Source organism: Pseudomonas orientalis (assembly GCF_001439815.1).
Taxonomy (GTDB): domain Bacteria; phylum Pseudomonadota; class Gammaproteobacteria; order Pseudomonadales; family Pseudomonadaceae; genus Aquipseudomonas; species Aquipseudomonas orientalis.
This window is the reverse complement of the sequence record NZ_JYLM01000010.1, coordinates 57,672-173,014: the sequence shown is the minus strand read 5'-3', so window position 1 is coordinate 173,014 and position 115,343 is coordinate 57,672. Positions and strand designations below refer to the sequence as shown.

Here is a 115,343-nt window from a genome sequence, read left to right as displayed (position 1 = left end):
AAAGTCACCATCCTCAACCTCGCCCCACCGGCCATCATCGCCGCCTGGAAGCGCGGCGATATCGACGCCACCTATGTGTGGGACCCGGCCCTGGGCGTGGCCAAGGAAAACGGCAAGGTGTTGATCACCTCCGGCGAACTGGCCAAGTTCGGCGCGCCGACTTTCGATGCCTGGATCGTGCGCAAGGACTTCGCCGAGAAGCATCCGGAAATCGTCACGGCCTTCGCCAAAGTCACCCTGGATGCCTACGCCGCTTACCGCAAAGACCCACAAGCCTGGCTCGCCGACACAACCCACGTCGACAAGCTGGTGAAGCTCTCCGGCGCCAAGGCCAGCGACATCCCGCTGCTGCTGCAAGGCAATGTCTACCCGCTGGCCGCTGACCAGGTCACCCTGCTGGGCGCTCCTACCACCCAGGCTGTCACCGATACCGCCGCGTTCCTCAAGGAGCAAGGCAAGGTCGACGCGGTACTGCCGGACTACGCCCCTTACGTCAGCGCCAAGTTCATCACTCACTGATCAAGGAGTTCATCGCGATGGCCTTGCTACAACTGGAGCGCATCAGCGCACAGTACCCAGGCGCCCCGGAACCGGTACTGGCGGATATTTCACTTGAGCTTGGCCCCCAACAATTGCTGGTGGCCCTGGGTCCCTCCGGCAGTGGCAAGACGTCGCTGTTAAACCTGATTGCCGGCTTTGTCGAGCCCAGCGCCGGGCGTATTACCCTGGATGGCGTGCCGGTCAAAGGCCCGAGCGCCGAACGCGGCGTGGTGTTCCAGGACGATGCGCTGCTGCCCTGGCAGGACGTGCTGGCCAACGTCGCCTTCGGCCTGGAACTGGCCGGCGTGCCGAAGGCGCAACGTGAAGTGCGCGCTCGTGAAATGCTCGCGCTGGTGGACCTGAGCGGTTTCGACAGCCGCCGCGTCTGGCAACTCTCCGGCGGCCAGAAGCAACGCGTCGGCCTCGCTCGCGCCCTGGCGGCGGACCCTCGCGTATTGCTGATGGACGAACCCTTCGGCGCCCTCGATGCCTTCACCCGCGAACAGATGCAGGAACTGCTGCTGCAAGTCTGGCGACGCACGGCCAAGCCGGTGTTCCTGATCACCCATGACATCGAAGAAGCGGTGTTCCTCGCCACGGACCTGATCCTGCTGGCGCCCAACCCCGGCCAGATCGTCGAGCGCCTGCACCTGGATTTCGGCCAACGCTACGCGGCCGGCGAATCGGCACGGGCGATCAAGTCCGACCCGCGCTTTATCGAAACCCGCGAACACGTGCTGGGCAAAGTGTTCTCCCAACGGCAGGTGTCCGCATGAGCAGCTATGAACTTCCCGCCACAGCGACCAAGCCGCTGACGCATGCGGTGATTCCGCCGCGCCGCAGCCTGAGCACACGCTGGATCAGCGTACTGACCCTGGCGGCCTTGCTCGCTCTCTGGTGGGCCGTAACCGCCACCGGCTTGATCGAGCCCTTATTCCTGCCGCCGCCGTCCGCTGTGCTGCAAAAAGGCTGGCTGCTGGCGACCACGGGCTACATGGATTCCACCTTGTGGCAGCACCTGGGCGCGAGCCTCAGCCGCATCGGCCTGGGCTTGGGTTTTGCGGTGCTGACGGCCGTGCCGGTGGGGATCGCCATCGGTGCCAACCGTATCGCCCGTGGCATTCTCGACCCGCTGATCGAGTTTTATCGGCCGATCCCGCCGCTGGCCTATCTGCCGCTGATCGTGATCTGGTGCGGCATCGGCGAGCTGTCCAAGGTGTTGCTGATTTACCTGGCGATCTTTGCGCCGATTGCCATCGCCACCGCCACTGGCGTGCGCACTGTCGACCCGGCCAAGTTGCGCGCCGCGCAGTCGCTGGGCGCGACCCGGGCCCAACTGATTCGTCATGTGATCCTGCCCAGCGCCCTGCCCGACATCCTTACCGGCGTACGCATCGGCCTGGGCGTGGGCTGGTCGACCCTGGTTGCCGCCGAGCTGATCGCGGCCACCAGCGGCCTGGGCTTCATGGTGCAGTCGGCGGCGCAGTTCCTGGTCACCGACGTCGTGGTCCTGGGCATCCTGGTGATCGCGCTGATCGCCTTCGCCATGGAAATGGGCCTGCGCGCCCTGCAGCGTAAATTAGTGCCGTGGCATGGCCAGGCACACTGAGTGATGAACGTTAAATGAGCAGCCTGACCGTTACCCCATTAAGCACCGCGCTCGGCGCGCAGATCAGTGGCGTCGATATCACCCGGGCGCTGAGTCCTGAGGAGCGCGACGCCATTGAGCAAGCACTGCTCAAGCATTCGGTGCTGTTCTTCCGTGACCAGCCGCTCACCCCGCAGCAGCAGGCGCGGTTCGCTGCGTATTTCGGCGACCTGCACATCCACCCGATCTACCCCAACGTGCCGGAACAGCCCGAAGTGCTGATCCTCGACACCGCCTTCACCGATGTGCGCGACAACGCCGTGTGGCACACCGACGTGACCTTCCTGCCCACCCCGGCCCTCGGCGCGGTGCTCAGTGCCAAGCTGTTGCCGACGTTTGGAGGGGATACCTTGTGGGCCAGTGGGATTGCGGCGTATGAGGCGTTGTCCGAGCCGTTCAAAGCCTTGCTCAACGGCCTCAGCGCGACCCACGACTTCACCAAGTCCTTTCCGCTGGAGCGCTTCGGCAACACCGCCGAAGACCTGGCACGCTGGGAAGAAACCCGCCGCAAGAACCCACCGCTGTCGCACCCGGTCATACGCACCCACCCTGTGAGCGGGCGTAAATCGCTGTTCGTCAGTGACGGCTTCACCACCCGGATCAACGAACTGGAACCGGCCGAAAGCGAGGCGATTCTCAAACTGTTGTTCGCCCATGCCACCCGCCCGGAATTCACCATTCGCTGGCGCTGGCAGGAAAATGACGTGGCCTTCTGGGACAACCGCGTGACCCAGCATTACGCGGTGGATGACTACCGGCCGCAGCGGCGCGTGATGCACCGGGCGACCATCCTGGGCGATGTGCCGTTCTAAGTCATACCCAATTCAGGCAACACAGGAGATCAAATGTGGGAGGGGGCAAGCCCCCTCCCACATTTTTAACCCAGCTGTGTCAGGTTATTCAGCGCTGGATGGCTTTTCCCACAAGTTAATCCCACCTTCCTGCGCAAACCGATCAATTTCCGCCAGTTCTTCAGCGCTGAAGCTCAGGTTCTTCAACGCCCCGACGTTCTCGATGATCTGCTCCGGCCGGCTGGCACCAATCAACGCGCTGGTCACCCGAGGATCGCGCAGGGTCCAGGCCAGAGCCAGTTGCGCCAGGCTCTGGCCCCGACGCTGGGCAATCTCATTCAGTGCGCGAACGTGGGCAATGTTCTCCTCGGATAGGTGTTGTGCCTGCAGCGAGCCACCCCCCGGCCGATTCACCCGGGCATCGGCAGGAATGCCGTTGAGGTATTTATCGGTGAGCAAGCCCTGAGCCAGCGGCGTGAAGGCAATCACGCCCGCGCCGAGTTCTTCGGTGGTGTCGAGCAGGTCTTTTTCCACCCAGCGGTTGAGCAGGTTGTAGGCCGGCTGGTGAATCAACAGCGGCACTTTCCACTCTTTGAGCAGCGCTGCCATCTCACGGGTTTTTACGCCGGAGTATGACGATATGCCGATGTACAACGCCTTGCCCTGCTGCACGGCGGTGGCCAGCGCACTGGCGGTTTCTTCCAGTGGCGTGTCGGCGTCGAAACGGTGCGAATAGAAGATATCCACATAATCCACGCCCAGGCGCTGCAGGCTCTGGTCGAGGCTGGCCAGCACGTATTTGCGCGAACCTCCACCCTGGCCATAAGGGCCGGGCCACATGTCCCATCCAGCCTTGCTGGAGATGATCAGTTCGTCGCGGTAGTGCTTGAAATCTTCGCGCAGCAAACGGCCGAAGTTGATCTCGGCGCTGCCGTAGGGAGGGCCGTAGTTATTGGCCAGGTCGAAGTGATTGATGCCCAGGTCGAACGCGGTGCGCAGCAAGGCGCGCTGGGTGGCGATCGGGGTGGTGTCGCCAAAGTTGTGCCACAGCCCCAGGGACAGTGCCGGCAGCACCAGTCCACTGCGGCCTACGCGGCGGTAAGGAATAGATTCATAGCGGTTTTCGGCAGCAATGTACGTCATCGAATCCTCTCTGGGCGTTGGGGCAAAGAAGGCCTGGGAATAAGGTTATTCCCGGGCCTTTGAACCCGCTGAATCGCTTAAGTCTGCCTTTCCCTTTTACAGCAAAGACCCACTTGAGAGGAACGCCATTACGTGCATTTATGCGCGCGAATCAGCGCACCAGATGCAGGAACTGCAGGTGCCGCTCGTACTGGTCGAGGATGTCGTTGATGATCTGCTCCTTGGTGTAGCCCACCAGGTCGTAGTCCTGGCTGCCCTCCCGCAAGTGCACTTCGGCGCGATAGTAACGGCGATTGTTGATCTCTTTGGAACCCATGCCGCCACGGGCGAACGACGGCGTGAAATAGCCACGCATCTGCACCTGGTAGATGAACGGATGCTCCTCGCCATGGCCTATTTCCAGGCTGACGCTGTCGTTGGACGGGTCCGGCTGAGTGACCACGTTCAGGCCCTTCTCAACAAATACGGCCGTCACTTCTTCGATGGCCGGGCGTACCGTCGACTCGAGGAAGCGGTACACCTCATCGCGCGACGGAAAATGCACGGCCTGGCTCAGACGCTGGCGCCAGCCGCCACGGCCTTTGCGTGACGCTGAAATCGGCGCCAGCGAATGCAACTGCGCGATCTGCTTTTGCGATTCCAGATAGAACGCCTTGTGCAGCCCCCACATCATCAGCAACAGGATCAGCGAGAACGGCAGCGAGGTCAGCACCACCGCTGATTTCAACGAATCGATACTGCCGGCAAACAGCAAGGCGCTGGTGACCAGGGCGGTCATCGCGCCCCAGAACACGCGCAGCCATTTCGGCCCGTCTTCATCGGCGTTGCCGCCTTTGGATGACAGGGTCGACAGCACCACCGTGCCTGAGTCCGCCGAGGTCACGAAAAATACGAAGCTGATAAACACCGTGACCGCGATTACGGTTTTACTCCACGGGTAGGTTTCCAGCAGCAGGTACAGGCTCATCGACGGCTCATCAATAGCCGACTGGCCCAACGCGGTCATGCCATGGTTGAGCACCTGGTCGATGGCGCTGTTACCGAAGATCGACATCCACGCCAGGGTGAACCCCAGCGGGATCAGCAGCACGCCAAACACGAATTCGCGGATGGTGCGGCCACGGGAAATTCGCGCGATGAACAGGCCCACGAACGGCGACCATGCGATCCACCAGGCCCAGTAGAACACGGTCCAACCGCCCAGCCAGTCGCTGGGTTTGTCGTAGGCGTATACGTCGAAACTCTTGGTCGGCAACGCGCCAAGGTAGTCGCCGATGTTCTGGATCAGGGTGTTGAGCAGGTGCTGGGTAGGCCCGGCGAACAACACAAACAGCAGCAGCGCGCAGGCCAGCAGCATGTTGATGTCGGACATCACCCGCACACCCTTGTCGACACCGGCCACGGCGACGATGATCGCCGCGCCCATCATCAAGGTGATCAAGCCCACCTGAATCCACTGCGTATGAGCAATACCGAACAGATAATCCAGGCCGGAATTGAGGTGCAACACGCCAAAACCCATGTCGGCCCCCAGGCCGAACACCGTGGCGATAATGCCGAAGCCGTCCACCGCGTAACCGATCGGGCCATTGATGCGCTTGCCGATCAACGGGTACAGCGCCGAGCGCAACGCCAGCGGCAGGTTATGCCGGTAGGCGAAATACGCCAGCGCCATGCCGACAAAGGCGAACACGCCCCAGCCGTGCAGGCCCCAGTGCAGGAACAGGATCTGCATGGCCTGGCGCGCCGCATCGGCGTTCATTGCCTCGCCCTGGGGCGGTTGCACCAGGTGCGTCAATGGTTCGGACACACAGAAGAAAAACAGTGTGATGCTGATCCCGGCGGCGAACAGCATGCCCGCCCAGGACAGGTAACTGAATTCGGGCTCGTCGTGGTCGGCACCGAGTTTTATCTTGCCGTAGCCCGATAGCGCGGTGACCACCACGAAGACCAGATACAGGGTCATCGCCAGCATGTAGTACCAGCCGACCGTATTGGCCGCCCAGTTTTGCGCGGCCAGCAGCCAGGCACCGGCCTGTTGCGGGATAGCGATGACCGTAATGCCGAACAGCAGGATGGCCGTGGCGGCAAAGTAGAAAACGGGCGCATTCATGCGCACCAGACCGCTGGATGGGGTAGACGACGCACTCATGAGCGATGCGCCCCCGAGGTGTGAAATGTGGCTGTGTATAACGGACTCAGCAAAGGTAAGCCTCCTGTTGTGAGCGGGCAGCGAACCACCGGTTTAACTTGAACGAACGTTCAAGTTAAACATGAATAGGCGGTTTTGGACTAATCGCAGGGCTGAGTGGTAGACGATTCCTACACTAGCTCAGGGATTGGTATGACGGGTGAGGATCGGAAATCGTTCAGCGACTTGAAGGTTGAATGCGCTTAAAAATGTGGGAGGGGGCTTGCCCCCGATGGCGGTGGGTCAGTCAACTTATCTGTAGCTGACACACCCTAATCGGGGGCAAGCCCCCTCCCACATGGGATTAAAGTGCAGACTCTTTACTTCTGCGCCCCATCATCATGCTGCAAATTCGCCTGGGTAATATTCGCCCCGGCCGGCACGCTGCGGGTCAGCCAGACATTGCCGCCGATGGTCGAGCCCTTGCCGATGGTAATCCGCCCCAGGATCGTGGCGCCGGCGTAGATCACCACATCATCCTCAACGATAGGATGGCGCGGATGGCCTTTTTGCAGCTGCCCATCCTCATCCGCCGGGAAGCGCTTGGCGCCCAGCGTCACCGCCTGGTAAATGCGCACCCGCTCACCGATGATCGCCGTTTCGCCAATCACCACACCGGTCCCGTGGTCGATAAAGAAACTCGGGCCGATCTGCGCGCCGGGGTGGATATCGATACCGGTGGCCGAGTGGGCGATTTCCGCGCTGATCCGCGCCAACAGCGGCAAACCGGCGCGGTACAGATGGTGGGCCAGGCGGTGGTGAATCACCGCCAGGATGCCCGGGTAGCACAGCAGCACTTCATCCACGCTGCGCGCGGCCGGGTCGCCGTGGTAGGCGGCCAGTACGTCGGTGTCGAGCAGGCTGCGCAAAGCAGGCAAGGCCAGGGCGAAATCCTGGATCAGGCGAATCGCATGGGCGTCGACCTCACTGTCATCCTGGCCGCCCTGACGCGCGGCGTAACGCAGCTCCAGGCGGGCTTGGGCGAGCAAGGCGTTGAGGGCGACGTCTAGGGTGTGCCCGACGTAGAAGTCTTCACTTTCTTCGCGCAGGTCCACCGGGCCCAGGCGCATTGGGAACAGTGCGCCGCACAACGCTTCGAGAATCTGCGCCACCGCTTCGCGGGATGGTAATTCGCGACCACCGTGCTCGCCGCTCAAGCGACCGTTGCGCGTTCGCCACTGGTCCCGGGCGCTGCGCAGTTGGCTGACGATGGTCTGCAATTGCCAATGGCTGGAACGCTCACTCACGGTATTCACTCCTGACGAAATGCCCATCACTTTACGGTATGCGCCCCGGCAACCCTTAAGAACCAATGGTGCGAGGCTAAGAACCATCCGACATAAGCAATTGGCGGTTGCCCGATGAAAAGTGCCTGCCTATAGTCGCCCAATCACTTTTGTCACCGTGCGTAGCCATGATCAAACAACAACTCGACCGCTTTGACCGCCTGGACCTGCTGAGCGGTGCCACCGCCATGGAAAAACTCGAGCGGCTGTCGGCCTGGCTCGGCAGAGACATCTACGTCAAGCGCGACGACACCACCCCATTGGCCATGGGCGGCAATAAGCTGCGCAAACTCGAATACCTGGCCGCCGACGCCATCGCCCAGGGCGCCGACACCCTGGTCACTGCCGGCGCGATCCAGTCCAACCATGTGCGCCAGACCGCCGCGCTGGCCGCCAGGCTTGGCCTGGGTTGCGTCGCCCTGCTGGAAAACCCTACCGGCACTGACGACCCCAACTACCTGGGCAACGGCAACCGTCTGTTGCTCGAACTGTTCGACGCCAAGGTGGAGCTGGTGGAAAACCTCGACCATGTCGACGACCAACTCAACGCCCTCGCCGAGCGCCTGCGCAGCAACGGCAAGAAGCCCTACCTGGTGCCTGTCGGCGGCTCGAATGCCCTCGGCGCGCTGGGTTATGTGCGCGCCGGCCTGGAGCTGGCGGCGCAGATCGAAGACAGCGGCCTCGACTTTGCGGCAGTGGTGCTGGCCTCCGGCAGCGCAGGCACCCACAGCGGCCTGGCGCTGGCGCTGAGCGAAGCGCTGCCGACCCTGCCCGTGATTGGCGTCACCGTATCGCGTACCGACGAAGCCCAGCGCCCGAAAGTACAGGGCCTGGCCGAGCGTACCGCCGAGCTGCTCGGCGTGGAGCTGCCGGAAGCTTTCAAGGTGATCCTGTGGGACGAATACTTTGGCCCGCGTTATGGCGAACCGAACGCGGGCACCTTGTCGGCGATCAAACTGTTGGCCAGCCAGGAAGGTCTGTTGCTCGACCCGGTCTACACCGGCAAGGCCATGGCCGGATTGCTCGATGGCATTGGGCGTCAGCGGTTCGGCGACGGACCGATCATTTTCCTGCACACCGGCGGGGCACCGGCGTTGTTTGCCTATGACTCAGTATTCAACTGAATGAACACGGGACTAATGTGGGAGGGGGCTTGCCCCCGATAGCGGTGGCTCAGTCAACTTATCTGTAGCTGAACCACTGTCATCGGGGGCAAGCCCCCTCCCACACTTGATCTCCTTCATATTCGAAATATGAATATAAAGTTTGACTTTTATTATTTTCAAGTCTTAAAAACCCGCTTTATCATCGCGCCGAAGGCGAAGACGCGCACCGCGCTTTAAGGCAGGATACGGCTACTGCGTCACCGGCTTCGCTCACCATAAAAAACCATAGGGGCTCTTCATGACTATTTCTGTATTGCGTCGCACATTGCTGGTCGGCACATTGAGCCTGGCGCTCGGCGCAGGCATGTTCGGCCAGGCGGTTGCCGGCGAGCAACTGGACGCCATCAAGAAAGCCGGCGAGATCAAGATCGGCCTGGAAGGCACCTATCCACCGTTCAGCTTCGTCGATGAAAGCGGCAAGCTCAGCGGTTTCGAAGTGGAACTGTCCGAAGCGCTGGCCAAGGAACTGGGCGTCAAGGTCAAGCTGCAAGCTACGCCGTGGGACGGCATCCTCGCCGCCCTGGACTCCAAGCGCCTGGACGCGGTGGTCAACCAGGTGACCATCTCCGAAGAGCGCAAGAAAAAGTACGACTTCTCCAAGCCTTACACCGTGTCCGGCATCCAGGCGCTGGTGCTGAAAAAGAACGTCGACACCATCAAGACCGCCAGCGACCTGGCCGGCAAGAAAGTCGGTGTAGGCCTGGGCACCAACTACGAACAATGGCTCAAGGACAACCAGCCCAAAGCCATCATCAAGACCTACAACGACGACCCGACCAAGTTCCAGGACCTGCGCATCGGCCGTATCGACGCCATCCTGATAGACCGCCTGGCCGCCCTGGAATACGCCAAGAAAGCCCCGGATACCGCCGCGGCGGGCGACGCCTTCTCTCGCCAGGAATCGGGTATTGCCCTGCGCAAAGGCGAACCCGAGCTGCTCGACGCGGTGAACAAGGCCCTCGACAAGCTGCGCGCCGACGGCACCTTGAAGACGCTGTCCGAGAAGTACTTCAACGCTGACGTCACTCAATAATGGAAGCAGGTTTGCAAATCGCGCTGGACTCCGCGCCCTTTCTGCTCAAGGGCGCGTATTACACGGTGATCCTCAGCCTGGGCGGGATGTTCTTCGGCCTGCTGCTGGGCTTTGGCCTGGCCCTGATGCGCCTGTCGCGCTTCAAGCTGCTGAGTTGGACGGCGCGGGTCTACGTGTCGTTCTTTCGCGGCACGCCCTTGCTGGTGCAACTGTTCCTGATCTACTACGGTTTGCCGCAAGTGGGCATCGAGCTGGACCCGATCCCGGCCGCCATGATCGGCTTTTCGCTGAACATGGCCGCCTACGCCTGTGAAATCCTGCGGGCCGCCATCGCGTCCATCGAGCGTGGCCAGTGGGAAGCCGCCGCGAGTATCGGCATGACCCGCGCGCAGACGCTGCGCCGGGCCATCCTGCCGCAGGCAATGCGCACGGCCCTGCCGCCGCTGGGCAACAGTTTCATTTCGCTGGTCAAGGACACGGCGCTGGCCGCCACCATCCAGGTGCCCGAGCTGTTCCGGCAGGCGCAACTGGTGTCGGCGCGCACCTTTGAAATTTTCACCATGTATCTGTCCGCAGCCCTGATCTACTGGATCCTGGCGAGCATCCTGGCGCATCTGCAACATCGTCTGGAAGACCGGGTCAACCGGCATGACCTGGAGTCCTGAAGCATGATCGTGGTTGAAAAACTGACCAAACAATTCAACGGTCAGGTGGTGCTCAACGGCATCGACCTTGAGGTCAAGGCCGGCGAAGTCGTGGCCATCATCGGCCCCAGCGGCTCCGGCAAGACCACCTTCCTGCGCTGCCTGAATTTTCTCGAAGAACCCACCAGCGGCCGTATCAAGGTGGGCGATATCGAGATCGACAGCAACAGGCCGCTCAACCAGCAACAGGGCCTGGTGCGACGTCTGCGCCAGCACGTGGGCTTTGTATTCCAGAACTTCAACCTGTTCCCCCACCGCACCGCACTGGAAAACGTCATCGAAGGCCCGATCGTGGTCAAGAAGATGCCGCGCGATGCGGCGACCGAACTGGGTCGCAAGCTGCTGGCCAAGGTCGGCCTGGCGGGCAAGGAAGCGGCTTATCCACGGCGCTTGTCCGGTGGCCAGCAACAGCGTGTGGCGATCGCCCGGGCGCTGGCCATGGAGCCCGAGGTGATTCTGTTCGACGAACCCACCTCGGCCCTCGACCCGGAACTGGTCGGTGAAGTGCTGGCGACCATCCGCAGCCTGGCCGAAGAAAACCGCACCATGGTGATCGTCACCCACGAGATGAGCTTTGCCCGGGATGTGGCCAACCGCGTGATCTTTTTCGACAAGGGCGTGATCGTCGAACAGGGTGAAGCCAAGGCGCTGTTCGCCAACCCCAGGGAAGAGCGCACCCGGCAGTTCCTGAGCAAATTTCTCGCGCACTGACGCCCCCTCTGTAGGAGCGAGCTTGCTCGCGAAAAACGCCCAGGCAACTCGGTCAATCTGATTCACCGCGTTATCGTTAACGTTCTTCGCGAGCAAGCTCGCTCCTACAACGGGTTACCCTCTCATCGCGTAAAAACCCCCGTCATAAGCGCCTTTAAATCCCCCGCTCCGTCAGACCCTTCTGAATATCGCCAAACCCGCCGTTTAGCCTTTTGCCTCCATTGACCCTCCTCCAACAACCCTCTTATCTAGCGCCTTGAGGATTGGATCCTATCCCGGCTACTCACTGAATCGTTCTTTCGGCCCCTTTGCGCACCCGCGCCCAAGGCCCGGAACGATTGCTGCTGGCTGCATCAAGGAGATCACTTATGACGCACACTACAATCCCAGCCATGCTGACCGCACCCACCTTGCCCCAGGCCGTTCGAAACGGCATCAGTGCCCACGCGGCCACTCAACTGCAGGTCGATATCGCCCCATACCCCGGCATGGAGGAAGGCGACTTGATCGAGCTGTTCTGGAACAACTGCTTTGCCGCTTCGCGCCGGGTGACGGCCGGCAAAATCGGCACCCCGACCCACCTGCGTGTACCGGAAAGCTTTGTACAGGACGGCGCGGCCCGGGTTCACTACCAGATCATGCAGATCGGTCACGGTCCGGCGCGCTCGGCCACCACTCAGGTACGGGTCAAGACCAACTGCCCTGGCGGGCAGCCGTCGAACCTGTACAGCGACGAAAACCAGAACCTGGCACCCGTCAGCCTGCCCGAGACGATTCGCCGCCAGGGGGTCAACAGTCGCCAGGTGCAACGCGGTATTCCGCTGTGCATCGAGCCTTACGCGAACATGGCCAGCGGCGATGCGATCACGCTGCGCTGGGGTGACGTGCGCATGGATCTGCCGAAAATCCAGGCCAGGGACGTCGGCCTGGCAATTCAGGTCTGGGTGCCTTCAGCAGTCATTATCGAAGGCGGTGACGACTGCCGCCTGGAGGTGACTTATTGCATCCTGGATCGCGTCGGCAACAGTTCCCGCTGGGCGCCGATGCGCACCTTACGCATCGCCGCAGGAGTTCCCATAGGCCCGGACACGGCCAAGACTGTGTATCAACCCCGCCCTTTCGGCTCGCCCTGCGAACCGGGGTAACGACCCTTCTATGCATATTCCTAAAAGTTAGTTTATTAAAAAAATAAACACGCTTAGGGTATATGCACCGGACCACCGGACATTCCTGATTTTTTTGCTTTTATTTCATTGAATGCGAGGTCGGTATGGTCAGAATTACCCCGGTGCATAACGCCAGGGCATTACGTGCAGCCAAGGAGCGGCGCTGATGTCTAACTTGGCTCTAACACCCCCCCAGAGTGATCTGGACGCAGCCCCCCTGTTGTTGCCGGCCACCGTGCTGCGCAACGACGCCCAGGCGCTGAGCGCCGCCCATGAGCTGGCTGACGCCGCGCGCCTGCAAGCCGCCAGGCGCGACCAGCAACGCCAATTGCCATGGGCGCAGATCGAACAGTTCACCCGCAGCGGGTTGGGCAGTATTTCCATTCCCCGCGAATATGGCGGCCCGCAGGTTTCATTCGTGACCCTGGCCGAGGTCTTCGCCATCATCAGCGCGGCCGACCCGGCCCTCGGGCAGATCCCGCAGAACCATTTCGGTATCCTGCACCTGCTGCAGAGCACCGCCAGCGAGCGCCAGAAAAAGCAGTTGTTCCAGAGCGTCCTCGAGGGTTGGCGCATCGGCAATGGTGGCCCGGAACGCGGCACGAAAAACACCCTGGAGCTCAAGGCACGCATCACTGCCGAGGGCGAAGGCTACGTGGTCAGCGGCCAGAAGTTCTACTCCACCGGCGCACTGTTCGCCCACTGGGTGGCCATCAAGGCCCTCAACGATGACGGCAAGCAAGTCATGGCGTTTGTGCGCCGTGGCAGCGACGGGCTGCGCATCGTGGATGACTGGTCGGGCTTCGGCCAACGCACCACCGCCAGCGGCACCGTACTGCTTGACCGAGTGCCGGTGGACGCGGAGCTGGTGGTGGACAACTGGCGCCTGGGTGAAAGCCCGAATATCCAGGGCGCCGTCTCGCAATTGATCCAGGCCGCCATCGACGCCGGCATCGCCCAGGGCGCCCTGGAGGACACCATCGCCTTTGTGCGTGAACGCTCACGCCCGTGGATCGACGCCAAGGTCGAACGGGCCAGCGACGACCTGTATGTGATCGCCGATATCGGCAAGTTGAAGATCGAGCTGCATGCCGCGCAGGCGCTGCTGCGCAAGGCCGGCCAGGTGCTCGATCAGGTCAGCGCCGCACCCATCACCGCGCAGTCCGCCGCACGCGCGTCTATTGCAGTCGCCGAGGCCAAGGTGCTCACCACCGAGGTGTCATTGCTGGTCAGCGAAAAGCTCTTCGAACTGGCCGGCAGCCGCGCCACGCTCGCCGAATTCAACCTTGACCGGCACTGGCGCAATGCGCGGGTACACACGCTGCATGACCCGGTGCGCTGGAAGTATCACGCCATCGGCGCCTACCGCTTGAACGGCACGTTGCCGGCCCGACATTCCTGGATCTGACCACCCAGAACACTTTTTCCACGAGCTTCTGGAGAACACATGACGCTTTCCCATCACGTCGCGGTCATTACCAGCGATGAACAAGCCCTTATTGTCGCCAGCGACCTGGCCGAAGACCTGCGCCGCGACAGCGCCCAGCGCGACCGCGAACGTCGTCTGCCGCTGCCCGAGCTGGATGTATTTTCCCGCTCCGGCCTGTGGGGCATCAGCGTGCCCAAGGCCTACGGCGGCGCCGGCGTGTCCAACGTCACCCTGGCCAAGGTGATCGCGCTGATTGCCCAGGCCGACGCCTCCCTGGGCCAGATCCCGCAGAACCATTTCTATGCCCTTGAAGTGCTAAGGGTCAACGGCAGCCCAAAACAGCAGCAGCGCCTGTACGCCGAGGTGCTGGCGGGCCAGCGCTTTGGCAACGCCCTGGCGGAACTGGGCACCAAGACCGCCCATGACCGCGTGACCCGCCTCACCCGCGACGGCGAGGGTTTTCGCATCAACGGGCGCAAGTTCTACGCCACCGGCGCGCTCTACGCTCAACGCATCCCCACTTCGGTGGTGGATGAAAACGGTGTCCAGCAACTGGCCTTCGTGCCCCGCGACAGCGCCGGCCTGACGGTGATCGACGACTGGAGCGGCTTCGGCCAGCGCACCACCGGCAGCGGCTCCGTGGTGTTCGACAACGTGTGGGTGGACGCCCGGGACGTGGTCCCGTTCCAGAGTGCGTTCGAACGCCCGACCACCGTCGGCCCGCTGGCGCAGATTCTGCACGCCGCCATCGACACCGGCATCGCCCGCGCCGCTTTCGAAGATGCACTGCATTTTGTGCGCACCAAGACCCGTCCGTGGATCGACGCAGGCAGCGACAAGGCCACCGAGGACCCGCTGACCCTGAAAAGCTTCGGTCACCTGAGCATTCGCCTGCACGCCGCCGAGGCGCTGCTGGAACGCTCGGGCGAATGCCTCGATCGCGCCCAGGCCGACAGCAACGCCCAGACCGTCGCGGCCGCCTCCATCGCCGTCGCCGAAGTGCGCGCCTTGAGCACTGAAATCTCCCTCGCCGCCGGCAGCACGCTGTTCGAACTGGCCGGCAGCCAGGCGACCCTGGCCGAGCACGGCCTGGACCGCCACTGGCGCAACGCACGGGTTCATACCCTGCACGACCCGGTGCGCTGGAAATATCACGCCGTGGGCAATTACTACCTCAACGCCGAAAACCCGCCGCTGCGGGGGACGATCTGATGAGCAAGAAAAAGATCCTGCTCAATGCCTTCAACATGAACTGCATCGGGCATATCAACCACGGCTTGTGGACCCATCCACGGGACACGTCCACCCGGTACAAGACCCTCGAATACTGGACCGACCTGGCGCAAACCCTGGAGCGCGGGCTGTTCGACGGGTTGTTTATCGCCGATATCGTCGGCGTGTATGACGTGTACCAGAAGTCCATCGACGTGCCGCTCAAAGAATCGATCCAGTTGCCGGTCAACGACCCGCTGCTGCTGGTCTCGGCCATGGCGGCCGTCACCCGCAACCTCGGCTTCGGCCTCACCGCCAACCTGACCTACGAGCCGCCCTATCTGTTCGCCCGGCGCATGTCCACCCTCGACCACCTGAGCCGCGGCCGAGTGGGCTGGAACATCGTCACCGGCTACCTCGACAGCGCCGCCAAGGCCATGGGCCTGAACGAACAAGTCGAGCATGACCGCCGCTACGACCAGGCCGATGAATACCTGCAGGTGCTGTACAAACTCTGGGAAGGCAGCTGGGAAGATGACGCGGTGGTCAACGATCCCCAGGCGCGGGTGTATGCGCAGCCGAGCAAGGTGCACAAGGTCGAGCATCACGGCGAGTTCTATCAGGTGGAGGGTTATCACCTGTGCGAGCCCTCACCGCAGCGCACGCCGGTGCTGTTCCAGGCCGGCAGTTCGGAGCGCGGCCTGCAGTTCGCCGGGCGGCATGCCGAGTGCGTGTTCATCAGCGGGCAGAACAAGGCCTCGACCAAGACCCAGGTGGACAAGGTGCGCGCCAGCGCGGTGGCGGCCGGGCGCAATCCGGATGACATCAAGGTGTTCATGGGCCTCAACGTGATCGTCGCCGCGACCGAAGAACTGGCCTGGGCCAAGCATGCCGAGTACCTCAGCTACGCCAGCGCCGAGGCCGGCGTGGCGCACTTTGCGGCGTCCACGGCGATCGATTTTTCCGAGTACGAACTGGACGAGCCGATCCAGTACGTGAAGAGCAATGCGATCCAGTCGGCCACCCAAAACCTGCAGAACAACGACTGGACCCGGCGCAAATTGCTCGAGCAGCACGCCCTCGGCGGGCGCTATATCACGCTGGTGGGCTCGCCTGGGCAGGTCGCGGATGAACTGGAATCGTGGATCAGCGAGACCGGGCTCGATGGCTTCAACCTCACCCGCATTGTGACGCCGGAAAGCTATGTGGATTTCATCGACTTGGTGATACCGGAATTACAACGGCGCGGCTCGTACAAAACCGAATATGAGCAGGGCACGCTGCGGGAAAAAGTCTTCCACGGCGACGCTCGCTTACCCGAACAACACACCGGCTCTACCTACCGACACCAACCCCTGTAGGAGCGAGCTTGCTCGCGAAGACCGTTAACGATAACGCGGTGCATCTGGTTTACCGATGCGTCCTCAAGCTTTTCGCGAGCAAGCTCGCTCCTACAATTGGAAACTCATATGAAAAAAATAGTGCTCTCCCTGGCCTTCGGCTTATTCAGCTCGGCCGTATTCGCCGCCGATGCACCGTTGAAAGTCGGCACCACCGCCGCCTTCGCCATTCCGCTGGAAGCCGCCGTGGAAGAAGCCGGCAAGCAAGGCCTGAAGGTCGAACTGGTGGAATTCACCGACTGGATCGCCCCCAACGTCAGCCTCGCCGCCGGCGATATCGACGTGAACTACTTCCAGCACATTCCCTTCCTGGAAAACGCCAAGACCGCCGCCGGGTTTGACCTGGTGCCTTATGCGCCAGGCATCATCAACAACGTCGGACTGTATTCGAAAAAGTACAAGAGCTTCAACGACCTGCCCGAAGGCGCCAGCGTGGCTATCGCCAACGACCCGATCAACAGCGGTCGCGGCCTGCAGCTGCTGGCCAAGGCCGGGCTGATCAGCCTCAAGCCGGGCGTGGGCTACAAGGCCACCGAAGAAGACATCGTCAGCAACCCGAAGAAAATCAAAATTCTGCAAGTGGAAGCCGTACAACTGGTGCGCGCCTATGACGACGCCGACCTGGTGCAGGGTTACCCCGCGTATATCCGCCTGTCCAAGACCTTCGACGCGGAATCGGCGCTGCTGTTCGATGGCCTGGACCACCCGGAATACGTGATCCAGTTCGTGATCCAGCCCAAGAGCAAGACCGACCCACGGGTAATCAAGTTCGTCGACATCTACCAGCACTCGCCGGTGGTACGCGCCGCCCTGGATAAATCCCTGGGCAAGCTCTACCAGGTCGGCTGGGAAGCTGGAAAATGACCGCAGCCAATGCCCAACTGCGCGACCTGGGGCATGCGCCCAGAGACGCCGAGCAGACTGAATTGCACCCGGACCTCAATCGCGCCCATGTGCGCTTTATCAACCTGGGCAAGACCTACGACGGCACCGTGCATGCCCTGCACGGCATCGACCTGGCGATCCAGCGTGGCGAAGTGTTCGGCATCATTGGCCGCAGCGGCGCCGGCAAGTCGTCGCTGATCCGCACCATCAATCGCCTGGAACAACCCAGCAGCGGCCGCGTGCTGATCGATCAGGTGGATATCGGCGGCTTCGACGAAGACCGCCTGGTCGCGCTGCGCCGACGCATCGGCATGATCTTCCAGCACTTCAACCTGATGTCGGCCAAGACGGTGTGGCAGAACGTCGAGTTGCCGCTCAGAGTCGCCGGCGTGCCCAAGCCGCAGCGTGAGCAAAAGGTGCGTGAGCTGCTGGAACTGGTGGGTTTGCAGGACAAGCACAAGGCGTATCCGGCGCAGCTCTCGGGCGGGCAGAAACAGCGCGTGGGCATCGCCCGTTCGCTGGTGCACGACCCCGAGATTCTGCTGTGCGACGAGGCCACCTCGGCGCTGGACCCGGAGACCACCCAATCGATCCTCGGCCTGCTGCGCGAGATCAACCAGCGCCTGGGCCTGACCATCGTGTTGATCACCCATGAGATGGCGGTGATCCGCGACATCTGCGACCGCGTGGTGGTGCTGGAACATGGGCGTATCGTCGAGCAAGGCCCGGTGTGGCAAGTGTTCGGCAATCCGCAGCATGAGGTCAGCAAAACCCTGCTCGCCCCCTTGCAACACGGCTTGCCGCCCGAACTGCAAAACCGTCTGCAACCCACCCCCACATCGGCCGACGCGGCGCTGGTGCTGCGCTTGCAGTTCACCGGCAGCGATACCGATGAGCCCGACCTGGCCGCATTGTTCAGCGCCCTCGGCGGCCGCGTGCGGTTGCTGCAAGGCGGTGTGGAACGCATCCAGGGGCACGCCCTGGGGCAATTATTGCTGGCGGTGAATGGATCGCCGCACAGCGCTGAAGAACTGCGCAATCGCGCCGCGAACTGGGCGCAACAGGTGGAGGTGCTGGGCCATGTGGTTTGATCGTTTGGTACAGGGCGCCATCGACACCTTGTTGATGGTGGGCGTGTCGTCGTTGATCGCCCTGCTGGTGGGGATCCCGCTGGCCGTGTTTCTGGTCACCAGCGACAAGGGCGGCATCTACCTGGCGCCGGCGCTGAATCGGGTGCTGGGCGCCTTCGTCAATCTGTTCCGCTCCATTCCCTTTCTGATCCTGATGGTGGCGCTGATCCCGTTCACCCGCCTGATCGTCGGTACCACCTACGGCGTATGGGCGGCCGTGGTGCCGCTGACCATCGCCGCCACGCCGTTCTTTGCGCGCATCGCCGAAGTCAGCCTGCGCGAGGTCGACCACGGCCTGATCGAAGCGGCGCAGGCCATGGGTTGCCGCCGCTGGCACATCATCTGGCACGTGCTGTTGCCGGAAGCCCTGCCGGGGATCGTCGGCGGGTTCACCATCACCTTGGTGACCATGATCAACTCATCGGCCATGGCCGGGGCGATTGGCGCCGGTGGCCTGGGCGACATTGCGTACCGTTATGGCTACCAGCGTTTCGATACGCAGATCATGCTGACGGTGATTGTGCTGTTGGTGGTGCTGGTGGCGGTGATTCAGCTGGGCGGCGATCGACTGGCGCGGGTGCTGAACAAGCGGTGAGGTATAGTCCGGGAATCCAAGCACCCGGTATTGCCTGTCATGACCCTCAAGCCCGACGACCTCAACCAGATCACCGCCACCACCCTCGGCCACTACAACACAGTGGCCGACGACTTCCGTGAAGGCACCCGCGATCACGATGTCAGCCAGAACATCGATGCGCTGCTGCGGCATCTCCAGGGCACGGCGCCGTTTACCGTGCTGGATTTCGGCTGCGGGCCGGGGCGGGATTTGCAGACGTTTACGCGCATGGGGCATATCGCCGTGGGGCTCGACGGTTCCGAGCGGTTTGCGCAGATGGCGCGGGAAGACAGCGGTTGCGAGGTGTTGCAGCAAGACTTCCTGAAACTGGACCTGCCTGCCGAGCGCTTTGACGGGATCTTTGCCAATGCGGTGCTGTTTCATATACCCAAGCAGGAATTGCCACGGGTGCTCAACGAGCTTTATGACGCACTGAAACCTGGTGGGGTGCTGTTCAGCTCCAATCCTCGGGGTGACAACCGGGAAGGTTGGAATGGGCCGCGGTATGGGTCTTATCACGATCTGGAGGCGTGGCGGGGATTGCTGACCGAGGCAGGGTTTGAAGAGCTGGAGCATTATTATCGGCCTGCGGGTTTGCCCAGGGAGCAGCAGCCTTGGTTGGCCAGTGTGTGGCGTCGGGTTTAAGTGATTTATCGCCTGGGCTGACGCTATCGGGGGCAAGCCCCCTCCCACATTTGGAATGCGTTCCCCTGTGGGAGGGGGCTTGCCCCCGATGATCTTAAGGGCGCCGCCGATCCACCTGATACACCACCGGCTTTTCACCCTCCACCAGCGCCGTCACACTTCGCCCGGCATACCCATCTTTCTGCGCATCGGAAAAATTCGCCACCAACCGCGTCCCATCGGCGAACGTCGTTTGCTGCAACAGCTTGTCCACCGTCAACCAGCGAAAATCGATCATCGCCTGAGTCGCCAAGCGCTCATGCAGCGGGCGGAAAAACCGGTCATGACGCTGAATCACCGGCAGTCGTTCCTTGAGCGTCGTCGCACTCAAATGGTACAGCGGCGGTACGTTGTAGAGCAGTTGGGTCAACTCATTTTCAGCCCGTACGTTGCTCAGCTTGAGGCTGTCGAACAGCCAGTGATGGGTAGTGATCACCGAGCCATGGAACACTGCCTGATACAACGGCAAACGCATCGTCGGATCGAAATGCACCGTGCGCAGCGACGTCTTCAACGGCACCGGCTTGAAGAACACGGCCGGCTGCTCCGGCGGGTACCAGTTGCCGACGTAGTAGGGCGACTGGGGGGCCCTGGTCATCTTCCGATCACCCCAGCCAATGACCGGTGTTTGCATGCCATGGGCAAACAGGATGCCCTGGGCGGTGATGGCGTTACCGTCTTCAGAGCCAGCGGGCAGTTTGAGCGAGGTGTTGATCCAGCGCGAGGCGTCGATATTGCCTTGGGCGTTTTGCGCCTGGGTCATGGGAGCGCTGTCGCGGTAGCTGTCAAACAGCATGCTGGTGGCGTAGGCATCGAGAAACCAGGCATTGAAGCCGGCGGCGCCCTGCACCGCTTTTACCCGCGCCTCCAGCAAAGGCCGCACACAACGCGGGTCGGTGTAGTGACCGAACTGCTGGAAACCGGTTTTCAATTTGCCGTCTTTCAACATGATTGCGCAGTCGCGGTAAGCCTTGCCGCCCAGATGGGCGGTGGTCCAGTCGGGGTTTTCCGCTGACGAAAGCGCCGTTTCATAGGAGTCGTAGGGCGCTACCAGGTAACCGGCGTCCACGCCCGCGCGAATCGTTTCGGGATGCCACAGGCCGCCTTCCCAGCCTTCACCCAGTGTCAACAGCAGCCGCTTGAGCCCGGCATCGCGCAAAGCCTGGATGGTCGAATTGCCCCAGGTTTCGGGACGATCATTCAAGGCCCCGGCGAAATCCAGTGCCAGTTCGCTGCGCAACTCGCCGTAGCGAGCGGCAAGGCGATTCATGTCGGGATCTTCCACTTGCCAGGCCTGCCGAACCTTCTTGTTGATGGCCGCATTGAAGCCGCGCAACAGCAGGGTTTGCTCATAGCGATTCAATGCACTTGTCTGCGCGAGCACCTGCGCAGGTTCCTTGTCCATCAGCCCACTGAGCTCGTGCGTGCGCAGCCGTTTGATCAACGCGGGCCAGTCACGGACATCATCGAGCGTCAGCAAGTCGTTGCCCCAGAGGTAAACGTGACTGGCACCGAGCAGTTTTACCGCCTCGGGGGTTTGCCGCAGCTTGTCCGCCAATGACTCGTACTGGCCCTGCTCGACAAGCCACTGACGATAGCGCCTGGCGCCGGCCAGCGGGTCGGCCTCGCCCAGATACAGGCGCAGCGTCATCGGCTCCTGGGGCGCGAGCGAGGTGAATTCATGGGACACGGACAGCGCCATGCCCTGGCCGTCCGCCTGCCATTCGAGGCGATTGTTATAGGGGTTGGTCAGCAGCCAGTTGAGCGTGAAGCGCCCGTGATCCAGGCCCCACAGCGGCAAGCTGAGGTCCTGGGTGGTATTGAGCTCGCCTTGCCCGAGCAGAAAGTCTTTCCATACGGCATTATCGGCCGGCACGTAATGCCCCTCGGCCAACGGCCAGATCAGCCCTTGGCCCATGGCCCTGGCCGGCTGGCGCAGCAGGGCCAGCTCACCCGCTTCACGGGCATTGATTGTCAGGGCCAATTCACGCTGATCCAGCCGGGCCGTCAGGCGATAGGCGCCGCTGTCCCACTGCCAGGAGACCTGTTTGGCGTCGGCTTGCAGCGCGTTCACCGCATGTGCGGCAATGCCACTGGAAGCTTGTACCGAGGCTTCGCCTGCGGGGGTGACGCGCAACGCCAGGGTGGCAGGCTCAAGTTCGATACGCCACTGGGCATTTTCCAGCACGTTGGTCGCGAAGGTTGGCGGCGCAAGAAGAAGCGCGCAGAGGAAAAAGAGTGGGCGCAGGCACTGCATGGGAATCGACCTGAGTGAGAGGAGGCCGAAAGAGTAGAACATGCTCCGGCTCGCCGGGACGGCAAGCGGCGGTTTCAGAAGCGTCCCACAGCCACAAGCGAGATGAATTCCAAATGTGGGAGGGGGCAAGCCCCCTCCCACATTTTTAACCGCGTTGTTCCTGTTGTTCCTGTTTGGGTTCGCGGATTTTGTACCAGGCCACGTAGAGGGCCGGCAAAAACAGTAGCGTCAGCAACGTGGCGATAATGATCCCGCCAATCATTGCGTAGGCCATCGGCCCCCAGAACACTTCCCGCGCAATCGGGATCATGCCCAGGCTCGCGGCCGCCGCCGTCAGCAGGATCGGCCGGCGCCGATGCTCGGTGGCTTCCACCACCGCGTCCCACGGCGTATAGCCGGCCACTTCGTACTCATGAATCTGCGTCACCAGGATCACCGAGTTGCGGATGATGATGCCGATCAGCGCCAGGATGCCCAGGATCGCCACAAAGCCCATGGGCGTGCCCGTGGGAATCAGCGCCAGCACCACGCCGATCAGCCCCAGCGGCGCAACACTGGCCACCAGGAACATTTTCTGCACGCTGTGCAACTGGATCATCAGGAACGTCGCCATCAGGAACAGCATCAACGGCACCACGCTGGCGATCGGGCCCTGGGCCTTGCCGCTTTCTTCCACGGTACCGCCGGTGGCGACCTTGTAACCCACCGGCAGGCCGTCGCTGAACTTCTGGATAGTCGGCGCCAGCTGCTTGACCAGGTCGGTCGGCTGCATCTCGTCACGCACCGCAGCCTTGATGGTAATCGTCGGCTTGCGGTCGCGACGCCACACCAGCGGCTGCTCCAGTTCATAACGCACGGTGGCGAAGGCCAGCAACGGAATCGAGGTGCCGTTGGGCGTGACGATCTGCAGGTTCTGCAGGGTTTCCGGCGTACCGCGCTCGGCGTCTTCGGCGCGGCCGACCACGTTGATCAGGTAGATATCGTCATGCACCTGGGTGACCGATGCGCCGCTGACCACGCTGTTCATCAACTGCGCCACGTCTTCGGACGACAGCCCCAGTTGCCGCGCTTTGTCCTGGGCGATGTCGACGCGCAGGACTTTGCCCGGCTCGTTCCAGTCGTAGATGATTTCGCCCAGGTGGGAGTTCTGATCGAGCAGGGTCGCCAGTTCGATGGCGTGCTTGCGCACCTGGTCGGTGTCCTTGCCGGACACGCGGTACTGGATCGGCCGCCCGACCGGCGGGCCCATTTCCAGCGGCTGCACGAAGCTGCCGATGCCGACGAAATCATCGCGCAGGCGTTTCTGCAATCGCGTGATCAACGCGCTGCGCTCTTCCAGGCCTTTGCTGACGATCACCAGCTGCGCGTAGTAAGGATTCTCCAGTTGCTGGTCCAGCGGCAGGTAGAAACGGATCGCGCCCTGGCCGATGTAGGTACTCCAGCGCGCGATGTCCGGGTCGTCCTTGATGATGGCTTCGAGGCGGTCGACCGCCTTGCGCGTCTCGTTGATCGAGGCGTTCTGCGGCAGGTTCAGGTCAACCAGGATTTCCGGGCGATCCGACGACGGAAAGAACTGGTTCTGCACGAATTGCATGGAAAACACCGAGGCCACAAACAGCGCCACGGTGATGCCAATCGCCCACCAGCGGTTGCGCATGGCCCAGAGCATGCCGCCGTTGAAGGCGCGGCCAATACGCCCAGGCTCGGCACTGTGCGGTTTCACATTGGTGCTGAGGATATGCACGCCAATCACCGGCGCAAACAGCACCGCGACCACCCACGACACCAGCATGGCCACGGCGATCACCGCGAACAGCGTGAAGGTGTACTCGCCCGCCGAACTGGCGTTAAGACCAATCGGCACAAAACCGGCCACGGTCACCAGCGTACCGGTGAGCATCGGGAACGCCGTCGAGGTATAGGCGTAGGTCGCGGCCTGCTCCTTGGTTTCGCCTTTTTCCAGGCGTGTGATCATCATCTCCACGGTGATCATCGCATCGTCCACCAACAGGCCCAGGGCGATGATCAAGGCGCCCAAAGACACTCGCTGCATGGTGATGCCGCTGTATTCCATGAACACGAACACCAGCGCCAGCACCAGCGGAATCGAGCATGCCACCACCAGCCCGGCGCGCATGCCCAGGCTGATAAAGCTCACCACCAGCACGATGATCACCGCTTCGAACAGCGCACTGGTAAAGCCGCCGACGGCCTCTTCCACCACTTCGGCCTGGTCCGAGACTTTGTGCACACCGACGCCCACCGGCAGGTCGGCGGTCAGCTCATCCATGCGCCCGTGCAACGCTTTGCCGAACGACTGGATATTGCCGCCCTTCTGCATCGCAATCGCCAGACCGATCGCCGGCTTGCCGTTGAAACGGAACATCGGCCGCGCCGGGTCGACGTAGCCACGGCTGATGTCGGCAATGTCGGCCAGTCGATAGAAACGGTCGTTCAGGCGCAGGTTGACGTTGGCCAGGTCCTTCTCCGAGGCGAATTGCCCGGAGGTGCGCACCGAAATCCGTTCCGGCCCGGCCTCGATCACCCCGGCGGGCGTGACCGCGTTCTGCGACTGCAGGCTTTGCACGACCTGGCGCTGGTCGACGCCCAGGGCCGCCAGTTTGCGCGTGGAAAAATTCAGGTAAATCACTTCGTCCTGCTGGCCGATCATCTCGACCTTGCCCAGCCCCGGCACCGAGCGGATCTCGGCGCGCACCTGCTCCACGTAGTCGCGCAACTGGCGCATCGACAGGCCGTCGCCGGTAAAGGCGTATACCGAGCCGAACACATCACCGAACTCGTCGTTGAAGGACGGTCCCTGCAAGCCCTGGGGAAAGGTGCCGCGAATATCGTCGATCTTCTTGCGAACCTGGTACCAGATCTCCGGGATGGCCTTGGCACTGGTGGTGTCCTTGAGGAACACGAACACCGTGGACTCGCCCGGTCGCGTATAACTTTTCACGTAATCGAGGGAGTCGAGCTCTTCGAGTTTTTTCTCGATGCGATCGGTGACCTGCTTGAGGGTTTCTTCCTGGGTCGCGCCCGGCCAGCGGGTCTGGATGACCATGGTCTTGATGGTGAACGAGGGGTCTTCCTCGCGGCCCAGGTTCATGTACGAAAACACGCCCATCAGCAGCGCGACGAACATCAGGTACCACACGAAGGACTGATGCCTGAGGGCCCAGTCGGATAAGTTGAAGCTCCCTTTCATCGCGGGCTGTCCTCGTCGATTTTGACTTTTTGCCCGGGTTTCAGGCTGTTCACGCCGGCGGTGACGATGCGTTCGCCGGGTTTGACGCTGCCGTTGAGCAAGACGCTGTCGGCATCCCGGCTGACGACCGTGACGTCACGCGGCTGCACCGTCTGGCTCTGGGTGTCGAGCAGCCAGATGCGGGTCTTGCCGTCGACCTCCTGCACGGCGCTCAGGGGCACCTCGATACGCGGCGCGATGGCGCTGCTCAAGGTCACGCTGATGGCGGTGCCCAGGCGGAACGCGGCGGGGGTTTCGGTCAGGCTCAGGCGGGCGCGGCGGGTGCGCGTGGCGCTTTGGGCCTGGGGCTCGATCTCGCGCACGATGGCGGTGGTGTGCACGCTGGGGTCCAGTTGCCCGGCCACCAGGAACACCACATCCGCAGGCAGGCGCTCGGCCAGGCCGGCGGGCAGGTCGATCACCGCTTCCTTGATGTCCGGGCGGGCCAGGGTCACCACTTGCTGACCGGCGCTGACCACCTGGCCGGCCTCGGCATTCCAGGCGGTGACGATGCCGGCGTGGTCGGTGCGCAGTTCGGCGTAGTTGAGCTGGTCCCTGGCCTGGTTGACCGATGCGCGCGCCTGATCGAGGGTGGCCTGGGTGGTTTTCAGGTCAGTCTGGGCCACGTCGAGCTGGGCCTGGGCACCGACGCCACGGTTGAACAGTTCCTGCTGGCGGCGGGCATTGGCCTGGGCATTGATGAACTGCGCCTGCACGCGCGCCAGGTCGCCCTGGGCGGCGCGCAATTGGTTCTGCTGGTCGGTGGGGTCGAGCACGGCAAGCAAGGCGCCCTTGTCCACCTCTGCGCCCACGTCCACGGCGCGACGGGCAATACGCCCGGGGACACGGAAACCCAGGTTACTTTCATAGCGGGCCTGAATGGTGCCGGCGAAGCGACCGAGGTTTTCCTGGTCTTCGGCCTTCACTTCCATGGACAGCACCGGGCGCACAGGTTCGGGCGGCGCCTCTTCTTTGGAGCAGGCCATCAGCAACAGGCTGGCGGCGACAATAACCGTCAGTTGTCTCATGGCTGGGCTCCTTGCTGGGCGATCTCGACCACCATGCCGGGGTGCAGCAATTGCCCGCCGGCCACCACGACTTTTTCGCCGCCTTTAAGGCCGTCGCCGATGATCACTTTGCCGGTGAGGTAACGCGCCACCGTGACCTTATGCAATTGCGCCTTGCCGTCGCCGTCCACCAGCCACACGGCGGGTTCGCTGAGGTCCTTGGTCAAGGCCGACCACGGCAACTCGATGCTGGCCTTGGCCGGGCCATTGGCGGTGGCGCTGACCACCGAGCCCAGTTCCATGCCCTTGGGCAGGCTTTGCAAGGCGATCTTCACTTGCACGGTGCCGGTATTGGCGGCCACCGCCGGGGTGACTTCGCGAACCTTGCCCACGGCCTTGATGCCCGGGTTGTCCAGCAGGCTGACGGTAATCGGCGCATCCGGCGGCGGTTCCACCAGCAGGGACTCGTAGACGTTGAACACCGCGTCGCGCTCGCCATCACGGGCCAGGCTGAAGATCGGCACGGTGGCTTGCACGACCTGGCCGACTTCGGCCTGGCGCGCGGTGATAATGCCCGGCGCGTCGGCGATCAACGCGGTGTAGCCGAGTTGTTCACGGGCGTTGGCCAACTGGGCCTGGGCGGCGGCGAGGGCGCTCTGGCTGCTGCGCAGCGCGGCCTGGGCGGAATCATATTCGCTGCGGCTGGTGTAGCCCTTGGGCAAAAGTTTTTCCTGGCGCACGAAGGCGGCGGCCGTCTGCTTGACCCGCGCCTGCTCGGCCACGACCTGGGCCTGGGCGGAGTCGACGTTGGTCTGCAGGTCCTTGGGGTCGAGTTTGGCCAGCACTTGTCTGGCCGTGACCCGGTCGCCCACATCGACCATGCGCTGGATGATCTTGCCGCCCACGCGAAAGGACAGATCGGTCTGCACCCGTGCCTGGATATCCCCCGTCAGCGTCACCGCCGCAGCGAAATCCGCCGGCTGCACGGTTTGCACGAACACCCGGGAATGGGCTTTGGGTTCGGTCTTTTCCTCACCACAACCGCCAAGCAGCGTCAGTAAGCCAAATCCGAGTAAAAATGTCGAAATGCGACCGCCCATGCAGGCTCCTTTTGCGTGATGCCGACTTGCCAGTGTGTATGCGACTGTGAGCGTAGTTCAGGGTTCCTTATCTGCATGGAGGATCCCATACTTCAATGGTTCCCATCCCGATTGAATTGTCATGCTCAAGACCCTCGCAGTAGCCAATTACCGCTCGATCAATAAATTGGTGGTGCCCCTGGACCGACTTAATCTGGTCACCGGGCCCAACGGCAGCGGCAAGTCCAACCTGTATCGCGCCCTGCGCCTGCTGGCGGAAACCGCCCAGGGTGGGGTGATCAATGCGTTGGCCCGCGAAGGCGGGCTGGACTCGACCTTCTGGGCCGGGCCGGAAACCATCACCCGGCGCATGCGCAGCGGTGAAGTGCCGATCGAATCCACCGTGCGCCAGGGCGTCAAGCGCCTGCGCCTGGGCTTTGCCGCCGAGGATTTCAGCTACGCCATATCCCTGGGGTTGCCGGAACCCTCCCTGTCGTTTTTCAGCCTCGATCCGGAGGTGAAGAAGGAATGCATCTGGGCCGGGCACCTCTATCGCCCGGCCAGCCTGCTGGTGCAGCGTTCCGGGCCGATGGTGCGCGCCCGTGAAGGCCGCGCCTGGGATGTGCTGGCCCAGCACACGCCCAATTACCACAGCCTGTTCGACCAGGTCGGCAGCCTGCGGGGTTCGCCGGAAGTGCTGCTGCTGCGCGAGAGCATTCGTGGCTGGCGCTTTTACGATCACTTTCGCAGCGACGTCGACGCGCCGGTGCGCCAGCCGCAATTGGGCACCCGCACACCCGTGCTGCACCACGACGGGCGCGATTTGGCGGCGGCGTTGCAGACCATTCGCGAGATTGGCGACCCCGAGGCGCTGCAGCGCGCGGTCAGCGATGCGTTCCCCGGCGCGCGCCTGAATATCCAGCCCTTGCAGGGCGGACGCTTTGCCATCGAGTTCTATCAGGAAGGCTTGCTGCGGCCGCTGTCGGCGGCGGAGTTGTCGGACGGCACCTTACGCTACCTGCTGCTGATCGCCGCACTGCTGACGCCACGCCCACCGACCATGATGGTGCTGAACGAACCGGAAACCAGCTTGCATCCGGACCTGCTGCCCGCGTTGGCGCGCTTGGTTATCGAAGCGTCGAAGCACTGCCAGGTGTGGGTGGTGTCCCATGCCAGTCGCTTGATTGCGGCGTTGCAGCAGGATGAAGGGTGTAATTCGATTGTGCTGGAGAAGGTGCTGGGGGAGACGCGTATTGTGGGGCAAGGGATGTTGGATGCGCCGGCTTGGCATTGGCCGGAGTAGGTGGCAGCTGCACCGGCCCTATCGGGGGCAAGCCCCCTCCCACATTGGACTGTATTCACACATCAGAATTTGTGAACCCAATTCAGTGTGGGAGGGGGCTTGCCCCCGATAGGGCCGGTACAGTCAACACAAAAGCCAGGAATCAGCCCTGCCACTTCCCACCTTCAACAATCACACTCTCAGGCTTGGTGTCATCGCTCAGCTCTTTACGCACATATTGGTCATACAGCTTGAGCAAAAACTTCTCCTCGCCCAATTTCGCCAGCTCCGCATTCACCCAGTCGCGCAGTTCGATATTGCCTTTCTTCACCGCCGGGGCAATCGGCGCTTCATCACCGAGTTTCTGCTCCAGCACGCGGTAGCCGGGGTTCTGCTTGGCCCAGCTGAACAGCACCAGGTTGTCCTGCGCGTAGGCATCGCCACGCCCGGCCGACAGCGCCTGCAGCGACTCGGAGTTTTTCTCGAACTTGAGCAGTTTCCAGTCCGGGTGGTTCTTGGTCAGCCAGATATCGGCAGTGGTGCCGGTGGTGACGATGGTGGTGCGGCTCGCCAAATCATCCAGGCTTTTGACCGCGCTGTCGTTCGGCACCAGGGCCTGTACCGCGACTTTCAGGTTGGGATTGGTGAAGTCCACCGCCTCCTTGCGTTCCGGCGTGACCGTCATGTTGGCCAGGATCAGGTCGACCTTGTCGCTCTGCAGGAACGGAATGCGACTGGCCGGCTCCACGGCGACGAACTCGACTTTGTTTTCATCGCCCAGCAGGTCCTTGGCGAACTGGCGGCCGATGTCGGTATCGAAGCCGACATAGCGGCCGGCCTCGTCGACGAAGCCGAACGGCGGCTTGTCGGTGAAGACGCCAACGATCAGCTTGTCCCGCGCCTTGATCTTGTCGATGTAGCTGACAGCCGCAGGTTTTACCGGCTCTTCGGCCTTTTTATCGCAGCCGGCCATTAACGCGACGGCCAGCAGTGGCAGCAGTAACTTTTTCATATCAGCTCCGGTTCCTTGCTCTTTTTGGGCAGTGTTGAAACAAAGGAGAACTTCTCCAGGAACTGCTGCGCGCGTGCGGTCTGCGGGTTCGTAAAGAATGCCTCGGGGGTGTTGTGTTCGAGGATGCGACCGGCCTCCATGAACACCACGCGGTCGGCGACGGCGCGGGCGAAGGCCATTTCGTGGGTGACGATCAGCAGGGTCATGCCATCGCGCGCCAGGCCCTGGATCACTTCCAGTACTTCCTTGACCATCTCCGGGTCGAGGGCGGCGGTGACTTCGTCAAACAGCATGACCTGCGGGTTCATGCACAGCGAGCGGACGATGGCGATGCGTTGCTGTTGACCGCCGGAGAGCTGGCGCGGGTAAGCATCGCGCTTGTCGGCAAGGCCCACACGCGCCAGCAATTGCTCGGCCTGTTCGCGGGCTTCGCGGGGGTCGCGTTTTTGCACCTTCAACGGGCCGAGCAGGATGTTGTCGAGCACGCTCATGTGCGGGAACAGGTGGTAACTCTGGAACACCATGCCGATGTCCTGGCGCACCTGGCGCCAGTCGGTGCTTTTGTCCAGAAGCTCTCGGCCGACAAAACGCAGGCTGCCGCTGTGCGCCACTTCCAGGCCATTGAGGCAACGCAGCAAGGTACTTTTGCCGCAGCCACTGGGGCCGAGAATCACCACCACTTCGCCGCTTTGCACACTCAGGTCGATGCCCTTGAGCACATGCGTGTCGCCGAAGTATTTATTGAAACCCTGGAGCTCGATCAATGCGCTCATGCTTGGGCCCAGCGCCGTTCCAGCACCTTGGAGGCAGCCGACAACGGGTAGCAAATAAAGAAGAAAAACAGGAACAGCACGCCGTAGATCAACACTGACTCGTAGGTGCGTTCGATGATTTGCTGGCCGACCTTAATCACGTCCACCACGCCGATCAGCACCGCCAAAGAACTGGTCTTGATGATCCGCGTGTAAACGTTGATGGTCGGCGGCGTCATGCGCTTGAGGGCCTGGGGCAGCAGTACATAGCCGTAGAGCTGCGGATCGGAGAGACCAATCGACAACCCCGCTTCACGCTGGCCACGGGGCAGCGAATGCAACGCGCCGCGTACCACTTCACCCACCTCACTGGCGCCCCACAGCGACAGCACCAGCACCGCGCACCAGAAACTCGGAATGCTCAGGCCGAAGAAAATCGGCAGGCCGAAAAACAGCAAGTACAGCCAGACCAGCACCGGGATGGCGCGAAACAGCTCCAGGTAAACCCGCAGCACCGCGTTGATCAGCCTGTTGTTCAAGGTGCGCAGCACGCCGTACAACACGCCACCGACGGTGCTGAACGCGATGCTCAAGAATGAAATCGACAAGGTTTGCGCCGCGCCCTTGCCCAGTTGCGGCAACGACACCCACAACAACTCAAGACCCGAACTGGCCATGCTGGAGCCTCCTTTCCAGGCGGCTGAGCAGCAGCGACAGCGGCAGGAACAGCAACACGCAAATCAGCGTCAGCACCGCGAGCATTTCGTAGGTCTTGTAGTAGAGGGCGATGTAGCTCTTGGTGGTGTAGAGAATCTCCGGCACCGCCACGGCGGAAACCACCGTGGTCTCCTTGAGCAGAAAGATGAAATTGGCGAACAGCGCCGGCAGGCTGAGAATGCCGGCCTGGGGCAGAATCACATGGCGCAGCAGCTGCCAGTCGGACAGGCCGATGGACTTGCCCGATTCGATCTGCGCCAGCGGTACCGCCTCCACACCGGCGCGCAGCACCTCGGTGAGGTAGGCGCCGCCGAGAAAGGTCATGGTGATGATCGCCGCCCAGAACCCGGAAATATTCAGGCCCAGGGCCGGCAGCGCGAAGTACACGAAGAACAGCTGGATCAGCAGCGGCGTGTTACGCGCCAGCTCCACATACAACGCCACCAGGCGTGACAGGTACGGCGTACGAAAGACCAGCAGGGCTGCGTTGATCAGCGCCACCAGCAAGGAGGTGGCAATCGCGATCAAGCCGACTTGCAGGGTCACTCCCACCGCCTTCAGAAACGCGGGCAAGGTGCTGAGGATAAAAGCGAAATCGAAGGTCATGTGCAGTCCATATCGCCGCATGGGTAATGCCGCGAGCGCAGTCCGTTCCGGCGTGGATAACGTCGGGTAGCGCGAACTTTAAAGGTATAAAAAGTAAAATTTAAATACCGAAATAGAATATTAATATCACACAAAAACCTAACCCTGCGTGGGCAGATTGTTTGAGCATGCGCGAGGATCAACGGAGCCAACAAAAAAGCCTCGCCGGCAGGCGAGGCCTCCTACGTTATTCAGCCCATCTTCAACACGGCGGGCTGCTGAGCGCCACCGGCCATCGCTTTGGTAGCGCTGTTTTGTTGCTCTTGCGTCTCGAAGTTGACGTAGTTGTCCGGGAATTTGAAATGAGAGTCCACGAGCTTCCAGTATTCCTCATTCTGCGGCTTTGACTTGTCCCATATTCGATCAGCCAGAGAGTGAGCGTCGTCACGTACCAGATCCGGCCTGCCCTTGGCTTGTTGTATCACCCTGTCAACGTGCCCACGTAATGCATTGGGCCCGGTGGTTTCAATCGTGCTTTTATTTGGGCGGCTGAAGTAACGATCACCGCCGTACTCATTGCCCTTCATGGAACGGTACTTTTCCCCGATATCGTCAATCAGGCTGGACAACATTGCGCTCTGAGCGTGACTGGAAAATAGGGCGTTGGCGAAATAGGGTGTGGCGCTGCCCTTCGCATCATTTTTACCTTCAGCCATGCCGACCAGCATCAAATCGGGATGGGCATGCAGTGCGCCATCGAGTGGTTGCACGCTCTCAAGATCAATGTCCGTATAGGTGCCGGCGTATCGATTGACGATTTCATAACGCGCCACATCCGAGGCTGCGGCATAGCCGCCATTGCGTCCGATAATCTCGTGCTGATACACGTCTTTATTTTGTAATCGAATATCTGAAGGATTGCTTAAGTCACGAACCTCTACGTTTTTTTGATCGCGAAATCGCTCCTGCAAACTGGTCAGCCTATCCATATCGCGCGCAGGGTTACTCGCGTAACGATCCCAGGATTTTGTCGTCTGGTCCAAAATCACAGCTTCAGCCTGATAAAATTTTTCGTCAGTACGCTGCGCGTAACGCTCAAACTCGTTGAGTACCTGCCGAGCGTTAGCAGGAGTCACTTTTCCACCGTCGGGCAGCAGTAGCGCTTTCAGCTGTTTGTTACCCGAGGAGGATAACTCTTTGTTCAACTCGGTAATCACTTGCGCCTGCTCTGCCCCGTTACGCTGCCCGGGATGTTGCGTCGTCACTTTGAGTTGGCTGAATAAACCGCGGATTGGTCGTTCTGACTGATATCCCGGATAAACGGATTCCGCTTTTGCCTGCGCTGACTTATTCGTGGCATAGGCATCAAATTGAGTGGAGTCCACCCAGAGTGTGACTGTATGTTTGGGATTCTTGGTTGCCCATTGACGCAAGTATTCATCCTGTGTGGCGCTTGGTTCTGAGCCGACCCAAACCATGTGGATATTGTTCGGGATGGGTTTGAAATCACTCAAGGGGTACGCAGACTCGAAGGTCTTGGGGTTCTGAGCCTGGGCCGCTACTGGGCTCATGCTCGACCGGGTGGTGAGTGGTTGATGCGAAGAGACATTCTGAGTCATAAATATTGGCTCCAAAAACGGAAAAGCTTAATGGTGCCTCCATGCTTTAGTTCCTACTTCAACGACGAGCGTGCACGTACAGAAATAAAAACACAAAATCACAAATGTAAGATTTTTTAAAAAATACACACCAGCAAACCAATATAAAATCACTGGAACTTATTTATGCATCAAACCCAATAAAGTCTTTAATGTAGCGCCGCGAAAACCTTGTACATTACGAATGAATTAAAAACGCCAACTTACTGTATCTAACCAATAAAAAACGCCGACGCTGCAGTAGCCGTCGGCGTTGAAACCTTGAAGGAGGTTTTGTCTTACATCAGAACGCCGGCACGACCGCGCCGTTGTACTTTTTCTCGATGAAGGCTTTGACTTCCGGGCTGGTCAGCGCCTTGGACAGTTTCTGGATCGCGTCGCTGTCCTTGTTGTCCGGACGAGCGACCAGGAAGTTCACGTAGGGCGACTTGGCGTCTTCGATGATCAGCGCGTCCTTGGCCGGGTTCAGGCCGGCTTCCAGCGCGTAGTTGGTATTGATCACGTCCAGGTCAACCTGGTCGAGTACGCGTGGCAACAGGGCCGATTCCAGCTCCTTGAATTTGAGGTGTTTCGGGTTGTCCTTGATGTCCTTTGGCGTGGACAACGCGTTGGTCGGGTCTTTCAGGGTAATCAGACCGTTCTTTTGCAGCAGCAGCAGGGCGCGGCCGCTGTTGGAGCCTTCGTTCGGGATGGCCACGGTGGCGCCGTCTTTCAGGTCTTCAATTTTCTTGATCTTTTTCGAGTAGCCGCCGATGGGCTCGACGTGCACGCCGACCACGGTTACCAAGTTAGTGCCTTTGCCCTTATTGAAGTTTTCCAGGTACGGCAGAGTCTGGAAGTAATTGGCATCCAGGCGTTTTTCGGCAACCTGCGTATTGGGTTGTACGTAGTCGGTAAAGACTTTGATTTCCAGGTCCACGCCCTCTTTGGCCAGGGTCGGCTTGATCAGCTCGAGGATCTCCGCATGCGGGATCGGGGTGGCGGCCACCACCAGTTTTTCGTTGGCCTGGGCGAAGCTGGCCGTCAGGGCAGCCGCCAGTGCGGTAAACAACAGAACCTTTTTCATGCAATGTCCTTCTAACGACCGTTTTTATGTGAGGTGCCAGCGAAGTGCTATCGCGGCGTGGAGTGGACAATACCTAGATTTTTTATTCCCGAACAATATCTTTTATTCACGTTGATATTCCATTTTGCTCATACACGAATTTTCGCAGCGTCTCCCGTTCCGCAGGGCTGGCGCTCGCGAAAATCCGCCGCACTTGCTCCAACGGCGAGCCGGCGCTGGGCAGGTTCAAATGCTCCGGCAGAATCTCGTCGCCGCTGCTCACCAACAGCGCAAAGTGAATGACGTTTTCCAGCTCGCGGGTATTGCCCGGCCAGCTGTGGTGCTCCAGCACGCGTTGGGCGGCGTCGCTGATCAGCGGCACCGGCAGGTCCAGGCGCTGGCTGTAGATGCCCAGGAAGTATTCGGCCAGGGACAGGATGTCGCCGACCCGCTCGCGCAGCGCCGGCAGGTCCAATTGACCTTCGCTCAAATAGTGAAACAGGCGCTCATGAAACTTGCCCGCCGCCACCGCCTGGGCCAGATCGATGCTGGTGGCGGCCACCAGCCGCACGTCCACCGGGCTTGGCTGCTGGGCGCCGACGCGGGTGACTTCGTGATTTTCCAGGGCGGCGAGCAATTTGACCTGGATCGGCAACGGCAAGTCGCCAATCTCATCCAGATACAAGGTGCCGCCATTGGCCGAACCGAACCACCCGGCCCGGCTGCTCGCCGTGCCGCTGTGGCTGCCGGCGGCGTAACCGAACAGTTCCGCGTCGGCGTAGGTCGGGCTTATCGCGCCGCAGTTGACCGAGACAAACAAGCCGGTGCGATCACTGCCCCGGTGGATATGCCGCGCCAGCAGCTCCTTGCCGCTCCCGGTCTCGCCACGAATCAGCACGGGCAACGCACGCGGTGCCAGATTTTCCAGGTCTTCGCGCAGCTGCCGCGAACGTGGGTCGACGAACACCAACGCTTTGGCGCGGATGCTCAGCGGGCTTTTTTCGGCGTCGGGAAAGGTCAGCAACGGCTGGCCGTAGGTTTCATGCAGACTCATGGCAGGCTCCCGCCCCATCCACTTAAGGGACGGGGCGTTGAAATAGGTTATGCACGGCGCCGCGCGTGATGCTCAAGGCGATTTTGCAGGCGATAGAGGTAGGCGAAACCCTGTTCCCAGCGCTGGTGGCCGGACTTCACATTGATATGCCCGGCGCCTGACAATATGCCGGCTTCGGCGCCCCACTGGCGCGCCAGCTCCAACGCCCGTGGCGCACTGACCGCACTGTCGTTGTCGGAACTGACCACCTGGCTGGGAAACGGCAACAGGTCGGTAGGAATCGGCGCAAAGTTGCGCAGGGCGGGCGCGCAGGCCGGACGTTCGACATCCGCCGGGGCCACCAGCAAGGCTCCGCGCACCTGGCGCAGGCACTGCACAGGCGCGGTGGCTGCCCAGTGCGCCACGGTGATGCAACCCAGGCTATGGGCGATCAGGATCACCGGCGTGCTGTCGGCGGCAATGGCCTCGGCCAACGCGGCCACCCAGTCTTCGCGGCGCGGGGTCAGCCAATCATCCTGCTCCACGCGCGCACTGTTGGGCAGGCTGTTCTGCCAGTGACTTTGCCAATGTTCTTCTGGCGATCCTTGCCAGCCCGGCACGATCAGGTAACGAATCGACTCGCTGTGCATGGGTGTGCCCTCCTGCAGCGTTTAACGTTGCTGATCAGTATAGGGACGCGGTTTATATTCGTTAAGGAATAAGAAGCTATTTATTAATAACCAAAATCTCAGATCCGCATGCAATCAAAATGTGGGAGGGGGCTTGCCCCCGATAGCATTCTGTCAGTCAGCACATCTGATACTGATACACCGCTATCGGGGGCAAGCCCCCTCCCACATTTTTGCCTCATCGGCCATACATAAAAAAAGGCCGCACCCTGCCAAGGAAACGGCCCAAAAATCGTCGAGGCTTTTGTGCAACTAACGTGCGGTTATCACCGACAGCCTGGTAATCCCCGCGCGCTCGATAGACGCCATGGCTCGCGCCACTTCGCCGTAGTTCACGCCATCGTCAGCCTGCAGTTGCACCCGCACATCGGGGTCCTTGGCCTTGGCCGCCTGCAGGTTGAGTTCCAGCAGGTCCGGCTGGATTTCGTCCTTGTTGATAAACAGCTTGCCGCCACCGTCGATGCTCACCACCAGCGGGTCTTTCTGCTCGACCGGGGCCACGGCCTCGGTCTTGGGCAGGTTGATCGGGATGGAGTTGGTCAATAGCGGCGCGGTGACGATAAACACCACCAGCAGCACCAGCATCACGTCCACCAGCGGCGTGACATTGATCTCGCTGAGCACCTCATCGCTGTCTTGGGTGGAGAAGGCCATGTCAGGACGCCTCCTTCACTTTCTGCGGGCTGCCGGCGCCAGCTTTGCTCAGCGCCGGGTGCAGCAGCACGCGGAAGGCATTCTTTTGCGCGAGGCTGTAGAAGTCGTGGGCAAAGTCATCCAGGTCGGCAGCCGTCAGCTTCAGGCGGCGCAGGAAATAGTTGTAGACCAGCACTGCCGGCACCGCGACGGCGATCCCCACGCCCGTCGCGACCAATGCGGCACCAATCGGCCCCGCCACGGTTTCCAGGCTGGCTGAACCGGCGGCGCTGATGCCCTTGAGCGCTTCCATAATGCCCCACACGGTGCCGAACAGGCCGATAAACGGCGAGGTGCTGCCGATACTGGCAACCACCGCCAGGCCGGTCTCCAGGGAGCGGCGCTCACGCACGATCTGCTGGCGCAAGGCCCGCTCGAGGCGGTCCTGGTGATTGATGGCCTGGCTCAGGTCCGCCGCGTGCTGGCTATCGCCAACCTGGATCGCGGCATACCCGGCCCGGGCTACCCGGGCTGCCGCGCCCGGTTGGGTATCGGCCAGCTCGGCGGCGGCGTCGAGGCTCGATGCGGCCCAGAACTGTTTGTGAAATTTGCGATCCTGAGACTTGAGGCGTCCGAACTGCACACCCTTCAACAATGCCAAGCCCCAGGTGGCGACTGAAAAGACCACCAGCAACCAGATCACTGCGCTTTCGATGGATTCAAGTGGAGATGCCAAAGCCATGATGTTTTCCCTCTGTGCCGCTGAATAATTAATGAATCTTGAAATCGATCGGTACGCTGACCCAGCCGTCCTGGGCCACTTCACCCTGCTTGGCCGGCACGAAGCTCCAACGCTTCACCGCGGCCAATGCGGCGTCATCGAGTTGCTGGCGACCGCTGCTTTTCTGCAGCTGGATCTCACCGGGTTTGCCGCTGGCCAATACGTGTACCCGCAGCAACACGGTGCCCTCCCAACCCCGCCGCTGAGCCAGTGACGGGTATTCCGGCGCCGGGTTCTTCAGGTACGCGGCATTGGCCGAAGCGGGCGTTACCGGCGCCGGCGCGGGTGGTGCAACCGCTGCCGGGGGCGCCGGCACGGGTGGCGCGGGCGGTTGTTCGACGGCCTTGGGTACCGGCTTGGGCTCAGGCTTGGGCACCGGTTTGGGTTTGGGCTTGACCAGCGGTTTCGGCGGCGCCGGCTTGGCGGCCAACTCATCCACCAACGGCGGCGGTGGCTCGACCACGGGAGGTGGCGGCGGTACTGGCGGCGGCGGTTCAACCACCGGCGGCGCCGGCCGGGAAAAGTCGATGGTCATCGGCGGGATTTCCGGCGGCACCACCGGCAGCACCGGGGTGGGCTTCTGGCTCACCCAGTAGATCACCGCGCCGTGCAAGGCCAGCACCAACAAGCCCAACAGAATGCCTTCGCGCCGGCTGGAAAACCGCTTGGGGGTCTGCTGCAGGCGCAACTGCCCCAACGGCGCACGATGCGGCCGGCCAAGGTCGACCAACTCACCGCTCGGTGCCAGGCGCCCTTGCGCCTCAGTGGCACGGGCGGCGGTCTGGACATTGCCCATTGATTCACTCCCTACGGTCTTCAAACCAAAAAACCGACGAACCTGCGTGGCAGGCCGTCCAAGGTTGAATCATCGGGCTGGGCGCTTATCTCTTAAAGTAATCTTTAAAGTTATGCTTATGCTTTATTTGAATAAATGCAGGCGGCTCATGCGTCAAAGCCACGGTCTGTGCGGCCTGGCGCCGAGGCAGCGTTTTTCAATGCGTTTCAGGCATGCAAAATATTCAGTAGAGGCATGGCTCAACCGGGCTGTTTGCGCACAAATCGAACAATTCAGCCTGTAAGCACTGCCCCGCCGCACTCAGGCCGCTACGGGCATACAACGCCAGGCGCACGCCTTGCACCACGGGCAAACCGCTCTCTGCGCCCAACACCACATGCCCGGCCTGCACCACCCTCAGCGGCAACAGGCTCACGCCCAACCCCGCCGCCACGGCCGAGCACACGCTGGCCAGGCTCGCGCTGGAATAGCCGATGCGCCAGCGCCAGCCGCCCACTTCAAGGTGGTGCAGCATTTCATTGCGGTACAGACCGCCAACGGGAAACGCCACCAGTGGCAACGGGTCGCGTCCCAGGCACGGCGTGCTGCGGCTGTCCACCCAGCACAGCGGCTCGGGCCAGGAGGCCAGGCAGTCATCGCTGCTGCCCATCTGCTTGACCAGCAGCACGTCGAACTCACCGCTGCGGTATTGGCGCTGCAACTCGGGGCCCAGGCCGCTGGTGACCTCCAGGCGCACCCGTGGATAGGCCAGCACAAACGCCGACAGCAACGGCATCAGCCGCTGCGCCGCAAAATCTTCCGGCACGCCCAGGCGCAACACGCCGTCGCTTTGCTGGTTGATCAACACATCAGCGGCTTCTTCATGCAGCGCCAGGATGCGTCGCGCATAGGCCAGCAAGCGCTCGCCTTCGGCAGTGGCGACGACACGGCGTTGGTCGCGATCCAGCAACTGGCAAGCCACGGCAACTTCCAGGCGGCGGATCTGCTGGCTGACGGTGGATTGGGTCAAGTGCAGGCGCTCGGCGGCGCGGGTGAAATTGCCGCAATCGACCACGCAGACGAAGCTGCGCAGTAATACCGGATCGAACATGGTCATTCTCTTTGCCACTGATTGGCATGGTTATATTTAATTTCAGAATACCCGGGGCGCTGGCGATACTCACGCCACATTTAACCGGTGCATAGGCGCTGCATGATCCTCAATAAGTCCCTTGCAGGCTGGAGCCTGCTGGTGGTGCTCGGCCTCAACCTGCGGCCGATCCTCAGTTCCATCAGCCCGTTGCTCGGCGAGATTCGCCAGGCCACCGGCCTGAGCTTCCAGAGCAGCGCCCTGCTGACCAGCCTGCCGGTGATCTGCATGGGCCTGGTGGCGCTGGTGGGCGTGCGCGTGGAAGCGCGGCTCGGTGAACGGCGCGGTATCGCCCTGGGCCTGGTGATGATTCTGCTGGCGTGCCTGGCGCGCTGGCTGATGGGCCAGGCATCGGCGCTGCTGGTTACTGCGTTGCTCGGCGGCGCGGGTGTGGCATTGATCCAGGCGCTGTTGCCGGCGATGATCAAGCGCGAGTTTCATCAGCGCGTGCCGGTGGCGATGGGCGTTTATTCCGCCTCACTCATGGCCGGCGGCGGCCTGGCGGCGCTGCTCAGCCCGGTGGTGGCGACACACTTCCAGCAGTGGCAGGCCGGATTGGGTGTGTGGCTGTTACCGGCGCTCGCAGCCTTGTTGCTATGGACGTGGCTGCCGCTGGGCGCCGCCAGGAATCCACACGTGGCGCCCGCCTTCAAAGGTTTGCGCAACCGTCGGGCGTGGTTGCTTGCGCTGTATTTCGGCCTGGTCAATTGCGGCTATATGAGCCTGGTGGCCTGGCTGCCCGCCTACTATCAGCAACTGGGGTGGGGCGTGCTGCCCAGCGGCTCGCTGCTGGCGTTCATGACCATCTTCCAGGTGATCGCCGCGCTGCTGATGCCGGTATTGGCGCAACGCGGCATCGACCGCCGCCCGCTGCTCGGCATCAGCCTGGTGGCGCAAACCCTCGGCTACCTCGGTCTGATCATCGCGCCGCAGGCCCTACCCCACGTGTGGGTGGCCTTGTGCGGCTTCGGCCTGGGGGCGTGCTTTGCATTGAGTCTGCTGCTGACCCTCGACCACCACCGCGACCCACGCCATGCCGGGCAACTGGCCGCCTTCGTCCAAGGCGTGGGTTTTTTGATCAACGCCATTTCGCCGTGGCTGACCGGCTGGCTGCGCGAACTGACCGGCAACTTTGTCAGCGCCTGGATCGTGCTGACATTGACTGCGCTGGCGATGCTGCTGGTGACGCGGGTGTTCAGTCCGGCCACCTATCGCACTGGGCTAGAAGTCGTAGCGCCCAGTCACGCCTAGGGTGCGCGGCGTTCCCAGCAGGCCCTCGTAACCGCCGTTGGCGCCGGTCCACAGGGTGCTGTAGTAGGTTTTGTCGAAAGCGTTTTTCAGCCACAGCGACACGTCCCACTGGCCCTGCTCGTAATTGCCGCGCAGGCCGGTGGAGAGGTTGACCAGCGCATAGGCCGGGATCTGCCCGTAGTCGGAATCTTCCACTGTGCCCACTGCCTTGGAGCGGAACGCATAGCTGGCAGTGACGTAGGGTTCGAAGCCGTTATCCAGGTTCCACGTGTACTCACCGTTGGCGTTGGCGATCCATTTCGATGCGCCCACCACTTGGTGGCCGGTCAGGTCGCAGGACGCCGGCGCACCGGGGCGCAGGCTGACTTCCGGCGGGCATGGCGCGTCCTTGTAGGACAGGTAACTGACGTCGTTGAAGGAGCCATTGATATTCAGGGTCAGGCCCTTGATCGGCACCAGCGTACTCTCCACTTCCACCCCCCGCGAGCGCACCGAGCCGGCGTTGGTGAGGTACTGCACGCGGTTGTCCTGGTCATAGGCGTTGGTCTGGTAGCCATTGACCTGGGTCCAGAACAGGTTGGCATTGAGCTGCAGGCGTCGATCCCACAACGTGCTCTTGAAACCCAACTCGGCATTGTTGGCGCGCTCGGTGCCGATCAACAGCGAGTCGGCCCCCGCCGTCGGCGCCGAGCCCACCGCCAGGTTGACGCCGCCGGACTTCTCGCCGTGGGACAGCGTGGCGTAGCCCAGCAGGTTGTCATTGAAGTGATAACTGAGGTTGAGCAGCCCCGACGGGGTGGCGCTGTACTGCGTCAGGTCACCCGAGTCATACGCCCCGGTGCGCCCGCGCCGCGCCGTGGCAGCAGCGCCGGTGACCGCAGCGCCGCCCAGCGGGGCATTGCGTGTCACCCAGGCACTTTTTTCTTCGTAGGTGCCGCGCAGGCCGGCGGTGAAATCCAGGCGTTCGGTCAGGTGCCAGGTGCCTTGGGCGAACAGCGCAAAACTGTCGGTGCGGATATGCCCGTTGCCGATGCTGCTTACGTTGTTCAACGCGCCGCTCGGCGTGCCGTTCCAGATGTCGGCCTGGGGGCCGTAATAGGCGAAGGACTTGTTATCCAGGTCAGAGCCGAAGTAGTAGGCGCCGAGCACGTAATCGAAAAACCCGCCCTGGGGTGAAGCCAGGCGAAATTCCTGGGACCACTGCTTGTCCTCCACCGATACGCCGCCGTTATACGAGGCCGGCACGTTAAGGCCGTCATCGTTGCGCGGGGTGAAATTCCACCAGCGATAGGCGCTGACCGACGTCAGGGTGAAGTCGCTCGGCAAGGTCCAGTTGGCTTCCAGCGAGGTACCGCCCTGGAACACGGTGACGCGCTGGTCGCTGTCCAGGTTGACCTTGCGGTGGGTGCCATCGACCAGGGTCGCGCCCGCAGCGTTGGCCCGGGGCTGATAGAGGTTGGTGCCGTTGATGGTCGGCCCGGTGCTGTAGAGCACGCGCGTGCCGGCGCTGGAATCCTCCTCGTTGTAGTCGCCGATCCAGCGCAGGTTGAAGGCCTCATTGGGCTTGTACAGCAGTTGCCCGCGAAAGCCCTGGCGCGAACCGCCATTGAGGTCGTGTCCGTCATGTTCATTCTTGATGTCGCCGTCGCTGCGCGTGCGATAGGCCGAAAAACGCCCGGCCAATTCATCGGTAAGCGGCCCGGAAATCGTGCCCTTGGTCTGGAAATAACCGTCCTCGCCCAGCGAGGTTTCGATACTGCGCTCCGGGGTGAAACTCGGCGCGCGGGTGCTGATATTGATCACCCCCGCCGTGGTGTTCTTGCCGAACAAGGTGCCCTGCGGACCGCGCAATACCTCAAGCTGCTCGATGTCCATCAGGTCGAACACCGCCATGCCGGGGCGCCCGAGGTAGACGTTATCGATATACAACCCCACGCTGCCCTCCAGGCCATCGCTGGCCGGGTTGTTGCCCAGGCCGCGAATCGACACGCTGGACTGGCGTGCATGCATATAAGCGACGTTGACGCTGGGCACCAGTTGCTGCAGGTCCTGAATCCGGTACACCCGCTGGCTCTCCAGCGCCTGGCCGCCGACCACGCTCATGGGCGTCGGCACCGCCTGGGCGCTTTCGGTGCGCCGCCGCGCGGTGACCGTGACGGTTTCCAACTGGCCACTGGCGTTCTCCCCCGCCGACGCCGGTTCGGCCGCATGGCCGGGTGTCCAGCTGGCACTGCCCGCCAGCAGCATCGCCAGGGGCAGGCGCTTGAAGGGTGCAACGGGCTTGAACAGACTCATAAGCGGCTCCGGAACCCAGGAATATCCTTCCCCAGATATTCCTTTAGGTTATTTATTTATGTTTTTACGAACATTTACTGCATAAGAGATAGCCTTTATAAGGAGTCGACCTAATGCATAGCCAATGCATTTCCCGGATATTTTTGATGTGAAAAATGCATATCGACCTGCGCCAGCTTCGCCACTTCATCGCCCTCGCCGAACACCGCAGTTTCGTCGCGGCGGCCTTGACGGTGAACCTGTCGCAATCGGCCTTCAGCCGCAGTATCCAGGCCCTGGAACACAGCGCCGGGTGCCAGTTGGTCGACCGTGGGCGCAAAGACCTGGCGCCGACCAAACAGGGCCAGGTACTGCTCGAACATGCCCGGCGCCTGGTCGGCGGCGCGCAGCAACTGGCCAATGAGATCAGCCAGTTCAACGGCCTGGAGGCCGGCGAGTTGCGCTTCGGTTGCGGCCCGGCCCCGGCCGGCGGCTTGATCCCCCGCGCCATCGGCAGTTTTATCGGGCGCTACCCCAAGGCCCGCGTGCAGTTTCAGGTGGACGACTGGGAAAGCCTGAGCAAACGCCTGCTCAGCGAAGCGTTCGAGTTTTTCGTCGCCGACACCCGCCACTTCGAAGCCAACCCCGACTACCACACCCACCGCCTGCGCCCACGCCGCTGGTATTTCTGCTGCCGCATCGGGCACCCCCTCGCCGGCTGCGAAAGCGTCAGCCCCGCCGAACTGATGAGCTACCCGCTGGCCGTCACCATCCGTCCGCCGAACCTGCGCAAAGTCATCGTCGACCTCAGCGGAAGACCGGATTACCAGCCCAACGTTGAATGCGAAAACGGCTACAGCCTGCTGGGTGTGGTACTGCGCTCGGACGCCATCGGCATCGTCAGCGCCAACAGCGACGTGCTGCACATGGCCCGGGGCGAGTTGGTGTGTTTGAAGATCGAGGGGCTGGATGAAAACCTGGAGGAGCGCTACACCCGCTACGGGATTGTCAGCCGTGCGGGGTATCGGCTGTCGCCGTTGGCGGAGGCGATGATTGAGCAGATCAAGGAGGTAGATGAGTTGGATGAAGACAGTTGCACGCTGGAGAATATCGCTGTGTGAACCGGCGCCATCGGGGCCACATTTGGAATGCATTTCAAGTGTGGGAGGGGGCTTGCCCCCGATGACGCCGGTAGCCACACCCATGCATTCACTGCATAAAACCCAGACCTCAAATGCACTTGCCAGCATGCTCCCGAACGGCGAAAAAACGCTCCTGTCCTCCGACCGGTGAACCCCTATGTCTGAACCAAAACTCGTACGCAACGTGCTCTACATCATGTGCGACCAACTACGCCGCGATTACCTGTCGTGCTACGGCCACGCCCATTTGCACACGCCGAATATCGACCGTCTCGCCGCAGCCGGCGTGCGTTTCAGCCGTGCCTACACCCAGGGAACAATCTGTGGCCCATCGCGCATGTCGGCCTACACCGGGCGCTATGTCAGCAGCCATCAGGTGGCGTGGAATGCGGTGCCGCTGCCCCTGGAAGAGCTGACCATCGGCGACTACCTGCGCCCCCACGGCATCCGCACCGCATTGGCGGGCAAGACCCACGCCACGCCGAACCTGGACGCCCTGCAGCGCTTGAAAATCGACCCTGAAAGCGCCCAGGCGGAGCCGCTGAATGAAGTGGGCTTCGACACCTATTTTCGTCACGACGGTATCTACCCCGACAGCCCGCTGTTCGAGGACAAACGCGAGTCCGCGCCCTACACCCACTACCTGCGCGAGCAAGGCTACAGCGGCAGCAACCCGTGGCATGAATGGGCCAATGCCGCACAAGGGGAAAACGGCGAAGTGCTCAGCGGCTGGCATATGCGCAACGCCGGGTTGCCGGCGCGGGTTGCCGAGCAGCACTCGGAAACCGTCTACACCACCGACCGCGCCATCGACTTTATCCAGGAACAGGCCGAACAACCCTGGTGCCTGCATCTGTCCTACATCAAGCCGCACTGGCCCTACATCGCCCCGGCGCCGTACCACGCGCTGTATGGCGCCGAGCATATCCAGGCGCCGATTCAGCCGGCGCACAGCAGCGATCACCCGGTGTACCAGGCGTTTCGTCAACACCAGGAGAGCCTGAACTTCTCCCGCGACGAGGTGCGGCTCACGGTGATTCCGACCTACATGGGGCTGATCAAACAGATCGACGACCAGCTCGGGCGGCTGTTCGATTTCCTGCAGAGCAACGGGCGCTGGGATGACACGCTGATTGTGTTCACCAGCGACCACGGCGATTTCCTCGGCGATCACTTCCTCGGCGAAAAGGAATTCCTGCTGGAGCCCGCGGTGGGCATTCCCTTGATCGTGCGCGACCCGCGTGCCAGTGCCGATATCAGCCGCGGCTCGGTGGACGCGCGCCTGGTGGAGACCATCGACGCACTGCCGACCTTCCTCGACGCCCTGGGCCTGCCCGCTGCCGAGCACCGCCTGGAAGGCCGCTCGCTGATCCCGCTGCTGCGCGGTGAAGCGCCCCCTTGGCGTCACTATGCGATTGCCGAGTACGACTACGCTTTCCAGGCCCCCGCCCGCGAGCGCCTGGGCCAGCCGATCGACCGTTGCCGCATGACCATGGTGCGCAGCGAGCGCTGGAAATATCTGGCGTATGACGGCTTTCGCGCGCAGCTGTTCGACCTGCACAACGACCCGCAGGAAGTACACGACCTGGGCGCCGACCCGGCCTACGCCGAGGTGCGCGAGGTGCATTTGGGTTATCTGTTCGACTGGCTGCGCGGGTTGAAGCGGCGAACCACCATCAGCCACACCGAGATTGAAGTGCGCGGCCAGTGGTTTCGCTATGGTGAGCCGGAGGCGGAGAAGGTGGTGCAGATCGGCGTGTGGTAGACGATGCAAATCACTGTGGGAGGGGGCTTGCCCCCGATGGCGGTGTGTCAGCTACTGAAAGGTTGACTGACACTCAGCCATCGGGGGCAAGCCCCCTCCCACATTTTTATCTGCAACCTGGCTTAGAGACCTTTGGTGGTTTTGCTGGTTTGTCCCTGCACGCCCACTGGCACATCGCCCTTGAGCGTCACCCGGCGCACGATGCGCTCTTGGGTGCCATAGTCGTCCACCGCGTAATGCTGGGTGGCGCGGTTGTCCCAGATCGCCACGTCGCCACTGTTCCAGCGCCAGCGCACGGTGTTTTCCAGGCGGGTGACGTGGCTTTGCAACAGGTTGAACAGTTGCGTCGAGTCGGCCTGGGAATAGCCTTTGAGGCGCTTGACGAAGTGCCCCAGCAGCAGGGTTTTCTCGCCACTGACCGGGTGCACGCGCACCACCGGATGCTCGGTTTCGTACACCGTCGAGGTGAACACCTTGCGGTATTCCTCAAGCCTTTCCACCGCCACATCCGGCTTGAGCGCGGCGTAGTCGTACTCATTGCTGTGGATCGCCCAGAGGTTATCCGCCAGGGCGCGCAGTTCGACGCTGAGGTCGTTGTAGGCCGCCGAGGTGTTGGCCCACACGGTGTCGCCACCGGATGCCGGCGCCAGCACGGAGCGCAGGATCGAAGCTTTCGGATAGGCATCAACGAAGGTCACGTCGGTGTGCCAGGAGTTGGCGCGCTGGCCACGCGTGCCGTCCAGTTCCATCAGGAAACGCGTGCCGTCACGCACCGGCACGGTCGGGTGGGCAATCGGCTCGCCGAGCAGATGGGCAAAGGCCTCCTGGCTCTGGTCGTCGAGGTGGGACTGTTGGCGAAAGAAGATCACCTTGTACTGCACCAGCGCGTGCTGGATGGCGTCGACAGTGGCGGCATCGAGATGCCCCGACAGTTTGATGCCACGGATCTCGGCGCCGATGCGGCCGGCGACCGGATGAATGTCCAGCGCCTGGGCGATGGGTTGAACAGCTAGTGCGGCGTTGCTCATTGTGGTGACCCTCATGTGCCTGCGGATGGTGGAACGCTCGTCGGCAACGCTCTATTCATATGCTTTTTAGATCTAGCAAATGAACGAATGCTTCATTGACGGAATAAGAGCTTGCATTTAAAACCTCAGCTGCGTCGCTCGCAAATGCCTTCGACCTATTTTTCAAATGCCGGGAATGCATATGGATCTGCGTCAACTGCGCTACTTCATTGCCCTCAACGAACACCGCAGTTTCGTACGCGCGGCGGACGCCATGGGCATCACTCAACCGGCGTTCAGCCGCAGTATCCAGGGGCTGGAACAGGAGTTCGGCTGCGTGCTGGTCGACCGTGGCCACAAGGACCTGCGCCCCACACCCGAAGGCCAGGTGGTGTTGCAACACGCCCTGAGCCTGGTGCATGGCGCCGCCTTGCTGAGCAGTGAAGTCACGCGCATGACCAAGCTCGATGCCGGCGACCTGCGCTTCGGCTGCGGCCCGGCGCCGGCGGTGAAGCTGGTACCGGATGCGGTGGCGCGGTTTATCGGCGCGCACCCGAAAATCCGCACCAGTTTCCAAGTGGATAACTGGGAAAAACTCAGCCGCGCCTTGAGCCGCGAGGAGATCGAATTCTTCATTGCCGACATCCGTCAGTTCGAAGCCGACCCGAACTTCCAGACCCGTGCGCTGACCGCCAAGCGCGGCGTGTTTTTCTGCCGCCCGGGGCACCCGCTGCTGGCCAAGGACAGCCTGTCGACCAACGACATGTTCGACTACCCGCTGGCGGCGCCGCTGATCTCCCAGGGCATTCGCAAACTGCTGGCGAACCTGAGCGGGCGTATGGATTTTTCGCCGAGCATCCAGACCGAACACTTCCCGGCGCTGGTGAAAATCGTGCTGCAGTCCAACGCCATCGGCGTGGGCACCGAGGAAGCGTTCGCCGAAGACATCGCCAGCGGCGCGCTGGTACTGCTGCACTGGCGCAACCTGCCGCAGAACATGGAGACGATGAGTGCGCGGTGCGGGATTGTCAGCCGTACCGGGTCGCGGTTGTCGCCGGCGGCCAAAGCGATGATTGAGGTGTTGGTGGAGGTCGACAGGCAGGAGGTGAGTGTGGCGGTCTGAAGGCCTCATCGGGGGCAAGCCCCCGATAGCTATAGCCCAGGCACCACCGGACTCAAAGCCCCGCCGCCACCAACCCAGGCGCCACCCACTCACTCACCTGAAACGAGCGGCGAATCAATTTCTCCCTGGAAGCCAGATCCACCGCATCCTGCAATTTGCCCAGGAACACCGGATCCAATGTCGCCGGGAAAATCCGGCTGAGTTGCTGGTCCTGCAAATCCTTGGTCAGGATCACCGGCGGATAGCTGGCCAGCCCCGACACCAGTTCGATGTAAGCCTGCTTGTTGTTGTCATCGGTCAACCATTGCACCGCCTGCTGCTGGGCCTTGAGCAACGTGGCCACCGCGTCGGGATGCCCGTCGACAAACTCTTTGCTGCCCACCAGCACCGCCTGGATGCTGCCGGCGCCGCCGAGGTCCTTGGTGGTCAGGGCGATGTCGGCCAGCCCCTTGGCTTGCAGCGCCGTGAGGTTCGAGCCGCCCCAGGTCGCGTCGATCTGCTTGGCGGCCAACGCCGCACCGGCCGCGTTGAAATCCAGGTTGATGACTTTCAGGTCTTTTTCACTCAAGCCCTGACTGGCCAATGCGCTGTCAAATGACAACTGGCTGGCCGTGCCGCGAAACACCGCGACGCGCTTGCCCTTGAGGTCGTGCAGGGTCTTGATGCCCGAGCCCGGCACCACGCCCAGGTACTGCTTGATGTCCCGCGCCGTGGCGCTGAGCAAGCGGGTATCCAGGCCATTGGAACGGCCGATGATGGCCGCCAGGTCGCCGAGATAAGCGAGGTCCACCTGGCCATTGGCGAAGGCTTCGTTGATCACCGGGCCCGCGCCCTTGAAGTAATTCCACTGAATCGTGATGCCCTGGTCGGCAAAGGCTTTTTCGAAGATCTGCTGTTGGCGCAATACATCGGTAATGCCGCCACCGCTGTGTTGGCTTCCGGCGCTGAGGTCGGGCACGGCGATGCGGATCTCCTTGAGTTCGGCGGCGTGCACCAGACCCGCCAGTGCGGTACCGGCGAACAGCGTGATCAGACGTTTGAAAGGCAGTTTCATAAGGGCAGCTCCTGGTGGGCGGCGGTCGCCTGGGGAGCTGAAAGTAGGCACAGGCCGACAAAAACTTTAAATACTATAAATTCACACTTTAATAACCTTTTGGACTATATGAGGCAAACCCTAGGCTGCAGCGGACTATGCATAAACAGCATGGAAAATATTCTTCGAATGCATTGGATGCGTGCGGGGCACGGGCTTTAAATGACCTTTCTTATCTCACAATCATCTTGATTGCGTTTTTGTAAGATCGAAATCACATAACCAAAGGGAGGTCCTCGATGGCCCGAACCGCACGGTTGAGCCCGCCTCTGACAACGCCCACATTGCGCTGGCCGGCGCTCAGCCCCTGGCTGTTGCCGCTGACGCTGTTTGCCTGGTGGTGGCTGGCCAGCCGCAATCAGTGGATGAGCGAGCAAATCCTGCCGCCGCCTGCACTGGTGTGGAGCAGCGCGGTGGAACTGGCGGGCGGCGAGCTGTGGAGCCATCTCGCGATCAGTGTGCAGCGCCTGGTCTGGGGCTTGCTGGCGGGTATCGGCGCCGGCGCTTTGCTCGGCGCCTGGCTGGGCTTCAGCGCACGCGCCGAGCGCCTGGTGTTTCCTACCTTCAGCGCATTGGCGCAAGTGCCGACCCTGGCGTGGATTCCGTTGTTCATGGTGTTTTTCGGCATCGGCGAAACCCTGAAACTGGTGGTGCTGGTCAAAGCCATTGTGGTGCCTGTGACCCTGCATACGCTGGTCGGCGTGCGCGATGCGCAGCCACAGTTGCGTGAGGCGGCCCGCGTGCTGCGCCTGCCCACCCACCTGCTGATCCGCCGGCTGATCCTGCCTGCGGCACTGCCGGCGTTCATGGCCGGTGTGCGCCTGGCCCTCGCGGCCGGTTGGACGTCGCTGCTGGCGGTGGAGTTGCTGGCCTCCAGTGAAGGCATCGGCTACCTGATGGTGTGGGCACGCCAGTTGTTCATGCTCGATATTGTCTTTGTGTGCATCGTGGTCATCGGCGTGCTGGGCGTGGTGATGGACCGTGGCGTCGGCTGGCTGGATCGCAAATGGGTGCACTGGCCGCATCCGGCCACGGCGCACATCCGACGCGGCCCGCGTTACCAGGGTTGGCAGCGCCTGCAGCCGTGGCTGCTGCCGCTGGGGTTGCTGGCGTTGTGGCAGGTGGCGACGCAACACGGCTGGGTCGACGCAAATATCCTGGTGAGCCCATGGACGGTGCTGCAGACAACCGCCACGGGCGTCGTGGATGGCACGCTGTCGGGCGCGCTGGGCAAAAGCCTGGGGCGCACCCTGGGCGGCCTGGTACTGGGCGGCAGCCTGGGGTTTGCCATGGGTTTGTGGCTGGGCTTGTCACCGCGCAGCGAGCGGGTGCTCGGCCCTACCCTGGCGGCGTTGCGTCAGATCGCAATCTTCGCCTGGGTGCCGCTGCTCACGGCCTGGTTTGGCCTGGGGGAATTGGCCAAGTGGGTGTTCATTGGCCTGGCGGCGTTTTTCCCGCTGTTTATCGCCACCCAGCGCAGCGTGTTGACCCTGTCACCGCAACTGAGCGAAGCCGCGCAGGTGCTGCGCCTGAACCTGTTCCAACGGCTGCGCCGCCTGATACTGCCCGGCGCGGCGGCGGGCATTTTCGCCGGGCTGCGCCTGAGCCTGATCTACGCCTGGCTGGGCACCATCGGCGCGGAATATTTCATGCCGTCCAATGGCGGCATCGGCAGCCTGATGATCGGCGCCCAACAGCTGCTGCGCATGGATTTGATCATGAGCGGCATGCTGCTGGTCGGTCTCACCGGCGCGACCCTCAACCTTATCGGCCAACGCCTTGAAACCCGCGCCACCGGCTGGAGACACGCATGAACGCACCGATTGTCAGCTTCAACCATGTGGGCAAGTCCTTCGATGTGGATGACGTCGAACTGGAAGCTATCCGCGAATTCAACCTGGAGATCGCCGAGGGTGAATTTGTCGCGATTGTCGGTTCGAGCGGCTGCGGCAAGTCCACGCTTTTACGCTTGCTGGTGGGGCTGGATACGCAGTTTCGCGGGCAGATCCAGGTCGATGGCAAGCCCGTGAACGGCATCGGTGGCGAACGCGGCATCGTGTTCCAGGAACACCGCTTGTTCCCCTGGCTGACGGTGGCGCAGAACATCGGCCTGGGCCTGGTCAATGAGCCCTTGAGCGAGGCCGAGCGCAGCCGACGCATTGGCGAGTTTATCGAGCTGGTGGGCCTTACCGACTTCACCCGCGCCTATCCCCATCAACTCTCCGGCGGCATGGCGCAACGGGTGGCGATCGCCCGCGGCCTGGTAGCCAGCCCACGGATTCTGCTGCTGGACGAGCCCTTCGGCGCGCTGGATGCACTGACCCGCCAGCAGATGCAGGACGAACTGCTGGCGATTCGCGCCCGCGCCAGAATCACAACGGTGCTGGTGACCCACGATGTGGAGGAGGCGATTTTCCTCGCCGACCGTGTGGTGGTGATGGAGCCCCGACCGGGGCGGATCAAGCAGGTCGTCGAAATCGCCCTGCCCCATCCGCGCCAGCGCAGCAGTTTCGAGTTCCACCAACTGCGCGAAGAGCTGCTGCATGAACTGATCAGCGACGACCACTACCAGCCGCCGGTGCGCGAACAGATCCGCGACCTGCCGCTGGCGTTCATTGCTTGCTGAACGCGAGTTCGCTGTCCGGTTGCGCCTGGCGTTCAAACCGATTGGCCCGCGCAAAGGTACCCAGATCATTGAAACGCACGCCCATCTCGGCCATGACCTGGTGCGCCACCCTGGCGGTCATCTGGCGGATGTAGAACGGCTCCTTCACCACAAAATGGTGAATGCCGTGGGTGCTGCCGAAATTGAAACAGAACGCCTGCAACGGCCACATCCACCAGGGATTGAGCACCTGGGTCTGCTGGATCACATTGCCCGGCTCCACATCGCCGTAGTAGTGCATGTTGGAGCTGACGAAGTGCAGGCAAAACGTGCGCAGCACGTTGGGGCCGATGATCACCACCGCCGCGATGTCGATCACCTGCATCATTTGCAAGGTGCCGGCTGACCACTCGATGGGCATGCCCAGCAGGCCGGCGATGCCATTGGCGGCATGAAAGCCGAGAAAGACGTACCACGCGCCCCAATGCAGCAACGCCAGGGGGGCGTACACCAGCAACACGCGCTTGAGGATGCTGAACCGGTGCGGCCAGGTCCTGGCGCGCAACAGGCGGATCATGGCCGACATCATGTTGTCGCCCACCATCAGCAAGCGCGCGATGCCCCAGGGCTCGCCGTTGGTGATCGCACGCTCCTCCATATCGGCCTCGGTGCCGGAGACCTTGTGATGATTGAGGTGCAGGTGCCGGCGAATCCACGGGTTGATCGTGCTCGGCCGCGCCAGCCACACCAGGCCCATCATCAGGTTGTGGGGCACGCGCTGCTTGCGAAAGTACATGCTGTGGATCAGGTCGTGTTCCAGCTCATGGGTGAGTGAGGCAAAGAAGGCATTGAGCAGCAAGCACACCCACCAGGCCATATGGCCGGTGATGTAGAGCGTTGCCGAGCCCAGCATGCCGACCAGCGCGAACGCCAGGATGCCCGCGCCCAGCGCGTCCTGATGCAGCAGCCAGGGGTACCGCCGGCGCAGGCGCGCGCCCTCGGCCAGCACCACTTCACGGATATGCGCCGAGCGCTGTTGCGCGTTCATCTGCCGGGGGCTTGCACAAGTACGGTCCATGCTTCCATTCTCTTGTGGAGTGATGCCTGCATCCTGCACCCAACCCTGGCGCAGGCCGCTAGCCCCGCACGCCAACCTGTTGACCGCAAGCGCCAATCGCCATGACCGAACCCACCTCCCTCGCCAGTTGGACCCGCGCCCTGCGCAAGCAACTCGATGCCTTGGGCCTCGACAGCGCCGCGCTGTGCCTCGAGGCCGGCCTCGACCCGCTGCTGATGGACGACCCGAACGCGCGCTACCCGCTGTCGGCCACCACGCGCCTGTGGGCGCTGGCGGTGCAGGCCAGCGGCGATCCGGCGATTGGCTTGCGGGTGTCGCGATTCGTCAGTCCCACCACCTTTCATGCATTGGGTTACGCGCTGGTGGCCAGCGGCAGCCTGCGCGAAGTGTTCGAGCGCATCGTGCGCTATCACCAGGTGGTCAGTGATGCCTTGAGCCTTGAGTTGAGCCGTCATGGCGACGGCTACCGTTTTCGCCTGCTGCAACCCGACGGCAGCCCGGCGCCGGCGCCGGAAGCCATCGATGCGTTCGCGGCGATCTATGTGCGTACCTGCCGCAACCGCCTAGGGCGCGACTATGCACCGCTGGCGGTTTACCTGCGGCGCCCGGCACCGGTCGACCCCGCGCCCTGGCACAGGGTGTTTCGCGCGCCGGTGTTCTTTGGCGCCGAGGAAGACCGTCTGGAGTTCGCCGCCCACGACTTCGACAGCCACCTGGACGATGCCAACCCGGAGTTGGCCGAACACAATGAAACCGTGCTCAAGCGCACCCTGGCGCAACTGCAGCCGCTGACCTGGGAGCGCAAGGTGCGCGCCGCCATCGAGGCGCAACTGCCCGACGGCGAACCCGGTGCGGAGCGGATCGCCCAGGCGCTGCATCTGAGCTTGCGCAGCCTGCAGCGGCACCTGGCGGATGAAGGCTGTCGGTTTGATGCGCTGCTCAATGAATGCCGACAGAACCTGGCGCTGTTGCACCTGCGCGACCCGCAGTGTTCATTGGCCGAGATCAGTCATTTGCTGGGGTTTGCCGATACCAGCAGTTTCAACCGGGCGTTCAAGCGATGGACGGGGGTGACGCCGGGGCAGTTCAGGGAGGGGTTGCGGTAGTTAGATTTGCAGTGTTTGTGGTGGCCTCATCGGGGGCAAGCCCCCTCCCACATTTGAACTGTGAATACATTTAAGTGTGGGAGGGGGCTTGCCCCCGATAGCGGTCTTTGAGGCTCTGCAAATCCCGGATCAATCACCGCCCCCGATCACGCCGCAACAATTTTCTCACCCGCGCCACCAACACCTTGGCATCAAACGGCTTGAGCAAGTAATCATCCTCATGCAATTCCAGCCCACGCAGCCGATCTTCAATGCCATCAGGCGTGGTCAGGAACAGCACCGGCGTTTCTCCGCGCTGGCGAATCGCCTGCTGCAACTTCCAGGCATTCAGGCCCGGCAGCATCACATCCAGGATCACCAGGTCGTACTCGGTGCTTTCCACAAAGCGCTGCGCCGCCATGCCGTTGGCCGCCACTTCCACGCCGAAACCGGCTTCGCTCAGGCCCTGGGCCATGCGTTGCGCCAGTTGCGGCTGGTCTTCCACTAACAACACCTGCATGCCTTACCTCTGGGTTTGATTACAAACCTGTCATCAAATTGTGCGGCTTTTGACCACGTCCACTGGCTACCGTGACGGCCTGCCTTCTGGAGCCTTCACCATGTTTCGCACTGCCTTGTTCCTGAGCCTCGCTGTGGCGACTGCCGCCCAGGCCACACCCCAACTGCCACGCCACGCCGAGCTGGACCTGCGCACCGCGCGCCAATTGGCCGATGCCGGCCTGGCGCATTGCACCGCCGCGCTGACCGTGCTCGACCGGGGCGGCAACCTGTTGCTGAGCCTGCGCGCCGACGGCGTCGGCCCGCACAACAGCCTCGCCAGCCAGCGCAAGGCCTACACGGCGCTGTCGAGCAAAACCCCGACCCGGCTGTTCGCCGAGCGCGCACGCAACAACCCCGAAGCCGCCAACCTTAACAGCTTGCCCGAATTGCTGTTGCTCGGCGGTGGCGTTCCGCTGTTCGCCGACGCCGAGCTGGTTGGCGCGCTGGGCATCGCCGGTGCCGGCGGCGCCGCGCAGGACGAAGCCTGCGCGGTACAGGCCGCCGAGCAACTGGGCCTGAAAATCACCCCTTGATTCCACCTATGTCACAAGGACTTCTCGATGAAAACCCTCAGCATCACCCTCGCCGCCCTCAGCCTGAGCGGCCTGTGCACCCTGGCCATGGCCGCCGGCAACCCGCTCAGCGTGCATGTGCTCAACCTGGAAAACGGCCTGCCGAGCGCCGGCGTCAACGTCACCCTGGAAGAACACGTGGGCGATCAATGGCAATCGCTGTCCCAGGGCGTGACCAACCAGCAGGGGCGCATCGCCGAACTGTTTCCCGCTGATCGCAGCATGAAACCGGGCGAGTACCGCGTGGTGTTCAAGACCGGCGACTATTACAAGCAAGCCAACCGCGAAACCTTTTTCCCCGAAGTACCGGTGATTTTCCAGGTCAAGCAGGCCGATCAGCACTACCACATCCCGCTGCTGCTCAGCCCTTACGGCTTCTCCACCTATCGCGGTTCATAGTCCCGCAGCCAGGCGCAGGCCATTGAGGTCGAGAATCTCGATGGCGCCGTAGCTCAAGCCAAGAATGCCCTGTTGCTCCAGCGCCTTGAGCAGGCTGTTGGTGGTCTGGCGCGACAGGCCGAGCATCGCCGCCAGGTCCTCCTGGGGCAGTTGCAATACCCGGCGCGCTTGCGACCGCTCACCGTAGCCTTGAGCAATCATCAGCAGCCGATGGGCCAGGCGCGCCGACGCGGGCATCAGGCTCATCTGTTCGATATTGATCAATGACAGGCGCAGTTTGTGGCTCATCAACAGGGCCACATCTCGCCAATACGCCGGATGCCGCTCGAGCATGCCGAGCATCGCCGCCTGCGGCACCTGCACCAGCGTGCAAGGGCCCATGGCGAGGGCATCGTGGGTGCGCGGCAGGTTGTCGAACAGGCAGATCTCGCCGAACCAGTAAGGCGTCTCCACCAGGCTCAGCACCGCTTCCTTGCCCTGGGCATTCACCGCACTGATGCGCACCGCCCCTTCCAGTACCGCATACAGGCCACACGGCGGATCGCCGCGCTTGAACAGAAACTGCCCCGCCGTCAGCGTGCGCAACCGCGCCGCCGCCAGCAGGCTACGCTGCAAGTGTGCAGGCAGGTGGCCAAACCAGTGGCCGCTGGCCAAATGCGCGTGCCATGTGCCTGTGTCCATGGGAACTCCGAAGATTGTCGCCCAGTTGACAGTTAGGCGCCGACTGACAGGGCATGATCAAACATCCTACAGGAGGAACAACAATGAAAAGCCTCGTCGACCACCTCAGTCAATACGCCGCCTACCACCGCGACCCACGCAATATCGCCAGCCATTTCATCGGCATCCCCTTGATCGTAGTGGCGGTCGCCGTGCTGCTGTCACGCCCCGAATGGACGGTGGCCGCGCTGTGGATTTCCCCGGCGGTAGTGCTGGCGCTGTTTTCGGCGTGGTTTTACCTGCGTCTTGAACTGGCCCTGGGGGGGTTGATGACGCTGCTGATGGGCTTGTCGGTATGGGCCGGGCACGTGCTGGCGGCGCAGAGCACGACAGTGTGGTTGAGCAGCGGTATCGGAATGTTTGTGGTGGGCTGGGTGATTCAGTTTGTCGGGCATTACTACGAAGGCAGGAAGCCGGCCTTTGTGGATGACCTGTCGGGGCTGATTGTGGGGCCGTTGTTTGTGGTGGCGGAGCTGGCGTTTCTGCTGGGGATGCGCCAGGCATTGAAGCAGCAGATTGAGCAACGCTCAGGCCCGATGGCACGGCGCGATCTCAAGCCAAGTGGAATCTGAATGTGGGAGGGGGCTTGCCCCCGATGGCGGTGTGTCAGTGACAAATATTCTGACTGATCCACTGCTATCGGGGGCAAGCCCCCTCCCACATTGGCCCGGTTTTCACATGGGGTTCCGGGGTGTGCTCAGGCTTTTTGCCAGACCTTGGGTTTGAAGAACAGGGTTTCGCCACGGGTCAGGCCGGTCAGGCTGTCGTGGTCCTTCACCACTTCGGCTTCGATCAGCTCGGGCTGGCCTTCGACCTTGAGGGTCACGCGAGTCGTCGCACCCAGCGGCCGGATATCCCGCACCTCGGCCGCATGATGATCCTCCAGCTCATGCCGCGACAGCGACACTTCGTGCGGGCGGAACAGCAGGTGTTTGTCCTCGCCCAGATGCAAGCGGTTGGAGTCGCCCAGGAAGTGGTACACAAAGTCGCTGGCCGGGTTTTCGTAGACGTCGCCCGGTGAGCCGATCTGCTCGATCACGCCCTTGTTCATCACCACGATACGGTCGGCGACTTCCATGGCTTCTTCCTGGTCGTGGGTCACGAACACCGAGGTCAGGTTGATATCTTCATGCAGGCGCGCCAGCCAGCGGCGCAGTTCCTTGCGCACCTTGGCATCGAGGGCGCCGAAGGGTTCGTCCAGCAGCAGCACCTTGGGCTCCACCGCCAGGGCGCGGGCCAGGGCGATACGCTGGCGCTGGCCGCCGGAGAGTTGTTCCGGGTAGCGATCCGACAACCAGTCGAGCTGCACCATGTTCAGCAGCTCGTGAACCTTGCTTGCGATCTGGCTTTCGGTGGGGCGCTGGTTTTTCGGCTTCATGCGCAGGCCGAAAGCGACGTTGTCGAACACGGTCATATGACGGAACAGCGCGTAGTGCTGGAACACAAAGCCCACATTGCGATCACGCACATCGTGGCCGGAAACGTCCTCGCCGTGGAACACGATGCTGCCGGCGTCCGGGGTTTCGAGCCCTGCGATGATGCGCAGCAAGGTGGTCTTGCCGCAGCCGGACGGGCCGAGCAACGCCACCAGCTCGCCACTCTGGATATCCAGGTTGATGCTGTCCAGGGCCTTGAAGGCGTTGAAGTTCTTGCTGACATTACGGACTTCGATCGACATGACTTATTCCTCACCGGCGCTGTTGCGCAGGCGGTTGATTCGGTTCTCGCTCCACTGCTTGAGCAGCAGGATGAAGAGCGCCAGGATCAGCAACAGGCTGGCCACCGCGAAGGCGGCGACGTGGTTGTATTCGTTGTAGAGAATCTCGACATGCAGCGGCAGCGTGTTGGTGACGCCGCGAATATGCCCGGACACCACCGACACCGCGCCGAACTCACCCATGGCCCGCGCCGTACAGAGCACCACGCCGTAGATCAGGCCCCACTTGATGTTCGGCACGGTGACATGCCAGAACATCTGCCAGCCGTTGGCACCGAGCAGGCGCGCGGCTTCTTCTTCCTGGGTGCCCTGCTCCTGCATCAGCGGGATCAGCTCACGGGCCACGAACGGCACGGTGACGAAGATGGTCGCCAGCACGATGCCGGGCAAGGCGAACACAATCTGGATGTCATGGTCCTGCAACCAGGGGCCGAAGAAACCCTGGGCGCCGAACATCAGCACGTAGACCAGGCCAGCGATCACCGGGGACACCGAGAACGGCAGGTCGATCAGCGTCACCAGGATGCTTTTGCCACGGAATGAATATTTGCTCACGCACCACGCGGCGCTGACGCCAAACACCAGGTTGAGCGGCACCGAGATCACCACGGCGATCACCGTGAGTTTCAGCGCCGACAGCGCATCCGGTTCAAGGATCGCGGTGAAGAACGCGCCGAGGCCGTTCTTCAGGCCCTGGGACACCACGATCAACAGCGGCAGCAGCAGGAACAGGGCGAACACCAGCCAGCCGAGGCCGATCAGGATACGTCGCGAGGCCGCGCTGCCACGCCGGGCGGCGTTGGCCGAGGACGCAGCGGAAATAGACGATTGGGACATGTTCCGCGCCTCCTTATGGACGTTCGATGCGCCGCTGCAACAAGTTGATCAGCAGCAGCAGGACAAAGGAAACCACCAGCATCAGCACACCGATAGAGGTGGCGCCGCGGTAGTCGTACTGGTCGAGCTTGACCATGATCAGCAACGGCAGGATCTCGGTTTTCATCGGCATGTTGCCGGCGATGAAAATCACCGAGCCGTACTCACCGACGCCACGGGCGAAGGCCAGGGCGAAACCGGTCAACCAGGCCGGCAGCAACGCAGGCACCAGGATGTGGCGGAACACTTGCAATGGCTTGGCGCCCAGACACGCGGCGGCTTCTTCGACTTCCCGGGGGATGTCGGCGAGTACCGGCTGCACCGTGCGCACCACGAACGGCAGGGTCACGAAGGTCAGCGCCAGGGTGATACCCAGCGGCGTATAGGCGATCTTGAAGCCCAGGTCGGCGGCGAACTGGCCCACCAGCCCGTTGGGCGCATACAGCGCAGTCAGCGCGATACCGGCCACGGCGGTGGGCAAGGCGAACGGCAGGTCGATCATCGCATCGATGATCTTGCGTCCGGGGAAGGTGTAGCGCACCAGCACCCAGGCCAGCAGGGTGCCGATCACGCCGTTGATCAGCGCGGCGTACAACGCGGTGCTGAAGCTCAGTTTCAACGCCGCCAGCACGCGCGGTGCGGAGATGATGGCCCAGAACTGATCCCAGGTGAGTTGAGCGGCGTGTACGAACATCGCCGCCAGGGGGATGAGTACGATCAGGCTGAGGTACACCACGGTGTAGCCCAGCGTCAGCCCGAAGCCGGGTATGACGGGGGAAATACGACGCGACATAAGAGTCCTTGGTTAAAGGGTAGAAACCACTGTAGGAGCGAGCTTGCTCGCGAAAGAATCAAGGGCACCGCGCTCATTCAGAATGTACGCGTTATCGTTGACGACCTTCGCGAGCAAGCTCGCTCCTACAGGTACTTTGGTTTATTGCGCCGTGTAGATCTGGTCGAACACGCCACCGTCATTAAAGAACTTCGGTTGGGCAGTTTTCCAGCCGCCGAAGTCTTTGTCGATGGTAACCAGGTCCAGTTTAGGGAACTGTTGGGCGTATTTGGCGGCGACTTTCTCATCGCGTGGGCGGTAGAAGTTTTTCGCCGCAATTTCCTGGCCGGCCGGGCTGTACAGGTGCTTGAGGTATTCGGTGGCGATTTCGGTGTTGCCCTTTTTCTCGGCGTTCTTGTCGACCACGGCCACTGGCGGCTCCGCGAGGATCGACAGGGACGGCACGACGATGTCGAACTTGTCCGCGCCGCCGTCTTCCTTGAGCGCCAGGAACGCTTCGTTTTCCCAGGCCAGCAGCACGTCGCCCTGACCGTTGTTGACGAAGGTAATGGTGGAACCGCGCGCGCCGGTGTCGAGGATCGGCACGTGCTTGAAGAGCGCTTGAACGTATTCCTGCGCCTTGGCTTCGCTGCCGCCGGTCTTGAGGCCATAGGCCCAGGCGGCGAGGAAGTTCCAGCGCGCACCGCCGGAGGTTTTCGGGTTAGGCGTGATCACCGACACGTCGTTCTTGATCAGGTCGCCCCAGTCCTTGATGCCTTTGGGGTTGCCCTTGCGCACCAGGAACACGATGGTCGAGGTGTACGGGGTGCTGGCATCCGGCAGGCGGGTTTGCCAGTTTTCCGGCAGGGTCTTGCCCAGCTTGGCGATTTCGTCGATGTCGCCGGCCAGGGCCAGGGTCACTACGTCGGCGCGCAGGCCGTCGATCACCGCGCGGCCTTGCTTGCCCGAACCACCGTGGGATTGCTGGATCTTGATGTTGTCGCCCGGGTGGGACTGTTTCCAGAAGCTGGTGAACTCAGCGTTGTAGTCCTGGTACAGCTCACGGGTGGGGTCGTACGAGACGTTGAGCAACTCGTAGTCCTTGGCAACGGCGGAACCGGCAAACACGGCGCTGGCCAGCGCGGCCAGGGCATAACGGCGAATCGACGACATAGAAGCTCCTGAAATTCTTATGTTGGCGCAACCCTGTAGGAGCGAGCTTGCTCGCGAAAAACCCAAGAGCACCGCGTTAAACCTGATGCGCTGCGTTATCGTTGGCGTTTTTCGCGAGCAAGCTCGCTCCTACTGGTGGCTTATTCTTAGGCGGGTTTGTTACCCGGGTTCTGCAGGCGGAATTTTTCCTTGCGTTCGATCTGTACCACTTGCGCGTTGTGTACGGTGATTTCCACCGCGCCAAACCGCAGATCGCGCAGGGCGCTCTGGATCTCACGCAAAATGGCTGCTTCGTCCTGGCCGTCGACGCTACGTAGAGATGCGCTCATGGTCTCGCTCCTGAAATGAATAGTGCCTGGCAGTGGCGGCACTGCTTGCGGCGTGAGAGCGATAGTAGATAAGCGCGGATATTCTTAAAAATACTATTTAAGAATGTTTATATAACCAGAAAGAATTTTCTGGTGGGGCGTGGGGTTGCGTGTGGGTTTTGAACCACAGCACCGAAATAAAGCCTTGTGCAGTTCCAATGTGGGAGGGGGCTTGCCCCCGATAGCGGTGTATCAGGTTAGTCACTCTTGGCTGACACACTGCCATCGGGGGCAAGCCCCCCTCCCACATTTTGACTGCATTTCAACTCTGGATGGGGGGTGCTCGGGTCCACTCTATCTCCTGGGCCGGCACCGGCTTGCCAAACCAATACCCCTGCCCCATGTCGCATTCCTGGTCCAGCAGGAAGCGGGCCTGCTCCACCTGCTCGATCCCCTCGGCATGCACCTGCATGCCCATGCTTTTGGCCAGGGCGATGACCACCCGCACGATGGCGGCGTCGTCTTCATCCCACGGGAGGCCTGCGACAAAGCCCTGGTCGATCTTGAGTTTCTGCACCGGCAGGCGCTTGAGGCGCAGCAGCGAGGAATAGCCGGTGCCGAAGTCGTCGATGGCCAGGCGCAAACCCAGCTCGCGCAGGCGGTGCAGTTGTTCGAGGGCGACTTCCGGGTCGTCCATTACCGCGCTTTCGGTGACTTCCAGCTCAAGGTAAGCCGGGTCCAGGCCCGTATCGTGAAGGACCTGGCCCACGTGTTCGTAGAGTTCGCGCCGGGCAAACAGCCGGCTGGACACGTTGACGGCGATAAAGCCCAACGGTGCGCCGTCCGCCAGCCACTGGCACATCTGGCGGCAGGCCTGGTTCATCACCCAGGCGTCGATGTCGGCGATCAACCCGGTGCGCTCGGCGATGGGGATGAATTCGCCCGGCGACACCAGGCCGCGTTCCGGGTGCTGCCAGCGCACCAGCGCTTCGACGCCGATCAGGCGGCTGTCCTGCAGGCCGTGCACCGGTTGGTAATAGACGCGCAGTTCCTGCTGCTCAAGGGCGCGGCGCAGTTCGCTGGCGATTTCCACACGGTTCTGTGCGTGGGCGGTCAGCTCCTCGGTATACAGGGCGTAGCCTTCACGCCCGGCGTGCTTGGCCTTGAACAAGGCCGAGTCGGCGTTGCGCAACAATTGCTCGGCGCTCAGCGCATCGCTGGGGAACAGGCTGATGCCGATGCTGGCGCTGATAAACAGCTGGTTGCCGTCAAACACAAACGGCTCCTTCATGGCATCGAGCATGCGCTGCGCCATGGCAGCCGCCTGCATCACCTGTGGACAACTCTCCACCAACACCGCGAACTCGTCGCCGCCCAGGCGCGCCAGGGTCACCCCGGGCCTGAACAGCCCCTCGAGACGCTCGGCCACCAGCTTGAGCAGCTGATCGCCCACGTTGTGGCCCAGGCTGTCATTGATGATCTTGAAGTGGTCCAGGTCCAGCAGCAGCAAAGCACAGCCACGCTTGTGCACTTGCGCCGAGGCCAGGGCCTGCTCGGCGCGATCGGTGAACAGCAGGCGGTTGGGCAGGTCGGTCAGCGGGTCGTGATGGGCCAGGTGCGCCAGTTCGTGTTCGGAGTCCTTGATGGCGCTGATGTCCGAGAACACGGCGACATAGTGGCTGATGTGGCCTCTTTCATCGCGGATGACGCGGATGGTTTGCCACTGTGGATAAATTTCTCCGCTCTGGCGTCGGTTCCAGATTTCGCCGCTCCATTCGCCGTCGCGCTCAAGGGTCTGGAACATCTGCCGATAAAAATTCGACGAATGGCGGCCGGACTTGAACAGGCTGGGTGGCTTGCCCATGACGTCTTCGCGCCGGTAGCCGGTGATCTCCATGAATGCCCGATTGACGTGCACGATCAGGCCACGGGCGTCGGTGACCAGCACCCCTTCGCGGGTGCAATCAAACACCGCAGCGGCCTGTTGCAGGCGCTCATGGTTTTCTTTCAGGGGTTGTTGCAGTTGGTGGACACGGGCGAAACGCACACCCATCAGGCCGATAGCCAGCGCGCTCAGGCCTGCCCAGACATAGCCGCGCAGTTGCAGCCAATGCGCCAGGGCCTCGGGTTCATCGATAAAGTTGATCAATAAGTGGTGGCTGAGCCTGAGCCATACGATGGAAATCAGCAGGTATACCAGCCCCGCACGCAGGGCTCCTCGGTATGTAAACAGCATATGGTCAGTAATCCTTACCAAAAAACAGAATCGCCCTACGAAGGCTGAGGATTATAGAATAAGAAACATCCAGTCACTCCTATCTGAAAGGGCGGCTGGTTTTCTCTGTAGGCTTAGTGATAATGCGTGAGCTGTTCTTTACTTTATCTGAGGGCCATACAGCCTATGTGGTACAACGGTTTTCTTGACCTGTCAGCCTGGCAACTGGTGGCAGTCACGCTGTTGATGACCCACGTGACCATTATTGGGGTCACGGTCTATCTGCACCGTTATTCAGCCCATCGCTCGCTCGAGCTCAATGCCGGCCTGAAACACTTCTTCCGCTTCTGGCTGTGGCTGACCACGGCGCAAAACACCCGCGAGTGGACCGCTATCCACCGCAAGCACCACGCCAAATGCGAAACCGTCGATGACCCGCACAGCCCGGTGATCAAAGGCCTGTCCACCGTGCTGCGCAAAGGCGCCGAGCTGTACCGCGCCGAGGCGGAAAACCCGGAGACACTGCGCATCTACGGCAAGAACTGCCCGGACGACTGGATCGAACGCAACCTCTACACGCGCTTCCCGCTGCTGGGCGTGGCGCTCATGGGCGTGATCGACCTGCTGCTGTTCGGCACCATCGGCATCACCATCTGGGCGATCCAGATGATGTGGATTCCGTTCTGGGCCGCCGGCGTGATCAACGGCCTGGGCCATGCCGTGGGCTATCGCAACTTCGAATGCCGCGACGCCGCCACCAACCTGGTGCCGTGGGGCATCATCGTCGGCGGCGAAGAGCTGCACAACAACCACCACACCTATCCCAACTCGGCCAAGTTGTCGGTCAAGAAATGGGAGTTCGACCTGGGCTGGGCCTGGATCAAGGTGTTCAGCTTCCTGCGCCTGGCCAAGGTGCAGCGCGTCGCGCCCATCGCCCACCGCGTCGAAGGCAAGGGTCACCTGGACATGGACACCGCGATGGCGATCCTCAACAACCGCTTCCAGATCATGGCCCAATACCGCAAATTGGTCATCGGCCCCCTGGTCAAGCAGGAGCTGGAGAAAGTCGATCACTCGGTCCGCCACCAGTTCCACCGCGCCAAGCGCCTGTTGTCGCGGGAAACCAGCCTGCTGAGCGATCGCCACCATGTGCGCATTCAAAGCATGCTGGAACACAGCCAGGCACTGAGCGTGATCTACGAAAAGCGTCTGGCACTGCAGCAGATCTGGCTCAAGACCAGCACCAACGGCCATGACATGCTGGCTGCGATCAAGGAATGGGTACACGAAGCCGAAGCCAGCGGTATCCAATCCCTGCGCGATTTTGCCCACCAATTGAAGACCTATTCACTGCGCCCCGCCGGGGTCTGACGCGACTGCGGGAGGGCTCGCCCTCCCGCACAGTGGCTTTCTGACGCCATTTTCCGGGCACCGTCAATCGAGCCCGATCACGGAACTTCACTGCAATTCCCCTCTCTCAAAGAACACTTCGCCATCATGGTGACCCCTTGTAGTGACCGCTGTTCCATCCTGCGGCGCGCCCAGAGAGAGTTGTTCCGATGGTTCACGAAAAGCCCTGCACGCCTGATGTGACCACTGCCCAGCCACCGCGCCCGGCGGCGGCTTCGACGCTGTTGGCGCTGATGCATGCCCAGGGTGAGGTCGAGCGCCTGAGTGAGCGTGAGCAACTGCTCAGCTCGCTGCTGGTGAGCGTGAATGCCGTGTTGTGGGCCATCGATTGGGAGACCCGTCGCGTGCTGTATGTCAGCCCGGCCTACGAGCGGATATTCGGCCGCAGCGCCGGTTTGCTGCTGGCCGACCATCGGGAATGGCGCAACAGCATTCACCCCGAAGACCTCGACTACGCCGAACACAGCCTGGCCCGCGTATTGGAACAGGGCGCCGTGGAAGACCGCGAATACCGCATCGTCACGCTCGACGGGCAGATCCGCTGGCTCAGCGACAAATGCTATATCAACCAGCAGGCCGAGCCGGGCAAGCCGCTGATCGTCGTGGGCATGGCGGAGGACATCACCGAAAAAAAGCACCTGGAGCTGGAGCTGCATCGCCTGGCCACCACCGATGTGTTGACCCAGAGCAGCAACCGCCGGCACTTCTTCGAACTCGCCAACCAGGCCTTCGACAGCGCCTGCGCGCAGGGCACGCCGCTGGCGTTCCTGCTGCTGGACATCGATGATTTCAAAGACATCAACGACACCTACGGCCATCTGGAAGGCGACCAGGTGCTGCGGCGTATTGCTGAGAGCGGGCGTGGCGTGTTGCGCCGTGGCGATCTGTTCGGGCGCATCGGTGGCGAAGAATTCGCCGCCGTACTGCCCGGTTGCGCCCCGGAGATGGCCCTGCAGGTGGCAGAGCGACTGGGCAGGGAAATCCAGGCGCTGAGTTTCAGCGTCGAAGGCCACGCCTTTACCGTGACGGTCAGCCAGGGTTTGACCAGCCTGCGCGAAGATGACTCAACCCTGGACAGACTGTTCGGCCGCGCCGATGCGGCGATGTATGAAGCCAAGCGTCAGGGGAAGAACCGCGTGATTGCAGCCTGACACTGTTCGAAATGTGGGAGGGGGCTTGCCCCCGATGGCGGTGTGTCAGCCGGTATATTCATCAACTGACACACCGCTATCGGGGGCAAGCCCCCTCCCACAGGGGGTCAGCGCTTAAAGCTCGGCGAAGCACTCTTCGATGATTGCCAGGCCTTTGTCCAATTGCTCATCCGGCGAGGTCAGCGGCACCAGCACGCGCAACACGTTGCCGTAGGTACCGCAGGACAGCAGGATCAGGCCCTTGTCACGCGCCTTGGCCACCACCGCTGCAACGGCCGCGGCGTTCGGCTTGTGGCTGTCGCCATCCTCAAACAGCTCCACCGCAATCATCGCACCCAGGGCACGCACTTCACCGATCACCGGGTATTTGGCCTGGATGGCCTTGAGGCCGGTCACCAGGCGCTCGCCCACGGCCTTGCAGCGGTCCAGCAGGTGCTCTTCTTCGAACACTTCCATCACTGCCAACGCGGCAGCGCAAGCAATCGGGCTACCGGCGTAGGTGCCGCCCAGGCCGCCTGGAGCAATGGCGTCCATGTATTCGGCCTTGCCGCACACACCGGCCAGCGGGAAGCCACCGGCGATGGATTTGGCGAAGGTGGTCAGGTCGGCGGCAACGCCCATCTGCTCCATGGCGAAGAAAGTACCGGTACGGCCGGCACCGGTTTGCACTTCGTCGGCGATCAGCAGGATGCCGTGCTTGTCGCACAGTTCGCGCAGGCGCTTCATAAAGGTTTTAGGCGCGACGTAGAAACCGCCCTCGCCCTGCACCGGCTCGATGATGATTGCAGCGATATCACGCGGCTCGGCATCGTTCTTGAAAATGCGCTCGATGCTGGCGATGGCGTCATCGTCGCTCACGCCGTGCAGTTCATTCGGGAACAACGCACGGAACACGCCGCCCGGCATCAGGCCCATGCCGGCCGAGTAAGGCACGACTTTACCGGTGAGGCCCAGGGTCATCATGGTGCGACCATGGTAGGCGCCGGTGAAGGCGATCACGCCGGCACGGCCGGTGGCGGCGCGAGCGATTTTCACGGCGTTTTCCACCGCTTCGGAACCGGTGGTGACCAGCAGGGTTTTCTTGGCGAAATCACCTGGGACCTTGGCGTTGATTTTTTCGCACAGTTCCACGTAAGGCTCATAGGCCAGGACTTGGAAGCACGTGTGCGTCAGCTTGTTCAACTGCTCGGTCACAGCGGCGATGATTTTCGGGTGCACGTGGCCGGTGTTGAGCACGGCGATACCGCCGGCGAAGTCGATGAACTCGCGACCTTCAACGTCGGTCACGGTGGCGTTCTTCGCGGATTCGGCGAAGATCGGGTGAATCTGGCCAACACCGCGCGGTACAGCGGCTTCGCGGCGTTTCATCAGGGAAGCGTTGGTCTTGCTCATAAAGTCCTCATTCGCCGCTCATCGGGCGGCGTGGCTCAAGGATAGGTGGCGGGGAGGCAACTACGGCAGCATGCGATGATCGACTGCCACAGCTTTCCCGGCCACTGCGAATAACGGTGTGAAACACGCAAAGGGACAGCGCTCTCGTGCCCTCTGCGTTTGCTGCGATCCCTTCCCGGCTTAGATACCCAGGCAGAGGTATTTGATTTCCAGGTAATCCTCGATCCCGTACTTGGAACCCTCACGGCCCAGGCCCGAAGCCTTGATGCCGCCGAACGGCGCCACTTCGTTGGAGATCAACCCGGTGTTGACGCCGACCATGCCGTATTCCAGGGCTTCAGCCACACGGAACACACGGCCCAGGTCACGCGCATAGAAGTACGACGCCAGGCCGAACTCGGTGTCGTTGGCCATCGCGATCACATCGGCTTCGTCTTTGAAGCGGAACAGCGGCGCCAGCGGGCCGAAGGTTTCTTCCTTGGCCACGGCGGCGTTTTTCGGCACGTCGGTGAGGATGGTCGGCTCAAAGAAGTTGCCTTCCATTGCCTTGCCACCGGCCAGCAGCTTGGCACCTTTGCTCAGAGCGTCGGCAATGTGTTCCTGGACCTTGGCCACGGCTTTTTCGTCGATCAGCGGACCCGTGGTGGTGCCTTCTTCCAGACCGTTGCCGATCTTGAGCTTGGCCACGGCCACCTTGAGTTTTTCCGCGAATGCATCGTAGACCGAGTCCTGGATGTACAGGCGGTTGGCGCAGACGCAGGTCTGGCCGTTGTTGCGGTATTTGGAAATGATCGCGCCTTCGACGGCCTTATCCAGGTCAGCGTCGTCGAACACGATGAACGGCGCGTTGCCGCCCAATTCCAAGGAGACCTTCTTGATGTCCTTGGCGCATTCGGCCATCAACTGGCGACCGATCTCGGTGGAGCCGGTGAAGGACAATTTACGCACGATCGGGTTGCTGGTCAGCTCGCCGCCAATGTCGCCGGCGCTGCCGGTGACCACACTGAGCACGCCTTTGGGAATACCGGCACGGTGTGCCAGCTCAACCAGGGCCAGGGCCGAAAACGGGGTCTGCGAGGCCGGTTTGATCACCATGGTGCAACCGGCAGCCAGGGCCGGGCCGGCTTTACGGGTGATCATCGCCGCAGGGAAGTTCCACGGGGTGATGGCAGCGGTCACGCCGATCGGCTGCTTGATCACAATCAGGCGCTTGTCGGGCTGGTGGCCGGGGATCACGTCACCGTAGATGCGCTTGGCTTCTTCGGCGAACCACTCGATAAAGGACGCGGCATAGACAATTTCGCCCTTGGCTTCGGCCAGCGGCTTGCCTTGCTCGAGGGTCATCAGACGGCCGAGGTCGTCCTGGTTTTCGATCAGCAGTTCGAACCAACGGCGCAGCTTGTTGGCGCGCTCCTTGGCGGTGAGTGCACGCCAGGCCGGCAGGGCCTTGTCGGCAGCTTCGATGGCGCGGCGGGTTTCCGCGGCGCCCATCTTCGGCACGGTGCCGAGAATCTCGCCCGTGGCCGGGTTGTTGACCTTGATGGTCTGACCATTGTCCGCATCGACCCAAGCGCCATCGATAAAGGCTTGCTGGCGGAACAACTGGGTATCTTTGAGCTGCATGTCGGCTTTCCTTAACAGCACCGCGCGCACGCGGAGCGAATTAGAGTTGTTGAAAGGCGCCTGGTGGGCTGCCGTCAGGGAAATCAGCCTCGGTGCGCAACATCAATATAGAGCGCACGGGAGACAGAGCGTTTGAAATCTCAAACGAATCCTAGGATCAATGGGGGTACAGGGCAATAGGATGTTCGAAAAAAAGAACAAAAACGGCACATCCGTCAGGCTTCTCTGATCAGCGTAGTTGCACTTGGTTTCACCGCACTGATCGGTGGCGCCCGGCCCAGAGCCTGCACACGGCGGATTCCTACGCATAAACGCCCGAAGACCGGCATGGACGCCCAAGGTCGACATGGGTATGATGTCGCCCGCACAAGCATCCGTAGCTCAGCTGGATAGAGTACTGCCCTCCGAAGGCAGGGGTCGTGGGTTCGAATCCCGCCGGGTGCACCACATACTGGTTTCTGGTTGTCTCAGACAATCTACGAAACACCCCAAGAAGCCCGCCCTGTGCGGGCTTTCTTGTTTCTGGCTATCCGTCGCCTGTAATCGCGACGACAAGGGCCACTACTGGGACTTGTTGATCGAGCCCGATGACCCGGACGGCGCCAACAAGCGCTGGAACATTCCAGACCAAACCATGAAAGGTGACTTCGGCGAGAACGTGCTCGCGTGCTGGATGACATGGGTCTTCGCCGTGCCGGAAGCCGGTCACGACGCAATGCCCGCAACTACCTGCGGAATAATCTCGGCGGCTTCGACAGCGCCCAGCGCGCACGATTGATGACGCGCCTGGGTTGGCACGACAACGCTTTACCTTTGCCAAGACAGCAAATCGACTCGCTGTGCGTTGGTAATCACCACTTGGCGTTTGTCGTCTCTGTGGCCTTTACGGGGCCTCTGCTGACCTGCTTGGGCATGAGTCGGCCGGCTTCCACCTCTACAGCGACAGCTCCGGCGGCAAGATACCCACCTGCAGATCACTGCCTCGGTCTATGGCGGGCCGCTTCTTGTGCGCTCGTGGCGCTCCACGGATAACGGTAAACACGCTCAAGCAGGAGCTGCGCAAAGGCCTAAGCGAATCAACCCAGTTCACGCTGAGGGAGGGCCAAACAGCCGAACTTGTTAAAAACAGAGTTAGATTTGGTATGTCGAGCATCGGCTCAGGTTACATCGCTGGAAATGTAAACAATGACCGCATCAGCCTGTCACTTGCCAATTCCTTCCCTAAAATGGTCAACGATGAGCCATGCACCATATCGCTACTACAAACCTCCAATTATATAACAGCAACCATTTCATTTAGCTGCCCCAACCCGTCATAAAACAATCAACAAGTAGGATTTCACTTATTTAACGCTCCGTATACCTAACCGCTGTACTGCCCAGCGCTCGTACAACCCTATAGCGACATCGGCACCAGCCATCGCGTTAAGGCATCCGATACTAGCCCGCAGTCAGGACCGACATCCCCGAAGCGTGCAATAACATCATGGTGGAAAGCCCGAAGACCACGCAGGCCCCGGAGCGGAGTAGTAAGCGGCGAACCAAAGACTACCCGCTCACCCCGCTTTGTCGGCCCGCCATGCCTCGCCGGAAATCCCGGCGACATGGGACAGTAGGATCACCGTCCAGACCGGCATCTCAGTAAGCGCTTGCCGCTCGTTTGTCATACCATTTCCCGTTTGATATCGGTGATATGGGGCGAATCTGTTTTTTCGCCCGCGCGTTAATCGAACGTTCATCGCATGTAATTGCTGATTTTTTGGAGAGTTCAAATGAACCCACTTGACCTACTCAGCGTTGTCATCGGCGCTATAAGTTTGTTGATTACCGTCATTGGCGTGCCCGGTTTCGTATTGGCATGGGTACAGGCATCTGATGAAGCAAAAGAAAAATTCCGAAGCGTCTGGACCTGGATACGGCGCAAGGTCTACAGAGGGTGGGTATATTTTTCCTGCTTTGTGCTTGTCGCGACTGGCATCTGGAAAATGGTGGAGTTCGTCATCAGTAGCGAGCCGATGACTCGACTCGATTTTTTTCTGCTCCTGATGAATTTTATGAGCCTGGGAGTCTTTACCGTAGCCTCGCTAGCCGTAATCGTCATGTTTCAGCTTGAGGACAAGAAACAAGCCCAGAAGCTGGTAACGCCTTAGCCCCATAAAAGCAACAACCCGGCGCAGTGGCCGGGTTCAGTGTGGTTGTGTGTCCCGCTGCTTGCATGATTTCCTCTCATCAAGAGGCGGATCCAGCGAAATTCGCTTGTAGGCTCGAGCGCAAAGCGCCTGCGCCCGGTGCAGTGCATCGGGCCTTTGCTACTGCTGGCGCCGTTTATCGGTCCCGCTATCATGCAGGGCATAGACCACGAATGTAGATAACCCATGTCAAGATTGTCATTCGCCGTAAGAGCTTTGTTCGCATGCTGCCTTTTCATCGCAACCGCTAATCACATCCGTGCAGACGTTTCGCATGGATTGCTCTGGGACTACGGATACGGGCCTAGCACTTACTTGGCTAGCCGTATTTTCTGGGGGGCGCTTACGTTTTTTGACCCGCTTGCAGCACTGTTACTATTCATCAAACCAAGAGCCGGAATCGTGCTTACGGCAGCGATTATTTTGGCCGACGTCGCTCATAACACCTTTTACGTCGCATTGAAGCAGCAGTGGATGGAGCCGTTCTACTTGTCACAGGTAGCTTTTCTTATCACAGTATTTCTACTCTCACCCATCGCTTGGAATGGCCCTATTCGAGACGAAGCGCCCACCAATCCAGTCCGAGTGTGATTCGCTCCACTTATGAGGTAGAAGCTCCCGTGAGCCCGTCCTTTGCGGACCGAGTTCGTATGGGGTGGCTGAGAGGCAAGCCGAGAAAGCGGGGAAAATTTCCTATGGGGTTTCGCGGTCTAAGCTGCATAGCAGCCCCAGATCGTATTTACTGAACCGCCAACCCTGTCGAAGGACTTATTGTGAAATTCATCTGCACATTCACATTTCTATTGCTCGCCCAGGCTACCTATGCGGCCGAGTCTCCTGTGACCCCTGATCCCTATGGCGGCCCTGATAAACGCCCAGAGAGCAGTGAAAATGTCACAACGTATTTGAACGAAGATGGTACCTCTACCACCTCGGCAGTGATGGTTTACGGAGATGGTCATAAGGAACACTGCATTATCCAAGCGGCACGGCCTGCGGCGGCACATCGGCTGCCGAAAGTCACCAGCAAGACGTGTACGCGTATTACCTCGTACCTCAAATAACGGACTGGCTGACAACGGGTAGCTTGATAAAGGCAACACGGGCGCTGAAGTCAAGCAGTGAGATGGGTCACGTCTGTCTTCCCACGATGGAAAGCGCTACTTATCCAGCCTAGAAATTTCATCGCGCAACACCCGCTCCAACGCTGCAAAAAAAACACTGAATATGCACCTGCTTCAACGCCTGTGGCCGTGTAACCAGATAAATCTCCATCGGCGGCAGTGCTATCTCCGGGAAAACCTCGCTCAACCCCGTCGCCAAAATACGCGGCAGCACCGCCACACCCATCTCCACGCTTCACCGACTCAAGCTGTACCGCAAACGAACTCACCCCAATCGGCGCATGGTCCAGCCCCGCAGCTTTCGCGGCGCGCATTTGCGGTAGCAGGTCCAGCGGTGGCAGCAAGGCGATACTGGCGGCGGTGGCAGGGGTTAGCGCGGGAAATCGTTGCAGGTATTCGGCGGTTGCGAAGACGCCTTAGACGAGTTTGCCGAGCCCTCGGTAGATCAAAGAGGGTTCGCCCAGGTGAGCGGTGCGTATGGCGATGTCGGCCACGCCTCGTACTATTTTGTGGAAGTCGGTGGTGATCTGTAGTTCTACGGAGCAGCCTGGGTGCTGCGAGGTGAAGCGGCTGGCGGCCTCGAGCACGCTGGCGAAAACCCTTCGCCGGCGCTCACCAGCACGCTGCCGCTGAGGGTTGTCGGTGTGCCGTCGACAGTGGCTTGGCGTCGCAGGCAGGATTAAGCCGCCAGGGCGACGTCCACCAGGGCTTGGCCTCGGGAGGTGAGCCGGCAGTCTTCCACGTCCTTGAGCAACGCATTCCATTCCATGGCCAGGCCTCATCGACTGGCTATCAGCACAGGAATGGCGTTGTTCAGTGAAAACGCCACCAGGAACACGGCCAGCCCTACGTCGATCTGCCGGGTGTATTTGAGAAACAGTGCCTTGATCGGGCCCTGGCCGAACAGCAGCGCCACCACGGAGTACCAGATCACTTCCAGGGTCGAGCACAGCAGCACCACCAGGACTTTGTCGATGTCCGAGCGCGGCACGGATAGAAAGCCGGCGTAGATGCTGATCATGAAAGCGATAGTTTTCATGTTGCTGATATTGGTGATAACGCCCACGCGGTAGGCCTTGGCGAAACTGGTCACGCCCGGGCCGGTGCTTTCGGCGGTGCCGGTGTGCTTGGCCAGTACGCTTTTGATGATGCTGTAGGCGATGTACAGGAGGTAGGCCGAACCGCATAACGTGGCGACTTTGGAAAACGCCGGGTACTGGTGCAACAAGGCCGCCAGGCCGAGCAGGGAGAGGGTCGAGAAAAACACGCCCACCGTGCAGATGCCCAGCGTCGCGCCGATCCCGGTGGTCACCGAGCCCAGCGAGGCGAAGCGGCTGACAATTATGAAGTTGGGGCCCGGGCTTATCACCGCCAGGATGTAGATCAATGCTGCTGTGAACATGGGAACTCCTTGTATGAAGCAACAGCTCTCCAGGCCAGCCAGCAGGGACAATGATGTCTTTTCGGCGATTAACTTAGCAGTAATTACACGCCCCGCTACTGACTATAAATTCATATGCTTATGACCCCTTTCACCCAGACTGGCGATGGTATCGCGCGATGCCATCGCCAAGGGATCACTGAGACTGCAATGCCTTGAGCCGCTCCTCAAGATTTTGCGCAGGAAAACGTTTTTGCAATTCGGCAAGCTTCGCCGCCGCCGCTGCATCATCGCCTGCCGCACGCAGGCGCAACACGTCCTGCAAGCCCTGCTCCAGCGGCTGCGGCACTGCGCGCTTGGCCAGCTTGCCTTGGGGCAAGGCATCGCTGTTCATTTCGGCGCTGAACGACTCGGCGCGCGGCGGCGCGCTCATGGGCGCAGGCGCGGAAAACGTGGCCGGGGCGGCGAGGCGGGTGTTTTGCACCGGGGCAAGTTCGGGGGTGCGTGTGATCACACCCACCAGCAGCGCCACACCGGCCACGCTGGCGAATGCCATCTGCCAACGCGGTTGCTGGCACAGCCGCAGCCAGCGTTGCCACAGGCTGGGCTTGGGGGCAGGCGCTTCGCGGCGGGCGGCGTTGAGAATGAATGTGTCCAGGAATGCGGGCGGTTCGCCGGCGCTGTTCTGGCGATAGTGCTGGATCAGCGCTTCGTCGCGCGGATCGTTCGGGTCTCGGGCTTCAGTCATACAGTTACCTCGTCGGCCAGCAAGCGCCGCAATTTCTGCAGGGCGTAGCGCAAGCGGCTTTTAACGGTTTCCAGCGGGGCGCCGGTGAGGGTGGCGATTTGCGGGACTTCGAGGTCGCCGTGCAGGCGCAGCAGGAAGACTTCGCGCTGGTCTTCGGGCAAGGCTTGCACGGCGGCGTCGAGGCGCGCCTGGTCGCGTTTCAGGCTCAGTCGCTGTTCGGGGCCGGCGCTGTCGTCGGGCTGGGCGTGCAGCAACTCGTCGTAGCTGTCGTGCAGCGGGTTGTGCAGGCCGTGTTTGCGCCAGTGGTCGATCAGGCGGTTGCGCGCGATCTGGAACAACCAGGTGCGAAAACTCGCCCGGCCTTGTGGCTGGGTGGTGCTGCGGATCAGGCTGAGCCAGGTGTCCTGGTAGATTTCTTCGGCCAGTTCGGGTTTGTTGCACAGGGATACGAGGAAGCGGTACAGGCCCTGGCGGTGCCGGGCGTACAAGGCTTCGAACGCAGCAGCGTCGCCAGTGCGGTAGCGGGCCAGCAGCGATTCGTCGCTGGGTGAGTCATCTGGAACGGCCATGGGGTAGACGAACTCCTTTTGGTCAGCCGAAGCAGGGTTACTGTAGGAGCGAGCTTGCTCGCGAAGAACGTCAACGATAACGCGTGTTTCCTGGATAAACGCGGTGCCTGTGAGTTTTTCGCGAGCAAGCTCGCTCCTACAAAAAGCTTTAGCAGCAAGCCCCCTCCCACAGTTGATCTTCATTGTGCTCGGGATCAGGGTTTTAGGCTTTGGGCCAGTTCCACCAGTTGCACGAATTCGTTGCGCAGGCCGAACGGGTCGTCGCCTCGGGCCGAGCGGGCCAGGGTGGCGGTGTCCTGCAAGCTCATGTTGCCAGTGTAGCGGCCATCGCCCTTGAGCTGTTGGGCGAAGGCGGCTACGGCGGCGCTGAAGCGTAGGTCGTCGCTGGGCTTGGTAGTCGTTTTGTCGACGGGCCGTTCGATCAACTGGCTATCACCGCCAGCAGCCGGTTTGTAGCGTACGCGCACCGTCGCCAGTTCGGCCGAGGGGTTTTCAGCCGCAGGCGCTTTGGCGTAGCGCAACGGCTCCAGCCAGCCCTTCTCGCCCTTCGGCACGATTTCATACAACGCGGTCACCGTGTGCCCTGCGCCGATTTCGCCGGCATCGACCTTGTCGTTGTTGAAATCCTCACGCTTCAGGGCGCGGTTTTCATAGCCGAGCAGACGGTATTCGCTGACCTGCGCCGGGTTGAATTCCACCTGCAATTTCACATCCCGCGCCACCACCGCCAGGGTCGAGCTGAGCTGGTCCACCAGCACCTTGCGTGCCTCACGCAAGTTGTCGATGTAGGCGTAGTTGCCGTCACCGGCGTCGGCCAGTTGTTCCATCAGGTGTTCGTTGTAGTTGTCCACGCCAAAGCCGAGGGTGGTCAGCGATACGCCGCTTTTGCGCTGGTCCGCCGCCATGTGCTTGAGGCTGTCGAAGTCGCTGATGCCCACGTTGAAGTCACCGTCGGTGGCCAGCAGGATGCGGTTGATGCCCTGGTTGATGAAGCCTTCGCGGGCCATCTGGTAGGCCAGTTCGATGCCGGACGCGCCAGCGGTGGCGCCACCGGCGGTGAGTTGGTCGATAGCGTTGCGGATTGTGGTTTTGTCACGGCCGGAGGTGGGCTTGAGCACCACGCGGGATTCACCGGCGTAGACCACCAGTGACACGCGGTCCTGATCGCGCAGTTGATCCACCAGTAATTTCAGGGTGCTTTTGACCAGCGGCAAGCCTTCGCGACGGTTCATGGAGCCGGACACATCCACCAGGAATACCAGGTTGGCCGGCGCCAGTTCCGCCACGTTTTTGTCGGACGCCTTGATGCCGATGCGCAGGAGTTTCGTGCGCGGGTTCCACGGCGTGGAGGCGACTTCCGTGGTCACGCCAAAGGGTGAGCCATCGGTAGGCAGCGCGTAGTCATAAGGGAAGTAGTTGACCATTTCCTCCAGCCGCACCGCGCCTTCGGGCGGCAGGCGGCCCTGGTTGAGGAAGCGCCGTACGTTGGCGTAGCTGCCGGTGTCGACATCCACGCTGAAGGTGGAGACCGGGGTTTCGGCGACGCGGTGCACCGGGTTGTCAGGCAGGTTGGCGTATTGCTCGCGGGGTTCGCTGCGCTCAGCCAGGGTCGCCGTCTCCCGCATCATCATTGGGGCCGGCATGACCATGCGTTTGACGACTGCGCCTTGGGCCGGGGCGCGTTGAAGCGTTGCGATGGGCTCCACCGGTTTCGCCAGGTCGGGTGACGACGACAGCCCGCATCCGGCCAGTGCTACCAGCAGGGTAACGGCGAAGCCTTGGGCAGCGGGACGCAGGGAGAGCAGAGGGTGGGACATGGGCTGGGCCTCGTGAGTGAATGAGCCGTTCACAAGGTCAGACGCGGGGTGGGCGGGGTTCGGGTTAAATCCAATTTACCTGACAGCAGAAAAAACAATGTGGGAGGGGGCTTGCTCCCGATGACGGTGGGTCAGTCACTGCAGTAGTGACTGATACACCGTCATCGGGGGCAAGCCCCCTCCCACATTTGATCTTCAGTGTTTGAAGAACGTCAGTCCGTGCCGTATTTCGGGTTACGCGGGCCGTACAGGATGCCGGTGCGTTGGCCCGCCGACAACAAGCGTGCGCTGGTGATACCGGCAATCGGGTGCGCCGCATCGGTGGAGCTGTTGATCACCTGCTTGACCGCCGCCGTGATCAGCATGCCCACCAGGCCGCCACCGTTGTTGTTGCCTTCCTCGCTGGACGCCCGCGCCGCGCCGGTCCACAGGGTGGTGCCGGTGCGCAGGTCCACCAGTTTGGCCGAAGCCGTCACCGAGGTGTCGCTGGAGATCAGCATGTACTTGGTGCCGTATTCACTGACGGTGATGTACAGCGCCGCGTCCGCGCCAAAGATGTCATGCAGCTTGGTCGGCGGCACACCCTGGATGTCGTTGGCGGTGGTCAGGCCGTTCTGGCGGAAGGTTTCGTCCACCAGGGCAATCGGCAACACGTAGTAGCCGGCTTCGGCCAGCGGGTAGGTGACTTGCGACACCAGGCTGTAGGACGCCTGCACTTCCGGCGACTCATTGATCGGCGGCAGTACCAGGATCGACTTGGGCCGCGCCTGCTTGTACGCCGAATAATCGACCGTCTTGGGTGCAGCGCAACCGCCGAGCAACGCCAAGGCCAGCAAGGCGCCGGTGAGTTTTAACAGGCTCATTTGGTAGCGACTCCGGTCTTGGCGTTTTTCAGCAGAAAGTCCATGTACGCAGCGGACTCAGGGAACAGGGCCTTCTCGGTGCGAAACTCCTGCACCATCTGATCATCCTTGCCCATGTTCATGTACAGCATGCCCAAGTGCGCGTGGTAACCCGGCGGCGCCTTGCGGCCACTGGCGTTGATCTTCTGCAGATCGCGCTCCAGTGCTTCCACCTGCGCTTCCTTGGGCTCGCCCTTGAAGTACTCATAAACCTGCGGCTGGTAGCTCTCCCATTGATACAGGGGCTGGGGTGCCGTCTGGCACCCGGCTACCGTCGCGATTACTGTCAGCATCAGCGCCAACTTCACTGCCTTGCTCATCCGTGTACTGCTCCTTGTGGTGTGGCTGATCAGTTACGCGGGTTCCAGGCGCCGGCGTTGATGCCGTCGACCAGGCGATTGATCGCTTCGCGCATGGCCAGGTCGAGCACCTTGCCATTGAGGGTGGAGTCGTAGCTTGCGGTGCCGCCGAAGCCGATCACTTCACGGTTGGACAGCGCGTACTCACCGGCGCCCTGGGTGGAATACACCACTTCGGAGGTGTTGATGTTGACGATATTCAACGCGACTTTGGCGTAGGCCACTTGAGTCTTGCCACGGCCGAGGATGCCGAACAGCTGGCGGTCGCCGGTTTCTTTGCGGCCGAACTCGGTCACATCGCCAGTCACCACATAGTCAGCGCCCTTGAGCTTCTGCACGGTGCCTTTGATTTTGGCTTCCTGGGAGATTTCGCCCATGTTGTCGCGGTCCAGCACGCTGAAGCGGTTGGTCTGCTGCAAGTGGGTGATGAGGATGGTCTTGGCCTGGCCGCCGAGACGGTCGACGCCATCGGAGAAGATGCCGCGCATGTAGCTGGAGCGGTTATCGAACTTGCCCACGGCAATCGGCACACGCACGCCGGAATAGGCGACGTGGGCGCTGGCGACTTGCTCCACCGGCATCGCGCGGTTGCTCTCGGTGGCACAACCGGCCACGGTCAACAGCGCCGCGGCGGTGAGGCCCGACAGCAGGATTTTGGAGAGTGTCTTCACAGGGTGCTCCTTGGGTGAGGAAATCAGCGCTGCCGGGTTTTCCAAGGAGATAGGCAGCCTGGACACTATGCTGGCCTGAGTTCTTCCCTGAAAGACTGTGATGCAACGGCTGCGGCATTTTACGGGGTTGAGAGCGGTTCTCAAGGTGTTTCGCCCCGAGTAGTGAAATCCAACACAAACCTTTGGAATGTGGAGATCCAATGTGGTCAGTCAACCCATCACTGACTGGTCTACCGCTATCGGGGGCAAGCCCCCTCCCACACTGGTATCAGAGGCATCACGCTCTACGTAAGCAGGTTGAGACAGTGCAAGCTGCCCCGGCCTCGCTGCTGCGGATTCACGCAAACCCAATGTGGGAGGGGGCTTGCCCCCGATGGCGGCGAGTCAGCCAACACATCATTGACTGACCCTCCGCAATCGGGAGCAAGCCCCCTCCCACAGTTGTTTTGCGGTGTGGCTTAGAAGGAGTAGCGCGCCTTGAGCATTACGCCGTCGGCGTCAAAACCACTGCGCGCTTGGCGGGTGTAGCTGGCGCCGACGGTGAAGTCCGACACCTTGTAATTCACACCCACGCTGGCCTCGTAGCTGTCACGCGCCACCGACGCACCGGTGACGGTAAACGCCGAACCACCGGCCACGAAGTTGGAGGTTTGCGCCACGCGGTCACCCATCAAGTCGTGGTAGGCCATCAAGGTCGCTTCCGGTTGCAGGCTGCCCGCGCCCATCGGCAGGTTGCCCGCCAAACGCACACCGGCGCCCAACTCACCCACTTCATAACGCTGCGAAGACGTGTTCAAGGCCGCCGACGAACCTTTCTCGGTGTAGCCATCCATGCGCACGTTGGCATAGCGCGCAGCCACACGCGGCTCGATCACCAGCGCCTGGGACGGCTTGAAGCTGTAGCCGCCGATCACGCTGGCCGACAGCACATTGCTGTCGTAACTGCCCTTGGCCGTGGTGCCCGCGACGTGGCGCTTGCTGTCATTGTCGTTATGGCCGTAGCTGAGGCTGCCATCGACAAACCAGTTCTGCAGCGCCCAGTTGCCGTACAGCGACAGCGCGTGGCCCTCGACGTCGGTCTTGTTGCCCAGGTCCGAATGAATGTTCGAATTCAGGTAGCTGTACGCCACGCCCAAGGTGGTGGTGTCGTTCACACGACCGTCAACACCCACCGCCATGCCGCTGCTGTTGGCCGAGTAACCGTTGTTGCCGCCACGGCCGTCCTGGTCCATGTTGCTGCTCAGGCCCTGCAACCACACACCGCCGACCTGGTGGCTTTCACGCTGGTCGGTGAGGCGGTTGAAGATCGCGCCGTTGACCACGGTTTGCCCCGACAGCGCCACGTCGAGGGCGCCACGGTTGACGTCCGGCGTGAGTTGATCGGCGAGCTGCGCCAGTTGCTGCGCAGTCCCGGCGTTGGCCAGGCTTTGGAACACCGGATCGTTCTGGTTGAGCCCGCCGAGCACCTCGTTTTTCACCACATTGACGGCGGTCGCCGCCGACGCACCCGCGCTGACACCCGCCAGTTCCTGTTGTACCTGCTGGTCGCTTTTCACCGCCACCACGGCCTTGACCGTCTGCGCATCGGCCGAGTAGCTGAGCACGTCGAGCAACGACGAAGCGCTGGCGACCGCTACGCCGTTGTTCTGCACGTTGGTGGCTTGCAGCAAGGTGTATTGCGTGCCGGCCTTGGGCGCAGCGAAATCTCCGGGGTTGGCGCTGACCGTCAGCTTGGAAGCTTGAGCCAGATTGGCCGTGCCGTTGACGGTGAGGTACGGCGTGGTCGGCACCACGCTGTCGGCCAAGTGCATATCGATGCCCGCGCCGCTGGCCACATTGAGGTCGCCGGTGATAGCAGTGCCGGGCGCCGAGAGGTTCAGCGAACCCGAGTTGACCGACACCGGCGCGATGATACGGCTACCGCTGAAACCCGCCTGACCGCCGATGTTGACGGCGCTGAGGTTGAGCAGGTCGCCGGTGATTTTGCCGCCGGTCCAGTTCAGGCTGGCGAGGTTGTTGGCGTCGACGGCGATGCCGCTGTTGCTGCGGATTTCGCCGGCTTGCTGGTTGATTTCAAACGCCGCGACCTGCCTGGCCGCATCCACCTGGATCGCCGTGCCGTCCGCCGCGATGAGCCCACGGTTGACGATACCCCGTGCGCCCGTGGCACTGTTCTGCGCAAAGCTGGCGCCGGACAGATCGAAGGCATTGGCCGACGCGCCCTTGGCTTCAATGGTGCCGGTGTTGAGAATGTAATCGACGGTGCCGGAGTAAAAAAACAACCCCTTCGCCTCATTGCCAGTGGCGGAAATCAGGCCGCTGTTTTCAATACGCAGGGGGTTGGTGTCGGTTTCCACTTCCATGCCCCAGGCGCCTTCACCGGTGGCGATAATCGAGCCCGAGTTCAGCAGCTTGCCGCCGATGGTGGTCGGCGTGTCGCCGCTGACGTCGAGGATCAAGCCAATCGCATCCGGACCGGCCATGTCGATCACACCGGTGTTGGAAACGTCGCCCGCAATGGTGGTGCCGTGCAGGTAAATGCCTTCGCCGCCGCCCAGGTAGCCGGGAAAAGGCTCGGCGCTCACGGGCGGCGTGGAACGAATGGTGCCGGAGTTGATAACGCTGCCGCCAATGGTGGTGGTACCGATTTCAAGCCCTTCATAGGCGCCATGGTTCATCAGGATATTGCCCGCCTGAACCACATCCCCGGTGATAGTGCCGGGAGTCAGATTGGAAGGGCCAGACCAGAACATCGGGTCGATGGCGATCGCGCGAATGGTTTTGCCCTGTGAGTCCAGCGTGATGTCCGCGCGGTTGATCAGCGAGCCTTGAATGTTGGTGTTCACAAAGCCGAGACCGGCGGGGTCAGTCGTGCTGGAATCGACCACCCGGGAAAACTTGCCGGTAATGGTGACCGGCTCGTTAAACGTCTCATTAGCCCAAATATTCTTGCCCTGCCCCAGGTCGAACTCGACTGCCAGCACCTGCGTGCTGATTGCCCCGACCATGATTGCCAACAGACTTTTCTGGAACTGCTTGCGCTTCATTTCAAACTCCATGAACTACAGTCAACGCCGCCAATACGCCCGGCAGCAGTAGGTGTGCTGTACGAAAGGATCAATCGATCCGAATGAGGCTCTCCCGGCGGCCCTGGGAATCGCAGGCGCGAGCCGGTGCACCGCAGGCGGTGGCAGACAGGAGGCCGTAATAGGGAGAGGTTCACATCAATCCTTAATGTCATTTGAAAACGCTGCAGTCCATGCAGCCCGACCGGTTGCGGGTGGGCGGGGTAAAGACATCGAGATAAACAAAATGTTCAAAGCCATTCAACACGCCCCCAATCCTGTAGGAGCGAGCTTGCTCGCGAAGATCCCCAACGATAACGCGAGCAACCAGAAACACACAGTGACTGGGCGTGTTCACAATCACGCCCGCAACAACCAACCGCGTTACCTCAACGCCGGACCTACTTGAGCTCCTTCACCAGATACTGCGCAGAAATCTGCGTAATCCCGGTCAACGCCCGACGCAATGCCTCCGGGTCTGTGCGATAGGTGAGCGGCGTGTAGCCATAAACGTTCTGGCCATTGAATGGCGTCACCGTTTCAAAGGTGCGCCAGATCATTTCATCGCCGCGATTCATCTGCGCCACCACGCTGAGGGTGGGGTAAATCACACTGCTGAAACCCTGGGTCAGGCGAAAGCCCCACTCGGACACGGTCAACTGAATCTGCGCATCAGCCGGCTCATCGTCGCCGACCACCTTGAGCGTCGAAGTCTTGCCCAGCGCATCCACAAAGCCCTGCTTGAGCAACACACCTACATCGAGTTTTTCCGCCTCCATCACCGTCAGAATAGCCACCGGCGTCGGCATCTCGGCCAACTGCCCAAGCTTCATCCCGGCCGCAAACCCGGCGCCGCTCAACGCCGCAGTGCCGACCTTGGACGCCCCGCTGGCCATGCCGGCACCCGCGCCCAGTCCGGCACCCAACGCAGCGCCCCAAGCCTGCTCGCGGCCGAAGTACACCATGTTCTTTTCCCACTTCACGGGCAGGACGTTGACGGTCTTGATCTGCGCGCGGTTTTCGGGAGTGAGGGGGTGGCTGACGCAACCGCCGAGGATGAGGGTGGTGAGGAGAATGAAAAGGAGGTTTTTCACATCAGTCCTTTAATGTTTGCAGTGAATACGAGAAGTCGGCAGGGCCTGGACCCTGCCGACACACTGGCTCAACTCATTTGCTTTCTTTGGCAATGGTGCCCAAGGACGCATCCTTGACCAGATAACGGCCTTCGACTTCGCTCAGCATTTTAAGGCTGTTACGCGCCACGGCGAAGCCCATTTCGACTTCTTGCTTGAGGTAAACCACCTCACCCGCCTTTACATCAATCGGCATGTCCGCCCAGTTTTCAGCCTTGGAGCTGATCACGTGTTTGCCCGGCGTCACGAAAAAATAGATGTACTGGTTACCACGGTTGTAACCCATCTCCGAGTCGGCTTCCTTGTCATCCAGGAACACGTTGAACCGCACCATCATCCCGACATTGCTCGGGCGCACGACGTACACCAGACCTTTATCGGCCACGGCAGCCTTGGGCAGCGAATAGTTCGCCACGTCAGCCTGCATCTTCTCCACAGACGGCGTCGAGGAACAACCAAACAGCGTGGCCAGGGATAGAGCGACAGCGGCTTTGCAGAACAACTTGATCATGTATTTCTTCCTTGTGGTTAACGGTGGAGCGGTTTTGAGAGTGCCGATAATAGCGAGGTCTCATTTTTTGATGCGCTGGGTCATCGCCAGTGTTTCGGCAATGGTTAGCATGGCATGAGGGGTGGTGCCATTGCTGTGATGCCTTGCGCGGTTTTGGGTGAGGGGCTTATAGTCCGGCCGTCGCCCATACGGCGATCAGGTTTGGCGACCTGACAACAGAGTGCAAAAGCAATCCGCTTCATGCAGGTGTTTTTGCACCCGCAAAGCTGTGCTCGTTATGGCGGCTGTGCGCGGGAGACCTTCGGGTCTGCCGGTTTACTCTGTTGCCGGTTCGCCAACCTGCGTACAGCTGCCACCCATTCGTTTGGCGACGATTGAGTGGTGGTCTCAGCCACCAAAAACAGAGTGTTCAGTATGAATAGATACATACCCCTAACCGGCCACGATTGCACCATCCCAGCCCTGATTATCGACACCCAGGCACCTCTCGACGTCCTTCACGACGCCGCCGTGCACCGCATTCGGGCCGTCACCCAACTGCTGGAAAACCTGGCCTTTCGCGAACAACTCAGCAGCGATGCCGTAGTGCTTTCAGACTTCGCCCACTTGCTGGCCATTCCGCTGCGCGATGGGTGTGATTTGCTGGATGTCATCAGTCGCAGGCTTAATGCCGATCCGTCCTGAGTGAAAATCGGGCGGCCTTGGTGTCGCCCGCTTTGTGCGTGATCAGCGCAAACTAAATAAATCCGTCCCTTTTAATCGTCCCTTTTTAATCTGGATAAATAAGATAATCCCTCTCTATACCCCCAGCTAGTCAACAACCTCGCTGCGGCAAATCTAATACTCTCCTCAGAGTGCCCCAATAGCTCAATGACACCTTGTACTCTGCTACGTGGGATATCCTCCGCATCTATATCCGTAGCATCGACCGCATAATCTGCATTTGGAGGAACAGAATAGAGCAAATCCTCTATGTCTTTTTTCATTCGTGTCATCTATTTCTTTACCAATAAAGGGGACAGATTTATTTAACAGGCTTTATACTGCTATTTCGAATTAAAATAAATCTGCACCCTTTTATCCCATTGCGGCATAATTACCTCGTCTAGCAATGCCAGCCCTTGAGCAGTTTTTCTGACCTTTTTAATCAAAGGCAGGTCTTTTATACCCTTAATTAAATTACTCATTTAATTCAGATTTCACTCACGACCATATGAACCTTCCTGCCTTTGCAAATTCAACTATGAGAATATTTTGGAAAAGCCCAATAAGATAACATTCCGGTGATTAATGCGCCTCCAAAAAAAGCAAATGAAGCAGGAAGCATGCTGTCCACAAAGCTGTAATCAGAACTATTACGAAGCAAATAACAGTCTGCCAAAAACATCCACAACGAAGCAACCACAGCTCCGCAGATCGAAACATTCCGGCAAGCTTTAAACGTTTTAGTTGGCTTAACAAAACTTATACAACATGCAAACACAAGGGAAGGAATAAAAAACACTAACTGCGTAAAAAACGGAGCAGTCAACAGGATTGAAAACGCTTCTCCCCCTCTGACTTGCCCCAGCAAACGAGCATCACTAAACAGACCTATCAGCATAATTATTAGAGAAATTGGTCCTATAATTAGGCCAGCGAGAAAAGGGCAAAATAAAAATACGAAAAATATTTTTATCGTCGGGTATTTCTTGACATTCATGGCGCGCACCCTTGGCTTGCTGAATAACCGAGCAACTTACATCCAAACTTAACTCTTGACTTATAATCCAAGATATCAACACCACCCTCTATGCGCTGGGTTTCCACAAAAGGGATATATTTTATAAAACCATCGACGCTGGTGGCTTCCTTGGTAAGTTCTACAAACCGCTTATGATCCTGCAAGTAGGCTTCATGAATAGGCTGGAGGATTGCCTGCTCATTTTTTAGCTGATTTATATCCCACGCTACTGGGTCGGTCACCTTTTTATCGTAGAGGGCTTTAAAGTTATCGTAACCGCCAGCCATAAGAGCATCTCCTGCCGCCTTGCGCCAGTCATATACAGGTGCTAACGCCCATCCCGCGCCAAAGGTCAAATATGACGCATTCCCGTCCGCCCCCAGCCCGGTAATAGGTGCACGCGAAACAGTATCTGCGCCCCCAAACCATTTTGCACCAATGCCCAATTGATGTTCATAGGTATCACTGGCACTAAAAAAATTTGCTCGATTATCAATTGTATTGAAGTAGGATACAAAGGAGTCTTTTCCTTCTTCAGTATTGTATAAATAATCGAAAGTGTTTTTTGATGAGCGCTCAACGTCTCCGTGCATCACATTCCACGCATCTTTAATAGCCGTATACTTTATAGCAGAGCTCACCGCCGTCCGGCAGCTATCGCTACCGGGGTTTTTGGAGCATATATCGTTCATTTCGTCGTCCAAAAACTTACTTAGTCTTTCGGCTTCTGTTTTCGCAGCAATTTTTTCAGCGTCTGTCGAACAGGTCCTACCCGATATGCAATCTCTAACTTCATCAAATTTTTGATGGGTTAAGTAGTTAAACGTAGTCGCCTTTTGTGCTACCTGTGCGCCCTTTTCCAGGTCGCCATCTACCGCAGCCGCCGCCACCAAACCGGTCAGTTGTGAAAGCATCAACATGATGTCTTTATTATCTTGGGCTGCCCAAGCTAACTGATTAATTAACGCTTCGTTCAACCCCGCAGCCGCAGCCCCAGTTTTGAAATCACTGCCCGTCGCTTCCGCCAGCAATCCGCCCATCAAAGCATGCGCAATAATCTTCTGAGGACTCCCATTAGGGAACGTGACGTAATCACCCACCCAATTAAACCCGGTAGCCATCGCAACGTTGCCAGCCTCTCCCAGCAAGGCAGCATTGAAATTGTCGCCGAAACTTCCACCTTGGACGGCCGTTGAAATCCCACTAGAGATTACCGCCCGGCCTCCGGTACGCAGCGCGATATCACCCGCTGACGTCCAGGTGAAAATATCTTTGGAAGAGTTAGTAACCGCCAAGGTTGAGCCCGTACTTGGGGTAACACCTTGGACGGTGGTTGTGCCTGCACCTGCGCCGTCAGCACCAGCGAACCAATTGGTGTCGGCATACTCAAGGGCTCCCGCCGTAAACCCAGCGACCGCTGCACTTTTCAGGCTATTTGCGCTGGCCGTTTCCTTAAGCGCTGCGCCCAAATTGCCCTTGTTGTTGATGGTGCTGGTGACTGCCGTCGTACTCAGGCTGGTGCTCACCGCAAGGGTGGCTCCCTGCAGCCCGAATCCTACCGGCCCCATAATCGCCGCCATCATGATTGCTATCGCAATCTTGGCACCGGCGCCCAACCCTGAGTTGTCGTACTTGAAGCTCTCGTGAATCTCCCTCACCTGGCGCCAATCAATGTCGCCACGCGCCTCAGCTTGCTTGAGCCAGGCCAAATTAGGATCAGCCTTGACCATCGCATCAACGGTCTGGCTTACAGTCTGCTGATCTACCTGTTTGACGTCGATACGAATGCCTTCGGCGGCCTTGATGACAAGCTGTCCTTGGGCAACCAACTCGCTCTGACGCAAGGTTTCGTCTGTATTACCTTTGCCCTTAGCGCTGAACCACGAGAGGTCGCTTTTGCTCTTAGTGTGGCTCTCATCGTGCAGGTCCTTGACCCCTTCAAATACAATCGCCCCGCCGCTATCAAGGATGATGTCCTTGCCGCTATTAAGCTTTGCGACTTGATACAGCTGGTCGCCATCGCTTTTCAGCACCAGGTTGCCACCTGTCTTGATCTCGGTACCTACCTGAGTAGTGCGGGTCACTTCATCCATCTGCGCCTTTTTAGCGCCCCAGCTTCCCTTCTCCTTCATGTCATACAACGTATGCTTGCTGTTCTCAGCCGCCAACAAACTCAACTTATCCCCGCTATACAGATAAGCCTCATTCCCCGCACTGATCCTGCTCGCCACGATCGTGGTGTCACGCCCCGCCTGGCTGACAAAATCCCCACCCGCCGTCAGCACGCTTGCCACCTGGGTAGTTTGGTCGTCTGCGGTCTTGATGCGTTTTTTGCCGTCCTTTTCCTTGCCCTCGACGTTGTGCATGTCGCTGACCGAGGCGACGTTGAGGTCGCGGCCGGCGGCGATGTTGAGGTCTTTGCCGGCGGTGGCGGTGCTGCCGATGATGTTGACGTCTTGCCCGGCCTGCAGGTTGAGGTTGCCGCCCGCCGTGACGCTGGCGGCGAGGTTTTTGACGTCGGTGGTGATGCTGGATTTTTCGCCGCCGTCGCGGGTCTCGTGTTTGACGCGGGTGTCGCTGGCGGCGATGAGGTTGAGGTCGCGGCCGGCGGTGAGGGTGGCGTCGTTGCCAGCGGTGAGGGCGCCCCGGTTGGTGAGGTCGCGGCCGGCGTCGATGGCGAGGTTTTCGCGGGCGACGATGGTGCCGGCGCTGGTGTCGGTGAGGGTGCGCATGCCGACGCCGTCACGCACCTGGATGGCGGTGTTGTCGTTGGTGACGTCGCCTTTGAGCGCCGTGAGGCTGACTTGCTTGCCGCGAATTTCGCCGGCCATGGCGTTGCGGATGCTGTCTTGGGCCAGCAGGCTCAGGTTGTTGCCGGCCTCGACCAGGCCGCCGGTGTAGATACTGCCGCTGCTGATGGCGGTAAGGTTGTTGCTGGCGCGCAGGGTGCCGACGTTGATCAGGTCGCCGCCGGTGACCAGGTTGAGGTCACGGCCCTGGATGAGGCTGTTGCCGCGCACGTTGCGCGAGTCGGCCTGGGCCAGGTAGAGCACCGGCACGAGGACGGTCTGGCCGTCGATGACACGGTTTTCCATCCACACGATGTCGTGGGTCAGGGCGCCGACTTGCTGGCCGGTGAGGGCCACGCCGAGGCTAAGGCGCAGGGCGTCTTTGCTGGCCAGCGCGTTGTCCATCAGATAGCGGAACTGGTCGGCGTCGCTGTACAGGCCGCCGGCGAGGAAGCGTTGGCCGGTTTGCGCGAGGACGGCGTCGCGGATCAGGCGGGTTTCGTACTGGCCGTCACCGAGGCGGCGCCAGGCGTTGTCGGCGTTGAAGCCGAGTTTGCCGAGCATGTAGTCGGAGCTGAAGAAACCGGACACCGAGGTGAACTCGGGGTTGGTCTCGATCAGGTAATGGCTGGTGGGGTCGGCGTTTTTGACGAACAGGCCGTACTCGCCCTTGGGCAGTTGGAAGGTGGGCGAGGTGGTGGGGTCGACCGGGGCAAAGGCGGTGCCGGTGTAGTCCACCGGAACGAAGCCGCCGCCGGGGGCCACGCCTACGACGGGCAAGACGCTGCCGGGGGCCTGGGCGCTCGGGTCGTTGGCGTGTTTGCTCAGGTTGATGTTGATGCCGCCGACGGGGATGCCGGTCTGGTCGTCGCCGAGGGTGCCGGTCAACTGGGCCAGGGTGTTGTTGTGCAGCGTGCCGTTTTGCAGGGTGCGGGCGACGTTGAGGTTGACCGTGCCGCCCGCCTGCAGGGTGGCGTCGTAACCGGGGCCGCCGTTGTCGGTCCAGGTGGTGACGTCGCTTGAATGGACGAAAGGCCGGCTATTGGGTGAGCGGCTTTTCAGTTCTTCGAAGCGCGCCTTATCGAAATTGCCCGCCGCCGTGGCCGCATTGAACGCGGGAACGTCGACATAGCGCATGCGCTCAAACAAATCGTCGGGAACGTGCCCCGGCGTGTTGACGACAATCTTGCGCTGCCCCGTGCGCGTGGCGGCGCCCTGGTTGAGCAGGTCACCGGCGGTGATGCTCAGGTCGCCATTGGCGGCCATCAGGCTGTAGCGGTTCTGTACAGTGTCGCCTTGCAGCAGCATGTTTTTACCCGCCACCAGGCGCGCCGATACTGAGTCCTTGGTCGCCGCCTCAAGGTACGTTTCGTAGATGGTGATCTCGCCACGTTCCCAGTCGTCTTTCTCGCCGCAGTGTTGCGAACAAACCCAATACAAGCTGCCGGTGGTGAGCGTCTGCCCGAGTTCGAATTCGTCCTTGGCGTTTTCGATAAAGCCTGCATTGATGCCGATGGAGCCTTCGCTTTCCACGGTGCCGGAGCGGTTGCTGAACAGCACGGCACGCCCGCCATCCCGTGCGGCGAAGCTCAAGTTGCCTTTGCTGTAGACATCGCCATAGCTGTTGCTGAAGCCATTGCTGCGCAGGGTCATGTCGCCGCCGCTGAACAGCAGCGAATCGGCGGCATTGGTGATGCCGTTGACCGCCGTAAGATTCACCGCGCCCTGGGCACCGAGGGTGCCACGGTTGTTGATTTGCGCGGCGGCGATATCCAGTTGCTGGCGGGCGGTGAGGAAGCCGAGGTTGTCCAGGGTGCCGCCCAGGGTCAGGCGAGTATTGGTGGCGGCCAGGCGGCCGCCGTTCTGGCTGAGGTTGTTGGCGGCGACGGTGAGTGTTTGCAGGGCCGAGACACGGCCGCTGTTGCTCATATCGCCGGTGGTGATGCTGATGTCACCGTCGCTGAGCAGTTCGCCGCCGTTGTCCAGGCTGGCCACGTTGAGGGTCAAGCCCCTGGCGCTGGCCATGCGGTCACCGGCTTTGAGGGCCAGCGCCTGGTCGCTCTTGTAGGTGAGCACGTCGTTGAGTTGCACGCGGCCCAGGCCGTCGACGTTGCCGAACGCCCAGTCGGCGCTGCCCATGCCCTGGATATTGCCCTGGCTGCCTTCGAGGCTGGCGGTGTTGAGGTGGAACAGGCCGGTGCCGGCGTGTTGCAGCATGCCGCTCTGGTTGTTGAGGCTGGAGGCGTCAAGGCTGAAGGCCTGGCTGCCGAATTCGAGGGTGCCGTTCTGGTTGTTCAACGCACCGCTGAGGTTGACGCTGCTGCTGGTGCCGCCCAGCGCACGCAGCTGCCCGTTGGCGCTGTTATCCAGGTTGCCGCCGGTGAGGGTCAGGCCCTGGTTGGCTTCGATCAGGCCGCCCTGGTTGGTGAGGGTGTCACGTGAGGTCAGGCTGATCTGATTGCCGCTGACCTGGCCGCCCGCGCTGTTGTCGAGGGTGGCGCCGCTGACGGTCACGTGTTCTTTGCCGAACAGCTTGCCGCCACGGTTGGCCAGGGCTTCGACGGTCAGTTGCAGGTTGCCGACCAGGCTTGCCATCAGGCCGCCGCTGCCGTTATCGACGCTGTTGGCGGTGACGCTCAGGCTGTCGCCCTGCACGGTGCCGCCCTGGTTATGCAGGCGGGTGGTGGTGAGCACGGTGGGGGCGCCGCTGCTGAGGATCAGGCCCTTGCGGTTGCTCAGGTCCTGGCCGCTGTAGGTCACGCCTTCGGCGCCGGCCAGCAGTTGGCCGTTGTCGTTGTTCAACTGCTGCGCGGCGATGTCCAGGCGCTTGCCGCGCAGGGTGCCGCCGTCGTTGTTGAGGGTGGTGAGTTGCTTGACCAGCACGCTGCGTTCGCCCGCGTCGATCTGGCCGCCGACGTTAGTGAGCAGGTCGCTGACCTTGAGCACCACGTCGCCGCCATCGCTGACCAGCGCGCCTTTGTTGCTGTTGGTGAAGGTCTGCGCGGTGACGTCGACAGTCTGGCCCAGCAGGATGCCGGCGCTGTTGTCGAAGCGCTCGCCTTGCAGCAGCAGCAGGCCTTCGCTCTGGATGCGGCCCTGGGCGTTGAGCAACTGGCCCGGGCCTTTGAGCAGCAGGCTTACGCCCTGGGCGCCACCGGCCAGCAGGCCGGCGTTGCGGTTGTCGAGACCGGAAGCGCGTACGTCGAGGCGGTCGCCCAATACGCGCCCGGCGCGGTTGTCGATGTCGCCGCCAGCCACGTCGAGCAGCAGTTGCTTGCCGACAATCACGCCGCCCTGGTTATCAAGGTTGGCGGCGTGCAGGTCGATATCGCCCTGCCCGGCCTGCAGGCGACCCTGGGCGTTGTTGAGCTGTTGCGCGGCGGTCAGCGTGAGCTTGCCGGCGTCGGCGCTCAGTACGCCGCCTGCGTTGCTGCTGAGGGTACCGGCTGTAACGTTTAGATCGGTGCTGGCCTGGGCGAAACCCTGATTGTTGTTGAAGGTGTTGGCGACGCTCAGGTTGAGCGCGCCGCCGTCAGCCTGGATCAGGCCCTTGAGGCTGTTGTCGAGGTCGCTGGCATTGACGGTCGCGGTTTTGGCCACCAGTACGCCGTTCTGGTTGTTCAGGTTGCCGGCGTTGACGCTCAGGTCGTTGGCGATGACTTGCCCGCCGCTGTTGTTCAGGTCGGCGCTGGTCAGCGCGAGGCTGCCGCCGGCCATTTCGATACGGCCCTGGCGGTTGTCCAGAGACGCGCTGTTGAGGGTGGCGGCCTGGCCTTCGCCGAAGCGGATCAGGCCACCGAGGTTGACGATGGCCGGTGAGCTGATCACCAGGCTCTGCTCGCCGAACAGGCGCGCGGTGGCGCCCTGGTTGGTGAGCTTGGCGCTGCTGACCTCGATGTTCTTGGCCTGGATGATTGCGCCCTGGTTGGTCAGCGCTTGCGCGGCGGTAATCGCCAGGCCTCGGCTGGCCAGCAGGTTGCCGCTGGTGGTGACGGTTTGCGCGTTCACCACCAGGTCGCCGGTGGTGTTGCGGGTGTTATCGGCGGCGACGCCGGCTTCGATGATGCCGGGGTTGTTCAGGCTGGCCGCGTTGATCTCGATGCGCTGGCCGGCGGCAATGCTCTTGCGGTTGACCAGGTTCTCGGCGCTGCTCAGTCGCACGTTGCCGTTGGCGTAGACCTTGTCGGTGAGGTCGACGGTCTGTGCGCTGACCTTGACGTTACCGGTGGCCGCCGCCTGCGCCATGCTCAGGCGGCCGTTGGCGTCGAGCTGGATATCGCCGCCACTGGCGGCGAGCGTACCGTCGAGCTTCACGCCCACACCGGCCTCGGTGCCCACCAGCTTGATCGCGCCGGCATACATGCCGCCCAGGGCCGACGAGTCGATCGCCAGCTCGGGCTTGGCGCTGCCGTCATCGGCACGCACGGTGGTTTTCAGGCTTTGCGCATCGACGTCGTTACGCCCGGCGATGACGTTGAGTTCGCGGGCGTTGATCTGAGCGTTGATTTTGGCGGAGCGGGTGATGATGTCGAAGCGATCGACGTTGCTCGCGTTCAGGCCTTCGCCGTCGATGGTCACGGCACCGCCATCGACTTGGTAGCTTTTCAGCTGCCCGGTTGGGTCGATGATCGGCTTACCCGTGGTCAGGGTCACGTTGGGCGTATTGATAAAGCCGCAACCGCTGCACGTCACACCGTACGGGTTGGCCACAATGACCTTGGCCGACTGCCCCGCCACTTCGGTATAACCGCGCAACTGGCTGGCGCTGCCGCCGTTGACTTCGTTGAGGATGACGCTGGCCGCGCCGCCCTTGAGATTGGGGTTGCCGACAATGATCCCACCCAGTTGGGTGTTGACCATAGGGCCGTTGCCATTGTTAAGGATCACGCCGTTGGGGCCGACGTTGTAGTCCTTGAACTGGTTATGAGACAGACCCGCGCCGTTCGGCGTGGCGATGCTCACCACCGGCACGCCATTGCCCGCCGCGCCCACCGTGGTGCCCGGCGCGCTGACCACAATGCCCTCGGCCTGGGCCAGCAGCGGCTGCCAGAACAACGCATTGGCGAGGATCAACGCCACCCCGCGCTTGGGCAGGCCGAAGAACGCGTTTCGCGGCTTCAGGGCAGCAGAAGGTTGGCGGGCCAGGAAGGCGAATTGTCGAACGTCCATTTTCGTAGTCTCGTTGCAGCGGGCATTAAGGACATGCGGCAGTAACCGGCGCTGGGGGCTGCCTCATTACTGCCGACATGCGATCGTCAGGCGGGCGGGAAATAGAACGTCAGTTCTTATTTCCATATCGAGAAATGCCATTACTTAGCCATCAGATCGCCGAATAGGTTAGTACAAGGAAAGGGGGAAAAGTTCGCGAGTGATGTGTGAATTGGATCCCACTTATCGGAATTTGGGGGTGGGGTTGGTTTGAATAGCGTTGGCGCAGCGGGCGAGTGGGATTGATCAGTTGCTGCCGAGTCGGTGGGGGCCTACCTGAGTTCGGGAGAAGCGGCCGAAACTCAGGGAGGATATCTATTGTTTTGCGCAACTAGTCGATGGGACTTCTGCGACAGGGCTGGGCGTCTCTAAACCGGAGAGCAGTCGAATCACCCCGCCGCATCTCCAGTCATGCCGGTCCAGGTATGCCTCATAATCCTTACCTGCCTCAGGAGTAAATACTTGAGGAGCGGGCACACACCTGAATTGGTCGGTGACCATTTTCATCACGACCACAGAGGGGGCGCCTGCGGGGATAACAAACTCTGAGTACGACTCGCCATAGCTCAGATGATCGCTCCTCCATGACGCCGGCATTCCTATACTGCGTATGGTGTGTTTGCCCAGGGTGGAGTTGAACTTATCTGCAAGGGTATCGCCGTAGGCATAAATAGGTTCTTTGCTCGAAGCGCAGTCTTGCCCTGGATTGATTGCGGCGGGCAATCCGTTGTTTCCGTAAAGACGGATCCTTGCGGAGGTTGCCTGATCGTAGGACTGCTCTTGTAGAGGCAGTTTGTGATTAGTAGAACCACAGCCGCTGAGCAACAGCGTAGAAAAAAGGGCAAGTAATCGGATGTTCAAGAACAACTCCTTGGGTTAGATATCACGCTGTGATTGGAAAATTTTTGTATGCCTAAATGTCCGAAAGCCGTCTCTAGAGCAGGGCTTTGAATGTGGGCTCTGCGCATCCCGATGTACCAGAAAGAGCAAAAATTGCAAAACTGCCGAGCAGCATGGATGGGGACTTGTTTAACACCAGAGGGTGCGCCGAGCATACGCTTACAGCATGAGTAAATGTAAGGTGTAACAGTAACTGAAAATACCGGTCCAAGAGTGCTCCGGATATCGGCATAAGCAAAAAACACCTTCTAATTAAGACTCTTGTAAAACCGAAAGCACTGCTTTGAAAATATGAGTCGCGTCATCAACGGCAGAAAATGCCTCATATATTGCTTCGGTCGCTGCCGTAAGCGAGTCCTCTCCACCAGCTAAGGACAGCGCCGATACAGCGCGAGCTTGGCCAAACAGCTGAAGGCCCTCTACGTTTAACTTTTGCCCTTCGTCTAAGCTGTCTTGCGATTCAAAATACTTATCATCCAACTGTGCAGCTAAAGCATTTAACTCAGAAACCTGATTATTTGTAATTTTATGACCAGATCGTAACCGCCTGAGACACTCGACAACGATAGACTCCTCTACTGGACAGGCCTGAAAAGCGAGTAGGCAAGCAACTTTTACAGCATTTGCTCGCTGCTCCTCATTAACCAACCTAAGCTTTTGTACAAGGCCTTTCTCAATCTTTTCTAAACGCAGAGTCATTGGTTAACTGATTGCCTCGTTGGATCTACATTCATAACTCGGCAGGCATCGCCTTCCACACGGGGAAATGCCTGTTGCCGGAGAAAGCGGTTTGGAACGACGCTACCAAAGCAACAGTATCAAAGAAAAGCGAGTGCTCTCATTGTGGCGACTAGGCTTGGAATACTGGCGAAGCTGCACAGACTTTGGAGGCCGAGGACACTTGGAATATTGGAACGGGCTCTGCGTGATGAGGTGCGCCATCAAGCGCAGAGCTTAGGGTGAATTTGTGGGGATTCCTTAGGGTCTGCCCCCTATTCCCCAGCACCATATTATCAGTTGTTTGGCCAAGAAATATCTTCAGAGTTTAACCACTCTATTCGATGTGATTTAACTAGAGGATTTTTAAAAAAATCTTCAACCGCTAACCATGCTATTTTCGGCTGTATAAAAGAGCCAGCAGGAACAAATTGGTCTTCCCCAAAATCTTCAACCTGATTCATTTTTTGTTGATCGCCTACTGAGTAATATTCAGCCCCTCTGCGTTCACCAGCAGCCCTGAAGTTATACCTGACAGAAATGCCGAGGTCTTTGTTCTCCAAAACGGCCAGCTCAGACCGGTCGCCTTTGTCACTGACAAAGCTAAAAACCCCATCGCCACACCCTTTCTGCCACTTCGAAGTTTGATAATTTAAAAAAAAGTCAACATAAAACTGCAAGTCTGGATTTTCATCGACATCATGATCTAGAAAAATACATTTGAATTCAGACATTCCAACCTCTAACGAGCTCTAGAGTCAATAGTTACTCTTTGACCATTTTTTCATTACTACATTTACAGTATCAATCTTCATCTCATGCATTAATTCAGGTAGATACTGTTTGCAAGTACCACATGTTTGTCGATCAACGTACAAGGTCATCTGAGCGGGCAGATTTCCGCCTGTCTTCTCATACAGTGAAATAGGGGTCAGACCACATCAGTGAAATAGGGGTCAGACCACATTGACCTTTATAACCGCCCTGCTTAAAAAACGTCAAGCAAATGAAAATAAAAAAGCCAATTTTTAAAGAGAGAGGGAAATAGGGGTCGCACCACTGTTCTTCCACAAAAAATAAATCATATTTTTAAAGAACAAATCTGCTGAACTCTAAAAAACGCAAAATCGTAGTCTGACTCCTATTCCCCCTTAATAGAAATCTCTTTTAATTTCTCCATAAGTCGATCCCCCTCCTCACTTTGCGATTCCAAACTAATCATCACAGGAAAATCTTCATAAACCAATCGCAGGAGCAGGTCTTCTATAATCACCCCCCAAACTCTAGTATCAACAGAGTCACTTCTGCTAATAATCTTTCCAGAAAATAATTTAACGAATTCTTCGGCATAACTAGGGAAACCTTCCCAGCCCACATCAGAAGTCAGCTCCGCATACAATCTCCCAGACCTCATACGGCCAAGAGAAAAAACCTTTTCATCAATAATTTTTTTCATTGAAAAAGATCTCCACCACCAGCTCGAGTATGAAAAATAGGGGTCAGACCACTATTCTTCTAATATCTGCGCAATCTCTGACGCGAACTTCTGATTCCCCAAAACGTAATTACCGTTCGTAGAAGATCGAATTTGTTCTATCAATTCAGGTGAAAGCCGATCCATGAATATAGACCGGTAAGCTTCGGCTCGTTGCGCGGCGCCGCTACCTAACTCGCTATAGACTGCATGCGGGCTTATAAAGCCTGATAACTCGCCCTGTGCGTTTGCTCTATAGCTGGTCCAGCGATAGTCGCCCGGATGAGCAACCATACCCGCTCTGACCGGGTTCATTTCGATATATCGATAGCAAGCTAAAACATAGTTTTCCTGTTGAACCAAACAGGAGCGAAAACGGCCTTCCCACAACGTGCCCGTTCGTTGATATGTTCGATTGACATATTGAACGTAGCGCTGCCCCAGCCCCTTCATAAGTAGGCTAGCCCCCGCGCAGCAGGTGGGAGTCAACAATAAATGAACATGATTTGTCATCAAGCACAATGCGTGAACTTTACAACCGTACAGCTCAGCAAGCTCGGCTAATGTATCAATGTAAAAAATATAGTCTTTATCTGCATAAAAACACGCTGCTCGATTGTTTCCCCGCTGAATAATATGCAACGGGATATCCGGCAGTAAAACCCTGGGACGGCGAGCCATATAAACCTCTAACTGTATAAGAGCTTACAGCTTAGCCGTCGGTCAATAGGCCGGCGAAATAAAATAATTACAAAAAAATCATGCTTTGAAAGAGCAACTCTACCAAACGCTAAAAACGCTAAACCGTGGTCTACCCTATTTTTCCAAAAAATAAACCATATTTTTAAAGAGCAACTCCACTGAACTCTAAAAAACGCAAAACGTGGTCTGACCCCTATTTCGGCTATTTTTCCAAAAAATAAACCATATTTTTAAAGAGCAACTCCACTGAACTCTAAAAAACGTAAAACGTGGTCTGACCCCTATTTCCTCAAGGAATGCAGGCCGGACGATGACCGAGTGTCTGTGTATCAGACTACGAATCCACTCGCCTCGAGTAAGAGGCCGCAAGGTGTATTCCCGGAACGCTTACGGCTCAATCGCCAAAAGTAAGCTCAGCCGACAGTCAGCTAGGCGTGAACGGGAGCCCTGGTTGCTTGCCAGCAATCTGAGGCAAGACGAATGGAATCCAGCAAAAATAGTGGCGATCTATAAGCGCCGTATGCAGATCGAAGAAGGCTTTCGAGATGTAAAAAGTGAGCACTTGGGATTAGGCCTGAATCTGCATCGAAGCCACTGTCCAAAGCGCATTGAGGTGTTGTTGTTGATTGCTGCTTTGGCCAACTACCTTCTGTTTTTAACGGGGCTGCAGGCACGAGAACGCGGCTTGGAGCGACGCTACCAAAGCAACAGCATCAAAGAAAAGCGGGTGCTCTCATTGTGGCGACTAGGCTTGGAATACTGGCGAAGCTGCACAGATTTTGGAGGACGAGAACACTTGGAAATATTGGAGCGGGCTCTGCGTGATGATGTGCGCCATCAAGCGCAGAGCTTAGGGTGAATTTGTGGGGATCCCTCAGGGTCTGCCCCCTATTTCCTCCAACTCAGCTTTTACCTTTGATGTGATTTCGCCACGGCACAAGCAAACCGTCCATCAGAACTCGATCAATAACACCGTCCTCAATAGCGCCAACAAAAGTAGCATCCAACTGGAACTCAAAAGAAATATTTTCTTTTTCAGATAGTTTTTTTACGGCACCTACCAGCGCCTCTACGTCATCTAGGTTTTTTGAGTCCATCTCAATAGGAAGTATGTTTGGCGGCAAAGCCGAATAAATCTCCAAAATCCCACCTACTACTTCCGCGCCATTTTCGTCTATCTCGTCAATATAGCTTGGCGGAGTAACGCTCCATATTCTTGACGCAGCAACCTCATTCACGAGCTGCTCCACATTAGATCTAATAGTCTGGTCCAAATCCTGAGCCACGTAAAAAATTAACTTTTGTTTTGCAAACTTTAGCTGTATGGAGTGCATTACTCTGCTCCTTTTTTCGGAGGGTATGCGGGGAGAGCTGACCCTGGACCGCCTGGATTATATCTAAATCCTCCTGGCATATGCGCGTCCAAATGCCGTGTATCAGGCAGTGGCACAGTAAGTGGTGAACCTTGAACATGGTGCATAGGAATTCTCTCGCCCTTTAGCCCTGCATCTTCAGGAAAAACCTTAACCCATGCATCGTCAACTGTCGGAGTCTTCCCTTTAGCAATCGCGGCCCGATTTTCAGTACTTAAGATTTGACCATATCCAAGGTCATCCCAGTTATCACGCAGTTTTCTCCAGTCTGCGGCATTTGTACGAACAACTCCTGTCCGAGTTGTACCAGAAGTAACAACAGGCACGACTTCACCAGTTGCTTTTGGACCAAGAGCGCCACCTGTTACAGTCTCAACATTCCGCGCCGCCGCAGCAGCATCCGCAGTAGCAGCGACCTCCTTCCCAAGACTACCAAATCCACCAACGCCCAGAGCCCCACCGCCAGCCATCGCGGCACCAAAAGGCACCTCTACTGCTGCTATTGTCAGTTCGGTACAAGCTACTGGGTTCATCCCACAGGCATTTAACAGGGCTGGACCAAGCAACATGCCTCCTGTCACTGTTGCGGCTACAGCGGCACCACCCGCCAACGTATAAGCAAGGCTTTCACGGCGCTCGGCATACATTTGCGCCGAGCACGCCTCTGCGCTCAGTCCTGCACAGTTTTGCTCCTTGTAGTGCTCGTTTTCAGCGTTGATGCGCTCTTCAGCCTTTTGTTCAAGCGTCTTACCCTCAGTTAATGCAATGGCAATATCAGCCACTGAGTTGTTCTCAACGGCATTGTTGCCAGCCTTTGCACCGGCAAGTGCACCGCTCAGGTCACCTCCTGCAAGCCCGCCTGCCAAGCCCGACGCCAATGTCGAAAGCGCCGATACGGTCTGTTTCTGCTTCTCGCTCAAATTCTCGGTTTTAATACCCGGATACAACTGCGCCGCAATCAACTCCCCCGTACCAGCTCCTGCGGCACCGGCAACCGCCGAGTTCCCTTGGGCCTGTGCAACTACAGCACCCAATACCACGTGGGCCATGATTCGGGCGGTATCGTTGCCCTGCGCTGACTGCTTGATGAGGTTCGCCAGATAGGGCGCCGACGCGCCCGCGAGGGCGGAACCGACGTCCCCGCCTGCCAGTCCTTGCAAAGCTGCCGTCACCGCTTGAGCGGCACGTTGATAATCGCCCCCCGTTCCGTACGGTTCCATCACCGTACGGGTCACCTGTGCAGCGATCTCTTTATCCGTCGGCTGGGTATTGCCCTCACGGATAAGCTTGTCGCGCGCAGCCGCTACCGCTTCGGGATCTTTTTGAGCATTGGCCGCGTTAATGGCACCTTGAGTGCGTGTGATATCCGCCGCCTGAGTGCCAATATCCGCAATCAACTGCACCTGCCGCAGGCGTTTCTGCTCTTTCTCCTTATCGAAGATAGGGCTGATGGCACCGTTGGCGTGTTCAACATCGTGACTCAGCGTTGCTACGTCCTGCTGCTGTTTGGCAGGGTCGCGGATGTTGAGGGTGCCGTTGGAAATGGCCGAGGACGTGGTGCCGCTGTCGCTGTCGCCGTGATTGAATCCGATCAAGCTGCCGGTGGGCATGTTGCTGATGAACGCGTTGGTGCCATCGCTGCCACTGCTCACACTGGCGCTCTGCAACTGGCTCGTGTACTCAGCCTTGTTCTTTAAAACGCTCCATCCCAGCGTACCGGTGCTCAGGCGGTTTTTGTCCGCTGTTGCGGTGCTGCCGATCACGCTGCCATCGAGCTGTGTGTGGTTGCCCACATCAATCTGGTAGCCGCCCTTGCCGCCGAACAGGCCGGTTTGCTCCTGCACACTTTGGTATTTGGAGTCGATCTTGCTTTTACTGATGCTCAGGTTTGCACTGCCACCGGTGCCGATGATGGCGAAGCTGACGCCCCCACTCACATCCGTCTGCTTGGACTTGTAGTTATCGGTGTCCTGCAGGCTTTGCAGCGTGAGGTCGCGACCCACGGTGGCGGTGATTTTGTCTGCGCTGACTTGCGCGCCTTTGAGGGCAGTGTCTCGTCCGCTGATCAGGCTGACCTGTTTGCCGGCGTCCAGCGTTGTCTCCGTCCAGGTGGTGCCGGTGCCCTTCTCGTTGCCGGTGCCCTTGTTCGCATTGGCGAAGATACTCAGGCCACTTTCTCCGGAACCCACGCCCAGACTGATGCCAATCGCTCCACCGCTGCTGCTGTTTTTTCCATCGAGCTTTTGATTGTTGGCCGCAGCCTCCAGGCGAATGTCACGCTCCGCAGCCAGCGTCATTTCATTGCTGGCCTGGAGCTTGCTGCCCTGAACGCGGATATCACCGGCGTCTACCGGCGTGCCATTCCCCTGCGCCACGATGGTGAGGTTATTGCCCGCCGTCAGGTTGCTGCCCTGGCTGAGGGTTTGTTCCTGCGTCTGTTTGGAGTCGGACTTCTGCGACCCCAGGGAGATGCTGATACCTACAAACTGCCCAGCGTTGGCGCCGGTCATGCCTCCATTCTGCTGCGCCGCCTGCCACGCCTGCACCCCCGTCAAACCCGCCTTCACACCTTGCAGCGCCGAGAGGCGGCCGTCGTCCTCGCTTTTGGCTTGCTTGGCAGTTCGGTAAGCGGAGTCCACCGCGCTACCCACGGTGCCGGAGAGTGCCAGGGTCAAACCACTGGTTTTGCTTTTGGCCGTCTGTTCGCTGCGGTTGTTGTTTTCGGACGCCAGGATGCTGACATTTTGCCCAACCAGGCTGATGTCTTTACCGGCAACCACGTCAGAGCCTTTGATGGTGAGGTCTTTGCCCGCCCGGATATCCACGCTGCCCAGCACACTGCCGACGTTGCTGGCCCGGGTGGTTTCGGTGCTGCTGGTGAGGGTGTTTTTGTTGCTGCTTGAGCCCAGGGTGACGCCGATGCCACCGCTGCTCATCAAGCCCGATTTTTTGGTCGAGGACGAATGGCTTTGCTCGAAGGTTTCCGTCGCGCCGTCGATCACCACATTACGCCCGGCGATCAGGCTGGTGGCGTTGGTGGAGACCACGTCACTGGCGCTTGTGCCGATGTCTCGACCGGCACGCACGACCACCGTGTCGGCGCTGATGGAGGAACCCCGTTGGGTAATCTGGTTACTGCTGTCGATGCGCGTCTTCTGGCTGCTGGAGAGCAAGCCGTTGCTGGTCTTGGTCTTGCGGTAGTAGCTGTAGTCGCTGTCTTGCGCGGCGTTCAGCGCCAGGTCATTGCCTGCGTACAGGTAGGCTTCCTTGCCGGCACTCGCACGGCTGGCGCTGACCACGAGGTCGTTACCGGCACTGAGGGAGAGGTTCTCGCCGGCCACCAGGGAGGTGCCCACTTGCTGAACATGGTCTTCCTGGCTGGTCACCTTCTTGGAATTAAACGCCGAATGCTGTTCATTCGCCGCCGAAGCCAGGTTCACATTGCCCTTGGCCACCAACGCCAGATCACGCGTGGCATTCAACTGGCTGCCGATGGCGCTGATGTCCCGTGCCGCCACAATCTGGAAGTCCCGCCCGGCTTCTACCACCGTGCCGTACTGGGTCACGTTGCTGCTGCGTGAGTAGGTGCTGACGCTATTGGCGTTACGTTGTTCGGCAGTGACGAGGTTCACGTCACGCCCGGCCTGGATACGGGTGTCGGTACCGCTCTTGAGCACACCGCCGGTGCTGTTGACGTCGCGACCGGCTTGCAGGGTCAGGCTGTTGGCGGCTTCGATGCGCGCAGCGTTGTCGACGAAGTCGCTGCGTTCGGTGCGGTAGCCGCTGCTGCTCTGGTGGCTGGTGACCGTGCGTTCGTTGAGCACATCGCCATTTACCGCAGCGGCGCTGACGTCGCGCCCGCTGATGATGCCGCCGGCGCGGTTGGTGAGGCTGTTGCCGGCCAGCAGGTCGAGCCGGTTGCCCGCTGCAATGAGGCCACTGTTGACCATGTTGCGCCCGGCGCTGGCGGCGAGGTTATTGGTGGCGCGCAGGGTGCCGACGTTGGTCAGGTCTGTGCCGCTGACCAGGCTCAGGTCGCTGCCGGTGATCAACGCGCCATTGGGCGCCAGGCGGTTGTTGGCCTGGGCCAGGTAGAGCACCGGCACCAGCACTTGCTGGCCGGCGACGGTGGCGTTTTCCATCCACACGATGTCGTGGGTCAGGGCCGCGACTTGTTCGGCGGTGAGGCTTACACCCACAGACAAATTGAGCGCCTGACGGCTGCCGATGGCGTTGTCCATCAGGTACTTGAACATCGCCGTGTCGCTGGTTTGGCCGTCGATGAAGCGCTGGCCGGTGCGGGCAATGACCGCTTGCTGGATCAGGCGCTGTTCATAGAGGCCGTCGCCCAGGCGTTTTTGCGCCTGGTCGGGGTCGTAGCCGAGCTTGGACAGCATGTAATCGGAACTGAGGAACTGGCCGAGATTGGTCAGTTGCGGGTTGGTTTCGATCAGGTATTTCTGTGGGTTGGAGACGAACTGGCTGTCGGGCAGGCCTTGCACGCGGTTAATGGTGACACCGTCGGCCGAGGTGCCGGCGGCGGGTGCGACCGGCCCGGAAACCGGGGCTCGGTCTACGCTGCCGCCGCCCAGGGTCCAGCCTTGCGGGCCGGTACTGGCCGGCGCGCTGGCGCTTTGGCCGCTGAGGCGGAACAGGCCGCCCTGGCCGCTGGGCAAGGTAAAGCCGGGCAAGCTCAGCGGGTTGATCTGCTGCTGGGCCAGGTCCGGAGGCAATTGCGCGTTGAGGGTGACGCGGGTCGAGTAACCGTCGGCACCACTGGCGCCGGTCGCGCCAGTGGTGGTTTTTGCTCCCGCCCCGATGTAGGTGTAACCCAGGCGCACCACGCTGTTGTCGATACCGGCCTGCGCCTTGACGTCCACCGCGCCGCCAGCCTGAATCACGGCAGCGTAACGCTGATCATCGCTGGCGATTTTGGTGACCTTGCCGAACTGGGTGCGCTCGCTCTCCATCATGCCGACGAAGTTGGCCACCGTGGCCTCAAGGCCGCCGAGGTCATTGGGGTTGTAACCGGCGCTTTTGTACCAGTATTTATTGGTGAGTGCGGCGGCTGCATCGAACCAGCGTCCAGGGTGCTTGGTGCGCTCTGACGTGAAAAGACGATAGGTCTCGGTCTCGCCGGTTTCGATGCCGGTGTTGACCAGGTTGTTCAGGCGCGCGGTGAAGTTACCGCCGGCCGCGATCGAGCTGCTGCTGTTGAGCAGGTCGCCGCCCGCCAGGGTCATGTTGCGCCCGGCGGTGATACTCGAACCGGCACTGGCGGCGGTCACTTCCAGCTTGTCGCGGGTCAGCAACTCCCACACGTAGTTGCGCGGGGTGCCGCCTGCTTTGCAGTCGCCGGCATTGACGTATTCGATGCAGGTGCCTTCCGTGGCGGAGGCGGTGTAGACACCCGCATCGTTGACGGTCAGTACCGCACGTTCATTCTTGATTGTGGCGGCGGTGAGGGTCAGGTCACCATCACTCTGCATGCTCGATGAGCTGTTGATAATGCTGTCGGCCAGGCCGCCCTTGCCGTCGCGATCGACACTCAGGTTGCCCATGCTGTAGACGTCGCCGTAGCTGTTGTTCAGCGACGCCACGCGCAGGCCCATGTCGGCGCCGCTGAAGATCAGGCCGTGGTCGTTGAGCAATGCGCCGGTGGTGACCGTGAGCGTTTGCCCGCTGCCGAGGGTGGCGTAGTTGTTGAGCGCGCCCGCGTCAATCAGCAGGTCGGTGGCCGAGGTCAGGCGGCCGCGGTTGTTCAGGGTGCCGCTGAGGGTGGCGTGGGTCACGCCACCGCCGGCGATGCTGGCGGTGTCACTCAAGGTGGCCTGGGCGGCGGTCAGGTTCAGTTTGCCCAGGCTGCTGATGCGCCCGCTGCTGTTCAGCGCGCCGCTCAAGCTCAGGTCGAGGTCGCCGTCGCTGGCGATAAGGCCGTTGGTGGACCAGTTGCCACCGCTGCCGATAAAGCGCCGGGCGCCGAGCAATTGGCCGGTCGCGGTCTGTTCGAGGCTGTTGACGTTGACGGTCAGTTGCCCGGCCTGGATCACGCTGCTGTTGGTCCAGGTGTCCTGGGCGATGGTCAGGTCGCCACGGGTGACCAGGCTGCCGCCCACATCATCGAGATTGCGCGGCGCGATGCCGAAGGTGCCGGTGCCCACATGCAGCACATTGCCGCCGAGGTTCTGCAGGCGGTCGGCGTCCAGGGTCAGGTTGGTGTTGGCCGTTTCCAGCACGCCGTTGCGGTTGTCGAACAGCCCGCCAATGGCGAACTCGGTGGTGCCGCTGTTGCCCAGTGCGCGCAGGCGGCCGGTCTGGTTGTCCAGGCTGGCGGCGCGGACCTTGAGGGTGGATTCGCTTTCGATGATGCCCAGTCGGTTATTCAACGCGCCGCTGAGGTCCAGGTCGATCTGGCGGGCGGCAATCTGGCCATCGTTGTCGCCGCTGTTATCGAAATCGTGGCCGACCACGCGCATCAGGCCTTTGGCATAGAGCCCGCCGTTGCGGTTGTCGAAGTTGCCGGTGGTGACCAGGCCGTCGCCGGCCTGGGCGGCAATGCGCCCGCCGTAGTTGTCTACGCCACCGGCCTGCAGGTCCAGGGTCTGGCCCTGCATCACGCCGCCCTGGCGATTGTTGGTGAGGTCATAGCCGTTGCGCAGCACACCCACCACTTTGGTCTGCAGCAAGGCCTGGAGGCTGGCGAGGGTGCCGCCACGGTTATCGAGGCTGGCTGCGCCGGCATTGAGATTGCCGGCCTGGGCGAGCAGTTTGCCGCTCTGGTTGTCGACCGCATCGACCACATCGAGGGTCAGCGCGCCCTGGCTTTGCACCGAGCCTCTGGCGTTGTCGAGACGGTTGGCGCTGAGCGTGAGGTCAGCGTTCTGGCTGTAGATCAAGCCGTCGTTGCCGTTCTGCACCAGGCCGCTGGCGGTGATGCTCATGCGCGCGTTGGCCGCCAGCGTGCCGCGATTGCGGTTATCCAGGCCGCCGGTCAGCAGCGTCAACAAGCCTTGGCTGGCGATCTGCCCACCCTGGTTGTCGATCTGCACGGCACGGCTGATCAGTAATGGGCCGGCGCTGGCCAACTTGCCGTTGGTGTTGGTCAGGGTCGCCAGCAGGTCCAGGCGAGTGGCAGCGCCGCCGTTGATAGAGCCGGCGCTATTGTTCAGATTCTGCGCGGTCAGGTTCAAGGCCGTGCCGCTGTCGATGGCGCCACCGTTGGCGTTGCTCAGCAGCCCGGTGACGTTGAGGGTTTGTTCGGCGGCGCTTGAAAGTACGCCTTTGTCGCTGTTGTCCAGCTCGGCGGCGCTGACGGTCAGCGCTTTCTGGCTGACCAGCGCGCCCGCGCCGCTGTTGAGCAGACGGCCGGTGAGCGTGGCGTTGAGGTCGCCGTAGCGGCTCGACAAGGTGCCGCCGTTGCGGTTGTCCAGGCTTGCGGCAGTCGCGTTCAGGCCTTGCCAGCCGGACATCAACCCGTTCTGGTTGATCAGTGCGTCGGCGTTGAGCACCAGCAGGTTATTGCTGATCAGCTTGCCCGCGCTGTTGTCGAGGGTGCGACCGCTGAGGGTCAGGGTCTGCGCGCTGGAGAGTTCACCGCCCTGGTTCTTCAAGTCGCGCAGGTGATTGATGCTCAGGTTGCCGGCGGTGGTGATCAGGCCTCCGGTGTTGTTCAGGTCGCCGGTGGCACTGCCGAAGTCCACGGCAATCGCGCTGCCCAGCAAGGAGCCGCCCTGGTTATCCAGGCTCGCGGTATTGATGCTCAGAAGGTTGGCCGCGTTGATCAGGCCCTGGGCCTGGTTGGTCAATGGGCCGCTCACATTGAGCAGGGTGTCGCCACGGCTGGTGAGGGTGCCGCCGCTGTTGTCCAGGCTGGCGGCGCTTGCGTCCACCGCAGCGGCGGCAATCATGCCCTTGACGTTGGTCAGGGCCTGGCCGATGCGCAGGGCCAGGGTGGTGTTGCCGAGCACCTTACCGCCGCTGTTGTCGAGGTTGTCGGCCGTGAGGGTGAACGCCTGGCTGCTGGAAATCTCGCCGCCCTGGTTATTGACGTCCTTGAGATTGTTGAGCATCAAGAGCGGGCCGTTGATCAGCCCGCCCTGGTTGTTGAATTGGCCGCGATTGAGTTCAAGGGTCAGGCCGGTGGCGCTGGTCACCTGGCCGCCTTGCTGGTTGTTCAGGTCGCGGGTGTCGATACGCAGCGCATCACGCGCGCTGAGGGTGCCTTGTTGGCTGTTGTCGACACTTGCGCTGGTCAGGGTCAGGGCGCCATCCGTGACCAGGCGCCCGCCCTGGTTGTCCACCGCGTCACGGGCGACGATGCTCAGCGGGCCGGCGCTGGAGAGCGCGCCACCACGGTTGACCAGGGTGCCGGTGGTCACGGTGAGCAGCCCTTCGCTGCTGATCAGGCCCTGGTTGCGGTTGAGCAATTGATCGACGTTCAGGTTCAGGCCAGTGCCGGCCACTACCAGGCCGCCATCGCTGTTATCCAGTTGCGTGCCGTTCACCGCCACGCCCGCACGGCTGGACAGCTCGCCGCTGCGGTTGTCGATGCTGGCGATGTCGACCTGCACGCCGTTAGTGCTGGCGACCAGGCCTTTCTGGCGGTTGTCCAGGCGATTGCCGGTAAGGTGAAGAACGCCCTGGCTGGTGACGCGTCCGTTCTGGTTGTCGAGCATGCCGGCGTTGAGGCTCAACGCGTTGCCGGCCGTGACCAGGCCTGCGACGTTGTCCAGGGTGGTCACCGTCAGCGTGGCAGTGTCCAGGCTGGAGATTTCGCCGCCGGTATTTTGCACAGTGCCCAGCGTGGCAGTCAGTGGCCCGTTACTGGCGATCAATCCGCCCTGGCCGTTCTGCAGCGCGCCGGCGTTTATATCCAGCGCGGCGCTGCTGAGGACTCGTCCGTTGTTGCGGTTATCGAGGGCAGCCGCCGTGACGCGGGTGCTTTGCCGGGCGCTGAGGGTGCCGCCCTGGTTGTTCAAGGCTGGGGAATCGACGCTCAAGCTGCGGCTGGCGATCACGCTGGCGCCGTTGTTGTTGATGGTCTGGCCGCGCAGGCTGACATCACCGGTGGTGTTACGGGTGTTATCGGCGTTGACGCCGGCTTCGATGATGTCAGCGTTGGTCAGCGTGCCGCCGCTTGAGAGGGCAATGCGGTCGCGTGCGGCCAGGCTTTTGCGACTGGTGAGATCGCCCTGGGTTTGCACCTCCAGGGCGGTACCGGCATACATCGGTCCCTGGGCGTCAAGGCTGGCGGCTTTGACATTGATTGCGCCGCTGGCAGCGGTCTGGGCCAGGCTCAAGCGCCCGTTGGCGTCGAGCTGGATATCGCCGCCACTGGCGGCCAGGGTGCCGTCGAGCTTCACGCCCACACCGGCCTCGGTGCCCACCAGCTTGATCGCACCGGCGTACATGCCACCCAGGGCCGACGAGTCGATCGCCAGCTCGGGTTTGGCGCTGCCGTCATCGGCGCGGGCGGTGGTTTTCAGGCTTTGTGCATCGACGTCGTTGCGCCCAGCGATCACGTTGAGTTCGCGGGCGTTGATTTGTGCGTTGATCTTGGCCGAGCGGGTGATGATGTCGAAGCGGTCGACGTTGCTGGCGTTCAAGCCTTCGCCGTCGATGGTCACCGCGCCGCCATCGACCTGGTAGCTTTTCAGTTGGCCGGTCGGATCGATGATAGGCTTGCCGGTGGTGAGGGTGACGTTGGGCGTGTTGATGAAGCCGCAACCGGCGCAGGTCACGCCGTATGGGTTGGCCACGATGACCTTGGCCGACTGCCCCGCCACTTCGGTGTAGCCGCGCAACTGACTGGCGCTGCCGCCGTTGACTTCGTTGAGGATGACGCTGGCCGCGCCGCCCTTGAGGTTGGGGTTGCCGACGATGATCCCGCCCAGTTGGGTATTTTGCAGCGCGCCGTTGGCGTTGTTGAGAATCACGCCGTTGGGGCCGACGTTGTACTGCTGGAACTGGTTATGGGACAGGCCCGCGCCGTTCGGCGTGGCGATGTTCACCACCGGCACGCCGTTGCCCGCCGCGCCCACCGTGGTACCCGGCGCACTCACCACAATTCCCTCGGCCTGGGCCAGCAGCGGCTGCCAGAACAGCGCGTTGGCGAGGATCAGCGCCAGCCCGCGCTTGGGCAAACCGAAGAACGCGTTTCGCGGCTTCAGCGCGGCAGAAGGTTGGCGGGCCAGGAAGGCAAATTGTCGAACGTCCATTTTCAGTTTCTCGCTGCGGCGCAACGTTGAATTACAGGAAGAAATCCAGGCGGAAGTAGATCGGCGCTTCGCGCTCGGTGACGACTCCGGGTCTTTCCAGCGAGTGGGCAAAGGTCACGCTGGTGCTGACGTTTTTGCCACGGGCGAACAGCTCCAGGGAGTTGCTGGACACGCGGCCGTGAACGTTGTCGTTGTAGCGGTCGTTGCGGATCACGCCCTGGTCGTAGCCGACGCTGGCGCCGTATTCGAAGAAGGCCGGGCGCATCCAGTCGAGGGTCACCGGACGCGCCCAGCGCACTTCATTGCGCCAGTAGCCACCGCTGTCGCCGGTCAGCAACTGGTCCTTGAAACCGCGCACCGAAGCCGAGCCGCCGAGGCTCATGCGCTGGGGCGAGAACAGCGGGTCTTCACTGCGCTGGCCGGTGGCCAGGCTGCTGAAGCTGAACGACTCGCCCCACAGGCTGAACGGTTGCAGGTAGCTGACGGTGGCGGTGTATTTGCGGTAGCGCGAGTTCGGCTGACGGCGGCCGAAGGCGTCGCGTTCGTCCTGGGACTGGGCATCGAGCAAGCCAATGCCGCTTTGCATGCCCAGGTCCAGGTTGACGAAGGCCGTGCCGATACGCCGCCCATGGTTGACGCCCAGTTGCAGTTCGCTGAGGCGGTTGCTGCTGGGCGCGGTGCGCACGTCGAGGATGTAGTTGTTGGTGCGCAGGTGCGCCAGGCCGACGTTGACCGAGGTCTTGCTCACGTCATCGCGGTGGATGACCCGTTCGGCGCGCAGTTGGTGGTTCTGGTTGTCGCCGTCCTGCTTGTATTTGAAGTCGTCGGTCACGCCGAAGGTGCGGTAGTCGCTCTCGCTGTAGGTGTAGCTGAAGTTCCACCAACCCCACGGCACGTTGTAGTAGAGCATGGTGTTTTTCGAGGTTTTCTGGTGGTCGCTGATGGCGTCGTGGCCACCGCGCAGAATCAACTGGTCGCCCAGGCCCAGCGGGCTGTCCCACTCCAGGCCGGCGCCCCATTGCTGTTCGCCGGTGCTTTTCTGGCCGTCGTTATTGCGCGACAGGCTGGCGCGCCAGGGCTTTTGCGCGGTGTTCTTGACCACCACGTCGCTGCCGCCGACTTGCTTGCCGGGGGTCAATTCCATTTGCGCCTGTTTGGACGGCAGGCGGTTGAGCTGGTCCACCAGTTGCTCGATTTCGCGCAGGTTCAGTGCTTCGCCGACCTTGCCGGGAAACGCCATGGCCAGTTCGCGCTCGGTCACGGTGCTGCCTTCGGCGCTGCGCAAGGCTTCGAGCTTGCCTTCCACCACCAGCACTTGCAGGTGGCCGGTGGAGAGGTCTTGCTGCGGCAGGTAGGCGCGGCTGGTGACGCGGCCTTTGCCGAGGTAGTAGTCGGTAATGGCCTTGAGCAGGTCGTTGAGCTGGGACACGCCCAGGCACTGGCCGACATAGGGCTTGAGCAGGCGCTCGCGCTCGGAGGCCGGCAGGCTGTCGGCGCCTTTGAGTTCGATGTTCTTGATCGGGAAGCAGCGGGTGTCGGCGGGCGCGGTGGGCGCCTCGGGTTTGGCCGCTTTGCCGGGCAGGTCCTTGAGTTCTTCAAGGCGCCGCTGTTGCTCCTCGAGCAGGCGGTTCTGCCGATCGCGGATCAGGTCCTGGTCGCCGGGCGTGGGGGCGGCGAATGCAGTGTTCAGGCCCAGGCAAGTGAGCAAGAGCGTGCATAGAAGAAACCGAGTCCGTGGCATTGGCAGAGGCATGTTCGATCCGTCGAAAATCAAAGGCCGGCACGCTAACATCGAACTCCCGGCAGTCCAAGACGCTGGGGCTGTAGGGTGTTGGAGCGTGTCTGCGGGCTAACCTAATGATTAGTAACAAAAAATAATTATCGAACAAGGTGCGGCCGGAATGCTGAGACGTTTAATCCGACCGGCGGCAACTGTTTCGACAGCGATTCGACTGACGGGCATTGATCGCCACTATTTAGCCATCAAGTGTCGTCGAGTTAGGGTTAGTACCGGGAAGGGGAGGAAAGTTCGCGGCGGTTTTGTGATTTGGATCCCATTTATCGGAAATCCAATCAGTTTTGTTGAACCCGTGCGCACTCACAGCGTTGGAGATCAATGTGGGAGGGGGCAAGCCCTAATGCCAGCCAGTTAAGGTTTTTTGTAGGAGCGAGCTTGCTCGCGAAAAACGTCAACGATAACGCGTGCTTCCTGAATGAACGCGGTGCCTGTGAGTTTTTCGCGAGCAAGCTCGCTCCTACTGAGGGCGGCATTAGGGCAAGCCCCCTCCCACATTGGTATTTGCAGGGCTGAAGAATCAGCCAAGGCCCTTGTCTTTTTCCGAGCCGGACACCAGGGCCAGGCCGGGGCGTTCGACGTCGCGGGAGACGTGGGATTTGATTTCGCCCACGCCGCCCTCTTCGTCGTTGTGGATCACCAGCACGCCCGGGCGGCGCAGTTGTTCCAGGTCGCCCTCGCCCAGCTTGAAGCTTTCACTCAAGTGCTGATCACTCAGGGCATTCGCTTCGGCGCGACGCTGGGCGAATTTGCGGCCTTTGCGTTGCTGGTAGCGCGCCCAGGCGACCAGGATCACGGCGTTGAACAGGGCAATCCACAGGTAGATTTGCAAGGTGTTGAGCGCGGCGAAGATCGGCGCTTCCAGGCGCGGGCCGCCGTGGGTTTCGAGCATGGCGCTCATGCCCCGGGCCAGCAGCCAGACCAGGCCGGCCCAGGCCAGCAGGGTAAGCAACACATCGATAATCCACATCGCCAGGTTCTGGCGGGTTCTGACCAGCTTCATCGTCACACCTCCTCTTGGGCAGGTTTGATACCACGGTCTGGGCTGACCCAGCGCGCGCGTTTCTGGTGTTGGTTGAACAACACCTTGGGAAAACTGACCAGCGTGGTGAACAGGCTCACCAGCCAGAACACCATCGGGTACCACACGGTCCAGAACAGGGTTTTCCACAGGTCTTTTTCGTAGCGTCGGTCAATCAGGATGCTCACCGCGAACTGCAGCAGGCACACCATCGCCAGCACCAGCCCGGTAAACGCCGGCGGCACCAGGGAGTCGACGGTAATCGCCGGCGGCAACACCATGAATTTGCCCAGGCCCCAGAACACCACCGAGAGCAGGAAGGTGAAGGCCCAGCCGGTGGACAGGCAATATTCGAACAGCAGCGGCCACAGGTAGCGATGGCGCCATTGCCAGATGCCACGGATATTCTTGAACAGCACTTCAGCGCCGCCCTGGGCCCAGCGCAGGCGCTGTTTCCACAGGCCGCCGACGGTTTCCGGCATGAGGATCCAGCACAGCGCGCGCGGCTCGTAGAAGATCGCCCAGTGATCGAGTTGCAGCTTCCAGCTGACATCGATGTCCTCGGTGATCATGTCGGTGCTCCAGTAATCGATGCGGTTCAGCGCCTTTTTACGGAACGCCACCACCACACCCGACACCGTGAAGATGCGTCCGAACACGCGCTGGGTACGCTTGATCAGGCCGATGATCGAGGAGAACTCGCCCACTTGTACCCGGCCGATCAGGGTCGAACGTGTGCGCACACGCGGGTTGCCGGTGACGGCGCCCAGGCGCGGGTTGTCGAGCATCGGCGCGACCAGGTAGGCCGCCGCGTTTTTGTCGAGCAACGCATCGCCGTCGATGCACACCAGGTATTCGCTGCGCGCCGCTACCGCACCCATGCGCAGGGCCACGGCCTTGCCCTGGTTCTGCGCCAGGTGCAGCACGCGCAGGCGTGGGTGTTGCAGCGCCAGCGCGTCGAGTATCGCAGCGGTGTTGTCGCTGGAGCCGTCGTTGACCGCAATCACTTCGATGTTCGTGTACACCTGGCCCAGGGCGGCCGCCATGGTGTCGGCGACGTTATCGCCTTCGTTGTAGCAAGGGATGATGATCGAGATCAGCGGGTTGCCGGCCAGGGTCGGCGCCGGGGTGTCCTCCTGCCACGGCCAGTGGCGCTCCCAGTGCAGCCAGAAGTACAGGCCGCCGGCAATCCACAGCGCGGACATGAACAGCGGGTAGAAAAACACGAAGTCCATCAGGAACTGCCCGGTGACCAGGAAGATCAGGCCCAGGGGCACGCCCAGTACCAGTGCCAGCACGAATATAGCCAGGATTCTGTCGAACATGATCAAGGGTTCCACTGGTTGGAAAGGGCCGGACGTACCGTCTTCAGGTCCGGGGAATTTTCCAGGAAGTTGTCCGGGTAGTAGCCAAAGCTCTTGACCCCCTGGCGTTTGAGCACGCCCATCCATTGCGCCAGTTGCTCAGCGCTGATATCCGGCGCGGCTTTGGTGCGCCAGTCTTTGGCTTGCAGCTCGAAAATGGTTTTTTCCAAGGCTCCCGGGCGTGCCTTGACGGTCGCCACCAGTTTTTCCAGCCAGGCATCGGAGGTCTTCAATTCCTGACCTTCCATCAACGGCATGGCCATCGGCGCGGTCCAGTCATAGGCCTGCAGGAAGTCGTCGAGGTTCTGCGCAAACCAGGCTTCGCTGGCCGGGTTGAGCATCGGCTCGGCGAAGATATTGCGCGCGGTCTGCACCTGCGGCCCGGCGATGGCGCGAACCTTGGTGGTCAGCTCCTGGGTGAAGTCGATCAGGTAGCGGCTCTTGAAGCGGGTCCAGCGTTGCAGCGTGGCGGGGTCGGCGCGCAAGGCGGCGACAGTGTCAGGCAGACCATTGGCCGCGTACGCCTTGAGCGCGGCGGGGCTGGCGTCTTCGAAGTCCGAGAGCACGGCGTCGTCGTGGTACAGCACGCCGTCGATGGCGCTGTTGCGGGCCAGGTCTTCGTAGATTTCACCGATGATTTTGCGCACCTGCGGGTCGAACGGCGACAGGCGTTGGTACTGGTCGGGATCGGTGCCCAGCCTGGCGGTTTGCGGGTCCCAACGGGTCACGCGCGGCAGCTTGGGGTCGAGGGCGAAACTGAGCACGGGCATCCAGGCATACACCGCCGCATGGGCACGGGTGTGCAGTTGCCAGGCGACGCGGTTGAACAGGTCGGCGCGCACCGGCAAGTGACGGTTGGGGAAGTAGAGTGAATGCACCAGGCCGTCGCCCTTGGGGTCGGCGAAGGCTTGCAGGAACACGGTGCCGGCGCCCATGTCCACCACGCGCTGCACCAGTACGTCGAGGTTGCGCGCCTGCTGGGCCGGGTCGGGGTCGTAGACGTTGTCCAGGTCCACATGCAATACGCGCAGCGGCGCCGGGGTCTGTGCGGCGACGATGCTGTTGGCGAAGTGCTCGCCGTCGGGATCGGAGGCCACCAGAAAGCGCGGACTGTTCATCAGATCACTGGAGCTGTCGAGGCCGTCTTCCAGGGTCAGCGCCATCTGGTAGCCCTGCTCGCTGACGATCGCCAACGACGTGCCTTTGGCCGCGCCATAGGGCCATACCCACACCCGTGGTTTTTTGCCGGTCACGGCCTGGATCTTGTTGGAAATCGCCACGACGTCCGCACGCTGCCGCGCATCGAACTGCGCCTGGCTTTCATAGCGCCCGGTGGCCGGGTCAAAGCGCAGGGACGTTGCCGCCGGCTCCAGGTTGCCTTGGGGGTTGGCGAGGATGCCTTTGTGGTTGGCGTCGGTGTGCGCGGCGATTTCCACCAGGCCCGACTGGGACACTTCGCGAATCTGCTGCCAGGTGAGGAACTCTCCACGCGGACGCGGTGAACCGGCGAAGTCCACCGGTTTGTTCAGCGGCGTGTCGATCCAGTAGCCCACTGGCGCCAGTAACGCCGGCCAGTGGTAGGCGCGCAGAATCGGCATCACGCGGGTGTAGAAGCTTGCGTAACCGTCGTCGAAGCTGAGCATGATGGCCTTGGGCGGCAGCGTCGGGCCGCCGTTGCGCGCGGCCAGGATCTGGTCGACGCTGACCGCCTGGTAGCCGTTCTCGCGCAGCCAGGCCAGTTGTTCGATCAAGCGTTCGGTGCGCACCGCCACCACCGCCTGATCGGGGTCGCGATCATTGACGTCATGGTAGGCAATGCCCAGGAAATGGTTTTGCGGCCACGGCGCTTCGTTGGGCGCGGTTGGCCGCTGCGCGGGTGGGGTATAGGGCGCGGGTTGCTGGGCGCACGCGGCGGCCAGCATTAGACCCAGGACCAACAAGCAACGGCTGAGGACGGTCATGGTCAGGCTCTTCTAGAAACGGTAAGTGAGGTCGACGAGCAGGCGCAGATCGCGTTCGCGGTCGCCGTCATAAGGTCGGCTGATCAGGCTGAGGTTGGCGCCCATTTCCAGTACGTCGTTCCAGCGAAAGCGCTGGCCGTAGCCGACAAGGCCGATGCCACCCGTGGAATAGTCGCGCTGGCTGTAGGTGCCCGCGCCGATCTGGAACTGCTGGCTCCACTGGGTCTCGTAGCGGTGATAGAGCACGTGGTTGACGTTGATCACGGGCAACACCGTGAAGTCCGACTTCGGGTTGAAGTACGCGGTGTCTTCCTTGCTGTTGCGGCTCGCGGCGACTTCCAGGCCCAGGTCGACTTGCACATGGGGCGAGCTGTAGAGGCCCTCGCGGCCGCTGAGCAGCGCTTCGACGCGATCATTGCCGTCACTGAAGTGCGACGGGCTGAGGGTGAGTTTCCACTCGCGACTTTCATTGGCGCGCCAGCGGATAAAACCGCTGCCGCCATTGGCCGTGACGCCGTCGTTCAAGGCGCGCAGCGGCGTGGTGCTGAGCAGGTAGCCGACACTGCCGCCGTACTGCCAGTGGTCGTTGATGTCGCGGGCAATCGAGACGGCCGCGCCTTGCTTGGAGCCATCGCCGTAGGAATGGTTGGATACCTCGGCTTCGAGCGTCATGTCGCGGGTGCGCCGCTCCACGCCCACGCGCTGCCAACGGTGCTGGCCGGTGCCTTCGCTGAAGTCGGCGGTGGCGTAGCCGGCTCCGGCGAACAGGCGCCAGTCTTCGTCGATGGGCGGCGTGTAGATCACGCTTTCAATGCCCCAGTCGCGGCTGCCGGAGACTGCACCGGTGTCGTCGTTATTGCCGCCGCCGTAGCTCTTGC

Annotated in this window: 88 protein-coding genes, 1 tRNA gene and 4 pseudogenes (2 of these 93 cut by a window edge); 34 read left to right on the top strand and 59 right to left on the bottom strand. The window is 60.9% G+C overall.

Going from position 1 to position 115,343, the window contains the following annotated elements:
• The 4 genes in view from tauA to tauD are tightly spaced (at most 17 nt apart) and all read left to right on the top strand, a layout consistent with a single transcriptional unit that may run on beyond the window.
• Positions 1–519, top strand: partial view of a taurine ABC transporter substrate-binding protein gene (gene tauA / locus TU82_RS22385; RefSeq protein ID WP_057725427.1) — the 3' portion only. Its footprint begins 459 nt before the window's first position; only the last 519 of its 978 coding nucleotides appear in the window; the start codon falls outside the window, past its left edge; it ends in the stop codon at positions 517–519.
• A 17-nt stretch (positions 520–536) separates the two neighbouring features.
• Complete coding sequence (tauB, locus tag TU82_RS22380; RefSeq protein ID WP_057725426.1) at positions 537–1,316, top strand: taurine ABC transporter ATP-binding subunit; 780 nt, start codon at positions 537–539, stop codon at positions 1,314–1,316.
• Positions 1,313–2,149, top strand: coding sequence for a taurine ABC transporter permease TauC (gene tauC / locus TU82_RS22375; protein WP_057725425.1), 837 nt, complete (start codon positions 1,313–1,315; stop codon positions 2,147–2,149). Before tauB ends, tauC begins: the two co-directional genes overlap by 4 nt.
• A 14-nt stretch (positions 2,150–2,163) precedes the next feature.
• Entirely contained in the window at positions 2,164–3,000 is an 837-nt protein-coding gene (gene tauD, locus TU82_RS22370) for a taurine dioxygenase (protein WP_057725424.1), read from the top strand.
• An 84-nt stretch (positions 3,001–3,084) separates the two neighbouring features.
• Here tauD and mgrA read toward each other — a convergent pair whose 3' ends face one another.
• The 3 genes from mgrA to epsC form a co-directional block, all read right to left on the bottom strand.
• Positions 3,085–4,122: an L-glyceraldehyde 3-phosphate reductase gene (gene mgrA, locus TU82_RS22365; RefSeq protein ID WP_057725423.1), complete on the bottom strand. Its 1,038-nt coding sequence runs from the start codon at positions 4,120–4,122 to the stop codon at positions 3,085–3,087.
• A gap of 151 nt (positions 4,123–4,273) precedes the next feature.
• On the bottom strand, positions 4,274–6,235 hold the full coding sequence (gene betT / locus TU82_RS22360) for a choline transporter BetT (protein WP_169794972.1): 1,962 nt from the start codon (positions 6,233–6,235) through the stop codon (positions 4,274–4,276).
• A gap of 398 nt (positions 6,236–6,633) precedes the next feature.
• Complete coding sequence (epsC, locus tag TU82_RS22355) at positions 6,634–7,560, bottom strand: serine O-acetyltransferase EpsC (RefSeq protein ID WP_057725421.1); 927 nt, start codon at positions 7,558–7,560, stop codon at positions 6,634–6,636.
• A 167-nt stretch (positions 7,561–7,727) separates the two neighbouring features.
• Here epsC and TU82_RS22350 point away from each other — a divergent pair, with 167 nt between their 5' ends.
• From TU82_RS22350 to TU82_RS22295, 12 genes are all read left to right on the top strand, one after another.
• Entirely contained in the window at positions 7,728–8,723 is a 996-nt protein-coding gene (locus TU82_RS22350; protein ID WP_057725420.1) for a D-cysteine desulfhydrase, read from the top strand.
• Positions 8,724–9,003: 280 nt separating this feature from the next.
• Positions 9,004–9,798, top strand: coding sequence for a cystine ABC transporter substrate-binding protein (tcyJ, locus tag TU82_RS22345; protein ID WP_057725418.1), 795 nt, complete (start codon positions 9,004–9,006; stop codon positions 9,796–9,798).
• The gene (tcyL, locus tag TU82_RS22340) at positions 9,798–10,463 is read left to right on the top strand and encodes a cystine ABC transporter permease (protein WP_057725416.1); all 666 of its coding nucleotides are present in this window, start codon (positions 9,798–9,800) and stop codon (positions 10,461–10,463) included. Before tcyJ ends, tcyL begins: the two co-directional genes overlap by 1 nt.
• 3 nt (positions 10,464–10,466) lie before the next feature.
• Positions 10,467–11,213 carry an L-cystine ABC transporter ATP-binding protein TcyN gene (gene tcyN, locus TU82_RS22335; RefSeq protein WP_057725415.1) on the top strand — a complete coding sequence of 249 codons (747 nt, stop codon included), beginning with the start codon at positions 10,467–10,469 and terminating at the stop codon, positions 11,211–11,213.
• Between the two features lie 368 nt (positions 11,214–11,581).
• Positions 11,582–12,358: a hypothetical protein gene (locus tag TU82_RS22330; protein ID WP_057725413.1), complete on the top strand. Its 777-nt coding sequence runs from the start codon at positions 11,582–11,584 to the stop codon at positions 12,356–12,358.
• A 187-nt stretch (positions 12,359–12,545) separates the two neighbouring features.
• Positions 12,546–13,787 carry an SfnB family sulfur acquisition oxidoreductase gene (locus TU82_RS22325; protein WP_057725411.1) on the top strand — a complete coding sequence of 414 codons (1,242 nt, stop codon included), beginning with the start codon at positions 12,546–12,548 and terminating at the stop codon, positions 13,785–13,787.
• A gap of 39 nt (positions 13,788–13,826) precedes the next feature.
• Positions 13,827–15,020 (top strand): SfnB family sulfur acquisition oxidoreductase, encoded by a 1,194-nt coding sequence (locus tag TU82_RS22320; RefSeq protein WP_057725409.1) that lies wholly within the window; start codon positions 13,827–13,829, stop codon positions 15,018–15,020.
• Complete coding sequence (locus TU82_RS22315) at positions 15,020–16,381, top strand: LLM class flavin-dependent oxidoreductase (RefSeq protein ID WP_057725407.1); 1,362 nt, start codon at positions 15,020–15,022, stop codon at positions 16,379–16,381. Before TU82_RS22320 ends, TU82_RS22315 begins: the two co-directional genes overlap by 1 nt.
• Positions 16,382–16,489: 108 nt before the next feature.
• Entirely contained in the window at positions 16,490–17,284 is a 795-nt protein-coding gene (locus TU82_RS22310; RefSeq protein ID WP_057725405.1) for a MetQ/NlpA family ABC transporter substrate-binding protein, read from the top strand.
• Positions 17,281–18,396 (top strand): methionine ABC transporter ATP-binding protein, encoded by a 1,116-nt coding sequence (locus TU82_RS22305; RefSeq protein ID WP_057725404.1) that lies wholly within the window; start codon positions 17,281–17,283, stop codon positions 18,394–18,396. Before TU82_RS22310 ends, TU82_RS22305 begins: the two co-directional genes overlap by 4 nt.
• A complete protein-coding gene (locus TU82_RS22300; protein ID WP_057725402.1) occupies positions 18,386–19,030 on the top strand; it encodes a methionine ABC transporter permease in 645 nt (214 codons plus the stop codon). Before TU82_RS22305 ends, TU82_RS22300 begins: the two co-directional genes overlap by 11 nt.
• A gap of 39 nt (positions 19,031–19,069) precedes the next feature.
• Positions 19,070–19,696, top strand: coding sequence for a class I SAM-dependent methyltransferase (locus tag TU82_RS22295; RefSeq protein ID WP_057725400.1), 627 nt, complete (start codon positions 19,070–19,072; stop codon positions 19,694–19,696).
• A gap of 94 nt (positions 19,697–19,790) precedes the next feature.
• Here TU82_RS22295 and TU82_RS22290 read toward each other — a convergent pair whose 3' ends face one another.
• From TU82_RS22290 to TU82_RS22275, 4 genes are all read right to left on the bottom strand, one after another.
• Positions 19,791–21,992: a glycoside hydrolase gene (locus TU82_RS22290; RefSeq protein WP_057725398.1), complete on the bottom strand. Its 2,202-nt coding sequence runs from the start codon at positions 21,990–21,992 to the stop codon at positions 19,791–19,793.
• Positions 21,993–22,137: 145 nt separating this feature from the next.
• On the bottom strand, positions 22,138–25,203 hold the full coding sequence (locus tag TU82_RS22285; protein WP_057725396.1) for an efflux RND transporter permease subunit: 3,066 nt from the start codon (positions 25,201–25,203) through the stop codon (positions 22,138–22,140).
• Positions 25,200–26,270: an efflux RND transporter periplasmic adaptor subunit gene (locus tag TU82_RS22280; protein WP_057725394.1), complete on the bottom strand. Its 1,071-nt coding sequence runs from the start codon at positions 26,268–26,270 to the stop codon at positions 25,200–25,202. Before TU82_RS22280 ends, TU82_RS22285 begins: the two co-directional genes overlap by 4 nt.
• Positions 26,267–27,349, bottom strand: coding sequence for an efflux RND transporter periplasmic adaptor subunit (locus tag TU82_RS22275; protein ID WP_057725392.1), 1,083 nt, complete (start codon positions 27,347–27,349; stop codon positions 26,267–26,269). Before TU82_RS22275 ends, TU82_RS22280 begins: the two co-directional genes overlap by 4 nt.
• 121 nt (positions 27,350–27,470) lie before the next feature.
• Between TU82_RS22275 and TU82_RS22270 the strand changes: the two genes are divergently transcribed.
• A complete protein-coding gene (locus TU82_RS22270; RefSeq protein ID WP_057725391.1) occupies positions 27,471–28,631 on the top strand; it encodes an AAA family ATPase in 1,161 nt (386 codons plus the stop codon).
• A 142-nt stretch (positions 28,632–28,773) separates the two neighbouring features.
• Here the strand turns inward: TU82_RS22270 and TU82_RS22265 are convergent, their stop codons facing one another.
• From TU82_RS22265 to TU82_RS22210, 12 genes are all read right to left on the bottom strand, one after another.
• Positions 28,774–29,622, bottom strand: a complete 849-nt coding sequence (locus TU82_RS22265) for a transporter substrate-binding domain-containing protein (protein WP_057725390.1) — start codon at positions 29,620–29,622, stop codon at positions 28,774–28,776.
• Positions 29,619–30,395, bottom strand: a complete 777-nt coding sequence (locus TU82_RS22260; RefSeq protein ID WP_057725388.1) for an amino acid ABC transporter ATP-binding protein — start codon at positions 30,393–30,395, stop codon at positions 29,619–29,621. Before TU82_RS22260 ends, TU82_RS22265 begins: the two co-directional genes overlap by 4 nt.
• Entirely contained in the window at positions 30,392–31,051 is a 660-nt protein-coding gene (locus tag TU82_RS22255; RefSeq protein WP_033898855.1) for an amino acid ABC transporter permease, read from the bottom strand. Before TU82_RS22255 ends, TU82_RS22260 begins: the two co-directional genes overlap by 4 nt.
• Complete coding sequence (locus TU82_RS22250) at positions 31,032–31,697, bottom strand: amino acid ABC transporter permease (protein ID WP_057725386.1); 666 nt, start codon at positions 31,695–31,697, stop codon at positions 31,032–31,034. The genes TU82_RS22255 and TU82_RS22250 overlap by 20 nt, the downstream gene beginning before the upstream one ends.
• Before the next feature lie 230 nt (positions 31,698–31,927).
• Entirely contained in the window at positions 31,928–33,295 is a 1,368-nt protein-coding gene (locus tag TU82_RS22245; protein ID WP_057725385.1) for a TcdA/TcdB catalytic glycosyltransferase domain-containing protein, read from the bottom strand.
• 322 nt (positions 33,296–33,617) lie between these two features.
• On the bottom strand, positions 33,618–34,400 hold the full coding sequence (locus TU82_RS22240; RefSeq protein WP_057725383.1) for a MetQ/NlpA family ABC transporter substrate-binding protein: 783 nt from the start codon (positions 34,398–34,400) through the stop codon (positions 33,618–33,620).
• Between the two features lie 106 nt (positions 34,401–34,506).
• Positions 34,507–35,433, bottom strand: a complete 927-nt coding sequence (locus TU82_RS22235) for a sigma 54-interacting transcriptional regulator (protein ID WP_057725381.1) — start codon at positions 35,431–35,433, stop codon at positions 34,507–34,509.
• A gap of 47 nt (positions 35,434–35,480) precedes the next feature.
• On the bottom strand, positions 35,481–36,062 hold the full coding sequence (locus tag TU82_RS22230) for an alpha/beta hydrolase (protein WP_057725379.1): 582 nt from the start codon (positions 36,060–36,062) through the stop codon (positions 35,481–35,483).
• A gap of 291 nt (positions 36,063–36,353) precedes the next feature.
• Positions 36,354–36,755 (bottom strand): ExbD/TolR family protein, encoded by a 402-nt coding sequence (locus tag TU82_RS22225; protein WP_057725377.1) that lies wholly within the window; start codon positions 36,753–36,755, stop codon positions 36,354–36,356.
• Between the two features lies 1 nt (position 36,756).
• On the bottom strand, positions 36,757–37,479 hold the full coding sequence (locus TU82_RS22220; protein WP_124425562.1) for a MotA/TolQ/ExbB proton channel family protein: 723 nt from the start codon (positions 37,477–37,479) through the stop codon (positions 36,757–36,759).
• 25 nt (positions 37,480–37,504) lie between these two features.
• On the bottom strand, positions 37,505–38,311 hold the full coding sequence (locus tag TU82_RS22215) for an energy transducer TonB (protein ID WP_057725375.1): 807 nt from the start codon (positions 38,309–38,311) through the stop codon (positions 37,505–37,507).
• Between the two features lie 223 nt (positions 38,312–38,534).
• Positions 38,535–39,401 (bottom strand): LysR family transcriptional regulator, encoded by an 867-nt coding sequence (locus TU82_RS22210; RefSeq protein WP_057725373.1) that lies wholly within the window; start codon positions 39,399–39,401, stop codon positions 38,535–38,537.
• Positions 39,402–39,503: 102 nt separating this feature from the next.
• On the opposite strand from TU82_RS22210, the gene TU82_RS22205 reads away from it, so the two are divergent.
• Positions 39,504–40,691: a CynX/NimT family MFS transporter gene (locus TU82_RS22205; RefSeq protein ID WP_057725371.1), complete on the top strand. Its 1,188-nt coding sequence runs from the start codon at positions 39,504–39,506 to the stop codon at positions 40,689–40,691.
• Here the strand turns inward: TU82_RS22205 and TU82_RS22200 are convergent.
• Positions 40,662–42,986 (bottom strand): TonB-dependent receptor, encoded by a 2,325-nt coding sequence (locus TU82_RS22200; RefSeq protein ID WP_057725369.1) that lies wholly within the window; start codon positions 42,984–42,986, stop codon positions 40,662–40,664. The two genes, TU82_RS22205 and TU82_RS22200, sit on opposite strands and share 30 nt — an antisense overlap.
• A 155-nt stretch (positions 42,987–43,141) precedes the next feature.
• Between TU82_RS22200 and TU82_RS22195 the strand changes: the two genes are divergently transcribed.
• Both TU82_RS22195 and TU82_RS22190 read left to right on the top strand, forming a co-directional pair.
• Entirely contained in the window at positions 43,142–44,086 is a 945-nt protein-coding gene (locus TU82_RS22195) for a LysR family transcriptional regulator (RefSeq protein ID WP_057725368.1), read from the top strand.
• A gap of 178 nt (positions 44,087–44,264) precedes the next feature.
• Positions 44,265–45,872: an alkaline phosphatase family protein gene (locus TU82_RS22190; RefSeq protein WP_057725366.1), complete on the top strand. Its 1,608-nt coding sequence runs from the start codon at positions 44,265–44,267 to the stop codon at positions 45,870–45,872.
• Positions 45,873–45,994: 122 nt separating this feature from the next.
• Here TU82_RS22190 and TU82_RS22185 read toward each other — a convergent pair whose 3' ends face one another.
• Positions 45,995–46,900, bottom strand: a complete 906-nt coding sequence (locus tag TU82_RS22185) for a TauD/TfdA dioxygenase family protein (RefSeq protein ID WP_057725364.1) — start codon at positions 46,898–46,900, stop codon at positions 45,995–45,997.
• 181 nt (positions 46,901–47,081) lie between these two features.
• On the opposite strand from TU82_RS22185, the gene TU82_RS22180 reads away from it, so the two are divergent.
• Positions 47,082–48,002: a LysR family transcriptional regulator gene (locus TU82_RS22180; RefSeq protein ID WP_057725363.1), complete on the top strand. Its 921-nt coding sequence runs from the start codon at positions 47,082–47,084 to the stop codon at positions 48,000–48,002.
• Between the two features lie 52 nt (positions 48,003–48,054).
• Here the strand turns inward: TU82_RS22180 and TU82_RS22175 are convergent, their stop codons facing one another.
• Entirely contained in the window at positions 48,055–49,056 is a 1,002-nt protein-coding gene (locus tag TU82_RS22175) for an ABC transporter substrate-binding protein (protein ID WP_057725361.1), read from the bottom strand.
• A gap of 278 nt (positions 49,057–49,334) precedes the next feature.
• Here TU82_RS22175 and TU82_RS22170 point away from each other — a divergent pair, with 278 nt between their 5' ends.
• Complete coding sequence (locus tag TU82_RS22170; RefSeq protein ID WP_057725359.1) at positions 49,335–50,909, top strand: ABC transporter permease; 1,575 nt, start codon at positions 49,335–49,337, stop codon at positions 50,907–50,909.
• A complete protein-coding gene (locus TU82_RS22165) occupies positions 50,906–51,721 on the top strand; it encodes an ABC transporter ATP-binding protein (protein WP_057725358.1) in 816 nt (271 codons plus the stop codon). Before TU82_RS22170 ends, TU82_RS22165 begins: the two co-directional genes overlap by 4 nt.
• Here TU82_RS22165 and TU82_RS22160 read toward each other — a convergent pair.
• A complete protein-coding gene (locus TU82_RS22160; RefSeq protein WP_057725357.1) occupies positions 51,708–52,778 on the bottom strand; it encodes a fatty acid desaturase in 1,071 nt (356 codons plus the stop codon). The two genes, TU82_RS22165 and TU82_RS22160, sit on opposite strands and share 14 nt — an antisense overlap.
• 101 nt (positions 52,779–52,879) lie before the next feature.
• On the opposite strand from TU82_RS22160, the gene TU82_RS22155 reads away from it, so the two are divergent.
• Positions 52,880–53,884 carry an AraC family transcriptional regulator gene (locus tag TU82_RS22155; RefSeq protein WP_057725355.1) on the top strand — a complete coding sequence of 335 codons (1,005 nt, stop codon included), beginning with the start codon at positions 52,880–52,882 and terminating at the stop codon, positions 53,882–53,884.
• Between the two features lie 133 nt (positions 53,885–54,017).
• On the opposite strand, the gene TU82_RS22150 is transcribed toward TU82_RS22155, so the two are convergent.
• A complete protein-coding gene (locus tag TU82_RS22150; protein WP_057725354.1) occupies positions 54,018–54,383 on the bottom strand; it encodes a response regulator in 366 nt (121 codons plus the stop codon).
• A 100-nt stretch (positions 54,384–54,483) separates the two neighbouring features.
• Here TU82_RS22150 and TU82_RS22145 point away from each other — a divergent pair, with 100 nt between their 5' ends.
• Both TU82_RS22145 and uraH read left to right on the top strand, forming a co-directional pair.
• Positions 54,484–54,957, top strand: coding sequence for a GlcG/HbpS family heme-binding protein (locus tag TU82_RS22145; RefSeq protein ID WP_057725353.1), 474 nt, complete (start codon positions 54,484–54,486; stop codon positions 54,955–54,957).
• Positions 54,958–54,984: 27 nt separating this feature from the next.
• On the top strand, positions 54,985–55,395 hold the full coding sequence (gene uraH / locus TU82_RS22140; RefSeq protein WP_057725352.1) for a hydroxyisourate hydrolase: 411 nt from the start codon (positions 54,985–54,987) through the stop codon (positions 55,393–55,395).
• Here the strand turns inward: uraH and TU82_RS22135 are convergent.
• Positions 55,390–56,076 carry a Crp/Fnr family transcriptional regulator gene (locus tag TU82_RS22135; RefSeq protein WP_057725351.1) on the bottom strand — a complete coding sequence of 229 codons (687 nt, stop codon included), beginning with the start codon at positions 56,074–56,076 and terminating at the stop codon, positions 55,390–55,392. The genes uraH and TU82_RS22135 overlap by 6 nt on opposite strands.
• An 83-nt stretch (positions 56,077–56,159) precedes the next feature.
• On the opposite strand from TU82_RS22135, the gene TU82_RS22130 reads away from it, so the two are divergent.
• Positions 56,160–56,687, top strand: a complete 528-nt coding sequence (locus TU82_RS22130; RefSeq protein ID WP_057725350.1) for an Mpo1 family 2-hydroxy fatty acid dioxygenase — start codon at positions 56,160–56,162, stop codon at positions 56,685–56,687.
• Between the two features lie 125 nt (positions 56,688–56,812).
• Here the strand turns inward: TU82_RS22130 and TU82_RS22125 are convergent, their stop codons facing one another.
• The 6 genes from TU82_RS22125 to dibA form a co-directional block, all read right to left on the bottom strand.
• Entirely contained in the window at positions 56,813–57,793 is a 981-nt protein-coding gene (locus tag TU82_RS22125; RefSeq protein ID WP_057725349.1) for a sulfate/molybdate ABC transporter ATP-binding protein, read from the bottom strand.
• A gap of 3 nt (positions 57,794–57,796) precedes the next feature.
• On the bottom strand, positions 57,797–58,669 hold the full coding sequence (cysW, locus tag TU82_RS22120; RefSeq protein ID WP_057725348.1) for a sulfate ABC transporter permease subunit CysW: 873 nt from the start codon (positions 58,667–58,669) through the stop codon (positions 57,797–57,799).
• Between the two features lie 13 nt (positions 58,670–58,682).
• Entirely contained in the window at positions 58,683–59,501 is an 819-nt protein-coding gene (gene cysT / locus TU82_RS22115) for a sulfate ABC transporter permease subunit CysT (RefSeq protein ID WP_057725347.1), read from the bottom strand.
• A gap of 141 nt (positions 59,502–59,642) precedes the next feature.
• The gene (locus TU82_RS22110; RefSeq protein WP_057725346.1) at positions 59,643–60,653 is read right to left on the bottom strand and encodes a sulfate ABC transporter substrate-binding protein; all 1,011 of its coding nucleotides are present in this window, start codon (positions 60,651–60,653) and stop codon (positions 59,643–59,645) included.
• A gap of 146 nt (positions 60,654–60,799) precedes the next feature.
• Positions 60,800–60,982: a sulfur starvation response protein OscA gene (gene oscA, locus TU82_RS22105; RefSeq protein WP_010565387.1), complete on the bottom strand. Its 183-nt coding sequence runs from the start codon at positions 60,980–60,982 to the stop codon at positions 60,800–60,802.
• A gap of 301 nt (positions 60,983–61,283) precedes the next feature.
• On the bottom strand, positions 61,284–63,197 hold the full coding sequence (gene dibA, locus TU82_RS22100) for a phosphodiesterase DibA (RefSeq protein WP_057725345.1): 1,914 nt from the start codon (positions 63,195–63,197) through the stop codon (positions 61,284–61,286).
• A gap of 165 nt (positions 63,198–63,362) precedes the next feature.
• On the opposite strand from dibA, the gene desA reads away from it, so the two are divergent.
• Entirely contained in the window at positions 63,363–64,547 is a 1,185-nt protein-coding gene (gene desA / locus TU82_RS22095) for a delta-9 fatty acid desaturase DesA (RefSeq protein ID WP_057725344.1), read from the top strand.
• 188 nt (positions 64,548–64,735) lie between these two features.
• Positions 64,736–65,737, top strand: a complete 1,002-nt coding sequence (locus TU82_RS22090; RefSeq protein WP_057725343.1) for a sensor domain-containing diguanylate cyclase — start codon at positions 64,736–64,738, stop codon at positions 65,735–65,737.
• A gap of 114 nt (positions 65,738–65,851) precedes the next feature.
• Here the strand turns inward: TU82_RS22090 and gabT are convergent, their stop codons facing one another.
• Together gabT and gabD are read right to left on the bottom strand one after the other, a co-directional pair.
• A complete protein-coding gene (gene gabT / locus TU82_RS22085) occupies positions 65,852–67,129 on the bottom strand; it encodes a 4-aminobutyrate--2-oxoglutarate transaminase (RefSeq protein ID WP_057725342.1) in 1,278 nt (425 codons plus the stop codon).
• A gap of 180 nt (positions 67,130–67,309) precedes the next feature.
• The gene (gene gabD / locus TU82_RS22080) at positions 67,310–68,752 is read right to left on the bottom strand and encodes an NADP-dependent succinate-semialdehyde dehydrogenase (RefSeq protein WP_057725341.1); all 1,443 of its coding nucleotides are present in this window, start codon (positions 68,750–68,752) and stop codon (positions 67,310–67,312) included.
• 370 nt (positions 68,753–69,122) lie between these two features.
• Between gabD and TU82_RS22075 the strand changes: the two genes are divergently transcribed.
• Together TU82_RS22075 and TU82_RS28220 are read left to right on the top strand one after the other, a co-directional pair.
• Positions 69,123–69,199, top strand: a tRNA-Arg gene (locus tag TU82_RS22075).
• Between the two features lie 85 nt (positions 69,200–69,284).
• A pseudogene (locus TU82_RS28220) lies at positions 69,285–69,809 on the top strand (DUF927 domain-containing protein); the annotation flags it as partial.
• Between the two features lie 286 nt (positions 69,810–70,095).
• Here TU82_RS28220 and TU82_RS22070 read toward each other — a convergent pair.
• Positions 70,096–70,419 (bottom strand): annotated as a pseudogene (locus TU82_RS22070) (phage holin family protein).
• A 105-nt stretch (positions 70,420–70,524) separates the two neighbouring features.
• Here TU82_RS22070 and TU82_RS22065 point away from each other — a divergent pair.
• The gene (locus TU82_RS22065) at positions 70,525–70,902 is read left to right on the top strand and encodes a hypothetical protein (RefSeq protein ID WP_057725340.1); all 378 of its coding nucleotides are present in this window, start codon (positions 70,525–70,527) and stop codon (positions 70,900–70,902) included.
• Between the two features lie 1,199 nt (positions 70,903–72,101).
• Here the strand turns inward: TU82_RS22065 and TU82_RS28215 are convergent.
• From TU82_RS28215 to TU82_RS22010, 11 genes and pseudogenes are all read right to left on the bottom strand, one after another.
• Positions 72,102–72,813: pseudogene (locus tag TU82_RS28215) on the bottom strand (LysR substrate-binding domain-containing protein); the annotation flags it as partial.
• A gap of 30 nt (positions 72,814–72,843) precedes the next feature.
• Positions 72,844–73,467 (bottom strand): LysE family translocator, encoded by a 624-nt coding sequence (locus tag TU82_RS22055; RefSeq protein WP_057725338.1) that lies wholly within the window; start codon positions 73,465–73,467, stop codon positions 72,844–72,846.
• 175 nt (positions 73,468–73,642) lie between these two features.
• Positions 73,643–74,194 (bottom strand): hypothetical protein, encoded by a 552-nt coding sequence (locus TU82_RS22050; RefSeq protein WP_057725337.1) that lies wholly within the window; start codon positions 74,192–74,194, stop codon positions 73,643–73,645.
• Positions 74,191–74,763 carry an RNA polymerase sigma factor gene (locus TU82_RS22045; protein WP_057725336.1) on the bottom strand — a complete coding sequence of 191 codons (573 nt, stop codon included), beginning with the start codon at positions 74,761–74,763 and terminating at the stop codon, positions 74,191–74,193. The genes TU82_RS22050 and TU82_RS22045 overlap by 4 nt, the downstream gene beginning before the upstream one ends.
• A gap of 194 nt (positions 74,764–74,957) precedes the next feature.
• Positions 74,958–76,580, bottom strand: a complete 1,623-nt coding sequence (locus TU82_RS22040) for a vWA domain-containing protein (protein ID WP_057725335.1) — start codon at positions 76,578–76,580, stop codon at positions 74,958–74,960.
• A 212-nt stretch (positions 76,581–76,792) separates the two neighbouring features.
• On the bottom strand, positions 76,793–77,443 hold the full coding sequence (locus tag TU82_RS22035) for a DUF799 domain-containing protein (protein WP_057725334.1): 651 nt from the start codon (positions 77,441–77,443) through the stop codon (positions 76,793–76,795).
• A complete protein-coding gene (locus TU82_RS22030) occupies positions 77,440–77,802 on the bottom strand; it encodes a DUF4810 domain-containing protein (protein ID WP_057725333.1) in 363 nt (120 codons plus the stop codon). The genes TU82_RS22035 and TU82_RS22030 overlap by 4 nt, the downstream gene beginning before the upstream one ends.
• Positions 77,803–77,831: 29 nt before the next feature.
• Positions 77,832–78,512 (bottom strand): CsgG/HfaB family protein, encoded by a 681-nt coding sequence (locus TU82_RS22025; RefSeq protein ID WP_005783620.1) that lies wholly within the window; start codon positions 78,510–78,512, stop codon positions 77,832–77,834.
• Between the two features lie 458 nt (positions 78,513–78,970).
• Positions 78,971–81,559, bottom strand: a complete 2,589-nt coding sequence (locus TU82_RS22020) for an autotransporter family protein (protein ID WP_057725332.1) — start codon at positions 81,557–81,559, stop codon at positions 78,971–78,973.
• A 419-nt stretch (positions 81,560–81,978) separates the two neighbouring features.
• On the bottom strand, positions 81,979–82,671 hold the full coding sequence (locus tag TU82_RS22015; protein WP_057725331.1) for a hypothetical protein: 693 nt from the start codon (positions 82,669–82,671) through the stop codon (positions 81,979–81,981).
• 73 nt (positions 82,672–82,744) lie between these two features.
• Positions 82,745–83,137 (bottom strand): DUF2846 domain-containing protein, encoded by a 393-nt coding sequence (locus TU82_RS22010; RefSeq protein ID WP_173667502.1) that lies wholly within the window; start codon positions 83,135–83,137, stop codon positions 82,745–82,747.
• A 510-nt stretch (positions 83,138–83,647) separates the two neighbouring features.
• Between TU82_RS22010 and TU82_RS22005 the strand changes: the two genes are divergently transcribed.
• Positions 83,648–83,905 carry a hypothetical protein gene (locus TU82_RS22005; protein WP_057725484.1) on the top strand — a complete coding sequence of 86 codons (258 nt, stop codon included), beginning with the start codon at positions 83,648–83,650 and terminating at the stop codon, positions 83,903–83,905.
• Between the two features lie 553 nt (positions 83,906–84,458).
• Here the strand turns inward: TU82_RS22005 and TU82_RS28745 are convergent.
• The 7 genes from TU82_RS28745 to TU82_RS28205 all read right to left on the bottom strand — a co-directional run bounded on the left by TU82_RS28745 (position 84,459) and on the right by TU82_RS28205 (position 96,713).
• Entirely contained in the window at positions 84,459–84,923 is a 465-nt protein-coding gene (locus TU82_RS28745; protein WP_156421685.1) for a hypothetical protein, read from the bottom strand.
• Positions 84,920–92,902 carry a two-partner secretion domain-containing protein gene (locus TU82_RS22000; RefSeq protein WP_169794970.1) on the bottom strand — a complete coding sequence of 2,661 codons (7,983 nt, stop codon included), beginning with the start codon at positions 92,900–92,902 and terminating at the stop codon, positions 84,920–84,922. Before TU82_RS22000 ends, TU82_RS28745 begins: the two co-directional genes overlap by 4 nt.
• 354 nt (positions 92,903–93,256) lie before the next feature.
• Positions 93,257–93,802, bottom strand: coding sequence for a hypothetical protein (locus TU82_RS28740; RefSeq protein WP_156421684.1), 546 nt, complete (start codon positions 93,800–93,802; stop codon positions 93,257–93,259).
• A 291-nt stretch (positions 93,803–94,093) separates the two neighbouring features.
• Positions 94,094–94,540 (bottom strand): hypothetical protein, encoded by a 447-nt coding sequence (locus TU82_RS21995; protein WP_057725329.1) that lies wholly within the window; start codon positions 94,538–94,540, stop codon positions 94,094–94,096.
• 314 nt (positions 94,541–94,854) lie between these two features.
• On the bottom strand, positions 94,855–95,292 hold the full coding sequence (locus tag TU82_RS21990; protein WP_057725328.1) for a hypothetical protein: 438 nt from the start codon (positions 95,290–95,292) through the stop codon (positions 94,855–94,857).
• 407 nt (positions 95,293–95,699) lie between these two features.
• Positions 95,700–96,014 (bottom strand): DUF3630 family protein, encoded by a 315-nt coding sequence (locus TU82_RS21985; RefSeq protein ID WP_057725327.1) that lies wholly within the window; start codon positions 96,012–96,014, stop codon positions 95,700–95,702.
• Positions 96,015–96,065: 51 nt separating this feature from the next.
• The gene (locus tag TU82_RS28205) at positions 96,066–96,713 is read right to left on the bottom strand and encodes a transposase (RefSeq protein ID WP_082632059.1); all 648 of its coding nucleotides are present in this window, start codon (positions 96,711–96,713) and stop codon (positions 96,066–96,068) included.
• A 379-nt stretch (positions 96,714–97,092) separates the two neighbouring features.
• Here TU82_RS28205 and TU82_RS21980 point away from each other — a divergent pair.
• Positions 97,093–97,593, top strand: a pseudogene (locus TU82_RS21980) (transposase); the annotation flags it as partial.
• 43 nt (positions 97,594–97,636) lie between these two features.
• Here TU82_RS21980 and TU82_RS21975 read toward each other — a convergent pair.
• The 7 genes from TU82_RS21975 to pgaA form a co-directional block, all read right to left on the bottom strand.
• Positions 97,637–98,068, bottom strand: coding sequence for a hypothetical protein (locus tag TU82_RS21975; RefSeq protein WP_057725326.1), 432 nt, complete (start codon positions 98,066–98,068; stop codon positions 97,637–97,639).
• A complete protein-coding gene (locus tag TU82_RS21970) occupies positions 98,068–108,324 on the bottom strand; it encodes a hemagglutinin repeat-containing protein (RefSeq protein WP_057725483.1) in 10,257 nt (3,418 codons plus the stop codon). Before TU82_RS21970 ends, TU82_RS21975 begins: the two co-directional genes overlap by 1 nt.
• A gap of 31 nt (positions 108,325–108,355) precedes the next feature.
• Positions 108,356–110,077, bottom strand: coding sequence for a ShlB/FhaC/HecB family hemolysin secretion/activation protein (locus TU82_RS21965; RefSeq protein WP_057725325.1), 1,722 nt, complete (start codon positions 110,075–110,077; stop codon positions 108,356–108,358).
• A 562-nt stretch (positions 110,078–110,639) separates the two neighbouring features.
• The gene (pgaD, locus tag TU82_RS21955; protein ID WP_057725323.1) at positions 110,640–111,122 is read right to left on the bottom strand and encodes a poly-beta-1,6-N-acetyl-D-glucosamine biosynthesis protein PgaD; all 483 of its coding nucleotides are present in this window, start codon (positions 111,120–111,122) and stop codon (positions 110,640–110,642) included.
• A 2-nt stretch (positions 111,123–111,124) separates the two neighbouring features.
• Entirely contained in the window at positions 111,125–112,465 is a 1,341-nt protein-coding gene (gene pgaC, locus TU82_RS21950) for a poly-beta-1,6-N-acetyl-D-glucosamine synthase (protein WP_057725322.1), read from the bottom strand.
• Positions 112,466–112,467: 2 nt separating this feature from the next.
• On the bottom strand, positions 112,468–114,465 hold the full coding sequence (gene pgaB, locus TU82_RS21945; RefSeq protein ID WP_057725321.1) for a poly-beta-1,6-N-acetyl-D-glucosamine N-deacetylase PgaB: 1,998 nt from the start codon (positions 114,463–114,465) through the stop codon (positions 112,468–112,470).
• A 12-nt stretch (positions 114,466–114,477) separates the two neighbouring features.
• A protein-coding gene (gene pgaA, locus TU82_RS21940; protein ID WP_057725320.1) for a poly-beta-1,6 N-acetyl-D-glucosamine export porin PgaA crosses the window boundary here: on the bottom strand, positions 114,478–115,343 show its end. The gene runs 1,615 nt beyond the window's last position; 866 of the gene's 2,481 nt are visible here — the last part of the coding sequence; the start codon falls outside the window, past its right edge; the stop codon is at positions 114,478–114,480.

Coding starts and splice junctions, on each gene's coding strand:
- TU82_RS22315 (WP_057725407.1), top strand. CDS start 15,020: ATGAGCAAGAAAAAGATCCTGCTCAATGCCTTCAACATGAACTGCATC.
- betT (WP_169794972.1), bottom strand. CDS start 6,235: ATGAATGCGCCCGTTTTCTACTTTGCCGCCACGGCCATCCTGCTGTTC.
- cysT (WP_057725347.1), bottom strand. CDS start 59,501: ATGTCGCGTCGTATTTCCCCCGTCATACCCGGCTTCGGGCTGACGCTG.
- TU82_RS22055 (WP_057725338.1), bottom strand. CDS start 73,467: ATGTTCACAGCAGCATTGATCTACATCCTGGCGGTGATAAGCCCGGGC.
- TU82_RS22150 (WP_057725354.1), bottom strand. CDS start 54,383: ATGCAGGTGTTGTTAGTGGAAGACCAGCCGCAACTGGCGCAACGCATG.
- tcyN (WP_057725415.1), top strand. CDS start 10,467: ATGATCGTGGTTGAAAAACTGACCAAACAATTCAACGGTCAGGTGGTG.
- TU82_RS22230 (WP_057725379.1), bottom strand. CDS start 36,062: ATGCACAGCGAGTCGATTCGTTACCTGATCGTGCCGGGCTGGCAAGGA.
- TU82_RS22165 (WP_057725358.1), top strand. CDS start 50,906: ATGAACGCACCGATTGTCAGCTTCAACCATGTGGGCAAGTCCTTCGAT.
- uraH (WP_057725352.1), top strand. CDS start 54,985: ATGAAAACCCTCAGCATCACCCTCGCCGCCCTCAGCCTGAGCGGCCTG.
- TU82_RS21995 (WP_057725329.1), bottom strand. CDS start 94,540: ATGACTCTGCGTTTAGAAAAGATTGAGAAAGGCCTTGTACAAAAGCTT.
- TU82_RS22040 (WP_057725335.1), bottom strand. CDS start 76,580: ATGTCCCACCCTCTGCTCTCCCTGCGTCCCGCTGCCCAAGGCTTCGCC.
- TU82_RS22155 (WP_057725355.1), top strand. CDS start 52,880: ATGACCGAACCCACCTCCCTCGCCAGTTGGACCCGCGCCCTGCGCAAG.
- TU82_RS22350 (WP_057725420.1), top strand. CDS start 7,728: ATGATCAAACAACAACTCGACCGCTTTGACCGCCTGGACCTGCTGAGC.
- TU82_RS22270 (WP_057725391.1), top strand. CDS start 27,471: ATGCTCAAGACCCTCGCAGTAGCCAATTACCGCTCGATCAATAAATTG.
- TU82_RS22290 (WP_057725398.1), bottom strand. CDS start 21,992: ATGCAGTGCCTGCGCCCACTCTTTTTCCTCTGCGCGCTTCTTCTTGCG.
- TU82_RS21965 (WP_057725325.1), bottom strand. CDS start 110,077: ATGCCTCTGCCAATGCCACGGACTCGGTTTCTTCTATGCACGCTCTTG.
- tauD (WP_057725424.1), top strand. CDS start 2,164: ATGAGCAGCCTGACCGTTACCCCATTAAGCACCGCGCTCGGCGCGCAG.
- TU82_RS22090 (WP_057725343.1), top strand. CDS start 64,736: ATGGTTCACGAAAAGCCCTGCACGCCTGATGTGACCACTGCCCAGCCA.
- TU82_RS28205 (WP_082632059.1), bottom strand. CDS start 96,713: ATGGCTCGCCGTCCCAGGGTTTTACTGCCGGATATCCCGTTGCATATT.
- mgrA (WP_057725423.1), bottom strand. CDS start 4,122: ATGACGTACATTGCTGCCGAAAACCGCTATGAATCTATTCCTTACCGC.
- desA (WP_057725344.1), top strand. CDS start 63,363: ATGTGGTACAACGGTTTTCTTGACCTGTCAGCCTGGCAACTGGTGGCA.
- TU82_RS22300 (WP_057725402.1), top strand. CDS start 18,386: ATGTGGTTTGATCGTTTGGTACAGGGCGCCATCGACACCTTGTTGATG.
- TU82_RS22205 (WP_057725371.1), top strand. CDS start 39,504: ATGATCCTCAATAAGTCCCTTGCAGGCTGGAGCCTGCTGGTGGTGCTC.
- TU82_RS22255 (WP_033898855.1), bottom strand. CDS start 31,051: ATGGCCAGTTCGGGTCTTGAGTTGTTGTGGGTGTCGTTGCCGCAACTG.
- TU82_RS22125 (WP_057725349.1), bottom strand. CDS start 57,793: ATGTCGATCGAAGTCCGTAATGTCAGCAAGAACTTCAACGCCTTCAAG.
- TU82_RS22275 (WP_057725392.1), bottom strand. CDS start 27,349: ATGGGCGGTCGCATTTCGACATTTTTACTCGGATTTGGCTTACTGACG.
- TU82_RS22265 (WP_057725390.1), bottom strand. CDS start 29,622: ATGAAAAAGTTACTGCTGCCACTGCTGGCCGTCGCGTTAATGGCCGGC.
- gabT (WP_057725342.1), bottom strand. CDS start 67,129: ATGAGCAAGACCAACGCTTCCCTGATGAAACGCCGCGAAGCCGCTGTA.
- TU82_RS22250 (WP_057725386.1), bottom strand. CDS start 31,697: ATGACCTTCGATTTCGCTTTTATCCTCAGCACCTTGCCCGCGTTTCTG.
- cysW (WP_057725348.1), bottom strand. CDS start 58,669: ATGTCCCAATCGTCTATTTCCGCTGCGTCCTCGGCCAACGCCGCCCGG.
- TU82_RS22035 (WP_057725334.1), bottom strand. CDS start 77,443: ATGAGCCTGTTAAAACTCACCGGCGCCTTGCTGGCCTTGGCGTTGCTC.
- TU82_RS22215 (WP_057725375.1), bottom strand. CDS start 38,311: ATGGGCAATGTCCAGACCGCCGCCCGTGCCACTGAGGCGCAAGGGCGC.
- tauC (WP_057725425.1), top strand. CDS start 1,313: ATGAGCAGCTATGAACTTCCCGCCACAGCGACCAAGCCGCTGACGCAT.
- TU82_RS21970 (WP_057725483.1), bottom strand. CDS start 108,324: ATGGACGTTCGACAATTTGCCTTCCTGGCCCGCCAACCTTCTGCCGCG.
- dibA (WP_057725345.1), bottom strand. CDS start 63,197: ATGCTGTTTACATACCGAGGAGCCCTGCGTGCGGGGCTGGTATACCTG.
- TU82_RS22065 (WP_057725340.1), top strand. CDS start 70,525: ATGAACCCACTTGACCTACTCAGCGTTGTCATCGGCGCTATAAGTTTG.
- TU82_RS22305 (WP_057725404.1), top strand. CDS start 17,281: ATGACCGCAGCCAATGCCCAACTGCGCGACCTGGGGCATGCGCCCAGA.
- TU82_RS22045 (WP_057725336.1), bottom strand. CDS start 74,763: ATGGCCGTTCCAGATGACTCACCCAGCGACGAATCGCTGCTGGCCCGC.
- TU82_RS22280 (WP_057725394.1), bottom strand. CDS start 26,270: ATGAGACAACTGACGGTTATTGTCGCCGCCAGCCTGTTGCTGATGGCC.
- pgaC (WP_057725322.1), bottom strand. CDS start 112,465: ATGTTCGACAGAATCCTGGCTATATTCGTGCTGGCACTGGTACTGGGC.
- TU82_RS22245 (WP_057725385.1), bottom strand. CDS start 33,295: ATGACTCAGAATGTCTCTTCGCATCAACCACTCACCACCCGGTCGAGC.
- TU82_RS22010 (WP_173667502.1), bottom strand. CDS start 83,137: ATGCAGGCTGACGTGGCGAACTATTCGCTGCCCAAGGCTGCCGTGGCC.
- oscA (WP_010565387.1), bottom strand. CDS start 60,982: ATGAGCGCATCTCTACGTAGCGTCGACGGCCAGGACGAAGCAGCCATT.
- TU82_RS22320 (WP_057725409.1), top strand. CDS start 13,827: ATGACGCTTTCCCATCACGTCGCGGTCATTACCAGCGATGAACAAGCC.
- TU82_RS22200 (WP_057725369.1), bottom strand. CDS start 42,986: ATGAGTCTGTTCAAGCCCGTTGCACCCTTCAAGCGCCTGCCCCTGGCG.
- TU82_RS22000 (WP_169794970.1), bottom strand. CDS start 92,902: ATGGACGTTCGACAATTCGCCTTCCTGGCCCGCCAACCTTCTGCTGCC.
- pgaD (WP_057725323.1), bottom strand. CDS start 111,122: ATGAAGCTGGTCAGAACCCGCCAGAACCTGGCGATGTGGATTATCGAT.
- TU82_RS21985 (WP_057725327.1), bottom strand. CDS start 96,014: ATGAAAAAAATTATTGATGAAAAGGTTTTTTCTCTTGGCCGTATGAGG.
- TU82_RS22135 (WP_057725351.1), bottom strand. CDS start 56,076: ATGGACACAGGCACATGGCACGCGCATTTGGCCAGCGGCCACTGGTTT.
- TU82_RS22175 (WP_057725361.1), bottom strand. CDS start 49,056: ATGAAACTGCCTTTCAAACGTCTGATCACGCTGTTCGCCGGTACCGCA.
- TU82_RS22130 (WP_057725350.1), top strand. CDS start 56,160: ATGAAAAGCCTCGTCGACCACCTCAGTCAATACGCCGCCTACCACCGC.
- TU82_RS22210 (WP_057725373.1), bottom strand. CDS start 39,401: ATGTTCGATCCGGTATTACTGCGCAGCTTCGTCTGCGTGGTCGATTGC.
- TU82_RS22195 (WP_057725368.1), top strand. CDS start 43,142: ATGCATATCGACCTGCGCCAGCTTCGCCACTTCATCGCCCTCGCCGAA.
- TU82_RS22185 (WP_057725364.1), bottom strand. CDS start 46,900: ATGAGCAACGCCGCACTAGCTGTTCAACCCATCGCCCAGGCGCTGGAC.
- TU82_RS28745 (WP_156421685.1), bottom strand. CDS start 84,923: ATGAATGTCAAGAAATACCCGACGATAAAAATATTTTTCGTATTTTTA.
- TU82_RS22180 (WP_057725363.1), top strand. CDS start 47,082: ATGGATCTGCGTCAACTGCGCTACTTCATTGCCCTCAACGAACACCGC.
- TU82_RS22110 (WP_057725346.1), bottom strand. CDS start 60,653: ATGTCGTCGATTCGCCGTTATGCCCTGGCCGCGCTGGCCAGCGCCGTG.
- tauB (WP_057725426.1), top strand. CDS start 537: ATGGCCTTGCTACAACTGGAGCGCATCAGCGCACAGTACCCAGGCGCC.
- gabD (WP_057725341.1), bottom strand. CDS start 68,752: ATGCAGCTCAAAGATACCCAGTTGTTCCGCCAGCAAGCCTTTATCGAT.
- TU82_RS22020 (WP_057725332.1), bottom strand. CDS start 81,559: ATGAAGCGCAAGCAGTTCCAGAAAAGTCTGTTGGCAATCATGGTCGGG.
- tcyJ (WP_057725418.1), top strand. CDS start 9,004: ATGACTATTTCTGTATTGCGTCGCACATTGCTGGTCGGCACATTGAGC.
- tcyL (WP_057725416.1), top strand. CDS start 9,798: ATGGAAGCAGGTTTGCAAATCGCGCTGGACTCCGCGCCCTTTCTGCTC.
- TU82_RS22050 (WP_057725337.1), bottom strand. CDS start 74,194: ATGACTGAAGCCCGAGACCCGAACGATCCGCGCGACGAAGCGCTGATC.
- TU82_RS22285 (WP_057725396.1), bottom strand. CDS start 25,203: ATGAAAGGGAGCTTCAACTTATCCGACTGGGCCCTCAGGCATCAGTCC.
- TU82_RS21975 (WP_057725326.1), bottom strand. CDS start 98,068: ATGCACTCCATACAGCTAAAGTTTGCAAAACAAAAGTTAATTTTTTAC.
- pgaB (WP_057725321.1), bottom strand. CDS start 114,465: ATGACCGTCCTCAGCCGTTGCTTGTTGGTCCTGGGTCTAATGCTGGCC.
- TU82_RS22170 (WP_057725359.1), top strand. CDS start 49,335: ATGGCCCGAACCGCACGGTTGAGCCCGCCTCTGACAACGCCCACATTG.
- TU82_RS22330 (WP_057725413.1), top strand. CDS start 11,582: ATGACGCACACTACAATCCCAGCCATGCTGACCGCACCCACCTTGCCC.
- TU82_RS22325 (WP_057725411.1), top strand. CDS start 12,546: ATGTCTAACTTGGCTCTAACACCCCCCCAGAGTGATCTGGACGCAGCC.
- TU82_RS22225 (WP_057725377.1), bottom strand. CDS start 36,755: ATGGCCTTCTCCACCCAAGACAGCGATGAGGTGCTCAGCGAGATCAAT.
- TU82_RS22295 (WP_057725400.1), top strand. CDS start 19,070: ATGACCCTCAAGCCCGACGACCTCAACCAGATCACCGCCACCACCCTC.
- TU82_RS22235 (WP_057725381.1), bottom strand. CDS start 35,433: ATGAGTCTGCATGAAACCTACGGCCAGCCGTTGCTGACCTTTCCCGAC.
- TU82_RS21990 (WP_057725328.1), bottom strand. CDS start 95,292: ATGTCTGAATTCAAATGTATTTTTCTAGATCATGATGTCGATGAAAAT.
- TU82_RS22160 (WP_057725357.1), bottom strand. CDS start 52,778: ATGGACCGTACTTGTGCAAGCCCCCGGCAGATGAACGCGCAACAGCGC.
- TU82_RS22310 (WP_057725405.1), top strand. CDS start 16,490: ATGAAAAAAATAGTGCTCTCCCTGGCCTTCGGCTTATTCAGCTCGGCC.
- TU82_RS22260 (WP_057725388.1), bottom strand. CDS start 30,395: ATGAGCGCATTGATCGAGCTCCAGGGTTTCAATAAATACTTCGGCGAC.
- TU82_RS22240 (WP_057725383.1), bottom strand. CDS start 34,400: ATGAAAAAGGTTCTGTTGTTTACCGCACTGGCGGCTGCCCTGACGGCC.
- TU82_RS22030 (WP_057725333.1), bottom strand. CDS start 77,802: ATGAGCAAGGCAGTGAAGTTGGCGCTGATGCTGACAGTAATCGCGACG.
- TU82_RS22145 (WP_057725353.1), top strand. CDS start 54,484: ATGTTTCGCACTGCCTTGTTCCTGAGCCTCGCTGTGGCGACTGCCGCC.
- TU82_RS22190 (WP_057725366.1), top strand. CDS start 44,265: ATGTCTGAACCAAAACTCGTACGCAACGTGCTCTACATCATGTGCGAC.